This is a genomic window from Bradyrhizobium sp. BR 1432 (genome assembly GCF_051547705.1).
GTDB classification, from domain to species: domain Bacteria; phylum Pseudomonadota; class Alphaproteobacteria; order Rhizobiales; family Xanthobacteraceae; genus Bradyrhizobium; species Bradyrhizobium zhanjiangense.
Window position 1 is genome coordinate 7,359,330 of record NZ_JBPUGF010000003.1, and the last position, 115,343, is coordinate 7,474,672.

At 62.3% G+C, this 115,343-nt stretch carries 93 protein-coding genes and 13 pseudogenes (2 of these 106 cut by a window edge); 36 read left to right on the forward strand and 70 right to left on the reverse strand.

The annotated features are described in order from the left end of the window. From ACSKB8_RS35835 to ACSKB8_RS35850, 4 genes are all read right to left on the reverse strand, one after another. Positions 1-10 carry the 5' end (the start) of an alpha/beta fold hydrolase gene (locus ACSKB8_RS35835; RefSeq protein WP_438109230.1) on the reverse strand. It extends 872 nt beyond the left edge of the window, so only the first 10 of its 882 coding nucleotides appear in the window; it begins with the start codon at positions 8-10; its stop codon lies beyond the left edge, outside the window. A gap of 11 nt (positions 11-21) precedes the next feature. Beyond that, positions 22-1,167 carry a pyridoxal phosphate-dependent aminotransferase gene (locus tag ACSKB8_RS35840; RefSeq protein ID WP_438109232.1) on the reverse strand — a complete coding sequence of 382 codons (1,146 nt, stop codon included), beginning with the start codon at positions 1,165-1,167 and terminating at the stop codon, positions 22-24. A 7-nt stretch (positions 1,168-1,174) separates the two neighbouring features. Further along, complete coding sequence (locus ACSKB8_RS35845) at positions 1,175-1,954, reverse strand: SDR family oxidoreductase (RefSeq protein WP_438109234.1); 780 nt, start codon at positions 1,952-1,954, stop codon at positions 1,175-1,177. Positions 1,955-2,021: 67 nt separating this feature from the next. Continuing rightward, positions 2,022-2,660, reverse strand: a complete 639-nt coding sequence (locus ACSKB8_RS35850; RefSeq protein ID WP_438109235.1) for a GntR family transcriptional regulator — start codon at positions 2,658-2,660, stop codon at positions 2,022-2,024. Positions 2,661-2,963: 303 nt separating this feature from the next. On the opposite strand from ACSKB8_RS35850, the gene ACSKB8_RS35855 reads away from it, so the two are divergent. The 16 genes from ACSKB8_RS35855 to ACSKB8_RS35930 all read left to right on the forward strand — a co-directional run bounded on the left by ACSKB8_RS35855 (position 2,964) and on the right by ACSKB8_RS35930 (position 18,184). Continuing rightward, complete coding sequence (locus ACSKB8_RS35855) at positions 2,964-3,824, forward strand: ABC transporter ATP-binding protein (RefSeq protein ID WP_438109237.1); 861 nt, start codon at positions 2,964-2,966, stop codon at positions 3,822-3,824. After that, complete coding sequence (locus tag ACSKB8_RS35860) at positions 3,821-4,606, forward strand: class II aldolase/adducin family protein (protein ID WP_438109239.1); 786 nt, start codon at positions 3,821-3,823, stop codon at positions 4,604-4,606. The genes ACSKB8_RS35855 and ACSKB8_RS35860 overlap by 4 nt, the downstream gene beginning before the upstream one ends. A 23-nt stretch (positions 4,607-4,629) precedes the next feature. Further along, on the forward strand, positions 4,630-5,646 hold the full coding sequence (locus ACSKB8_RS35865) for an ABC transporter substrate-binding protein (RefSeq protein ID WP_438109240.1): 1,017 nt from the start codon (positions 4,630-4,632) through the stop codon (positions 5,644-5,646). Further along, positions 5,643-6,458: an ABC transporter permease gene (locus ACSKB8_RS35870; RefSeq protein ID WP_438109241.1), complete on the forward strand. Its 816-nt coding sequence runs from the start codon at positions 5,643-5,645 to the stop codon at positions 6,456-6,458. Before ACSKB8_RS35865 ends, ACSKB8_RS35870 begins: the two co-directional genes overlap by 4 nt. Further along, positions 6,455-7,213, forward strand: a complete 759-nt coding sequence (locus ACSKB8_RS35875; RefSeq protein ID WP_438109243.1) for an ABC transporter permease — start codon at positions 6,455-6,457, stop codon at positions 7,211-7,213. Before ACSKB8_RS35870 ends, ACSKB8_RS35875 begins: the two co-directional genes overlap by 4 nt. 4 nt (positions 7,214-7,217) lie before the next feature. Then, positions 7,218-8,522, forward strand: coding sequence for an LLM class flavin-dependent oxidoreductase (locus tag ACSKB8_RS35880; RefSeq protein WP_438109244.1), 1,305 nt, complete (start codon positions 7,218-7,220; stop codon positions 8,520-8,522). A 348-nt stretch (positions 8,523-8,870) separates the two neighbouring features. Further along, positions 8,871-9,134 (forward strand): hypothetical protein, encoded by a 264-nt coding sequence (locus ACSKB8_RS35885; RefSeq protein ID WP_438109246.1) that lies wholly within the window; start codon positions 8,871-8,873, stop codon positions 9,132-9,134. Continuing rightward, positions 9,131-9,886: an ABC transporter permease gene (locus ACSKB8_RS35890; protein WP_438109247.1), complete on the forward strand. Its 756-nt coding sequence runs from the start codon at positions 9,131-9,133 to the stop codon at positions 9,884-9,886. Before ACSKB8_RS35885 ends, ACSKB8_RS35890 begins: the two co-directional genes overlap by 4 nt. 264 nt (positions 9,887-10,150) lie before the next feature. Next, positions 10,151-10,927, forward strand: coding sequence for an IclR family transcriptional regulator (locus tag ACSKB8_RS35895; RefSeq protein ID WP_438109249.1), 777 nt, complete (start codon positions 10,151-10,153; stop codon positions 10,925-10,927). Beyond that, positions 10,924-11,796, forward strand: a complete 873-nt coding sequence (locus ACSKB8_RS35900) for an ABC transporter permease (RefSeq protein ID WP_438109251.1) — start codon at positions 10,924-10,926, stop codon at positions 11,794-11,796. The genes ACSKB8_RS35895 and ACSKB8_RS35900 overlap by 4 nt, the downstream gene beginning before the upstream one ends. An 8-nt stretch (positions 11,797-11,804) precedes the next feature. Continuing rightward, entirely contained in the window at positions 11,805-12,671 is an 867-nt protein-coding gene (locus tag ACSKB8_RS35905) for an ABC transporter permease (RefSeq protein ID WP_438109253.1), read from the forward strand. Between the two features lie 28 nt (positions 12,672-12,699). Continuing rightward, positions 12,700-13,764, forward strand: coding sequence for an ABC transporter substrate-binding protein (locus ACSKB8_RS35910; RefSeq protein ID WP_438109255.1), 1,065 nt, complete (start codon positions 12,700-12,702; stop codon positions 13,762-13,764). Beyond that, entirely contained in the window at positions 13,761-14,831 is a 1,071-nt protein-coding gene (locus ACSKB8_RS35915) for an ABC transporter ATP-binding protein (RefSeq protein ID WP_438109257.1), read from the forward strand. The genes ACSKB8_RS35910 and ACSKB8_RS35915 overlap by 4 nt, the downstream gene beginning before the upstream one ends. 5 nt (positions 14,832-14,836) lie before the next feature. Further along, positions 14,837-15,523 (forward strand): AroM family protein, encoded by a 687-nt coding sequence (locus ACSKB8_RS35920; RefSeq protein ID WP_438109259.1) that lies wholly within the window; start codon positions 14,837-14,839, stop codon positions 15,521-15,523. Further along, on the forward strand, positions 15,520-16,623 hold the full coding sequence (locus ACSKB8_RS35925) for a DUF917 domain-containing protein (protein WP_438109260.1): 1,104 nt from the start codon (positions 15,520-15,522) through the stop codon (positions 16,621-16,623). The genes ACSKB8_RS35920 and ACSKB8_RS35925 overlap by 4 nt, the downstream gene beginning before the upstream one ends. A gap of 7 nt (positions 16,624-16,630) precedes the next feature. Next, positions 16,631-18,184, forward strand: coding sequence for a hydantoinase/oxoprolinase N-terminal domain-containing protein (locus tag ACSKB8_RS35930; protein ID WP_438109262.1), 1,554 nt, complete (start codon positions 16,631-16,633; stop codon positions 18,182-18,184). Positions 18,185-18,490: 306 nt separating this feature from the next. Here ACSKB8_RS35930 and ACSKB8_RS35935 read toward each other — a convergent pair whose 3' ends face one another. Next, positions 18,491-18,628 (reverse strand): hypothetical protein, encoded by a 138-nt coding sequence (locus ACSKB8_RS35935; protein ID WP_438109264.1) that lies wholly within the window; start codon positions 18,626-18,628, stop codon positions 18,491-18,493. 540 nt (positions 18,629-19,168) lie between these two features. Here ACSKB8_RS35935 and ACSKB8_RS35940 point away from each other — a divergent pair. After that, positions 19,169-19,690, forward strand: a complete 522-nt coding sequence (locus ACSKB8_RS35940; RefSeq protein WP_438110801.1) for an FAD-binding oxidoreductase — start codon at positions 19,169-19,171, stop codon at positions 19,688-19,690. Between the two features lie 331 nt (positions 19,691-20,021). On the opposite strand, the pseudogene ACSKB8_RS35945 reads toward ACSKB8_RS35940, so the two are convergent. From ACSKB8_RS35945 to ACSKB8_RS35995, 11 genes and pseudogenes are all read right to left on the reverse strand, one after another. Then, positions 20,022-21,343 (reverse strand): annotated as a pseudogene (locus ACSKB8_RS35945) (NAD(P)/FAD-dependent oxidoreductase). Between the two features lie 306 nt (positions 21,344-21,649). Next, positions 21,650-23,114: pseudogene (locus ACSKB8_RS35950) on the reverse strand (aldehyde dehydrogenase family protein). A gap of 74 nt (positions 23,115-23,188) precedes the next feature. Beyond that, positions 23,189-24,358 (reverse strand): alanine racemase, encoded by a 1,170-nt coding sequence (locus ACSKB8_RS35955; protein ID WP_438110803.1) that lies wholly within the window; start codon positions 24,356-24,358, stop codon positions 23,189-23,191. 26 nt (positions 24,359-24,384) lie between these two features. Then, the gene (locus ACSKB8_RS35960; RefSeq protein ID WP_438109266.1) at positions 24,385-25,257 is read right to left on the reverse strand and encodes a GNAT family N-acetyltransferase; all 873 of its coding nucleotides are present in this window, start codon (positions 25,255-25,257) and stop codon (positions 24,385-24,387) included. Between the two features lie 185 nt (positions 25,258-25,442). Continuing rightward, on the reverse strand, positions 25,443-26,540 hold the full coding sequence (thrC, locus tag ACSKB8_RS35965) for a threonine synthase (protein ID WP_438109268.1): 1,098 nt from the start codon (positions 26,538-26,540) through the stop codon (positions 25,443-25,445). Then, positions 26,462-26,866 (reverse strand): hypothetical protein, encoded by a 405-nt coding sequence (locus tag ACSKB8_RS35970; RefSeq protein WP_438109269.1) that lies wholly within the window; start codon positions 26,864-26,866, stop codon positions 26,462-26,464. The genes thrC and ACSKB8_RS35970 overlap by 79 nt, the downstream gene beginning before the upstream one ends. A gap of 73 nt (positions 26,867-26,939) precedes the next feature. Then, positions 26,940-28,249: pseudogene (locus ACSKB8_RS35975) on the reverse strand (NAD(P)/FAD-dependent oxidoreductase). Positions 28,250-28,302: 53 nt separating this feature from the next. After that, the gene (locus ACSKB8_RS35980; protein WP_438109271.1) at positions 28,303-29,181 is read right to left on the reverse strand and encodes an ABC transporter permease; all 879 of its coding nucleotides are present in this window, start codon (positions 29,179-29,181) and stop codon (positions 28,303-28,305) included. Positions 29,182-29,219: 38 nt separating this feature from the next. Next, positions 29,220-30,170: an ABC transporter permease gene (locus ACSKB8_RS35985; RefSeq protein ID WP_438109273.1), complete on the reverse strand. Its 951-nt coding sequence runs from the start codon at positions 30,168-30,170 to the stop codon at positions 29,220-29,222. 55 nt (positions 30,171-30,225) lie between these two features. Continuing rightward, positions 30,226-31,890 carry a peptide ABC transporter substrate-binding protein gene (locus tag ACSKB8_RS35990; RefSeq protein ID WP_438109274.1) on the reverse strand — a complete coding sequence of 555 codons (1,665 nt, stop codon included), beginning with the start codon at positions 31,888-31,890 and terminating at the stop codon, positions 30,226-30,228. A 9-nt stretch (positions 31,891-31,899) separates the two neighbouring features. Beyond that, positions 31,900-33,588, reverse strand: a pseudogene (locus tag ACSKB8_RS35995) (ABC transporter ATP-binding protein). A 688-nt stretch (positions 33,589-34,276) separates the two neighbouring features. Between ACSKB8_RS35995 and ACSKB8_RS36000 the strand changes: the two are divergent. Then, positions 34,277-35,602, forward strand: a complete 1,326-nt coding sequence (locus ACSKB8_RS36000; RefSeq protein WP_438109276.1) for an NAD(P)/FAD-dependent oxidoreductase — start codon at positions 34,277-34,279, stop codon at positions 35,600-35,602. Between the two features lie 114 nt (positions 35,603-35,716). Beyond that, positions 35,717-36,193: an Lrp/AsnC family transcriptional regulator gene (locus tag ACSKB8_RS36005; RefSeq protein WP_438109278.1), complete on the forward strand. Its 477-nt coding sequence runs from the start codon at positions 35,717-35,719 to the stop codon at positions 36,191-36,193. 30 nt (positions 36,194-36,223) lie between these two features. Here ACSKB8_RS36005 and ACSKB8_RS36010 read toward each other — a convergent pair whose 3' ends face one another. Then, entirely contained in the window at positions 36,224-37,600 is a 1,377-nt protein-coding gene (locus ACSKB8_RS36010; protein ID WP_438109280.1) for an aspartate aminotransferase family protein, read from the reverse strand. Positions 37,601-37,940: 340 nt separating this feature from the next. On the opposite strand from ACSKB8_RS36010, the pseudogene ACSKB8_RS36015 reads away from it, so the two are divergent. Continuing rightward, positions 37,941-38,631 (forward strand): annotated as a pseudogene (locus ACSKB8_RS36015) (haloacid dehalogenase type II). 114 nt (positions 38,632-38,745) lie between these two features. Here ACSKB8_RS36015 and ACSKB8_RS36020 read toward each other — a convergent pair. From ACSKB8_RS36020 to ACSKB8_RS36030, 3 genes and pseudogenes are all read right to left on the reverse strand, one after another. Continuing rightward, positions 38,746-40,203: pseudogene (locus tag ACSKB8_RS36020) on the reverse strand (NAD-dependent succinate-semialdehyde dehydrogenase). A 211-nt stretch (positions 40,204-40,414) separates the two neighbouring features. Beyond that, positions 40,415-40,771: a cupin domain-containing protein gene (locus tag ACSKB8_RS36025; RefSeq protein ID WP_438109282.1), complete on the reverse strand. Its 357-nt coding sequence runs from the start codon at positions 40,769-40,771 to the stop codon at positions 40,415-40,417. A gap of 13 nt (positions 40,772-40,784) precedes the next feature. Further along, a pseudogene (locus tag ACSKB8_RS36030) lies at positions 40,785-41,709 on the reverse strand (2-hydroxyacid dehydrogenase). A 347-nt stretch (positions 41,710-42,056) separates the two neighbouring features. Between ACSKB8_RS36030 and ACSKB8_RS36035 the strand changes: the two are divergent. After that, positions 42,057-42,934 (forward strand): annotated as a pseudogene (locus ACSKB8_RS36035) (GNAT family N-acetyltransferase). A gap of 756 nt (positions 42,935-43,690) precedes the next feature. On the opposite strand, the pseudogene ACSKB8_RS36040 reads toward ACSKB8_RS36035, so the two are convergent. The 5 genes and pseudogenes from ACSKB8_RS36040 to hglS form a co-directional block, all read right to left on the reverse strand. Continuing rightward, positions 43,691-44,637 (reverse strand): annotated as a pseudogene (locus tag ACSKB8_RS36040) (ornithine cyclodeaminase family protein). 108 nt (positions 44,638-44,745) lie between these two features. Then, entirely contained in the window at positions 44,746-46,029 is a 1,284-nt protein-coding gene (locus tag ACSKB8_RS36045) for an NAD(P)/FAD-dependent oxidoreductase (protein ID WP_438109284.1), read from the reverse strand. Continuing rightward, positions 46,029-47,273: a pyridoxal phosphate-dependent aminotransferase gene (locus tag ACSKB8_RS36050; protein WP_438109285.1), complete on the reverse strand. Its 1,245-nt coding sequence runs from the start codon at positions 47,271-47,273 to the stop codon at positions 46,029-46,031. Before ACSKB8_RS36050 ends, ACSKB8_RS36045 begins: the two co-directional genes overlap by 1 nt. 15 nt (positions 47,274-47,288) lie before the next feature. Then, positions 47,289-48,854 (reverse strand): L-piperidine-6-carboxylate dehydrogenase, encoded by a 1,566-nt coding sequence (gene amaB / locus ACSKB8_RS36055; RefSeq protein WP_438109286.1) that lies wholly within the window; start codon positions 48,852-48,854, stop codon positions 47,289-47,291. Positions 48,855-48,970: 116 nt separating this feature from the next. Continuing rightward, on the reverse strand, positions 48,971-50,386 hold the full coding sequence (hglS, locus tag ACSKB8_RS36060) for a 2-oxoadipate dioxygenase/decarboxylase HglS (protein WP_438109287.1): 1,416 nt from the start codon (positions 50,384-50,386) through the stop codon (positions 48,971-48,973). A 141-nt stretch (positions 50,387-50,527) separates the two neighbouring features. Between hglS and ACSKB8_RS36065 the strand changes: the two genes are divergently transcribed. After that, a complete protein-coding gene (locus ACSKB8_RS36065) occupies positions 50,528-51,424 on the forward strand; it encodes a LysR family transcriptional regulator (RefSeq protein ID WP_438109288.1) in 897 nt (298 codons plus the stop codon). Here ACSKB8_RS36065 and ACSKB8_RS36070 read toward each other — a convergent pair whose 3' ends face one another. Beyond that, a complete protein-coding gene (locus tag ACSKB8_RS36070) occupies positions 51,425-52,102 on the reverse strand; it encodes a GntR family transcriptional regulator (RefSeq protein ID WP_438109290.1) in 678 nt (225 codons plus the stop codon). Positions 52,103-52,275: 173 nt separating this feature from the next. On the opposite strand from ACSKB8_RS36070, the gene ACSKB8_RS36075 reads away from it, so the two are divergent. The 3 genes from ACSKB8_RS36075 to ACSKB8_RS36085 are packed head-to-tail and all read left to right on the forward strand — an operon-like array spanning position 52,276 to position 57,181. Then, the gene (locus ACSKB8_RS36075) at positions 52,276-54,819 is read left to right on the forward strand and encodes a molybdopterin-dependent oxidoreductase (protein ID WP_438109292.1); all 2,544 of its coding nucleotides are present in this window, start codon (positions 52,276-52,278) and stop codon (positions 54,817-54,819) included. 20 nt (positions 54,820-54,839) lie between these two features. After that, on the forward strand, positions 54,840-55,676 hold the full coding sequence (locus tag ACSKB8_RS36080) for a flavin reductase family protein (protein WP_438109293.1): 837 nt from the start codon (positions 54,840-54,842) through the stop codon (positions 55,674-55,676). Between the two features lie 50 nt (positions 55,677-55,726). Then, complete coding sequence (locus ACSKB8_RS36085) at positions 55,727-57,181, forward strand: short-chain fatty acid transporter (protein ID WP_438109294.1); 1,455 nt, start codon at positions 55,727-55,729, stop codon at positions 57,179-57,181. A gap of 199 nt (positions 57,182-57,380) precedes the next feature. Here ACSKB8_RS36085 and ACSKB8_RS36090 read toward each other — a convergent pair whose 3' ends face one another. Continuing rightward, positions 57,381-57,629: a hypothetical protein gene (locus ACSKB8_RS36090; protein WP_438109296.1), complete on the reverse strand. Its 249-nt coding sequence runs from the start codon at positions 57,627-57,629 to the stop codon at positions 57,381-57,383. Positions 57,630-57,997: 368 nt separating this feature from the next. Here ACSKB8_RS36090 and ACSKB8_RS36095 point away from each other — a divergent pair, with 368 nt between their 5' ends. Further along, positions 57,998-59,167: a saccharopine dehydrogenase family protein gene (locus tag ACSKB8_RS36095; RefSeq protein ID WP_438109298.1), complete on the forward strand. Its 1,170-nt coding sequence runs from the start codon at positions 57,998-58,000 to the stop codon at positions 59,165-59,167. A 169-nt stretch (positions 59,168-59,336) separates the two neighbouring features. Here ACSKB8_RS36095 and ACSKB8_RS36100 read toward each other — a convergent pair whose 3' ends face one another. The 5 genes from ACSKB8_RS36100 to ACSKB8_RS36120 form a co-directional block, all read right to left on the reverse strand. Beyond that, a complete protein-coding gene (locus ACSKB8_RS36100; RefSeq protein ID WP_438104200.1) occupies positions 59,337-60,722 on the reverse strand; it encodes a transposase in 1,386 nt (461 codons plus the stop codon). 302 nt (positions 60,723-61,024) lie between these two features. Continuing rightward, positions 61,025-61,870, reverse strand: coding sequence for a carbohydrate ABC transporter permease (locus ACSKB8_RS36105; RefSeq protein ID WP_438109300.1), 846 nt, complete (start codon positions 61,868-61,870; stop codon positions 61,025-61,027). Between the two features lies 1 nt (position 61,871). After that, positions 61,872-62,807 carry a carbohydrate ABC transporter permease gene (locus ACSKB8_RS36110; protein ID WP_438109301.1) on the reverse strand — a complete coding sequence of 312 codons (936 nt, stop codon included), beginning with the start codon at positions 62,805-62,807 and terminating at the stop codon, positions 61,872-61,874. Continuing rightward, positions 62,804-63,841, reverse strand: a complete 1,038-nt coding sequence (locus tag ACSKB8_RS36115) for an ABC transporter ATP-binding protein (protein WP_438109303.1) — start codon at positions 63,839-63,841, stop codon at positions 62,804-62,806. The genes ACSKB8_RS36110 and ACSKB8_RS36115 overlap by 4 nt, the downstream gene beginning before the upstream one ends. A gap of 135 nt (positions 63,842-63,976) precedes the next feature. Next, complete coding sequence (locus tag ACSKB8_RS36120; protein ID WP_438109304.1) at positions 63,977-65,329, reverse strand: ABC transporter substrate-binding protein; 1,353 nt, start codon at positions 65,327-65,329, stop codon at positions 63,977-63,979. A gap of 958 nt (positions 65,330-66,287) precedes the next feature. Between ACSKB8_RS36120 and ACSKB8_RS36125 the strand changes: the two genes are divergently transcribed. Continuing rightward, complete coding sequence (locus ACSKB8_RS36125) at positions 66,288-67,208, forward strand: aldo/keto reductase (protein ID WP_438109305.1); 921 nt, start codon at positions 66,288-66,290, stop codon at positions 67,206-67,208. Positions 67,209-69,377: 2,169 nt separating this feature from the next. Here the strand turns inward: ACSKB8_RS36125 and ACSKB8_RS36130 are convergent. Then, a complete protein-coding gene (locus ACSKB8_RS36130) occupies positions 69,378-70,766 on the reverse strand; it encodes an adenylate/guanylate cyclase domain-containing protein (RefSeq protein ID WP_438109307.1) in 1,389 nt (462 codons plus the stop codon). Positions 70,767-71,177: 411 nt separating this feature from the next. Between ACSKB8_RS36130 and ACSKB8_RS36135 the strand changes: the two genes are divergently transcribed. Next, positions 71,178-71,456: a DUF1330 domain-containing protein gene (locus ACSKB8_RS36135; RefSeq protein WP_438109309.1), complete on the forward strand. Its 279-nt coding sequence runs from the start codon at positions 71,178-71,180 to the stop codon at positions 71,454-71,456. A 1,319-nt stretch (positions 71,457-72,775) separates the two neighbouring features. After that, complete coding sequence (locus ACSKB8_RS36140; RefSeq protein ID WP_091883835.1) at positions 72,776-72,991, forward strand: dodecin family protein; 216 nt, start codon at positions 72,776-72,778, stop codon at positions 72,989-72,991. A gap of 806 nt (positions 72,992-73,797) precedes the next feature. On the opposite strand, the gene ACSKB8_RS36145 is transcribed toward ACSKB8_RS36140, so the two are convergent. The 8 genes from ACSKB8_RS36145 to ACSKB8_RS36180 all read right to left on the reverse strand — a co-directional run bounded on the left by ACSKB8_RS36145 (position 73,798) and on the right by ACSKB8_RS36180 (position 82,549). Continuing rightward, a complete protein-coding gene (locus tag ACSKB8_RS36145) occupies positions 73,798-75,042 on the reverse strand; it encodes a glycerate kinase type-2 family protein (RefSeq protein ID WP_438109311.1) in 1,245 nt (414 codons plus the stop codon). Between the two features lie 43 nt (positions 75,043-75,085). After that, positions 75,086-75,940, reverse strand: a complete 855-nt coding sequence (locus tag ACSKB8_RS36150) for a sugar phosphate isomerase/epimerase family protein (protein ID WP_438109312.1) — start codon at positions 75,938-75,940, stop codon at positions 75,086-75,088. 13 nt (positions 75,941-75,953) lie between these two features. Next, entirely contained in the window at positions 75,954-76,739 is a 786-nt protein-coding gene (locus ACSKB8_RS36155) for an enoyl-CoA hydratase/isomerase family protein (protein WP_438109313.1), read from the reverse strand. Between the two features lie 10 nt (positions 76,740-76,749). After that, positions 76,750-78,375, reverse strand: a complete 1,626-nt coding sequence (locus tag ACSKB8_RS36160) for an acyl CoA:acetate/3-ketoacid CoA transferase (RefSeq protein WP_438109315.1) — start codon at positions 78,373-78,375, stop codon at positions 76,750-76,752. A gap of 36 nt (positions 78,376-78,411) precedes the next feature. Beyond that, the gene (locus tag ACSKB8_RS36165; protein ID WP_438109317.1) at positions 78,412-79,254 is read right to left on the reverse strand and encodes an ABC transporter permease; all 843 of its coding nucleotides are present in this window, start codon (positions 79,252-79,254) and stop codon (positions 78,412-78,414) included. A gap of 5 nt (positions 79,255-79,259) precedes the next feature. Then, positions 79,260-80,168 carry an ABC transporter permease gene (locus tag ACSKB8_RS36170; protein WP_438110805.1) on the reverse strand — a complete coding sequence of 303 codons (909 nt, stop codon included), beginning with the start codon at positions 80,166-80,168 and terminating at the stop codon, positions 79,260-79,262. Positions 80,169-80,181: 13 nt separating this feature from the next. After that, positions 80,182-81,255, reverse strand: a complete 1,074-nt coding sequence (locus ACSKB8_RS36175; RefSeq protein WP_438109319.1) for an ABC transporter ATP-binding protein — start codon at positions 81,253-81,255, stop codon at positions 80,182-80,184. A 109-nt stretch (positions 81,256-81,364) separates the two neighbouring features. Beyond that, positions 81,365-82,549: an extracellular solute-binding protein gene (locus ACSKB8_RS36180; protein ID WP_438109321.1), complete on the reverse strand. Its 1,185-nt coding sequence runs from the start codon at positions 82,547-82,549 to the stop codon at positions 81,365-81,367. A 147-nt stretch (positions 82,550-82,696) separates the two neighbouring features. On the opposite strand from ACSKB8_RS36180, the gene ACSKB8_RS36185 reads away from it, so the two are divergent. From ACSKB8_RS36185 to ACSKB8_RS36210, 6 genes are all read left to right on the forward strand, one after another. Next, positions 82,697-83,470, forward strand: coding sequence for a 3-ketoacyl-ACP reductase (locus tag ACSKB8_RS36185; RefSeq protein ID WP_438109322.1), 774 nt, complete (start codon positions 82,697-82,699; stop codon positions 83,468-83,470). After that, positions 83,470-83,958 carry a MaoC family dehydratase gene (locus ACSKB8_RS36190; protein WP_438109324.1) on the forward strand — a complete coding sequence of 163 codons (489 nt, stop codon included), beginning with the start codon at positions 83,470-83,472 and terminating at the stop codon, positions 83,956-83,958. The genes ACSKB8_RS36185 and ACSKB8_RS36190 overlap by 1 nt, the downstream gene beginning before the upstream one ends. Positions 83,959-83,990: 32 nt before the next feature. Continuing rightward, complete coding sequence (locus tag ACSKB8_RS36195; protein ID WP_438109326.1) at positions 83,991-85,145, forward strand: dihydrodipicolinate synthase family protein; 1,155 nt, start codon at positions 83,991-83,993, stop codon at positions 85,143-85,145. Positions 85,146-85,255: 110 nt separating this feature from the next. Continuing rightward, entirely contained in the window at positions 85,256-85,723 is a 468-nt protein-coding gene (locus ACSKB8_RS36200) for a LacI family DNA-binding transcriptional regulator (protein ID WP_438109328.1), read from the forward strand. Beyond that, positions 85,626-85,955 (forward strand): substrate-binding domain-containing protein, encoded by a 330-nt coding sequence (locus ACSKB8_RS36205; RefSeq protein ID WP_438109329.1) that lies wholly within the window; start codon positions 85,626-85,628, stop codon positions 85,953-85,955. The genes ACSKB8_RS36200 and ACSKB8_RS36205 overlap by 98 nt, the downstream gene beginning before the upstream one ends. Next, on the forward strand, positions 85,921-86,277 hold the full coding sequence (locus ACSKB8_RS36210) for a substrate-binding domain-containing protein (RefSeq protein WP_438109331.1): 357 nt from the start codon (positions 85,921-85,923) through the stop codon (positions 86,275-86,277). Before ACSKB8_RS36205 ends, ACSKB8_RS36210 begins: the two co-directional genes overlap by 35 nt. 343 nt (positions 86,278-86,620) lie before the next feature. On the opposite strand, the gene ACSKB8_RS36215 is transcribed toward ACSKB8_RS36210, so the two are convergent. The 9 genes and pseudogenes from ACSKB8_RS36215 to ACSKB8_RS36255 all read right to left on the reverse strand — a co-directional run bounded on the left by ACSKB8_RS36215 (position 86,621) and on the right by ACSKB8_RS36255 (position 95,790). After that, entirely contained in the window at positions 86,621-87,949 is a 1,329-nt protein-coding gene (locus ACSKB8_RS36215) for an amidase family protein (RefSeq protein WP_438109332.1), read from the reverse strand. 22 nt (positions 87,950-87,971) lie between these two features. After that, positions 87,972-88,655, reverse strand: a complete 684-nt coding sequence (locus ACSKB8_RS36220; RefSeq protein ID WP_438109333.1) for a DUF2848 domain-containing protein — start codon at positions 88,653-88,655, stop codon at positions 87,972-87,974. Further along, positions 88,639-89,331: an ABC transporter ATP-binding protein gene (locus ACSKB8_RS36225; protein ID WP_438109334.1), complete on the reverse strand. Its 693-nt coding sequence runs from the start codon at positions 89,329-89,331 to the stop codon at positions 88,639-88,641. The genes ACSKB8_RS36220 and ACSKB8_RS36225 overlap by 17 nt, the downstream gene beginning before the upstream one ends. Next, positions 89,331-90,109: pseudogene (locus tag ACSKB8_RS36230) on the reverse strand (ABC transporter ATP-binding protein). The gene ACSKB8_RS36225 and the pseudogene ACSKB8_RS36230 overlap by 1 nt, the downstream one beginning before the upstream one ends. Beyond that, positions 90,072-90,995 carry a branched-chain amino acid ABC transporter permease gene (locus ACSKB8_RS36235; RefSeq protein ID WP_438109335.1) on the reverse strand — a complete coding sequence of 308 codons (924 nt, stop codon included), beginning with the start codon at positions 90,993-90,995 and terminating at the stop codon, positions 90,072-90,074. Before ACSKB8_RS36235 ends, ACSKB8_RS36230 begins: the two are co-directional and overlap by 38 nt. Continuing rightward, complete coding sequence (locus ACSKB8_RS36240; RefSeq protein ID WP_438109336.1) at positions 90,995-91,894, reverse strand: branched-chain amino acid ABC transporter permease; 900 nt, start codon at positions 91,892-91,894, stop codon at positions 90,995-90,997. Before ACSKB8_RS36240 ends, ACSKB8_RS36235 begins: the two co-directional genes overlap by 1 nt. Before the next feature lie 46 nt (positions 91,895-91,940). Continuing rightward, a complete protein-coding gene (locus tag ACSKB8_RS36245; RefSeq protein WP_438109337.1) occupies positions 91,941-93,329 on the reverse strand; it encodes an ABC transporter substrate-binding protein in 1,389 nt (462 codons plus the stop codon). A gap of 53 nt (positions 93,330-93,382) precedes the next feature. Then, positions 93,383-95,251 (reverse strand): 4-hydroxyphenylacetate 3-hydroxylase family protein, encoded by a 1,869-nt coding sequence (locus ACSKB8_RS36250; protein WP_438109338.1) that lies wholly within the window; start codon positions 95,249-95,251, stop codon positions 93,383-93,385. Between the two features lie 20 nt (positions 95,252-95,271). Next, positions 95,272-95,790 carry a flavin reductase family protein gene (locus tag ACSKB8_RS36255; RefSeq protein WP_438109339.1) on the reverse strand — a complete coding sequence of 173 codons (519 nt, stop codon included), beginning with the start codon at positions 95,788-95,790 and terminating at the stop codon, positions 95,272-95,274. Between the two features lie 142 nt (positions 95,791-95,932). Here ACSKB8_RS36255 and ACSKB8_RS36260 point away from each other — a divergent pair, with 142 nt between their 5' ends. After that, on the forward strand, positions 95,933-96,541 hold the full coding sequence (locus ACSKB8_RS36260) for a MarR family winged helix-turn-helix transcriptional regulator (protein WP_438109340.1): 609 nt from the start codon (positions 95,933-95,935) through the stop codon (positions 96,539-96,541). A gap of 836 nt (positions 96,542-97,377) precedes the next feature. On the opposite strand, the pseudogene dhaK reads toward ACSKB8_RS36260, so the two are convergent. The 20 genes and pseudogenes from dhaK to ACSKB8_RS36360 all read right to left on the reverse strand — a co-directional run. Beyond that, a pseudogene (gene dhaK / locus ACSKB8_RS36265) lies at positions 97,378-98,366 on the reverse strand (dihydroxyacetone kinase subunit DhaK). Positions 98,367-98,404: 38 nt separating this feature from the next. Further along, complete coding sequence (locus ACSKB8_RS36270; RefSeq protein ID WP_370986680.1) at positions 98,405-98,836, reverse strand: hypothetical protein; 432 nt, start codon at positions 98,834-98,836, stop codon at positions 98,405-98,407. Next, a complete protein-coding gene (gene ptsP, locus ACSKB8_RS36275; RefSeq protein ID WP_438109341.1) occupies positions 98,833-100,458 on the reverse strand; it encodes a phosphoenolpyruvate--protein phosphotransferase in 1,626 nt (541 codons plus the stop codon). Before ptsP ends, ACSKB8_RS36270 begins: the two co-directional genes overlap by 4 nt. After that, entirely contained in the window at positions 100,436-100,750 is a 315-nt protein-coding gene (locus ACSKB8_RS36280) for an HPr family phosphocarrier protein (protein WP_438109342.1), read from the reverse strand. Before ACSKB8_RS36280 ends, ptsP begins: the two co-directional genes overlap by 23 nt. Next, complete coding sequence (gene dhaM / locus ACSKB8_RS36285) at positions 100,743-101,129, reverse strand: dihydroxyacetone kinase phosphoryl donor subunit DhaM (RefSeq protein ID WP_027557143.1); 387 nt, start codon at positions 101,127-101,129, stop codon at positions 100,743-100,745. The genes ACSKB8_RS36280 and dhaM overlap by 8 nt, the downstream gene beginning before the upstream one ends. Further along, positions 101,126-101,739: pseudogene (dhaL, locus tag ACSKB8_RS36290) on the reverse strand (dihydroxyacetone kinase subunit DhaL). Before dhaL ends, dhaM begins: the two are co-directional and overlap by 4 nt. After that, positions 101,736-102,743, reverse strand: coding sequence for an ABC transporter ATP-binding protein (locus tag ACSKB8_RS36295; RefSeq protein WP_438109343.1), 1,008 nt, complete (start codon positions 102,741-102,743; stop codon positions 101,736-101,738). The pseudogene dhaL and the gene ACSKB8_RS36295 overlap by 4 nt, the downstream one beginning before the upstream one ends. Beyond that, positions 102,736-103,833: an ABC transporter ATP-binding protein gene (locus ACSKB8_RS36300; RefSeq protein ID WP_438109344.1), complete on the reverse strand. Its 1,098-nt coding sequence runs from the start codon at positions 103,831-103,833 to the stop codon at positions 102,736-102,738. Before ACSKB8_RS36300 ends, ACSKB8_RS36295 begins: the two co-directional genes overlap by 8 nt. A gap of 6 nt (positions 103,834-103,839) precedes the next feature. Beyond that, entirely contained in the window at positions 103,840-104,052 is a 213-nt protein-coding gene (locus ACSKB8_RS36305; RefSeq protein ID WP_438109345.1) for a hypothetical protein, read from the reverse strand. Then, complete coding sequence (locus ACSKB8_RS36310) at positions 104,049-105,002, reverse strand: carbohydrate ABC transporter permease (RefSeq protein WP_438109346.1); 954 nt, start codon at positions 105,000-105,002, stop codon at positions 104,049-104,051. Before ACSKB8_RS36310 ends, ACSKB8_RS36305 begins: the two co-directional genes overlap by 4 nt. Beyond that, positions 104,999-105,958: a carbohydrate ABC transporter permease gene (locus tag ACSKB8_RS36315; protein ID WP_438109347.1), complete on the reverse strand. Its 960-nt coding sequence runs from the start codon at positions 105,956-105,958 to the stop codon at positions 104,999-105,001. The genes ACSKB8_RS36310 and ACSKB8_RS36315 overlap by 4 nt, the downstream gene beginning before the upstream one ends. A 101-nt stretch (positions 105,959-106,059) precedes the next feature. Then, positions 106,060-107,394, reverse strand: coding sequence for an ABC transporter substrate-binding protein (locus ACSKB8_RS36320; RefSeq protein WP_438109348.1), 1,335 nt, complete (start codon positions 107,392-107,394; stop codon positions 106,060-106,062). A gap of 379 nt (positions 107,395-107,773) precedes the next feature. Continuing rightward, positions 107,774-108,060, reverse strand: a pseudogene (locus ACSKB8_RS36325) (SDR family NAD(P)-dependent oxidoreductase); the annotation flags it as partial. Between the two features lie 35 nt (positions 108,061-108,095). Then, positions 108,096-108,797 carry an HpcH/HpaI aldolase family protein gene (locus ACSKB8_RS36330; RefSeq protein ID WP_438109349.1) on the reverse strand — a complete coding sequence of 234 codons (702 nt, stop codon included), beginning with the start codon at positions 108,795-108,797 and terminating at the stop codon, positions 108,096-108,098. 14 nt (positions 108,798-108,811) lie between these two features. Continuing rightward, positions 108,812-109,615, reverse strand: a complete 804-nt coding sequence (locus ACSKB8_RS36335) for an SDR family NAD(P)-dependent oxidoreductase (RefSeq protein WP_438109350.1) — start codon at positions 109,613-109,615, stop codon at positions 108,812-108,814. A gap of 7 nt (positions 109,616-109,622) precedes the next feature. Continuing rightward, positions 109,623-111,305 carry a hydantoinase B/oxoprolinase family protein gene (locus ACSKB8_RS36340; RefSeq protein WP_438109351.1) on the reverse strand — a complete coding sequence of 561 codons (1,683 nt, stop codon included), beginning with the start codon at positions 111,303-111,305 and terminating at the stop codon, positions 109,623-109,625. Positions 111,306-111,317: 12 nt separating this feature from the next. Beyond that, positions 111,318-113,384 carry a hydantoinase/oxoprolinase family protein gene (locus tag ACSKB8_RS36345; RefSeq protein ID WP_438109352.1) on the reverse strand — a complete coding sequence of 689 codons (2,067 nt, stop codon included), beginning with the start codon at positions 113,382-113,384 and terminating at the stop codon, positions 111,318-111,320. Between the two features lie 243 nt (positions 113,385-113,627). Beyond that, positions 113,628-114,566 carry a nitrogen assimilation transcriptional regulator NAC gene (gene nac / locus ACSKB8_RS36350; RefSeq protein WP_438109353.1) on the reverse strand — a complete coding sequence of 313 codons (939 nt, stop codon included), beginning with the start codon at positions 114,564-114,566 and terminating at the stop codon, positions 113,628-113,630. Positions 114,567-114,690: 124 nt separating this feature from the next. Further along, entirely contained in the window at positions 114,691-114,816 is a 126-nt protein-coding gene (locus ACSKB8_RS36355; protein WP_438109354.1) for a hypothetical protein, read from the reverse strand. Positions 114,817-114,864: 48 nt separating this feature from the next. Beyond that, positions 114,865-115,343 carry the final stretch of an aminotransferase class I/II-fold pyridoxal phosphate-dependent enzyme gene (locus ACSKB8_RS36360; RefSeq protein WP_438109355.1) on the reverse strand. Its footprint extends 556 nt past the window's final position, so 479 of the gene's 1,035 nt are visible here — the last part of the coding sequence; its start codon lies off the right edge, out of view; its stop codon occupies positions 114,865-114,867.

Below are 115,343 nucleotides of genomic sequence, written 5' to 3' on the forward strand. Positions count from 1 at the left end.
TCATCTTCATCGGCATCGTCCCTAGAATTGCGGCGGCAGGTCGTTGAGCTCGCGCGCTTGCGCCACCATCTCCGGCAGCAGCGTGCAGAGTTTTTCGACCCACGCCTGCGGCACCGAGGTGCTGATCTTCACGAAGCGGTCGCCAAAGCGCTGGGTGTGATAGGTGCCCTGGCGGATCATGATGCCCTGCCGGCGAAAGCATTCGACCAGCGCCTCCGGGCGGATGCCGGCTGCGATGGTTTCCAGCACTAGGAAGTTGCCATGCGAAGGCATGATCGGCAGCGCCAATCCGTCGATCGCGGCCGCCGCCTCCTGGATCATCGCTTTGTTGGCCCGGTCGGTGCTGCGGACCTTCTTCATCCATTCGGCCTTGACCGACAAGCCCGCCTGCGCCGCGCGCTGGGCGATGACGCTTGCGCCCAGCACGCTGGTCGAAGTCTGGGCCAGCACCTCGAACAGATCGGGCGCGGCGACGAGCGCACCGATGCGCAGGCCGGCGAGCCCGAGCCATTTCGAGAAGCTGGTCGAGACGACGGAGCCTTTCGGGGCCACATGAAGCGCCGGCGTGTGGCCGTCGGAGAAATCGCGATAGGTGCAGTCGTGCACCAGCAGCGCGCCGCAATCGCGCGCGATCGCGGCAAAACTCTCGATCTCCTCTCGCGTGTAGCGAATGCCTAGCGGATTGTTGGGGTCGACGAGATAAATGATCGCGGTGCGCTCATCGACATTCGCCTTCAAGGCTTCGGGCGTCAGGCGGTAGTCGCAGGCGGGATCGTAGATCGGAATCTCGATCACTTCGGCGCCCTGCTGGCGCGCGAACAGGCACGGCCATTTCCAGGTCGGATCGGTCGTGACCAGCGTGGTGCCCGGCTTGCAGCGCGCGCGGCAGATCATCGCCAGTGCGTTGACGCCGCCCTCGGTTACCAGCGCCTCGGCGCCGGGCGTGCCGAGATCGGCGACGATCGCCGCGCGCAACGCCTCGAAGCCGAGCGGCGGGGCATAGGCGTTGAACTCGCCCACCTCGATCGAGCGTAGCATCGCCTCGCGCACCGCGGGGTGGCTCTCGATATGGTTGGTGTTCTGGCCGAGCCAGTAGAGTCCCGGCGTCGCCGAGAGCTCGTCGAAATAGCGGTTGCGGACCAGCGCCGCCGATTGCGCTCCTGACATCGACGCCTCAGATCACCGAGCCGCGCGCAGCGATGCCGCCGTCGATCGTCACCACCGTCCCAGTGATGTAGCCGGACCGCGGCGAGGACAGGAAGGCGACGAGATCGGCGACCTCTTCCGACGTCGCCGGGCGCTTGCCCGGATATTTGTCGAACAGCTCTTCCCAGCGGCTTTCGTCGCCGAGCATGTCGATCGCCTTGCGCTTCATGATCTTGAGCATGCGGTCGGTGGCCACCGGCCCCGGATTGACCGCGACGACGCGCACGCCGTGATCGAGGCTGCGGCCGCCGAGCGCCTTGGTGAAGGACATCAGCGCCGCATTGCCGGTCGAGCCCGCGATGTAGCTCGCGTCCCAGTTCTCACCGGAATTGCCGATGATGTTGATGATGACGCCGTCCTTGCCCTTCATGCGCGGATAATAGAGACGCGACAGCGTGATGTAGCCGAACACCTTGAGATCGAAGCCGCGTCGCCAGGCTGCATCGTCGAGGACTTCCAGCGACCCGGCCGGGATGTCGCCGGCATTATTGATGAGAATATCGATGTCGCCGACCTCGGCCGCGAGCCTTTCCATCGCAGCCGTGCTCGACAAATCGAGCGCATGGATCGTGATCTTCACGCCATGGCGGGCTTCGAGCTGCTTCTTCGCCTCCAGCATCGCCTCGCCGTTGCGGGCGGCGAGATGCAGATGACACCCTTCCGCGGCGAAGAGTTCGGCCACCGCAAGTCCAATTCCTTTCGACGCACCGGTAATGAGCGCGGTCTTGTTCGTCAGCTTCAGGTCCACTCCGGGTCTCCAGGATGCAAGCTAGATATACAAGGTCTAGCAATTTGCATACCAAGCGGCCCCTAGGTCATTCGAAGGCGGCGAGGAAGTCCAGCAGGTTGTCGCCCAGCAGGTTGACGTGGTCGCGCATGGCGCTGTGCGCCCGCTCCGGGTCGTGCGCCAGGATCGCTTGCATGATCGCCTCGTGCTCGCGGACAGTATCGGTAATCCGGTTCGGCATCCGCGTGACCCGGCGGCGATAGGCAGCCACCTGATTGCGCAGCTTGCGGGTCTGCTCGGCGAGGAAGGTATTGCGCGAAGCCTCATAGATCGCTTCGTGGAAGTCCTGGTTGATGTCGTAGAAGAGGTCGACGTCGCCGCTCTCGCCTGCCGCCACAAGCCGTTGGTGAATCTTGCCAATTTCTACCCCCCAAACCTGCGAGACGCGCCGGGCGGCGAGCCGCGCGCAGAGCCCCTCGAGCTCGGCCATGACCTGGAACATCTCAATCAGCGCCTGCGCCTTGATGCTGCGGACCGTCGCACCCTGCCGGCCGCGCAGCTCGACCAGATTGTTGGCAGCCATCAGGCGGAACGCCTCTCGCACCGGCGTGCGCGAGACGCCGAAGCGCTGGGCGATCTCCTGCTCATCGAGCCGGCTGCCCGGCTCCAGGTGGCCGGCTGCGATCGCACCCTCGAGCCTCTGGCGCAGGCTTTCGGCGAGCGTCATGCCGGGGCTCGCGGTGAGAGTTTCGTGCCCATTTTTGACGCGCTTGCCTGCACCATGTGCACCAATACTCGCCATTATGTTTCTCCAATACCAATACAAGTATACATACCGTCACCCATATTCCAACCAATCGACCTGTTTTCTGTCGGAGATGCGGAGCAATTCCGACATTTGCGCTGCGGTTCTCGCAAGTCTTATGCCTGATTTGCCGGAAAATCATACTGGCACACGAGTTGCTAAGAGATTTCGACGCGGTCCGCTCTCGTATGCGAATGGCCGCCACCATTATACAAGGACATCCCGGTGCAGGCTGCCCGCCTTACCAATCCCGGACTGACCGAACCCCCGCAGGCTCACCCGAAGCCTGAGTCGCTGCTCGAACTGCGCGCGGTCAACAAGACCTTCGGCCCCGTCGCGGCACTCTCGGGACTTCAGGCGAGCGCCGCGCCCGGCGAGTTCGTCACCGTCGTCGGCCCCAGCGGCTGCGGTAAGAGCACCCTTTTCAACATCGTCGCCGGCCTCGATGAGCCCGATGCCGGCGGCATCCTGCGCTTTGAGGGCAAGAGCTGCCATTCGGCCGACTTGCTCGGCCGCGTCTCCTTCATGCCGCAGCGCGACTTGCTGTTTCCATGGCGCAACGTGGTCGACAATGCCATCCTCGCGCTCGAGATCGAAGGCATGCCGCGCGACCAGGCGCGCGCCAAGGCGCTGAAGATGCTGCCCGAGTTCGGCCTCGCCGGCTTCGAGAAGCAGTACCCCAATCAATTGTCCGGCGGCATGCGCCAGCGCGTTGCGCTAATGCGCACCTTCCTGTTCGAACGCGACCTGATGCTGCTGGACGAGCCGTTCGGCGCGCTCGATGCGCTGACGCGGGCGATGATGCAGCGCTGGCTGCTCGATGTCTGGCAGAAATACCGCCGCACCATTCTCTTCATTACCCATGACGTCGACGAGGCAATCTTCCTCGGCGACCGTGTGCTGGTCATGACGGCGCGCCCCGGCTCGGTGAAACTCGAACAGGTCGTCGACCTCCCGCGCCCGCGCCGGCCCGAGATCGTCACCTCGCCCGAATTCGTCCGCCTCAAGCGCACGCTGCTCGATGCGATCGAGGAAGAAAGCATGAAATCGTTCCAATCCTCCATCGCGCAGGAGAAGACGCAGTGAACGCGATGTCAGCGAAAGAGCCCGCGCCGCGCGGGATCGAAACCGCCGAGTGGGATGCCCGGATCAAGCTTGCGGCCTGCTATCGCATGGTCGCCAGGCTCGGCATGGACGACCTGATCTACAACCACATCTCCCTGCGCGTGCCCGGCCATGACGATCAGTTCCTGATCAATCCCTATGGGCTGCTGTTCGACGAGATCACGGCATCGAGCCTGGTGAAGATCGACACCAAGGGCAACAAGCTCGACGACACGCCTCACGCCGTCAACGTTGCGGCGTTCGTGATCCATGCCGCGATCCACACGTCGAACCACGACGCGGCCTGCGTGCTGCACACCCATTCGGACGCAAGCGTTGCGGTCTCCGGGCAAGAGAAAGGCCTGTTGCCGCTCAGCCAGTTCGCGATGCGCTTCTACGACCGCCAGGCCTTCCACGACTACGAAGGCGTCGCCATCGACCTCGACGAGCAGACACGCCTCGTGCGCGACCTCGGCCCGCACAAGGTGATGCTGATGCGCAACCATGGCATCCTCACCGTCGGCCGGACGCCGGGCGAGGCCTTCATGCTGCTCTATTATTTCGAGCGCGCCGCGCGGATCCAGCTTCAGATGCAGGCGGCAGCCGCGGCTGGCGCCACGCTGGTGATGCCGCCACACGAGGTCTGCGAGAAGGCCGCGCGCCAGTTCTGGGAATTGCAGGGCGACATTCTCGTACCCGGCGAACGCGAATGGCCCGCGCTGATGCGACAGCTCGATCGCACCGATCCTTCTTACCGCAATTGATTTTCATCGCCTGGAGTATGACCATGTTGAGCCGACGCCACGCCTTCTCCGTCCTCTCCGCCATCGCTCTGGCGACCGGCTCGCTTGTCACGGCCGCGCCGGCAGCCGAGTTGCAGAAGGCGAGCCTGCGCCTGAAATGGCTGCCGCAGGCGCAGTTCGCCGGCTTCTATGTCGCCGCAGCCAAGGGCTATTACAAGGCCGAGGGCATCGACCTCACCATCAATCCCGGCGGGCCCAATCTGCTCACCGAGAACCTGGTCGCGACCGGCGCCGACACGTTCGGCCTGTCCGGCGGCACCGACAGCGTGTTCGCCGCGCGCGACAAGGGACTGCCGATCGTCTGCATCGGCGTCTCGCACCAGATCACGCCGTTCATCTTCGTCACCCGCAAGGGCGGGCCGGTGAAGACGATCCAGGACTTCAAGGGCAAGACCGTCACCACCTGGTTCACCGGTGCCAACCACGTGCTCAACGGCATGCTGGCCAAGGAAGGCATCAAGCCGGATGAATTGAAGATCCAGCCGCAGCAGGTGTCGGTGACGCCTTTCGTCGACGGCAGCGTCGATGTGGTCACGGCGACCTATTACAACGAGTTCTACACCATCCAGTCGCGCATGCCGAAGGACAGCCTGAAGACCTTCGTCGCCGAAGATTACGGCATCACCTTCCCGCGCAACACGCTGATCGTGGCCGAGGCGACCGCCAAGGAGAAGCCGGAGCTGGTCAAGGCGTTTTTGCGCGCTTCGCTGAAGGGCTGGAAGGACGCCTTCTCCGATCCCAAGGGCGCCGTCGACACCGTGATGGCCGCAGCCCCGACGCTCGACCGCGCGCAGCAGGAATTCATGCTCAGCGAGGTGAAGCGCCTGATGACATCAGGCGCGGCGGCGAAGAACGGCCTGTTCTGGATCGACGCGGACGCGGTCAAGACCGCGCACGACTTCTTCCTGAAGTACGGCGTGATCTCCAAGCCGGTCGATCTCGCCGCTGCCTATGACGCAAGCTTCATCCAGAGCGTCCCCGTGGCGGACAGGCTGCCGTGAGCAGCCCTGCCGCGACATCGCTCAGTGAGGCCGCCGCCGCGACGCGGCCGATCACGATGCCGGATTCGCTGCGCAGGCTGATCCGGCTCCTGCTCGGCCTCGCCATTGCGGCGGTGATCTGGGAAGGCGCGGTGCTGCTGTTCGGCATCCGCCCCTATTATCTGCCGCGCCTCAGCACGATCCTGATGGCGATGGCGGCGACACCGCGCGCCTATGTCGACGGTTTCCTACGCACGCTTGCGGAGACGCTGATCGGCTTTGCGTCCGGCTGCGCTTTCGGCGTGCTCATGGGGATCGTATTCTTCCGCGTCCGCGCGCTGCGCGAGATGGTCTTTCCGATCTTCGTGGTGTCGCAGACCATTCCGGTCATCGCCTTCGGCGCGCTGGTGGTGCTGTGGTTCGGCAACACGCTGCTCGCCAAGGCGATCATTGCGTTCTATCTGACCTTCTTTCCGGTGACGGTAAATACGCTGCTGGGCCTCGAGACCGTCGATCCCAAGCAGGTCGCGCTGATGCGCAGCTTCGGCGCCTCCAACCGCCAGCTCCTGCTGCGGTTGCAGCTGCCGACCGCGTTGCCGCAGATCTTCGTGGCGCTGCGGCTCGCTGCGTCACTGAGCCTCGTCGGCGCCATCGTCGGCGAATGGTTCGGCGACACCACAGGCCTCGGTGTGCTGCTGCTCCAGGCCATGTTCACCGAGAACGTCGTCGCGATCTGGGGCGCCCTGCTCGCCGCGGCCCTGCTCGGCACCGGCTTCTATGCGGTGGTCGCGGCGGTCGAGCGGCGGCTGGTGTTCTGGAACGCCGAGCAATGAGCCGCGCGCTCGCCTCCCCCTCGCTCGCCGTCCAGCGCGGCATTCTGGGCGCCGTGCTCCTGATCGCGTGCTGGGAGGGCGTGGCGCGCGGACTGCATCTGCCGGCCTATGTCCTGCCCGCCGCGAGCGACATCCTCCTCGGTCTCTGGTCCAAACGCGCAATCCTTATCGACGCTGCCGGCTACACACTGCTCGAAGCACTCGCAGGCTACGGGCTCGGCTGCCTGATCGGCATCGGCCTTGCCGTTGCGATCGCCCTGGTGCCGGCATTGCGCAGCGCGATCCTGCCGCTTGCAACCGCGATCAATTCGGTGCCCGTGGTCGGCTATTCGCCGCTGATCCTGCTCTGGTTCGGCATTGGAATCAGCTCGAAGATCGTGATGGTGGCGATGGCGGTGAGCTTCACCATCCTGCTGTCGATGCTGGCCGGGCTCGACCGGGTCGATCGCCGCGCTGTCGACCTGATGAAGAGTTTTGGTGCGAGCCGCCTCAGCGTGCTGTGGCGATTGCGCCTGCCGACCGCTCTGCCGCTCCTGCTCGCCGGCATGCGCGTTTCCACCGTGCGCAGCGTGATCGTGGCGATCGTCACCGAAATGCTCGGCGCCCATGGCGGGCTCGGCTGGGTGATCTACCAGGCCGTGCTCCAGATCGACTTCGTCCAGGTCTGGTCGGCGATCTTCTTGGCTTCCGCCGCGAGCCTCGCCTTCTTCGGCCTGGTCGGCCTCCTCGAGCGAAAGATCCTGTTCTGGAGATGACGCCATGAAACGACAGATGCATCTCGGCCTGTTCATCCTCGGCACCGGCAGTCATGTCGCGGGATGGCGCTATCCCGGCGCGGTCGACAGCTTCCAGGACTTTGCGGCGATTCAGGAGATCGGCCGCACCGCCGAGCGCGGTAAGTTCGACCTGATCTTCATGGGCGACAATCTCTATGCCGACGCGGCGGCCCATCCCTCCTACACGCTGCGGCTGGAGCCTCTGACCATGCTGGCGGCGCTTTCGACATCAACCAGCCATATCGGGCTCGGCGCCACCGTCTCCACCACCTACAGCGATCCGTTCTCGGTCGCGCGCGTGTTCGCTTCGCTCGATCACATCTCCAACGGGCGCGCGGCGTGGAACGCGGTGACGACGGCCAATCCGGCGACGGCAGCGAATTTCGGCACCACCCATCCCGACCACGCCCGCCGCTACGAGATGGCAGGCGAGTTCCTCGACGTGGTCAAGGGCCTGTGGGACGGCTGGGCGGATGACGCCATCGTCGCCGACCGCACCAGCGGTCTCTACATCGATCCGGCAAGGCTCCGCCCGATCGACCATGACGGTGCCTTCTTCAAGGTGAAGGGCCCGCTCAACATCGGTCGCAGCCCGCAAGGCCAGCCCGTCGTGCTCCAGGCCGGCGGCTCCGAGGCCGGCCAGGCGCTCGCCGCGCGCACCGCCGACATCGTATTCTCGGTGGTGCAGGACATCGAGGAAGCCAGGGCCGGCTACGCCTCGCTGAAGACGCGCCTGCCGGCGTTCGGACGCAGGCCCGAGGATGTCACCGTGCTGCCGGGCGTGATGCCCGTGGTGGGCCGCACCGACAAGGAGGCGTTCGAGAAGCTCAACACGCTCCAGAGCTTCGTCAGCGGCAGCAATGCGCTCGCCATCCTGTCAGACCGCTTTGGCAGCGACATGTCGGCCTACGATCTCGACGGGCCGATCCCCGATATCGCGCCGTCGGACAGCTATCACAGCTTTGCCAGTGTCATGCTCGCCAAGGGCCGCCGCGAGAACATGATGCTGCGCGACCTCTACAATCTCACCGCCGCCGCTCGCGGCCATTGGGTGCTGTGCGGCTCGGCCGAACGCATCGCCGATACTCTCCAGCTCTGGTTCGAGGAGCGTGCCGCCGACGGTTTCAACGTGATGCCGCCCTATTTCCACGAAGGCTTCGAGGACTTTGTCGAGCTCGTGGTGCCGGTCTTGCAGGAGCGCGGGCTGTTCCGCAGCGGCTATGAGGGCACGACATTGCGCGATCATCTCGGCCTCGCGCGGCCGGCCAATCCGTTCTTCACGGCTTAGAGCACGCCGGCAGTTCGCAGTGCATGCAACTCGCCGCGTTTCGCTGGCGGCTGCGGTGGCCGCGCGGCGTCACATGACAGGCGTCCAAGCAGTTTCAGACCGGCCTTTAGCCGCACGGTTGCCCGTCCTCCCGGAGAGTCGCGATAGATCGAGATCGGCCGACATGTTCGATTCGATCCTCCACACGTCGAAGATCGAGCGGGCGCGACCAAGCCAGCGCTATCGCATTTCCCTCTGTCTCCGTTACTCGGAGCCATCCGATAGACATTCGCGTCCGCCGCTGAAGCCAAGAGGCTGCGGCTGGAGATCGGCGGCAGCGGGGCATGAGTCGAAAGCGATCAATTGCTCTTGCAACGCATTCTGCAGAACTTGGTGTCGAACGCTATTCGTTACACGGGTTCCGCCGGCGAGGATCAGACTGATGGCCCCAAGCGCCGCTGCGCGGGGCCAGGATCGGATCTGCTACTGTCGCGGCACCCGGCACGCGCCGTCGAATTCGTTCCGTTCGACGTCCCCCGGCCGCGAACCGATCGCACCATGTCCGAGCCCGGCTTCGTCGCCACCAAAGCCCATTGCCTGAAGCTGTTCCAGCGCGAGGTGCATCGCGGATGAGACGCGCCAATGCCCTGTTGCCGCTCGTCGGCATCGCGATCCTGCTGGCGATCTGGTCGCTCGTCAGCTTCCTCAAGCTGGTCGATCCGGTGCTGTTGCCCTCGCCGCTTGCGACCTTCCGCACGCTGTGGGAGGGCATGCAGTCCGGCAAGCTCGGCGTCGACTTCGCCAGGACCGTGGTGCGGACAATCACCTCAACAGCAATTGCGGCCGTCATCGCCATTCCGCTCGGGATCCTGCTCGGCTCGTCCGAAAAGGTCTACCGCTCGGTCGAATTCCTGATCGACTTCTTCCGCTCGACGCCGGCCTCGGCCATGTTCCCGCTATTCCTGGTGTTGTTCGGCGTGGGCGACCGCACCAAGATCTCGGTGGCGGCCTTCGGCGCGGCCCTGGTGATCCTGTTCAACGTCGCCTATGGCGTCATGAACGCACGCAAGACGCGACTGCTGGCGGCCAAGGTGATGGGCGCCTCACGTGCGCGCGTCCTGTTTGACGTCATGCTCAAGGAATCGCTGCCGCAGACCTTTGTGGGACTGCGCAACGGCGTGTCGCTGGCTCTCGTCATCATCGTCGTCGCCGAGATGTTCATCGGCTCGACCGACGGGCTCGGCCAGCGCGTGTTCGAGGCCCAGCAGCTCTTCGACATGCCCGCGATGTATGCCGCAATCTTCGCCGCGAGCGCGCTGGGCTATTCCCTGAACCTCATGTTCCTCGTGATCGAGCGCCGATTCGTTCACTGGACCGGAGGCTGATCCCCAGAGGCGGCCATCAATTGTCGCAGGCCGAGGTGACGCTCGCCCGCGAATGGATCGGCAAGGTCACCGCAATAGCTGCCTGACTCCGAGACATGGCGCACCGCCACACGCAGTGCGCCCTTCGCCATCCCTGCAAGCGACCTTCCGCTGCATCTGAGCAATCGGGCGCCACCTGCCAGAAATTTCCGCTTGCCCGCTTCCGTGTTGGCCTTAGAATTTGGGACATGGTTCCGAAATATGGAACCGTGTGGACCGACCTTCATGAGCGCTCTCACCAACGCGATCGAGATCCTGCGCTGCTTCTCCAGCGCGCGACCCGATCTGTCTTTTGCGGACGTGATGGCGTTGACAGGCAAGCCGAAGAGCTCGACCTCGCGGCTTCTGCGTTCCTTGCGCGATTGCGGCCTGCTCGAGCAGGATCCGCACACCCGCCGCTACCGCCCCGGCCTGCTCACCTTCGAGCTCGGCCGGCTGCACCGCGCCCATGACGATCTCATCAGCATGGCCGAGCGCGAGCTGCGCGAGGTCTGCGCGCGCACCGGACACACCGGCTACATCGCCGTGCTCGACGGCTACGAACAGGTCGTGCTCAGGATCGTTCCGGGCTCGAATCCCTTGCGCGTCGTCAATCCGCCGGGCCAGCGCACGCCGGCGCTCGCGACCTCAAACGGCCGCGCCATGCTCGCGCGCCTCTCGGATGAGGAGATTCGCGCGCGCGTGCCGGCGAGCTATCCCAGGCTGCCGCGCAACTCGCCACAAAACTTCAAGCAACTGACGGCGCGCCTCGACGAGATCCGCCGCACCGGTATTTCGGAAGCCGCCGACGAATCCATCGAAGGCGTCGGCTCGCAAGGCTTTGCGCTCAAGAGTGGCGAGACCGGCGAGATGATCGGCATCGCGGTGTCCTATTCAGTGCAGGCGACCACTGCCGCCGATCGCGCCAATGTCCGCCGCGAGCTGGCGGCGATGGCGGCAAAGCTGCGGCGGATGACCGGCGATCCACTCAATCAAGATGCCGCGCAGACGGGGACGCGATGAGCAGCGCTTCGACAACCCGCCCCAACGGCCTTGCACTCTTCATTCTGCCGAGCGCATTCCTGTTCGCCCTGTTCTTCTTCCTGCCGATCGGCCTGATGGCGCTGATGAGCGCATTGACCGGCAATCCTGTGGTGCCGAAGGTCGCATTCACCACGCGGCACTACGCCCGTATCGTCAACGACCCCGATCATCTGGAAGTGATCTGGACCACGATCCGGATCGGGCTCGTGACCACGCTGGTTGCACTCGCAATCGGCTATCCGCTGGCGCACTGGATGGCGCGCATCAAGAGCCGCACCGGGCATGCGCTGCTGCTGATGGCCGTGCTGGCGCCGATGCTGACCGGCATCGTGGTGCGCACCTTCGCCTGGATGACGCTGCTCTCAGACAAGGGCGTGATCAATCAGACCCTCATGTCGCTCGGCCTTATCGCTCAACCGTTGAAACTGATGTACACGGAGACCGGCATCGTGATCGGCCTCGTCCACATCTACGTCCCGTTCATGGTGCTGACGCTGACCGGCGTGATCGGCCGCATCGACGAACGGCTCGAGCAGGCCGCGGAAAATCTCGGCGCGAGTCCCTTGCGCGCCTTTCTCGAGGTGACGTTGCCGCTCAGCCTGCCCGGCATTCTCGCCGGATCGCTGCTGGTCTTCGCGCTCGCGATCAGCGCCTACGTCACGCCGATCCTGCTCGGTGGCTTCCAGATCATGACGCTGCCGATCCTGATCTACCAGCAGATCTCGGCAAACTTCAACGTCGGCTTCGCCGCTGCGCTCGGCATCGTGCTGCTCGTGATCTCGCTCATGCTCGTCATCGCCTATAACCGCGCGCTCGGCCTCGTCTCCGGCCAGCGCGAATTGCAGTGAGGTCGGAGATGCAAACCGCGGCCTCGAACAGCGCAGCGCTCGCAGCAAGCCGGCAGGCAGCATCCGCACGAGCGGCTGCAGCCGCATGGCCTTACGGCCGCACCCTCTATCTCGTCCTCAACATCGCCATCCTGGTCTTCCTACTGGCGCCCATCGCGATCGTCGTGGTCTTCGCGCTGAACCCGACGCCGTTCATCCAGTTTCCGCCGGTCGGCGTGTCCTTGCGCTGGTTCGAAAAATTCTTCGCTACGCGCGACTTCATGCACGCGCTCGGCTTCAGCCTCGAAGTCGCCGTGCTCACCACCGTGTCCGCAACTATGCTGGGCGCCTGCGCGGCGCTGGCGCTCGCGCGCGGCAACCTGCCGGGCACCCGGCTTATCGTCGCAACGATGCTTTCGCCCCTGATGCTGCCGGCGATCCTCACCGGCCTTGCGCTGTTCCAGACCTATGTGCTGCTCGATGTCGGGCGGCCGACCTGGGGCCTCATTGGCGGCCACACGCTGGTGACGCTGCCTTACGTGGTGCGCACCACCCTCGCCGTGCTGCATAATTTCGACACGCGCCTGGAAGAAGCCGCGCGCAATCTCGGCGCCAGTCCCTTGCGCACTTTCTTCGAGGTGACTCTGCCGCTGATCAAGCCCGGTGTGCTCGCAGGCGCGATCTTCTCTTTCATCGTCTCGTTCGACCAGTTCCCGGTGTCGCTGTTCCTGGTTAGCCCGGGCAACGAGACGCTGCCGGTCACGCTGTTCAACTATCTCAAGTTCGATCTCGACGGCACCATCGGCGCCGCCTCGGTGGTCTCGATCGTGCTCGCCTTTGTCGTCGTCATCGGGCTCGATCGCACGGTCGGCCTGCGCTCCTACGTCAAATTGTAACCGCTCATTCCAACGAAGGAATTGACACATGATGAAAGCTCTGGGATCGTCACGGCTCAGCCGCCGCCGCTTTCTGACCGCGAGCGCCTCGCTCGGCATCGGCACCATCGCCGCGCCTTACGTCGCGCGCGCCGAAGATCCGACGCTGCGCATCACCGGCTGGGGCGGCAAGTGGGGCGAGATCATGAAGGCCGAGATCGGCCCCGCCTTCGAGAGCGAGTTCAAGTGCAAGCTCCAGACCGACTTTGCCTTTCCATACTTGCCGAAACTCCAGGCGAGCTCGCGCTCGGCGCCGATCTACGACGTGCTGCACACCAACTCCAACGAGCAGTGGGCAGCCGCCGAGATGGGTCTTGTCGAGCCGAAGATCGATCCTAAGCTGGTGCCGAACGTCGCCGACGTCTATCCCTACGCGGTCAGCGAGAAGATCGTCGGCGTCTCGATCTTCACGAGCGCGATCGGCCTCGGTATGCGCACCGACAAAGGCTACGGCAACGTCACGTCCTGGAAGGAGCTGTGGGACGCTAAATACAACGGCGTGCGCGGCGGCTATGTCATTCCGGTCAACAGTCTCGGCCAGGCCTTCCTGATGATGTGCGGCACGCTGTTCGGCAAGGGCCAGACCGATCTCGATGCCGCCTATGCGGCGCTCGAGAAGCTGAAGCCGATCAAGATCGTCGATTTCACCGGCGCGATGGAGAAGATGCTGCTGTCCGGCGAAGTCGGCCTCTGCGTCATCCACGATTCCGGCATCTATCGCTATGACGGCCAGAACCAGCCGATCGATTTCGTGGCGCCGAGCGAAGGCGTCTTGTCGCTGGAGCAGGTCCTGACCATCACGCCCGGCAGCAAGATGAAGGAGCTCGCCAACGCCTACGTCAACTACATGCTCCGGCCGGAAGTGCAGAAGCGCCTGGCTGAAACGGTCTGGTATTCGCCGGCCAACAAGAAGGTGAAGCTCGACGCCAAATATGATGCCAAGCTGCTCACCACGCCTGAGAAGGTCTCGAAGCTGATCCAGGTCGACTGGAAATGGTACAATGAGCGCAAGGACGAGATCGACCAGCGCGTCAACCGGATCTTCCGCGCATGAGCGCGTCGATCGAGATCGCCGGCGTCAGCAAGGTCTATGACGGCGGCGTCCGCGCGGTGGACGCGGTCGCGATGGACATCCGGCAGGGCGAGTTCTTCTCCCTGCTCGGTCCGTCCGGCTGCGGCAAGACCACGACGCTGCGCATGATCGCCGGCTTCGAGACGCCGAGCGCGGGCGCGATCCGTGTCGACGGCGCCGACATCACCCACGTGCCCGCGCACAAACGCGACATGGGCATGGTGTTCCAGAACTACGCACTGTTCCCGCATCGCACCGTCGCCGAGAACGTCGCTTTTGGCCTGCGCATGCGCGGGCTCGACAAGGCGAGCATCGCAGCGAAGGTGAAGGCGGCGCTCGCCATGGTGGAGCTGTCCGGGCTGGAAGATCGCCGCCCGGCGCAGCTCTCCGGCGGCCAGCAGCAGCGCGTCGCGCTTGCCCGCGCCATCGTGATCGCGCCGCGCGTCCTGCTCTGCGACGAGCCGCTCGGGGCGCTCGACAAGAAGCTGCGCCAGCAGATGCAATTCGAGCTCAAGCAGCTCCAGAAGAAGCTCGGCCTCACTCTCGTCTTTGTCACCCACGACCAGGAAGAGGCGCTGGCAATGTCCGACCGGATCGCCGTGATGAATGGCGGCCGAGTCGAGCAGGTCGGCACGCCCAGCGAGATCTACAACCAGCCGACCACGCGCTTCGTGGCCGACTTCATCGGTGACACCAACATCTTTCGCGGCGAACGCGTCGGGCCGAACCTCAACGTCGGCAAAGACCTGATCCTGGCGCTGCCGCCCGCCGAGACGCAGGGCACCGGCGTTCTCTCGGTGGCGCTGCGCCCGGAAAAGATCCGGCTCTCGCCACGCATCGATGCGGCCATCGCAGCCGGCAGCTCCGCGCATGGCACCGTCGAGAACACCAACTTCCTCGGCGGCGCCGTGCTCTATCGCATCACGCTCGAGAGCGGCCATCGCGTGCTCGTGCAGCAGCCCAATGCAGGCACAGGCCGCCTGTTCGTTCCCGGCGACACCGTCACGCTTGAGTGGACGCTGGCCGATCTCGTCGTCTTGAAGGACTAGACCAGATGAACATACCATTGAAACACCAGCGCATCGGGGTGGTCGTGATCGGCCAGAGCCCGCGCCCCACCGTCGCTGCCGAGATCGCCGCCGTGCTGTCGCCGGGCATCCAGATCGAGCTGCGCGGCGCGCTCGACGGCATGAGCCGCGCCGAGATCGACGCGATCCCGCCGATGGACGGCTACGACACGCTGTTCACGCTGCTGCCGAACGGCGACGCGGTCACCATCAGCAAGAAGGAGGTGGAGCGGCGCGCGAGCCAGCAGATCACCCGCTTCAAGCACGAGGGCGTCGGCGTGACGCTGATGGCGTGCACCGGCAAATTCCCAAATCTCGCGGCCGACGGCCTCGTCATCCTGCCCTCGGCCATCCTGCACAACCTCGCCGAGGCCGTGCTGCCAAAGGGACGGCTCGGCGTGTTCTCGCCGCTGCCCGAACAGACCGCGCTGATCGACAAGAAATGGCAGCGCGAGGGCGTCGAGGTGGTCGGCATCACGCTGCGTCCCGGCTCAAGCGACACCACAGTGGACGAAGCCGCGCGCACGATGGCGGACCTCGAGCCGGATCTCGTGGTGATGGACTGCATCAGCTACACCAGCGCCAACAAGGCGCGCGTGCGCACCGCCTATCCCGGCCCCGTGATCCTCGGCATTGCCGCGGCCGCCCGCATCGTCGAGGAGCTGGTATCGTGAGCAAGGCAGAGAAGACGATCAGCCTCGAGGAGATCGAGGCGCTCGCGGTCGGCGCCTGGATCCTCGGCACCGGCGGCGGCGGCAGCCCCTATCTCGGCCTGCTCAACCTGCGCCGGCTCTATGCCGAGGGCCACCGCGTACAATTGATGTCGCCGCTCGACCTCGACGACGAGGACTGGGTCGCCGTAGTCTCCAACATGGGCGCGCCCCTGGTCGGGCAGGAGCGCCTCGCCGACAGCCGCAACATCGCGCGCGCCGTGCGCATGCAGGAGGAGATCAACAACGTCAAGTTCCGCGCCGTGATGTCGGTCGAGATCGGCGGCGGCAACGGCGTTCAGGCCCTGATGGCGGCCGCCCATCTCGGCATTCCCGTCGTCGATGCCGACTGCATGGGCCGCGCGTTCCCGGAGGCACAGATGACGTCGGTCGCAATCGGTGACCTGCGTCCCTATCCCTGCACGCTCTACGATCCCCGCGGCATCGAAGCCGTCGTGACCAAGGTGCCCACCTGGAAATGGATGGAGCGGGCAAGCCGCAAGATCTGCGTCGAGATGGGCTCGATCGCCTCCACCAGCAAGGCGCCGCGCACGGGGCGCGAGGTCAAGGACTGGGGCATCCATTTCACCACGACCAAGGCGATCCGCATCGGCCGCGCCGTGCAGGAGGCCAACCGCCGTCACGAGGATCCGATCGCCGCACTGCTCGCGACCGAAGGCGGCCAAAAACTGTTCACCGGCAAGATCGTCGACGTCGCTCGGCGCACCACGGAAGGGTTCTTGCGCGGCACAGCCATGGTCGACGGCAGCGACGCCGACCGCGGTACCAAGCTCAAGCTCTCGTTCCAGAACGAATGGATCGTGGCCTGGCGTGACGAGAAGGCGATCGCGACCTCGCCCGATTTGATCTGCGTGCTCGACAGCGTCAACGGCCACGGCATCGGCACCGAGACCATCCGCTACGGCCAGCGCGTCACCGTCGTCGCTCTGCCTGCGCCGCCGGTGCTGACGAGCCAGCGCGGCCTCGAATTCGTCGGTCCGCGCGCCTTCGGCTACGACCTCGACTTCCGTTCCCTCTTCTCGCCCGCAGCGGCCGGAGCTTAAGACCCCCATGAAGCGTATTGGCATCGATGTCGGCGGCACCAACACGGACGCCGTGCTGATCGTCGACGAGAAGGTCGTTCATTCCGTCAAGCGGCCGACCACGGCCGACGTGACCTCGGGTATCCTGGACGCGCTTAGGGCGTTGCGCGCCGAGCCGTCCGCCGCGGTGAAGGTCGATGCGGTCGTGATCGGCACCACGCATTTCATCAACGCGGTGGTGCAGCGCCGCCATGTACAGAAGATCGGGGCGATCCGGATCGGCATGCCCGCCAGCGCCTCGCTGCCGCCGTTCTGCGACTGGCCGGCGGACCTCGCCAGCCTCGTTAACGGCGAGATCTTCATGCTGGAAGGCGGCCATGACTACGACGGCCGCCCGTTCATGCCGCTCGACATCGCGGGCCTTAAGAACGCCGCGAGGAAGATCAACGACGCCGGCCTGCGCTCGGTCGCGGTGTGCTCGAGCTTCTCCCCGCTCGATCCCTCCTGCGAGACGACCGCACGCGAAATCCTCGCCGAGATCTGCCCCGAGGTCGCGGTAACGCTGTCGCACGATCTCGGCCGCATAGGCCTGCTCGAGCGCGAGAACGCCGCGCTGCTCAATGCCTCGCTGCACGACCTCGCCGTCACCACCGTCGCGGCGTTCCGTAAGGCCATCGCCGACAGCGGCATCGACGCGCCGCTGTTTCTGACCCAGAACGACGGCACCGTGATGCAGGCCGAGATCGCCATCGCCTTCCCGGTGATGAGCTTCGCCTCCGGCGCCACCAACTCCATGCGCGGTGCCGCCCATCTCTCCGGCCTCGACGACGCCATGGTCGTCGACGTCGGCGGCACCACTTCCGATATCGGCCAGCTGCGTCACGGTTTCCCGCGTGAAGCCAATGCCGTGGTCGAGGTCGGCGGCGTGCGCACGCTGTTCCGTATGCCCGACCTGCTCTCGATCGGGCTCGGCGGCGGCAGCCATGTCGACGAGGACCCGCTCCGCGTCGGCCCGCTCAGCGTCGGCTACCGCCTGACGTCGGATGCGCTGGTGTTCGGCGGCTCGCGCCTCACCGCCACCGACATCGCCGTCGCGGCCGGCCTGATCGACATCGGCGACCGCTCGCGCGTCGCGAACTTGTCGAAGCGCCTGATCGAGGCCGCACTGCGCGACGCCTGGCGCAAGCTGGAGGAGGACATCGACCGCATGAAGACAGAGGCCGGCGACGTGCCGCTGCTCGCGGTCGGCGGCGGCGCCTTCCTGGTGCCGGATCGCCTCCCTGGCATTTCCGAGATCGTGCGCGTGCCGTATGGCGACTGCGCCAATGCGGTAGGCGCCGCGATCGCGCAGGTCTCGGGCGAAGCCGATCAGGTGTTCCGCGACCTCTGCCGCGAGGACGCGATCGCAGCCGCGCGCGACATCGCAGCCGATCGCGCCGTGCAGGCCGGCGCTGCTCGCGACAGCCTCAAGACCGTCGACGTCGAGGACATGCCCATCGCCTACCTGCCCGGCAACGCGCTGCGGGTGCGCGTCCGTGTTGCAGGTGCGATTGCCGATCCGGATCTGCCCGCGGCGGCCTAGCAAAAAGCAGGTCGGAACGCGGAGATGTCGCAACCCGGCCGAACAAGGAGATGGCCAATAAGGAAAGCCTTGACACCAATCGCCCCATACAAGTCCATCGGCCCGTTGCGGACCTTGGCTCGGAGTGCCGATAGGTCTGCTTTGCGGAAGGTAGCCGACCAAGAGTGCGGCTGGTGCCTCTCGCCGCAGTCGCTTTAGGAAGATTGGCGCCGCAGCAACATTGAGCCCTGCCGGGTCCCATAGACGCACGGCACTGGCGGCCTCGCACTCACGTTGCACACGCATGAATTCGCAAGCGAATTGACGCTAGTCGGACATCGCCGGGATATTCTTGTGCGCGGCCACGAGCGGATGATCGAGCGTGCTTATGTGTCGCGCATCCGCGCCACCGGGCGAACCCCAGCCGGTGACCGAGGTCCCAAAAAATTCGGCGTTGGCGCGCATGAAATCACGCTCGTGTTCAGGCAATTCATCCTGCGCGTAAATCGCCGGAAGGACGGCGGGACGTCACGTTACCCAAGGACCGATCGCCAACACTTGCCCTCAGTAGATTTTTCTTGATCTCCCTGTGCATACGTCGTGCACACACCGCTACTTAACCAGTTGAAAAAATTTAACTCTCGCTCCAATCCATCATGGGCAAGGTTGAGCTAGCTCCAGCAATCGATGTCCGATTGGAGCCAATTCAAGAAGGTTTCGTCCATGACGAGCCACCGCACGTTCAAATCGCAAAGTCCGCCCCCGGTCCAACCTCAAGCGGCTGGGGCTTTGAGCGCTATGTGAAATGCGCGCCACGGGTTGCGCGGGGACTAGTTTGATGGACAAATAGTGGGGTAGAGAGAGTGTCAGTCAATCCTCGTTGAAATATTTACCGTTTTTCAATTCAGCACAGGGCAACCTACGATCTTGGCTACCGGTAGCGACCCGGCGAGCGAGCGACGCCCCACTTCAAGCACCACGGCGCGATAGATTACCCGTGAAGTCATCGATTGCTCGCAGAGCGGATCGCAGCGGACCGCGATGTGGCGGCTCCGCGAGACCATCCCGAAGGGCGAGAAGCGCCGGAACGGATCGGTCAAGCACGACATCTCGGTACCGCTTTCCTCCATTCAACGCTTTCTGGATCTAGCCGGCTCGCAGGTGCGATCGTATGACGCCGACCTTCAGCTCTCCGTGTACGGCCATGTCGGCGACGGCAACCTGCACTACAACGTGCTCGTTCCTGCCGGCGTCGACCGGATCGAGTTCACCAAGCGGATCGAAAGCAGCCTGTCTCTGCAACTCTACGACACGGCCGCGGCGCTCGGCGGCACGTTCAGCGCGGAGCACGGCGTCGGCCGTTTTAAGAGGCACCTTCTGGAACGGTACGGTGATGTCGGGCGTATCGCGGCGATGAGCCGGATCAAGACCGCCTTTGATCCGGCGGACATCATGAACGCCGGCGCGATCGTTTGCCCATTGGGAGACGCGATCGTTTGCCCATTGGGAGAGAAGTCTGCCCGTTGAACCATCGGCCGGCGAGTTGGCGATGCTTTCCAAACGGTGGGTCTTCGGCCGATGCACCTCGATCAGCCAAATCGCCTTGTCCATAAAGAAGAGGCACTCCGAAGGAGTGGCTCAAGTTGGGGAGGAAACGCCCCTTAGCGACTGCTAAATCGCGATCAGGCCGCGACCAGTTCGATCGGGAGCATGGCAGACAGAGACTCTCGGCCGCGGGCCTTGAAGGTAGCCGTCTGCGATGAACATTAAGTCCCGCACGCAGATGGGGATCTTCGAGCACAGCTCCGAATCCTTTGCTCGCCACGGTACGCGTCGGGCCTGACTTCCGGCTCGATCTTCAGATGGCGGCGATGTCCAGCTTCGAGCCGTCGATCAGACGCGACAGCCGGAACGGTGTGGGATCGACGCAACGCGTGTCGTTTACGACAAGCTCTGCGGCCAGATAGCCGAGCCCCGGGCCCAGACCGAAGCCGTGACCCGAGCAGCCCGCCGCGAGGACGAGGCCATCCACCCCGTCCACCTGCGATACCACAGGCACTGCGTCCGGCGTGCAATCGACGAAGCCGCCCCAGGCGCTGTCGATCTTAATCTCGCCGAGTTGGGGAAGGTTTTCCGGACACTCTCCACCACTTGGCTCACCAGCCATTTCAAGGGCGGCGGGTCCAACACGCGATTCTGTTCGAAGATCCGGTCGTCGTTGGTCAGCAGCGCCGGCAATGAATCCGGCCCCGAAACGAACGATTGGCCGATGCCGAGCCTGACGTTCTTCAGGCGACGCAAGAACTGCGGCATGAACTCCCGGCTATACCGGATAGCCCGGGGCGTGATTTCGAGGTTCGCCTTGCCGCTAATCGCAAGCGTATAGCTGCCGTCCAGTCGGCGCGTGATCGTGCAGTAGGGTGTGGAGACCGCGTCGCCTATGTTGATTGTCGGCGTGGAACGCAGCGCGGTCTGCCGGATGCTCGCTTGGGGGAAACTGACCCCGAGTGGCCGAAGGAAGCGCGAGGACCAGGCGCCGGCGGCGCACAGGACCGCGCTGGTTCTGATGTAGCCCTTCTCCGTGTGCACGCCCGCAATCTTGCCATTGGCCAAGTCGAGCGCCCGCGCGGCACATCCCTGGTGGATCGTGGCGCCCAGAACTCTGGCCCCCCCAGCGATAGCCGGCGCGGCGAGCGCAGGTTCGGCCTTGCCGTCTCGCTCCGAATAGGTCCCGCCCACCCATTTGTCGCGCGCTTCGGGGACGCGCTCGGCCACCTCCGCCCGACTCAGCACGCGGGTATCGACGTCGTACTCCCTGGCGACCTCGCGCCACTTTTCCCAGCCGGCGAGCACAGCCTCGTCGTGGGTCGCATAGACGAGACCGCAGCGACGAAATCCGAGGTCCCGATTGATATCGCGCGTGAGTTCGTCCCACAGCCGCATGGAGAGCACCGATAGCGGCAGTTCGCGCCGGTCGCGGTTCTGCTGGCGGCACCAACCCCAGTTTCGGCTCGATTGTTCACAGGCGACGTGGCCCTTCTCGAGGAGCGCCACGGAGAGGCTGCGCTTCGCCAGGTAATAGGCGGCCGTAGAGCCGAGGATGCCGCCGCCGACGATGACGACGTCGGCCTCGGCCGGGAGACGCTCATCGCTGTGAATGCGCTCGACGTGGGGCGACATGTTCCAACGAACCTTGGCTGCCAAGAATGCGGAAGCAAACTTCCGATCAGGCATTTCATCGCATCGCGCGCTCGGTAGAATGTGCTGAAATCATCCAGGACTTCGCAAGATATTCGGTTTTTTGGCCGCTTGATTGAACGAAGCTGCTCAAGCGCGAGAGTGATATCGTCCGCGCGATCCTGCCGGAACAGCGCCGTTCGAGCACCGCGCCGATTGCGTTCAAAACCAAATCGCCGCGTTCGATCTTTTCGCGAACATGCTAAAATTCCCCTATTCGAATGGATTGCTTCGGTAGATCGCTGGCTTTCACCGGTAAAATCCGAGGACGGCCTTGGTCTCAAGATACTCCTCCATGCCCTCGATGCCGTATTCGCGACCGTTGCCAGAACGCTTGTATCCGCCAAAGGGAGCATTGGGGTCCCAGTCAGGATAATTGAGATGAACTTGACCCGACTGGATCTGCCCGGCGACGGTTCGCACCGTGTCCGTATCGGTGCCCTGCACGTGGGCGCCGAGGCCGTAGACGGTGTCATTGGCGATCGCGATCGCCTCGTCCACGGTGTCGTAGGGAATGATCGACAGCACCGGGCCGAATATCTCCTCCTGCGCGATCCTCATGTCGGGACGGACGTTCGAGAAGATGGTCGGCCGCGCATAGAAGCCAACCTGAAGATCGCCGGGCCGCCTGGGGCCGCCTATGACGAGCTTGGCGCCTTCTTCCAGGCCGACACCGATCATGGCCTGGACTCGCTCGAACTGTGGACGGTTCGCAACCGGACCATGAGTTCGTGTTTTCCGCAAGCGGATCGCCGACCACCAGTTCAGAAGCGGCTGCCGCTGCCAGGTTCTCGACCTCTTCCATGTGTGAGCGAGACACGAGCATGCGCGTCGGCGCGCTGCAGGATTGGCCGAGATTGCGGAAGGCGGCGGCGACGCCAAGCGGAACAGAACGGCTGAGATCGGCGTCCGGCAAGATGATGTTCGGCGATTTTCCGCCGAGCTCCTGGGCAACGCGCTTGACGGTGGGCGCCGCCGCTTGCGCCACGAGCACCCCTGCCCGCGTCGAGCCGGTGATCGAGATCATGTCGACCAGCGGATGCGACGCGAGAGCGGCGCCAACGATCGGACCTGTCCCATTGACGAGGTTGAAGACGCCGGGCGGACAATCGGCATCGTCCATTACCTCAGCGAATAGCAAGGCGCTCAGCGGCGATAATTCGCTCGGCTTCAACACCACCGTGCAACCGGCCGCAATCGCCGGGCCCACCTTCGCAGTAATCTGATAAAGTGGCCAGTTCCATGGCGTGATGAGGCCGCAGACGCCGATTGCCTCGCGCATGATCGCGGTGCTGCCGCGCGCGGCGATGAACGGATAATTCGCGAGATTGTCGCGGGCGACGCGGATATGCTCGGCGGCCAACGGCACCTGAGCGCGGCGCGCATAGGTGATCGCAGCTCCCATCTCGCAGGTAAGTGCCTGCGCGAACAGCTCCAGCCGCTCAAGGAGCAAAGCGTGCATCCGGTCGAGCAGCGCCGCCCTCTCAGCAGGCGGTGTCGTGGACCAGCCGGCGAAGGCTTGTCTGGCGGCTGCGATCGCGCAGTCCACATCATCGTCATCGCCGAGCGCGACGTCAGCGATCGGCTGCTCCGTCGCCGGATTGACGACGGTTGCTGCTGCCGCGACCGATCCGATCGGCTTTCGCCATTCTCCGTCGATGTAAAATTTTCCAAGGAAGCCGGCTTCCGTCAGATGTCGAAGGGGCGAGGTCATTGGAAGCGATCCTTGATCCGGTAATGGGCGCCGATTAGCGGCAGGAACCAGGGGCCGGGAATGGCCGGCCAGCCCTACCAGCCGCGCATGCGGGGCCATCGGGCGTGAATCGCGTCGCTGCTGGCGGAGACGACGTTGTACAACTCATGTTGCGACGCCGTCGCACAGGCGTGATTGGGGAGAATCCTGACCTTCGCGCCGATTGGAAGATTGGGCAAAGCGTGCGCCGACCCGGGCCTGATGGCGAGGATCCCGTGCTCCTGGCTTGCTTGCGAAGCGATCAGGTCCGGATAAACCTTGCCGGCCACGTCGCAGACCAGACCATATCCCTGGTCGACCCGCTGCGCCGCGGTGCCGCGGTCGCGCGACAGCGCCATCCACCCGGCATCGACCAAAATCCAGCCCTTCTCGGGCTCGGTGCCGATCACGGTGGCGAGCACCGAGATCGCGATGTCGTTGGTCGTGCAGACGCCAACACCGTGCATGACCAAGTCGAAAAACATGTAGACGCCCGCCCGCATTTCCGTGACGCCGGTCAGGTCTTCGGCGAAATGCGCGGTCGGCGTCGAGCCGACGCTCACGATGGGGCATTGCTGCCCGACCGCCCGCAAGGCCTCCGCCGCGGCAACCGCCACCGCCCTTTCATTCTCCGCGGCCGCGACGAGAGCCTCGGGCGTGAAGAGGCTGTCGGATTCGCCGGCATGGGTGAGAACGCCGGCAAGCTTGACCTCGGCCTCGCCTAGCGCGGCCGCGACTGCAATGAGCTTTGGATCGTTCGCGGTCAGCCCGCCGCGGTGACCATCGCAGTCGATCTCGATGAAAGCGGTCGGTGTCACACCAGCGGCACGACCGGCGGCGCCGAGCATTCTTGCCTGCTCCGGCGAATCAAGCAGTACCTTAAGGTCAACGCCTGCTTTGCGCAGACGCATCGTCCTTTCAGCTGTGTGGGGCGCCAGACCCACCGCATAAGTCATGTCGCGAAAACCGTGCCGCGCGAAATACTCGGCTTCCGCCAGGGTAGAGACAGTGATCGGCCCCGATCCGGACGGATAGGCCCGTCGGGCCACGTCGATGGATTTCGCGGTTTTCATGTGGGGACGCAGCACGACGCCCCGCTCCGCCATGCGCGAGGACAGGCGGGCGAGATTGCGATCGAGCCGATGCTCGTCGAGCAGGAGAGCCGGCGTTGCCAGCGTGCCGAGCGTTGCAGCCGTCTCGGAGTTCTGGTGATCCGTTCCGCTCATCTCATCGCGCAGCACGTCGATGTCTCCTAGCCGAAAGACTGATTGGGAATCGCAAACACGCGCGCCGGCCCGCTCGATGGTGCCGGCGTGCCCAAGATCATGGTGGTGGCATCGCCGACCTGCTCTAGGCCGACGCCTTCGAGCCAATCCCCGAGTTGCGGTGTGGCAGAGGTGTCGATGCGGACAAGAACACTGCCGAGCCGCGCGAGCGCAGCCTCGATCAGAGCCTGTGCATCGGTCGCGGTTTCGGCGACGACAGGACCGATGACATGCCCGCGGCCGAAAAGCCGGGAGATGGCGTAGCCGCGGGCCATGCCGTCACGCTGCAGGACATAGCCATCACCGCTGTGGAGCAGCTTTTCGAGCATCTGTCGTCTCTCCAAACCCGTAGCGTCGCGATCGAGTCGCATGATCACCTCGAAATCCGAGGCAGCCATTGGCCTGACGAGCTCGGACGGCCGCAGCTCATGGCGTCCTCTGGGAATTCCTTGATGCTGGTGGATGACCCCGATGGGGACGAAACCGCGCCGCTGGTAAAGCGCCTGGCCTTCGGCGGTCGAATTCAGCGCAATGCTTCGTGGACGCGCGGACGCCAGCAGCGCATCCATCAGCCGGGCCCCGTAGCCACGGCCTTGAGCGGCTTTCGCGATGATGATCATCCCCGCGGAAGCATGGGTCTCGCCATAGGGCCACCAGGCCGCGGTGCCGATCACCACCCCGGCGCGCTGCAGAACAAAGCCTTGGCCCAACTGTAGCGCGACATCCCAATCCTCGAGCCGATAGGGCCAGGACATCTCCTGCGAGAGCTTTAGGGCGCCTTCCAGATGCGATCTGGCGAATGGAAGCAGCGCCACGTCATCGTTGTCGCGATCCAAGGCCTGGTAAGCTGCCGTTGACATGATGGGGCGAAGTCTTCTTGCTCGGGTTGCCCTGACCAGGCGCGAGTGCCTGACAGGACGAGGACCATGGGGTGACCCTCGCATCATCTGCAGCGTAGCTCAGGCTCGACAGCATTACGCAATCAGACGGGAACAAAGTTCGGCATAGTATTTCGTTGATGATCCGACAGGAGGACCATCTGCTGTCAGTTCGCATCGTGCACAATATCGGCGATGTAGTCCTTGACCGCCTGTGTATCCGGGGGAAGGACTTTGGCTCGCCGCGGCAAGTCTTCGATGCCGTCGAAACGTTGCAGACGATCCGGCTCGCGGCCCAGCGCCTCCCTGATCGTCGCCGCGAATTTGACTGGCAACGCTGTTTCGAGCACGATCATCAGCATCTCAGGCGAGGTGTGCATGCGCGCAACCGTCACCCCATCGGCAGTGTGGGGGTCGATCACGGTGTTGTAGCGCTCCCAAATGTCACGGATGGTGGCAAGCCGATCCGCATGGGTGCTCTTGCCGCTGCGGAAGCCAAAACGGATTGCTGCCTCCTCGAAGCGGTGATCTCCACTTAGGTCGAACGTCCCTCGTTCCCTGAGCTGATCGTCAAACAGGGATTTCGTCCGTCTGGCATCGCGGCCGAGCAGATCGAACACGAAACGCTCGAGATTCGATGCCTTGGAAATGTCCATGGATGGGCTCGAGGTTTCCAGCGTGTCCGCCCGGCTTCGGACGCGATAGGCGCCGGTGCGGAAAAACTCGTCGAGCACGTCGTTCTCGTTGGTCGCAAGAACGAGATTGGAGACGGGAAGCCCCATCATCCGCGCAACATGCCCTGCGCAGATGTTTCCGAAATTCCCCGAAGGCACTGCAAAGCTTACACTTGTCGCCCCCCGTTCGGACGCCTGCAGATAACCGGAGAAGTAATAGACGACCTGCGCAAGCAGCCTCGCCCAGTTGATCGAATTCACCGCACCGATCTTGTATTGCTGCTTGAACTCCAGATCGCTCGCCACCCGCTTGACGATGTCCTGGCAATCGTCGAAGACGCCATCTATCGCGATGTTGTGGATGTTGTGGTCCTGGAGGCTGAACATCTGAGCTTGTTGAAAGGCGCTCATTCGTCCGCGGGGCGAGAGCATGAACACCCGCACCCCTTTCTTGCCGCGCATGGCGTATTCTGCCGCGCTTCCGGTGTCGCCACTGGTCGCACCAAGAATGTTCAAGTTCTCCTGCCGGCGCGCCAGCTCGTACTCGAGCAGATTGCCGAGCAACTGCATGGCCATGTCCTTGAACGCCAACGTGGGACCATTCGACAGCTCCTGGAGATAAGTCCCCTCTCCAGCTTTCGCAGCGGCGCGATGTCAGGCTTTCCGAATATCTCCGGCGTGTAGGTCTTTGCACAGATGGCTTTCAGGTCGGCGGAGGGAATATCGCCGACATAGAGCGAAAGGATCTCGAAAGCCAAGTTGGCATAGGACAGCGTACGCCACGCATCCAGCGTGGCGTGGTCCACGCGAGGATAGCTCTCGGGCACGTACAGCCCGCCATCCGGGGCGAGGCCTTCAAGCAATGCCTCGCAGAATTGCTTGCGGCCTGAATGGCCGCGCGTGGACACGTACTGCATCGTCAATCTTCTTTCGAGAGGCGGAAGTGCCTCCGGAAGTCACACCCTGGGTTGTAAGCTGTGCTGCCGGCCGTCAACGGCTGGCGCGCCACATCGCGATCCGGTCACGCATCCGGTAGCCCTGAATGAAGGCAGGCATGAACCACGGATTGCCTCGATAGAACGGGATGAAGGCCGGTGGCCTGAAGTCGAACGCGGTGCGCGCCCGCTCCTCGTGTCCCATGAGCTTGCGGGCCGCATGCATACCGACCCATGGCGCCCAGACCACGCCCGACCCGCAGAAGCCGCTGGCATAGACGATACCTTCCTTCTCGAAGATGCGCGGAATCATGTCGCGGTTCATGGCCACATTGCCGAACCAGCTGTGTGAGAGGCGGACGGCATCCAGCTCAGGAAACAGATTCACCAGGCCCTTGCGCAGAAGCAGCTTCGGAGCGACGGGATCGCCGACCCGAGCGCTGTCGCGGCCGCCGAGCAAGATGCATTTGCCATCAGGCGAGGGCCGATAATAGAAGCCGACCTCCCGGTTCTCCGTGATCATCATGCGTTTCGGCATCAGCCGCGCCATGACTTCGGCGCAAGCTCCTCCGTCGCAATGATCCGGCTGCGAACCGGGACCAGCCGGCGGCGTAGGAAGGGCACGGCGCCATCGGTGTAACCGTTGGTACACACCAGCACCTGACGCGCCTGCACCGGACCGGCCGCGGTGACGACGCGGAAACCGGAGCCATCTCTGTCGATCGAGATCACGGGCGTCCGCGCGTGGACTGTCAATCCGGAAGCGAGCGCGACCCGCAGCAGTTCGGCGTGGAATTTCGCCGGGTGCAGCCCGCCGATGTCCATCCGAACCGTACCGCCGCGATAGACATCGGTGCCAATGTACTTGCGCTGCTCGGCATAGGGAACTGCGCAAGCTTCGATTCCAAGTTTCTTTGCGAGCCTCTCCGCGGTGCGCGCCATGGCCTCGTATTGCTCATAGCCGAAGGCGCCCTTGAACTGCCCCACCGGCTGGAAGTCGCAGGCGAGGCCTTCCGTCCTGATGAAATCGTACAGGAACTCGCGCGCGGCCTTGCCTTCCGCCTCGATCGCCAGCGCCTTCTCTTCTCCGAACCGGCGCGTGAGCGTCGCGTAGTCGGGCCGAATGGATCCGCTGGTGATACCGCCGTTGCGCGTCGAAGCTCCTTCGCCAGGGTCCATGGCATCATAGGCCGCAACCGAGCGGCCCTCGCGCGCTAGCACCAGACCGGCCGAGAGCCCTGCATAGCCCGCGCCCACGATCAACACGTCGAGCTTCTTGGCTATTGGCTGCTGAGGCGGCGGCTTAAGCGGCGCGGCTTCCCACCAATAGGGCGTGGCCTTCTCGGCAACTCTCGGCGCGTGCATGGCTTTGCTTCTCGTAGGGTCGCTGGGTTCAGCCGCGACTCGGTTAACATCGCTCAGATGTGGTCGTTTCGAACGTCGAGGGCATCTCGCAGGCCGTCACCGATGAAATTGAAGCTCGTTACCGCCATCGTAATGGCGGCACCGGGAATGATGGCAAGCCAGGGAGCGCTCGCCAGATATTGCTGGGCGCCATTGAGCATGTTGCCCCAGCTGGGCAGCGGCGGCTGGATGCCGTAGCCGAGAAAGCTGATATAGGCCTCCAGAAGGATCGCGCGCGCGACGGCCAGACTTGCGGCGACGATGATGGGACCCATGGCATTGGGAAGGATCTCGCGGAACATGATGTGCGCCCTGCTAAGCCCGACCATGCGCGCAGCTTGGACGAACTCGCGCTCGCGTAGCGAACGGACCTCGGCCTCGACGATTCGCGCAGTCTCCATCCAGCTCGTGACGGCAATGATCACGGTGATCATAACCGGGCTCGGCCGCAGCGTTGCGGCCAACGCCAGCACGAGAAAGATCGAGGGATAGGACAGGAAGCCATCCACCGTCCGCATCAGTGCCGCCCCGACCCAGCCCCCGCGATAGCCGGCCGTCACGCCGATTAGCGTACCGATCAACGTCGACAGCAACATGGCGGAGAACCCCACCGCCAGCGAGACGCGCCCGGCCATCAACAGCCGCACCGCGAGGTCTCGCCCTAAGGGATCCGTGCCGAAGTAATGGTGGCCTGTCAGGGGCGGAGCAAAGCGGGCGCGCAGATCGATATGGAGCGAGTCGTAGGGCAAGGCATAGGGACCGATGGCGCACGCCAGCACGAGCAGGGTTATCATCGCGATTCCCAGGAGTGCCAGATGGTGACGCATGAAGCGGTTAACAGCGCGGCTGTTCCACCAGCGGGTCGGAGCTGCGTGGGCGACGATGGCGGTCATATCTACTGGCTCCTCTTATCTGGCGTGAGTCGGCAGGCTCAGGCCAAGCGAATGCGCGGATCGACGGTTGCGATCACGATGTCTGCGATCAGATTGCCCAACACGACCAGGATGGCCGAGAAGATCAACAGCCCCATCACGACCGGATAGTCGCTGTAGCCAAGGCTGTCGAGAAACAGCCGCCCCATGCCCGGCCAGGTGAACACGGTCTCCGTGACCAGCGCGCCGGTGAGAATGCTGGGCAATTGCATTCCTGCCAGCGTGATCATCGGCAACAGCGCATTGCCGATGACATGTTTCAGCAAGATCCGGCGTTCGCTCACGCCCTTGGCTCGCGCCGTCTTGACGAAATCCTGACTCAACGCATCGAGCGTTGCGGTCCGCATGTAACGGCTCCAGATAGCGACGTGAACGAGCGACAGCACCAAGCTCGGCAGGATCAGGTGATGCAGGTAGTCCAGCACCGAGCCGTCGCCGATCGTGTACATGTTGCCTGCGGGCACCCAACCCAGCTTCAGGGTGAAGATGTAGATGCCGATCAGGCCGAACCAGAAGGTCGGAACCGACAGCGCCACCATGGCGCCGACCGTCGCGCAGTAGTCGAACAGCGAATAGCGGTGGGTGGCGCCGCGGATTCCGATCCAGGCACCGACCCCGATCGCGAATGCGGTGGACGTACCCATAAGCAGTAGCGTCGCCAGCAAGTGTCGACCAATCACCGCCAGCACCGAAGAGCCATCGCGGAACGAGTGTCCCCAATCGCCCTGGAGCAGCCGCCAGGCCCAATCGAGATACTGCATCCATAGCGGCCGGTTCAACCCGAGCTGCGCTGCGAGCCGCTCCACATCCTTCTGGGTCATGCCCGGATCAAGCCCGAACTGCGCGAGAGGACCGCCCGGCATGAGGTTGAGAACCGTGAAGCCGATGATCGAGACGATCACCAGCAGCACGATGCTCTGCAAGAGACGATTCAGCAGGAAGGCGGACATTCGAGTCCTCCATTAGCGTGACAACACCGTCCGCCGCGGTCCGTAAGGCAAGACATCAGCTCGCCCAGTACCAGGCCAGCGCGTTCCAGGATTCCGTGCGCGTGTTGCCGTTCGGCACGAATCCGTTGATCCCCTTCTTGAGACCTTCGACCGAGTTGCTCTGATACAGCGGCAGGAACGGCAGATCGCGACGCACGAGTTCCTGGACCTGGAAGTAGATCTCGCGCCGCGCTTCCGGATCGAAGGTGCGTGCGCCCTTATCGAGCAAAGCATCAACCTCCGGATTTGCGTATTGCGCATTATTCGAGCCGCGGCCCCCCTTCGCTCCGATCGAACGCGAGTGCAGGCGATTGGTGACATCCGGGTCGGCGCCGATCAGATAGGTGCTGCCGACGATCACGGAATCGAATTGCGATTGCTGCCAGAACTCGCCCCACATCACGGCGGCGGGCAGGTTGGATATCTTCATCTCGACGCCCAGTTGCGCAAACGTCTGCTGCAGGAACTGCTGAACCTGTTCGCGAAGGGGATCGCCCGACGTGGTCGAATTGGCGAAGGACAGACGGACGCCGTTTTTGGCGCGGATACCGTCCCGTCCCGGCAGCCAGCCTGCCTTCTCGAGAATCTGGCCCGCGCGGTTGAGGTTGAATTCGTGAAGTGGCAAATGGGCGTTGAAGTAGAAGGACTGCCTCGGCATGAAAGTTTCTGTCGAGGTCGGCACTCCGTAATAGAGCCCCTGTATGATGGCCTCCTTGTCGATCGCCGCGTAGAGCGCCTCGCGGACGGCAAGTTCCTTGAACTGCGGTCGTTCGAGATTCAGGTAAAAGGACTCGAACGAGGTCCTTGGGATGAGCGTCACCACGCGGTTCGGCAGCGCCTTGGCTTCGCCGTAGTGGTCCGGCGTGATGTAGGGCTGACCCACGAGATCCACGTCGCCGCTCTTGAACTGAGTATAGAGCACGGTGAGATCGGGAATGTATTTGAAGACCAGCCTTTCGATGTGAGGACCCTCACCGAAATAGTCGGGGTTAGCCAGGAGCTCGAGATGATCGCCGGCGACTCGCTGGCCCCACTTGAATGGGCCGGTGCCGACCGGCGCCTGGTTGAAGGCGGCGTTGTTTGGATTGGTTTCCTTCTCGAGGATGTGCTTGGGCACGATGAAGGTTTCGGTCAGAAACGACAGATACGGCGCAAAGGGCTCTTCCATTCGCCACGAGATCTCCGCGGGCGAGATCACCGTGATGTCGCGCACGAGAGCATGGCCGGCCGTGCGCCAACTTCGGAAGCTGGGATTCGTGATGAGTTCGAGAGTGAACTTCACGTCCTCGGCGCTGAACGGCTTGCCGTCGTGCCAGCGGACATCGTCACGCAAACGAACGCGCCATTTGAGACCGTCCTCTGAAATGCCGCCGTTCTTCTGGTCCGGCACTTCAACGGCAAGGTTGGGCTGAATGGCGCCTTGAGGATCGATGCGGAAGAGCGCGTCGAACACCGAGAAGTGCACGCCGTCATCGACTTCAATGTGTACCATCAGCGGATTGAAGACGGTCGGCTCCTGTCCAAGCCCGACGATCACGCGGCCGGTCGGCTTTGTCGGAGAGGTGCGAGCGAGGGCCGGATTACCCAACAGGTTTGATCCGGCCAGGCCGGCCGCCCCGGCGATCATCAGTTGGAGTGCGCTGCGGCGCGAATAGATCGGTGCAGTCCGAGCTTCAGTCATGACCCCTCCTCATTTGTGGCTATGTCCGGCCAATGTCGATTGATTTCCCACCGCGCGGGCGCTGCTTTGCTGCTCGCCGGGGATCGCAGCAACGAGTTCTCGCGTATAGGCCGATTTTGAGTTCAGGAAAATCTGCGATGGGGGTCCGTGCTCGACGATCTGCCCCGATGCATGACCGCGATTTCATCGCAGATCTGACTGGCCACGCGCAGATCGTGCGTGATGAAGATCATCGATACCCCGGTCTCCCGCTGAATCTGGTCCAGCAGCTTCAAGATCTGCGCCTGAATCGATACGTCGAGCGCGGAAACCGCCTCGTCCGCGATCAGCAGCTTAGGCTTGAACATCAGCGCTCGAGCGATTCCGATGCGCTGACGTTGACCACCGGAGAACTCGTGCGGATAGCGATCAAAGGTTCCCGCATCCAGGCCGACATGGGCCAAGAGCTCACGCCCCTGCTCACAAGCCAGCTTGCGAGGCACCCCATGCGCAATTGGACCGACCGTCAGAATTTGACCGACCGTCGATCGCGGATTGAGCGATGCAAATGGATCCTGGAAAATCATCTGGATCTTTGGTCGAAGCGGCCGAAACTCGGCTTCGGATAGCCGGGCAAGGTCGCGTCCCTCGAAGAGGATAGAGCCGCCGTCGCTGTCGAGGAGCTTGATCAACAATCGCCCGAGCGATGATTTACCGGAGCCGCTTTCTCCAACGACGCCCAAGGTGCGTCCCGGCGAAAGCTCGAACGAGACGCCATTGACCGCGGGTACGATCCGCTGCCTGCCGAACAGCGCACTGCCGCTGCGGTAGGTCTTGACCAGACATTCGACCTTCAGAATGGAGGACGCGGCCGCAGCTTCCGCCGGGACGCGGTCCTTGCCCGTCAGATGCGGCACGGCCGCGATCAGGCGACGCGTATAGAGATGGTTCGGGGACTTCAACACCTGCTCGGCGCTCCCCTGCTCCACGCAGTGACCCTTCTCCATCACCACAACGGAATCGGCAATCTCAGCCACAACTCCGAAGTCATGGGTGATAAACATCACGCTCGATGCCCTTGCGGCGTTGAATATCGCGGATCAGTTGCAGAATCTGCGCCTGGGTCGTCACGTCGAGTGCGGTGGTCGGCTCGTCGGCAATCAGGATCGCAGGCTCGAGAGCCAGAGCCATGGCGATCATCACCCGCTGTCGTTGCCCGCCCGACAGCCGAAACGGATATTGATGATACATGAGCGGCGGATCCGGCAGGCCCACCTCAGCCAATAATTCTATGGCGCGGCTACGACGGGATTTCGGCGTTCCCGCACCGTGCGCCGCCATCACTTCCTCGATCTGCGCGCCCACCGTCATCAGCGGATTGAGCGCGGAGAGCGGGTCTTGGAAGATCATCGAGACGACACGGCCACGGAGGTCTCGCAGACTCTCCGGCGAGAGTCCTACGAGGTCCATGCCTTCCAGACGGATTGCTCCCGAAGTCACGCGGATCGACTTGGGCACGAGCCCCATGATCGCATTGGCCGTGACGGACTTGCCAGAACCGGATTCTCCTATGATGCAGAGGATCTGACCGCGCTTCAGTTCAAAGGAGACGTTCTCGACCGCGTGCGCCCGCTCCATGCCCGCCGGCAAGCTCACGGTCAGGTCGCGGACCGCGAGTGCCACATCTTCCGAGGCTAAAGGCTGCGGGGCAGAGGTCATTTGAACATTTTCCCCTTGCAAGCCCGTCGCATTATCTTGTTGCGGATTGGCTCTTCGGCCCCTTTTGCCGGCGATACGCTCGGACAGATCAACAACTCGTCGCTCATTTTGCCATTCTCCGCGCGGTGAATACGACATGATTCAGAGGTGGCTGCTCTACAGGCAAAGGCGTCGCTGAGCGCGGGCGATCAGTCGAATGGATCGCTCGAACCATGAATCGAGGTCCGAGAGGCTGCCATCGGCGCCTAGCTCGATCGCTTCGGCAAAGGTCTCCTCCCAGACAAGGCACATTGCGCGTCACCTTTTGAATTCTGCCCGTTGATCGCCATTGATCCGGTACTCACAAGTCTGGCCGCTTCAATCACCCCGGAGTCGCCGAAACGCGCCAGATAGGCAGCACGAAGTTCTAAAAACGAAGCCCGATTTGGCATTTCGGTCTGCGACTGCCAAGACTGCCGATGCAGGCGCCGGGTTGGGGCATGCCTGCCGACGACGAAGGGCCGATCCGATTGGAGAGGCTATCCGTTGGATTTCTCAACTACGATTTGCCGTGCAAGCGAAGCACCCCGCAACAATTGCCTGTGCCAGAAGCAGCAAACCGCAGGATATTCCGCCCGAACCTGAAAGACCGCGGCGTGTCTGCCGCACCTCTTCGGATACGATAGAGCCATACGGAGATTCCTGCCCAATGAGCGCGCCGCTCCTGCATATCGAATCCAGTCCATCCCTGCCTCGTGAGGCGGACGTCGTCGTCATCGGCGGCGGCGTCGTGGGCGTGTTCACAAGCTACTATCTCGCGCGTCGCGGCCTCAAGGTTGCCTTGCTCGAGAAGGGCCGCGTCGCCGCCGAGCAGTCCAGCCGCAACTGGGGATGGTGCCGCCAACAGAACCGCGATGCACGCGAGCTGCCGCTTGCGACCAAGAGCCTCGACCTCTGGGAACGAGTTGCGCAGGAAACGGGTGAAGACACGGGCTTTCGCCGCTGCGGCCTATTGTATTTGTCGAACGACGAGAATGAGCTGGCAGGTTGGGCCAAGTGGCGAGACTTCGCCAGGACCGTTGGCGTCACGACGCATATGTTGAGCTCGGAAGAGGCGAGCGGTCGGGGCAAGGCGACGCGTCGCAAGTGGAAGGGCGGCGTCTTCTCGCCGACAGACGGGACGGCGGACGCTTCAAAGGCCGTCCCCATCGCCGCGCGTGCGATCATGGCGGCGGGCGGCACGGTGCACCAGCTCTGCGCCGCGCGCGGCATCGAGCTCAGTGCCGGCCGGGTCAGCGGCGTGGTGACCGAGGCGGGCACGATCCGGACGAAGACGGTGGTCATGGCAGGAGGCGCATGGGCCTCTTCGTTCTGCAACCAGCTCGGAATTCGCTTCCCGCAGGCATCCGTGCGCTCTTCGATTCTCGCCCTGGCCCCGGGCGCGGCCGGCCTGCCTGACGCCCTTTGCGCCGGGCTCGTGTCGGCCACGCGACGCGGCAATGGCGGCTACACGCTGGCAATCAGCGGGCGTGCGCGACTAGATCCGACACCGCAGCAATTCAGGTTCGGCCGCGAATTCCTGCCCATGTTCGCCCGCCGATGGCGAAGTCTCAGCCCCGGGGCCTTCGAGGGCTGGAGGCACGGTCATGAATCCCTGGCGAAATGGACACTCGACGAAGTGACCCCGATGGAGCTGAACCGGACCCTCGATCCTCGTCCCGACATGAGGCAGATCCGGCAGACACATCGACGAGCTTGCGAGTTGCTGCCGGAACTCCGGGACCTCACTATCTCAAACGTCTGGGCCGGCTACATCGACAGCACACCGGACGGCATTCCGGCAATCGGCGAAGTTGAATCCATTCCAGGCTTCATCCTTGCGGCGGGGTTCAGCGGCCACGGCTTCGGGATTGGGCCCGGCACCGGCCACATGATCGCCGACATCATCACCGGTCGTGCGCCGATCGTCGATCCGTGTCCCTACAGGCCGGAGCGGCTGAAAGGGAGCGCCTGGGGCAAGGTCAGCGAGTTCTAGATCCGGTGTCTGCCCCAGTTGGGAAAAGCTGCCGGTTGATGCTATGACATGACCTATGACGCTGGATCCTGGAAGTCTTGACGCCGTTGTCTTCCCCCATCACGTGGCATTGCTATGAAGCTCGATAAGATCGACATCAGGATTTTGTGCGAACTGCAGAAGAACGGGCGGATTTCCAACGTCGAGCTCGCAGAGCTGATAAACCTTTCCCCGAGCCCGTGCCTGATGCGCGTCAAAAGGCTCCAGACGGAGGGCTTCATCACCGGCTATTCCGCCCAGATCGATGTTGCCAAGCTCGGACAAACCTTGACGGTCTTCGCTGAAATCACTCTCAAGAATCATCGGCAAATCGATTTCGCTCGCTTTCTCACGACGGTCGAAAAGATCGATTCTGTGGTCGAGTGCCATCTGGTTTCGGGCGGATACGACTATCTCGTCAAGTTCATCACGGCAGGGATCAGCGAATATCAGACTGTCATGGAACGTCTGGTCGAGATGGATATCGGTATCGACAAGTACTTCAGTTTCGTCGTGCTGAAGTCCCCGATCGTGAAATCCCATCTGCCGCTCGAAAGCATCTTCGATAGCTAAGAACAATGGCGCCGACCGGCAGCGCGGTAATCATCCCTTCATCGCCGCGCGGACGTCCTTGTCTTCGAGCGTTTGGTCCAGCGTAGTCTTTGTCCGCTCAATAATGCCGTCGATGTCGTCATCGGTGCAGCACAGCGGCGGCGCATAGCCCAGCACGCCTTGCGCGAAGGCGCGGATCACGAGACCATTGTCCCATGCGCGGTCGAAGATGCGGCGCGCCGCGTCGGCTTCCGCCGGCAGAGGCGTCTTGAGCTCCTTGTCAGTCACGAGCTCGATTGCAGCCAGCATGCCGCGACCGCGGACATCGCCGACAAGCGGATGATCGGCAAGCGCGCGAAGACCTTCCATCAGCCGGTGCCCGGCCTTCCGGCCGTTTTCCAGCAAGCCGTTTTCATAGAGATCAAGGCACGCGAGCCCAATGGCTGCGCTGACGGGATGAGCGGAATAGGTGTAGCCGTGGCCGACGGCCGCCTTGCCGGCGCCATCGGCAATCGTGTTGTAGACGCGGTCGGACATGAGAACGGCCCCCATCGGCACGTAGCCCGAGGTCAGCCCCTTTGCCGTGGTCATGAGATCCGGCACGACGTCGTCCTCTTCACAGGCGAAGAGCGGACCGACACGGCCAAAGCCGGTGATGACCTCGTCAGCAACGAACAGAATATCGTGATCCTTGCAGACTGCATGCATGGCCTTCAGCCAGGACGGCGGCGGAACGAGGACGCCTCCTGACCCCTGTATCGGCTCGACATAGAAGGCGGCGACGCGTTCGGCGCCGAGTTCGGCGATCTTGGCCCGCAGAGCAGCGACCGACGCCGCAATGATAGCCTGGGGATGGAAACCGACAGGATTGCGATAGGCGTAGTGCGAGGGGATTTTGTGCTGCCAGTTGTATGGCACTCCGAAACCCGCATGAAAGACCGACAGCGCGGTCAAGCCGGCCCCTGCCGTCGACGATCCATGGTAGCCAAACTCGAGGGAAATGAACTGATCCTTCTGCGGCCTACCTTTGGAATGATAGTAGTACCTGATAAACCGGATCGTACTGTCGATGGCATCGGAGCCACCCAGCGTGAAGTAGACATGGTTCAGATCGCCAGGCGCCAATTCAGCCAACCTGGCCGCCAGCCGGATCGCCGGGTCCGAGCCCAAACCGAAATAGCCCGTCGCATAAGGCAGCTCCTGCAGCTGCCGCGTAGCCGCTTCAACGATGCTGTCCTGTCCGTAGCCGGCATTGACACACCACAGACCCGCAAAGCCGTCCAGCAATTGACGTCCCGAGACATCGGTCAGCGTCGCGCCCTTGCCTGACTTCAGCACGCGGACCCCCGCCGCCTCGTGGCTTCGATAAGAAGAGACCGGGTGAATCAGATGCGCGCGATCGAGCTCAATCAGCGAGTTGCTCAGCATATTGTCCTCCAGATCGGCCGCGATGTTTGTGCGAGCAGCCCGTTGTGTCCAGGCTCAACATAAGTTGCCGAAGACAGCAGTTGCTCCCAGGCAGGACATGGACGGAGGGCGTTTTGACTTTGATTGGGCACCACTGCGGCATCTTATGCCGGCATGGTGCGGCAACGGCATTGCGGCTAAACGAGGAGAGCCGATCGTCGCGCAACTCTCTGCCACGGCTCCGATGCGATACGACACAATCTGCTCCCGACCACCGTGACATCGGCGCTTTATCTCGTCGGCTGCTCGCTAGGGTGCGTGTCGTACCGGCAAGCGGTGCGAGATCGCAAGGATTGGAGCTATGGCGACATTCAGACCGAAATACATCACCTTCGACTGCTACGGCACGCTGACCAATTTCGACATGGCCGGCGCGGCGACGCGAGTCTATGGCTCGGAGCTTTCGAGCGCGGCGATGGCAAAGCTCATCAAGGACTTTTCAGCCTATCGCCTGGACGAGGTTCTCGGCGCCTGGAAGCCGTACTTCGAGGTGGTGCACAACGCGCTGGAGCGCGCCTGCAAGCGCAATGGTGTCGTCTTTCAGCCGGAGCATGCCCAGCGCATCAATGAAGAGATCCACACGTGGGGTCCACATGCCGATGTCCCAGCTGGTCTGGCCAAGGTTGCCAAAGAGATCCCGCTGGTCATCTTGTCGAACTCCATGAAGAACCTCATCATGTCCAACGTGGAGAAGCTCGGCGCTCCCTTCCACATGGTCATCACGGCCGAGGAGACTGGCGCCTACAAGCCGCACATGAAAGGCTTCGAATACATGTTCGAACAAGCTGGGCTGCGGCCCGGAAGATATCACGCACGTCTCCTCCTCGTTCCGCTACGATCTGATGACCGCCTACGATCTGGGTATCAAGAGCAAGGTCTGGGTGAACCGCGGTCACGAGCCGGCGAACCCCTTCTATGAATACACCGAGGTCTCTGGCATCGGCGGCCTGGCTGCCGCAGTCGGCCTGGAGCCTCTTCGCAAAAGCGCCTGAGCGCAGTTCTTTCGGGATCGCGGCCCTTCAGTAATAGAGATCTGCGCTGGTCAAGGAAAAGGGGACGGTTCAGCCGTCCCCTTTTCTTGTTTCAGATACAGATCCGATGGACGCTCAGTCCAGGCCGCCGACATGGAGAGCCTTGCTCTCGAGATATTCTTCTATCCCGACCTGAGATCCCTCGCGTCCCAGTCCCGACTGTTTGACACCGCCGAAAGGCGCGACCTCCGTCGAGATCAGGCCGGTGTTCAGGCCGACCATGCCGAACTCCAGCGCTTCGGCAACACGCCAGGAACGCTTCAGGTTTTCGGTGTAAAAATACGCCGCAAGACCGAAGGGCGTACCGTTTGCGATCGCTATCGCCTCATCCTCCGTCTCGAATCGGAAAAGCGGCGCGACCGGCCCGAAGGTCTCCTCCGAAGCCAGGAGCATCTCAGTCGTCGCGCCGCCGAGCACGAGAGGCCGGGCATATTGTCGACCTTCCGGCACCGCCTCACTCTCCGAGATGATCTTTGCGCCCTTGTCCAGGGCATCCATGACGTGCCGCCTGATCTTGTCGATCGCCGCGCCATTGATCATCGGCCCGATTGCGAACTCCTTCTTCCGTACCGGCGCCGACCTTCATTTTCGCGACCTTGCCGGCGAGCTTCTCTGCGAACGCATCGTAGACGCCCGATTGGACGAGGATGCGATCGCAGCAGCGCATGTCTGTCCGCCGTTGCGGAACTTCGACGCAATCGCGCCCTCGACGGCGCGGTCGATATCGGCATCGTCGAAGACGATGAACGGCGCATTGCCGCCGAGCTCGAGGCTGAGCCGCTTGATGTTGTCGGCGGCGCCTTTCATCAGCAGCGCGCCGACGCGGGTCGATCCCGTGAACGAGATCTTGCGGACGGTCTCATTGGCCATTAGCTCCTTGCCAATGTCCGCCGGCATGCCCGTCACGATGTTGATAACGCCAGGTGGAATCCCCGCCCGCTCCGCCAGCACACCGATCGCGAGGGCCGAAAACGGTGTGAATTCAGAGGGCTTGATGACAACGGTGCAGCCCGCGGCAAGCGCAGGTGCCACTTTGCGTGTAATCATTGCGTTGGGGAAATTCCAGGGCGTGATGATCCCGCAGACGCCGACCGGCTCTTTCAGAACCAGAATGCGGCGATCGATCGTGGGTGACGGGATCGTCGATCCGTTGATCCGGCGCGCCTCTTCCGCAAACCATTTGACGAAGGAGGCCCCATAGCGGATTTCGCCGAGCGATTCCGCCAGTGGCTTGCCCTGCTCCAACGTCAGCAACAGCGCCAGGTCCTGCTCGTGGCGCCGCATGAGATCATACCAGCGCTCCAGCAGAACTGCACGTTCCGCATGAGCCATGGTCTTCCAATGCTTGAACGCGTCGGCCGCAGCGTTGATGGCAGCCCTGGTCTCCTCGCACCCCATATCGGGGATAGTGCCAAGAACCTGCTGGCTAGCAGGATCGATGACATCAACCGTCGCCTTCGCACTCGCGTCGCGCCAGTGGCCGCCGATCAGTGCCTGCTGGCGAAACAGATCCTTGTCTTTCAATGCAACCATGTATTTGTTCCCTTGCCCTTGGGGTCAAACCGCCATCACTGCCGGATATGCGATTGGCGAGACAAAGCCGTCTCAACTGAGCCATACAGGATCGCGCGCCGCATTTTTCATCGAGAAGGAAGCGTCTGACGGCGTTGAATCCGGTCAGATGGGATCTCGAAAGTCGATTGTTCTGGCCGTCGTTTAGTGAGGCCGCCGTCAGGCATCGTGCTCAGTCATAGTGGCAGACATAGATCTTCCGCACGGTCTCGATCGTGCGCCAGACGCCGACAAAGCCCGGCTTCATCACAAAGCTGTCGCCGGCGCGGAAAGTCTTCGTCTCACCACCTTTTTCCTCGATTTCGATAAGACCCGAGATGATGTGGCAGAACTCGAAGGTGGTGCCCTTGATGGAATGGGTCTCGCCGGGGGTTGCCTCCCAGACGCCCGTCAGCACTTTCTCACCCTTCGAGGCGTCCTGCGCCCAGGTCTTGAAGGACGGATTGCCCGAAATGAGCCGTTCTGGAGTTGGCACGGCCTTCTTCGGTACAAAATCCGGATTGGTGTCGATGGCAATCAGAAGTGACATGGCATCTTTCCTGTTAGTAGCCGAGCGTTCGATCGACGAGGCCGATCGGATTTCGTCCGGCGCGGTGGCGCCGGATGTTCTCTAAGACGGATTGCGCGGCGGTATGCGGTTGCGTCACGGACGCGATATGCGGCGTGATGATCACCTTCGGATGCAACCAGAGCGCATGGGCTTCCGGCAGCGGCTCGGGATCGGTCACGTCGAGCATCGCTGCGGCGAGGCGCCCGCTTTCGAGCGCTTCGATGAGTGCGCCCTGGTCAAGCTGCGGACCGCGGCCGACATGCGGCCAGCCTTGCTCCCGCTGGCAGAAGAGAGAACAGCTGTGCGTTCAGGATGCCGCGTGTTTGCTCCGTCAGGGGAAGAAGACAGACGAGGATATCGGTTCCTCGCAGGAAGTCGCCAAGCTGACCATCGCCGTGGAAGCAGGTGACGCTCTCGATCTTCTTGTTGCTGCGGCTCCACGCGAAAAGCGGAAATCCAAACGGCTTCAGGCGATCAATCGCAGCTTGCGCCAACATGCCGAGGCCCAGAAAGCCTACGCGCCGATCGGCCGCCTGGGGCGTTGCAAGAGCCTGCCATAGGCCTTTTCCCTGCTGCTCCTGATAGGCAAGCATCTCGCGATGGAGTGTCAGCACCCCAAGCACGACGTACTCCTGCATCATGCGTATGATGCCATCCTCGATCATGCGCACGAGCTTGACGTGGCCAGGTATGGTCTCCGGCTTGAATTGATCGACCCCCGCACCGACGGAAAAGAGCATTTCCAGATTTCGAAAGCGCGAGAGATCGTCGGGCACGTTCCAGGTCAGCAGGTACCGTACCTTTTCCGGCTCGAAGCATTCGCTGGAATGATAGAATTCGAGCTCAGGGAGCTCGCGCGCAAAGGCCTGCCGGAAAATAGCCGCCCGAGCAGCATCGGAATTGAAAAGGAACGCCATCGACCTGGTCCTCTCAGGTCCTCGCCCGGGATGCGGCGCGTTGAGACCGGCCTGGCCGGCCACCGAGGGCTGGAAAGGCGGCGAGTCCTCCAGCGAAGCCTTCAACGTTCACTGGGGCTCACCCTGCCTGCTGTTGCCGGCTATCGATAGGCCGCAACCAGTAGCTTTCCCTGCTGAATCGAGTTGCACTGGCGGTGAAACATTCCGAATACCGCCTGCCAAACAGGCGAAACCTGCTGGCCTTCCGCGCTATGCTGCTGCAAAAGAGGGCTTGTGCGGTACGCGGCAGAAGGTCGGCGGGAGATAGGCCGCGGGCTTTGAGTCCCGCAAAGGAATGGATGAGCTGAATGGGACGAACGGTACGCGTGAAGTCCTTTGAACTGGTGGCCAAGGACATTAACGACGTTGATGTGAAGCTGCTCCACGCGCTTTCGATCGGTGTCGGCTGGCCGCATCGCCCAAGGACTGGGATTTCCTCCGCCGCGCCGGCCACGGCATCGTCGCCGTTGATGGCATAGGCCGCGTTTTCGGCAGCGCGATGTGGTTCCCTTATAGCCAGGAATTCGCGACGATTGGCCTGGTGATCACATCGCCCCGAACCCAGGCACAAGGTACTGGCCGCTGGCTCATGGAACAGGTTTTCGAGCGGTGTGGCGACCGGAATTTGACCCTCAACTCAACCCATGCCGCCTATCATCTATATCTGTCGCTGGGGTTCACGAAGGAAGCCACCGTATATCTGTGGCAAGGAGAGATCATCTCACCACCTCCGCCGGTGCCGGCTCTGGCCGGTGAAGTGAGTTCGCTGTCCACGGCGAACATCGGAGAGATCGCGGCACTGGATGAACGCGCGTTCGGAACTAACCGGCAGAAGCTGCTCGCATTGCTTTCTGAAGGTGCGTCAATCTCCGTCTTACGCCGCGGCGGAGAGGCGGTCGGCTTTTCGATGAAGCGCGAATTCGGGCGCGGTCATGTGATCGGCCCCATTATTGCCAGCAATGATTGTGACGCGATCCATCTCACCGCCGTGCATCTTAAGGATCTCGCGGGACAATTCGTCCGAGTCGATACGCGGGAGCAGACGGGTCTGTTTGCCGACTTCCTTCAACAGAGCCGCCTCGGAATGACTGATACCGTCACAACGATGTCTAAGGGCCGGCGATTTCTGAACCGCAAGGACAGCGAGCCATGGGTTTACGGGCTAGCCGGTCACGCGTTGAGTTGAGGATATGAAGCGAAGCTCTGTGGAGACTGGTGCCAACGGTGCCGATCGCGACCCTACAGAGATGGGCCGTGGCTAGGGCGACCAGCAGAGGGACTAGACGCTCGCGAAGCGAACCCAAGCGCACGAGATCGTAGTTTGGCGAACAAAGTCGTGCAAATGGCGGAGAGAGTGGGAGTCAAACCCACAATTTTCGATTATCCCGCTTCGGACAGCCGAGGCCGCACGTAAGCACTCGCCCGCCTCCTGCCCTCACAAATTCAGATCGTGCACATGCGCCACAAGCCTGCTCAAGTTGGTCGTAGCGAGATTTTTCTTGATCTCCCGGTGCACACGTCGTGCACACGACGCGGTCTAACCAATTGAAAAACTTGAACTCTCGCTCCAATCCATCATGGGCAAGTTTGAGCTAGCTCCAGCAATCTTTGTCCGATTGGAGCCAACCAGAGAAAGGTGCGTTCGCTAAAGACAATGTAGACGACCGTGTTTCACCCTGCCCCCATGGGCCCAAAATATTGGCCTAGCCCTTCAATTTCCGTCGGCATCGACGCCGTTGGAAGAGCAATCTCGCTCGAAGCGATGTCGGCCATGATCTGGTATGGTCATAGACTGAGGTTACGCACTTGCCGCTCGCAGGGCCTCCTTTCCGCAACGCGCCGCCTATGATGCAATTGCTGTTCTCCTATTTCGGCCTCGGTACCGTGACGCCGTAGTTGACATAGGAGCTACTACCAGCTCCTGATCTCGTCGTCTGACGGCTCAGGAAGCGGCTCCAGGAACCACGGAATCCCACCCGCCGACGAGCAGGGAAGCGGCCGCAAGATCCTCCATCGCCGCCCCGACTGATTTGAACAGCGTGATCTCGTGCTCGTCGACCCGGCCGGGGCGCACTCCGCTGGTCAATTCGTGCAGATCGCCGCAGACCTTGTCCGCTTGAAAGCAGCCGGCCGCGATCGGCTGGAGCAGATCGCCGGCCTCGGCGAGCGCCCCACCATAGGTGTCTACAAAAACTCGACTGCGGCAGACCGCCTCGTCATCACTCTCGCGCATCTTGGGCGTGAATGCGCCGACAAGATCGAGATGCGTGCCGGGCCGCAGATGCCGGCCCATGACAAGCGGCTCAGTCGATGTCGTGGCACAACTGACGATGTCCGCCTTGGCCACGGCCGCCGACAGATCGGTGACGGCCGTCGCCTCGAATCCCTGCTGGGAGAAAGTGCCCGCGAGCGCGCCGGCGCGCTCGGTATTGCGGCCCCAGACGAGCACCCGCCGGATCGGCCGCACTGCGCGATGCGCGCTCGGCAGACAGGCAGCAACGCGGCCGGTGCCCACGAGGAGCAGCGTTGCGCTGTTTTCGCGCGAGAGATGTCGCGAGGCGAGCGCAGAGGCGGCGGCTGTGCGCCGGTTGGTCAGCGCCTCGCCGTCAATCATTGCGCGCGGCTGGCCGGTCGCTCCATCGAACAGAGTATAGAGTGATGACACCGCCCGAGACCACGCGAGGCATTGCCCGGAAACACCGTGACGAGTTTCACGCCGAGCGCCTTTCCGCGCTCCCAGGCCGGCATCAGCAAGAGATGACCACGACTGCCGGACGCCCCAATCTCATGGCTTTGCCGCACCGGCATGGCCTCGCCGCTACGCCGGAAAGCCTGGCCCAGCGCGTCGATCAGCCGGGGATAGTCGAGACCCGCCTCGACGTCAGCCACAGAAAAATAATGCAACAACTTTCCCTCGCGCTCAGATCATCGGATCGACGTGATGCCCGTGCAAGGCTTTCGATCTGCATGAGCAACATATCATGGACCGCTCCCGGTTCAGCGCCGGGCTTCGGTCAAATGAACGAGCTGCGATCCGGTGCGATAAAGCTGCTCCCGCGCCGTACGAAAGCGCGGCGCCTCGACCGCGGCGACCGGAAGCGGAAGGTCTTGCTCTGCGACATGCCCCAGCACATAGGATGCGAGCACACCGCCAAATACCGTACCCGGCGCGATGCCGCGGCCATTGTATCCGCTGAACGCAACCACATTGCGGTCGAGCTTGTGAAAGCGCGGCAGGTTGTCCGAGGTCATGCCGATCATGCCGAACCAGCCGGCCTCGAATTCGACATCGGCGAGTTGCGGAAACAGTTTGCGCAACGAGCGGATCGCCCAAGCGCGGTGGATCGCCGCGCCGCTGCCCTCGAGCGCCCCGACGCTGCCATACACGAGACGGCCGGCACGGTCGAAGCGGAAGGAGCTGAGCACTTGCTTCGTATCCCAGGCGCCCTGCCGCTCCGGCAGGATCGATGCGCGCAGATTGTCGGACAAGGGTTGAGTCGCGAAGTTGAAATATGGCAGATGAATCTGCTCCTGCCGGACCTGCGACCATGGTCCGCGCGCATAGGCATCGGTGGCCACGATTACCCAATCCGCGCGCACCGAACCCGAGGCCGTACGGACAGTCCAGCGCGCGCCATCGTCCGCAGCCGAGATAACCCGGCTCCCGGTGAATATCTTAGCACCGGCCGCGAGCGCGGCACGTGCTAGGCCACGGACATAGGCGAGCGGTTGAATCGTGCCGGCACGCTTGTCGAGCAAGGCGCACGTGTAGTCGCCACCGCCGGTTTTGCGCCGCGTCTCCTCCGCGTCAAGCACCTCGACGGGCGCACCACGCCGCTGCCATTGCTTGGCCCGCGCCTCGATCTCGTCGCGGCCCTTGTGTCCGACGGCGCAATGCAGCGTGCCGGCGCGCTCCACCTCGCATTCAATGCCGTGTTTTTCGATCAAGTCGAACACCTTCTGCGGCCCGTTGCCGAGCAGCTCGATCAGGCGCTCGCCGAAGGTTTGGCCAAGCGTTCCCACGAGCGTATCCGGCATTACCCACATCCCGGCATTCACCAGGCCAACATTGCGCCCCGAACCACCGAAACCGATCTCGGATGCTTCCAGCACGGCCACGCGCGCGCCGGCCTCGGCAAGATGAAGCGACGATGATAGGCCGGTATACCCACCACCGATGATGACGACATCGACGTCGACCTCGCCGGCCAGGGCCGCTGTCTGCGGCGCGGCCGGCGCGGTCAGCTCCCATAGTCCGTGCGATGTCGGATCACCCTGCATCAGGCAAGCTCCCCCGGGCTCAACCGGCCAGCCGCAGCGGCAATGCGCCGACAGGCTTCCTCGAGTTCGGCCGTCGAAGTGGCGTAGGAAATCCGGAAGTAAGGTGCAAGCCCGAAGGCCGAGCCCGGCACCACGGCGACACCGACGCTGCGCAGCAGATACTCGGCAAAAGCCGTATCGCTTGCGATGCGCGCGCCGTCTGGCGTGGTGCGGCCGATCAACCCTGCGCAGCTTGCGAAGGTATAGAACGCGCCTTCCGGCACCCGGCAGGTGATGCCGTCAATTCCGTTCAGGGCAGCGACGACGAGATCGCGCCGTGCCTCGAAGGTGCGGCATCGCTCTGTCACGATGTCCATCGGACCATCGAGCGCCGCGATCGCGGCGGCCTGGCTGATCGACGACGGACAGGATGTCGACTGACTCTGCACCACGGCCATCGCGCGGATCAGGGCACGCGGGCCGCCCGCATAGCCGATCCGCCAGCCCGTCATCGCATAAGCTTTGGAGACGCCATTGACGGTGAGGATGCGGCCGCGCAATCCGGGCGCGATTGCAGCCGGTGTCGTGAACCGGAAATCGTCGTAAACGATGTGCTCGTAGATGTCGTCGACCATCAGCCAGACATGCGGATGCGCGGTCAGCACATCCAGCAGCGGCCGGTAGTCCGCCTCCGCATAAGCGGCGCCAGACGGATTGGACGGCGAGTTCAGCATCACCCAGCGGGTCCGCGGCGTGATCGAGCGCGCCAGATCATCCGCCGTGAGGCGAAAGCCGTTGGCCTCCTCGCACGGCACCAGCACCGGCTTGCCGCCGGCGATCAGCACGATATCGGCATAAGTCACCCAATAGGGCGTCGGGATGATGACTTCGTCGCCGGCATCGAGCGTCGCCATCATGGCATTGAACAGGATCTGCTTCGCCCCGGCTGCGACCGTGATCTCGTCGGATGCGAAGTCGAGGCCATTGTCGCGCTTGAATTTCGCCCGGATCGCCGCCTTCAATTCGAGCGTGCCGTCGAGCGCGGTGTATTTCGTCGCGCCCGCCTGCATGGCGCGCGCCGCCGCGTCCTTGATGTGATCGGGCGTATCGAAATCCGGCTCGCCAGTGCCGAGGACGATGACATCCCGCCCCTCGCGCTTTAGTTCGGTGGCAAGATCGGTGATCTTCAGGATCTCCGAGACGCCGATTGCCGACAGGCGGCTCGAGGGCCGGAACAGCGACCAAGTTGCAACGGGAGCGTTCACGTCCTCGAGCCTTTCTTACACCACGTCGAACTTAACACCCTGCGCCAGCGGCAAGGTCCGGCCGTAATTGATGGTGTTGGTGGCGCGGCGCATATAGGCCTTCCACGAATCGGAGCCGGACTCGCGCCCGCCGCCGGTTTCCTTCTCGCCGCCGAATGCGCCGCCGATTTCCGCACCGGAAGGGCCGATGTTGACATTGGCGATGCCGCAATCGGAGCCGCGCGCCGACAGGAAGGTTTCGGCCTCACGTAGATCGTTGGTGAAGATCGATGACGACAATCCCTGCGGCACGGCATTGTGCAGAGCGAGCACGGCATCGAAATCGCTGTATTTGATCACGTAGAGGATCGGCGCGAAGGTCTCGTGCTCGACCGGTCCCGCCTGCGTCGCCATCTCGACCAGCGCCGGACGGACATGATCGGCATCCGCAGCGCCATCGATCGCAACGCGTTCGCCACCGTGCACTTGCCCACCTGCGGCCTTGGCGGCTTCGAGCGCACCCTGCATGGCGCGATAGGCTGCGCCGTCGATCAGTGGGCCGACCAGCGTTCCGCTTTCGAGGGGATTCCCGACCGTCACCGACGCGTAGGCGCGGTTCAAACGCGGCACGAATTTGTCATAGAGGCTCTCGTGCACGAACAACCGGCGCAGCGTCGTGCAGCGCTGGCCGGCCGTGCCCATCGCCGCAAAGGAAACGCCACGCAGCGTCAGGTCGAGATCGGCGGTCGGCGCGACGATCGCAGCGTTGTTGCCGCCGAGTTCGAGAATGGCGCGAGCGAACCGCTTGGCAAGCCGCGGGCCGACCGCACGGCCCATCGCGGTGGAGCCGGTCGCCGAAACCAGCGGCACCTTGGCATGATCGACCAGTGTCTCACCGATGTCACGGCCGCCGATCAATACCGTCGAAAGCCCATCCGGCGCGCTACCGCCGTCCTGCCTGAAGCGCGCCAGCGCGCGCTCGAACAGCGCCTGGGTGGCGAGCGCGGTCAGCGGAGTCTTTTCCGACGGCTTCCACACGGTGCTGTTGCCGCACACCAGCGCCAGCGCCGCATTCCACGCCCATACGGCGACCGGAAAGTTGAACGCGGAAATGATGCCGGTCACGCCGAGCGGGTACCAGCTTTCCATCATGCGATGCTCGCCGCGTTCGGTCGCGATGGTGAGGCCGTAGAGCTGGCGCGACAGACCGACCGCGTAATCGCAGATGTCGATCATCTCCTGGACCTCGCCGAGGCCTTCGGACGTGATCTTGCCGACCTCGATCGAGACCAGCCGGCCGAGCGCCGCCTTGTGGGCGCGCAGCTCCTCGCCGAACAGCCGCACCAGCTCGCCGCGCTTCGGCGCCGGCACCAGCCTCCAGCTGCGAAAGGCCAGTTCGGCGCGCTCGATATCCGCATTGGCGGCGGCGACGCTGGTCTCTTGGACCTCCGCGATGACCTTGCCGGTGATCGGCGTGCGAACCGCGAGCGACCCCTTCGTGTAGCTGCCCCGGTCGACACCGAGCGTCGAAAGAAGCGTGCCGATCTCGCTGGCGAGATCGATGTTGCGGGCCTGTGTTTGCACGGCGGGTGTGGCGGACATGGCGGTTTTCCGAAGCTCGGCGTTGATTGAATTTGGGTCCCGTTCGCGCCGGTCATGCGCGCGCGACGGCTCTTTGATCGAACTGAAGTGGTGCTTTCGTCAATCCCTATTCCTGCTCACGCGGTCGCATGGATCTGGAATTCGGACAAGCCAAGCTCATTGAGGGCCCGGTCGAGCGAGGCCCTCTCGGTTTGCGCATAGAGTTCCAGCTCGTCATGGGGGACCGCACCCAACGCCGCCTCGAACGCGCCGCGATTCGAATCCGCGGTGTAGCTCTTTTGAGCGTCGCCGCCGAGATTGGATTGGAAGATACCGGCCGCGCTGACCGGGAGGAAATCCTCGTACACGATCGGATCAATCCGCAGATGACCTGCCGCGACCAGCTCATGCACCGACATCGCCGAGGCCGAGCTCCCGCGCCGCGCAATGCCGGCTTTTGTCGCCGAGTAGCGGAAGAACGCCAGCTCCTCGGCGCGGAGCTCGGCCCAATCGTCGGGAAACGATCCGAACCGTCGCGACAGCTCCGCTCCATACTCGCCTGCATTCGCGCCCGTGGCGCCGACCTGAACATCGTGGCGGACGGATGCGAGCAGCGCGTCATAGAGCCTGCGTCCCTTGGCGGTGAGCGCCACGCCGCGCTGCTCGATCTCGCCAAAACGCGCGGTATGGGTGCCCGCGATGCCTGCGCCAGCATCGTCCTTGAAAGCGATCGGCTCTTCCAGTGCCTTGAAGCTTGTCTGGCGCAGCAGGATCGGACATTTGCGTCGCGGCGGTCCCTCGATCACCGCTTTGGGCGCAATCCCGTAGCCGGGCATGCCGGCCTGGACGGCGTCGATATCGAGAGTGCGCGGCGTGAGATGGTTTATATGCGGGCCGCGGAAGCTGACGACGTCGGCGATCAGGCGATGGGCCTCGTGCAGCTTGCGATAGGTCGCCAGACTGACCGTTGCATCGCTGTGCCAGCGGAACGTCTCCAGCGCCTCTCTGACGAATTCCCCCGCCTGCCCCTGCGGCAGACCGCCCTCGGCCTCGCAGATCGCCACCAGCTCGAGCGCGCGCGGCGTGAAGATCCGCCGCGCCGCCAGGATGGCTTCGGCCTCGGCACGAAGCGCGAGATCATCGATAAGGTCGAGACGCAGCAGCGACGTGAACACCCGGAACGGATTACGACGGAGCCCTGCATCGGCAATCGGGCGAAAGGCCGTCGCATGCACCGGCACGCCGGCGACCGACAGGTCGTAATAGCCGACCGGATGCATGCCCATCACGGCGAAGACGCGCCGGATGTCGAACAGCTCCTGCGCAGTGCCGAGCCGGATGGCGCCGTGACGCTCGACGCTCAGCCGCTCCGTTTCGCCGTTCTGCTCGAGGCTGGCGCGCAATCCGGCATCGGCGCGCATTGTCGCGGCATTGACCTCGGCGACCAGGTCCAGAAGCGCGCCGTATTGGGGGACCTCGGTCCGGTACATCTCGGACATCGCACGTGAGAACATGGTGCGGATGTCGTCGGGTCGGATCGGCCGCGCGGCCATCGCCATCTCCTCGCTACAGCCGAGGCCTTATGGCGCCTCGGCCAGATCATGCCATTTGCGTATGCTCGATCTGGATTATCCTTGTGTTTTCAGGGCAATCAAACGATGATTGCTCAACAGTTCATTCTAAATCGGAATATGATGCAGACGTCCCGCCGCTTCCTCCCGTCCACCGCGCTGCTTGCCGCCTTCGAGGCGGCAGCGCGAACCGGCAGCGTGACGCTGGCCGCGCGCGAGCTCAGCCTGACCCAGAGCGCGGTCAGCCGGCAGATCAAGCTGCTGGAGGAGCAGCTCGAGGTGGAGCTGTTCGCCCGCGAACGCCAAACCATCCGCCTGACCACAGCGGGCGAGGCCTATGCACGCGAGATCCGCGATGCGCTGCGCAAGATCAGCACCGCGTCATTCAATCTGCGCGCCAATCCGCGCGGCGGCACGCTCAATCTCGCGATCCTGCCCACCTTCGGCACGCGCTGGCTCGCGCCGCGGCTGCCCGAATTCCTGGCCAAGAATCCGGGCGTCACGATCAACCTCGCAACGCGCCTGTCCTATTTCGATTTCCGCACCGAAGCGCTGGATGCCGCGATCCATTTCGGACCGCGGGACTGGCCCGGCGCGGAGATGGTGCTGCTGCGCGCGGAGCAAGTCGTCCCCGCATGCAGCCCCGCGCTGAAGCAGCAGCATGGCTTTCGCGCGGCAGAAGACCTGAAGCGAGCGTCGCTGCTGAGCATATCGACGCGTCCGAATGCCTGGGACCACTGGTTCCAGGCCCACAGTGTGCCGGGCGGATCGGGACAGACGATGTATTTCGATCAGTTCGCAACCGTCGCCCAGGCGGCGATGGTGGGCGTTGGCGTCGCACTGCTGCCGACCTTCCTGATCCAGGATGAGCTCGCCAGCGGCAAGCTGGTTTGCGCGCTCGACCTGCCGATGGAGAGCGCCCAGCGATATTATCTGGTGTGGCCGCCGGAACGGTCGAGCCACCCTTCCCTCGTCGTGTTCAAGGATTGGCTGCTGGCCGAGACCGCCGCTGACCGCTGATCAGCGGCCGCGACTGGCGACGATCGGCTCGCGCGGGCTCGCCATCCGGGACAAGGCTTCGACGAAGATCGGCTCCCAGGCCCTGATATGGCGCCTGAGAAGATTGGTAAGGGCTTCTTCCTTGCCGGCCGTTGCGAGCTCAATGATCTGGTAGTGCTCGGCGGCGGATTCGTTCTGGCGGGCAAGACCCGCGCGCGACTTGATGCCATAGAGCCGCATCTGATCGCGCAATCCCATCACCATGTCGGTCAGGCGCGCATTGTCCGCCTCTGCCGTCAGTAATCGGTGAAAGTTCCGATCCGCTTCGAGATAGAGCTTCATGTCTTCCGCCTTGACCGCGCGCGCGACCTCATCGGCAAAGGGAATAAGCTTCTTGAGATTCTTCTTCGGCTTGCGCGCAACGATCGCCGCCGCATGCAGCTCCAGCACTTCGCGCAGATCAAACAAATTGCGGAGCTCGGTCAGCGTCGGCTCGACCACCTTGAAGCCGCGATTGCGCATCGGCTCGATCAATCCGCTGCGCGCCAGCTCGAGCAACGCTTCCCTGACCGGGGTGCTCGAGACGCCGAGACTCGCCGCCAGCGTCGGCACCGAATACATCGATCCCGGCATGCTCTGACCGGAAATGATCTCCGCACGCACCTGCTGCAGCACCTGCTCCCGTAAATTCTGGTCCATTCCCATCCCGCTTCGCCGGCTCCGGAATCATCCGGGTCGTCGCCGGCACAATAGTCTGGTTTTGCCACAGCACAATAAAAGGGCTTGACGACGGGTGCACCCCAGATGATGTTGATGTAGCGCCTTACAGTAATGCACTACTATTGGCCCTTCGGATGGTGTGACCTCTCCTGATGCAACGCGTACCCGGTTATTGCACGCTCTGCCGATCCCGCTGCGGCTCGACCATGGTGATCGAGGATGGGCGGCTGATCGGTGTCGAGCCCCTGCCCGGACATCCGACCGGCGGCGCGCTCTGTGCGAAAGGCCGCGCCGCACCCGAGATGGTGCACAGCCCGCGCCGCCTGACCAAGCCGCTTCGCCGGACCGCGCCACGCGATGCTGCCGATCCCGGCTGGACCGAGATTTCCTGGGACGAGGCCCTGGACGAGATCGCGCAAAAGCTCGCCGACATTCGCAAGACATCCGGTGCCGAAGCGGTGGCCTTCGCCCTCACCACGCCGAGCGGCACGCCCATGGTCGACAGTTCCGAATGGGTCGAGCACTTCATCCGCTGCTTCGGCAGCCCAAACCTCGTCTACGCCATCGAAATCTGCGGCTGGCACAAGGACTTTGCCCATGCCCTGACCTTCGGACGCGGCATCGGCGTGCCCGATTACGAGCGAGCCGATGCCATCGTGCTGTGGGGGCATAATCCCGCCCGGACCTGGCTGGCCCAGGCAACCCGCGTTGCGGATGCACGGCGGCGCGGCGCGCGCGTCGCGGTGGTCGATCCGAAACCGAACGGATCCGGGCAACAAGCCGACATCTGGCTGCGGATCCGTCCCGGCGCCGACGGCGCGCTGGCCATGGGCGCGATCCGTCACCTGATCACCACGCAAACCCACGACGCAGATTTCGTGACGCGTTGGACCAATGGACCGCTGCTGATCGATACCGCTACGGGCCGCTTCGTCCGTGCGAGCGAGCTCTGGGCAGATCAATCCAACGACAATTTCGTCGTGCTGGATCGGTCCGGATCGGCGCGCGCGGTCGATACCCGCGCCGCGACGCCCGATCCGGCCTGCTGCACACTTGATGGTCGGATCACGCTGGCCGCACGAGATGGCCGTGCGATCGCGGCCGCGACGGCCTTCTGCCTGCTGGCCGCCGAGGCAGCGCCCTACACGATCGCTCGCGTGGCGGAATTGACCTGGCTCGAGGCGAACAAGATCGCGGCCTTCTACGCGCTGTTCGAGAACAGCCCGCGGCTCGCATACCATTCCTGGACGGGCGTCGGTCAGCACACCAATGCGACCATGATCGAGCGCGCCATCGCGACGCTTTACGCGCTCACGGGCGCCTGCGATATCCCGGGAGGCAATGTCTGGCCGGCACCGCCGCCAACGCGCAGCGTCAACGATTATGCCTTGCTGGCGCCGGAGCAGAAGGCCAAGGCGCTCGGCCTCGACGAATTGCCGCTCGGCCCGCCGAAGCATGGATGGATCACCGCACGGGACTTCAGCCGCGCAGTTCTGACCGGCGAACCCTACCGGGTCCAGGCGCTGATGAGCTTCGGCACCAATTTCGCCGTGTCGCAGGGGCATTCGTCGCGCAATCGCGAGGCGCTGCGGGCGCTCGATTTCCACGTCCATGTCGACATGTTCCTCAACCCGACCGGCGAAAACGCCGACATCCTGCTGCCAGCCAACATGCCGTGGGAACGGGATGCCCTCAAGATCGGCTTCGAGATCACGCAAGAGGCCGTCGAGACGATCCAGTTCCGCCCGCAGATGTTGCCGCAGCTCGGCGCCTGCAAGGCCGACTATGAGATCGTGACCGAACTTGCGGTCAGGCTGGGCCTGGCCGATGAGTTGTTCGGCGGCGACATTCACGCCGGCTGGAATTATCAGCTCGCGCCCCTCGGCGTGACGGTCGAGGAATTGCGGCTGCATCCCGAAGGCCTGCGCTTCCCGCAGCTGCTGCGCCATCAAAAATATGCGCTGCCGCAACAGGACGGCACGGTCGCGGGCTTTGCCACACCCACGCGCCGCGTCGAGATCTATTCGGAGCTGATGCTCGAACACGGCTACGCGCCGCTGCCGGGCCATGTCGAGCCTGCCGAGAGCCCGCTGGCAGCGCGCAGCGACAGCCGCTTTCCGCTGGTGCTCACGACGGCCAAGAGCGGCTGGTTCGTCCACACCTCGCACCGTCACGTGGCTTCCCTTCGCCGGAAGACGCCCGATCCGGCGATCGAGATCAGCCCGACGCTCGCAGCCGGACGCGGCCTGAAGGACGGCGATTGGGCGATCGTCACGACCTCGACCGGCAACGTCCGCCTGCGCGTGCGGCTGAACGAAGCGCTCGACGATCGCGTCGCCGTCGCCGAGTTCGGCTGGTGGGAGGATTGTCCACCGCTGGGACGCGATGCGATGCCCTCCGCCGGATCCCTGACGTCGAACATGAACGATGGCTTGAGCGATGCCACGCGCGATCCGGTGAGCGGTTCGGTACCGCTGCGCGCGACGACTTGCGACATCCGCAAGGACGAGATCGCGAGCCGCGGTCACTGGAGCGGCAAGCGCAGCTTCACGGTCGCCGCCATTCAGCGCGAGGCCGACAATGTCGTCGCGCTGGACCTCGCCCCAGGCGATGGCGGGGCGCTGCCCGCATTTCGCCGGGACAACACGTCCTGCTCAGTCTACCCGGCGTCGATATTGCCCGCGCCTATTCGCTGACGGGGCACGACGGCCGCGACGTGCTGTCGATCGCCGTCAAGAAACGCCCCGCCGACGATCCTGGACTTGCGCCCGACGCGGCTCGCCTGTCCGATCAGCTCCACCGCCTGTCGGTCGGCGATAAGGTTCAGATCGAGCCGCCGAAGGGTATTTTCACGCCTCCGCTCAGCGGCCGCCGGCCGGTGATGCTTCTTGCCGCCGGGATCGGCATCACGCCCTTTGTCGGTTATCTCGAGGCGTTGGCGAGACGGCAGCCGGCCGAGCGCGCAGCAAAGGTTCTGCTGCTCTATGGCTGCCGCAATGGCGGCGAGCATGCCTTTGCCCGCCGGTTGCGGGAGCTCGCTCGCCTGTTGCCAGAGCTCGAGCTTGTCACAGCGTATTCGGTGCCGTGCCCGCAAGACCGCTGCCCTGGGGACTACGATTACGCGGGCCGGCTGGACTTATCGGCCATCGATCCGTTGCTGCCGCAGAGACCCCTAACCTATCTCTGCGGCTCGCCGGACTTCACGACGTCGTTGACGACCCGCCTGGTCGAGCGGGGCGTGCCGCGCTTCGACATATTCACCGAAGCCTTCGCCTCGCCGCCACCGGTGCCGCGGACACTGAAGCCGCAGACGGTCCACATCGCGGACAGCAAGAAGAGCTTCACCTGGACGCCGGAGCTCGGAACGCTTCTCGATGCGGCCCAGGCGGCCGGTCTGCCCTTGCCGAGCGGCTGTCGCGTCGGCCAGTGCGAGAGCTGCCTGATGCGCATCGTCGACGGCAACGTCGCCCGGCTCGGCGGCGAGCACGACGCGAGCGACCACTGCCTGACCTGCCAATCCGTTCCGCTCTCCGAGCTCACGCTCGCACTCTGATCGGTATCGATGAACTGAACGCAACATCAACGCGACTATGGGGGCCGCAAATGACCGACACGACGGACAGAGCCATCTTTCTGGATAAATCGCCGACACAGGCCAATGTGCTTGCGCGGTTCTCGCAATACATGGTCAGCTTCGCCGAGCGATGGTTTCCGGATGCCTACGTGTTCGTCCTTGTCGCCGTGGTCACCGTCGCGCTCGGGACGATCGCGCATGGCGGCTCCCCCCTCGCTGTCAGTCGCGCATTTGGCGACGGGTTTTGGAATCTCATTCCGTTCACCATGCAGCTGGCGCTGGCCGCCGTCGGTGGTTACGTGGTTGCGATGTCACCGCCCGTTTCGGCCTTGATGCGGTGGCTGGCCGGCGTTCCCTCCAGCGCGCGCGGCGCCGTGGTTTTCGTCGGCGTGCTCAGCATCCTTCTCTCACTCCTGAACTGGAGTCTGAGCCTGATCTTCTCGGGCCTCCTGGTGCGCGAGATCGCGCGGCGCAAGGACATCAAGCTGGACTATCGTGCAGCGGGTGCGGCCGGCTATCTGGGTCTGGGCTGCGGCTTCACGCTCGGCATTACCTCATCGGTCGCGCAGCTTCAGGCCAACGCGGCCAGTATTCCGAGCTCGCTGCTGCCGATCACCGGCGTCATCAGCTTCTCCGAGACGATCCTGACGTGGCAAAACCTGGTGACGATCATCGTCGTGACAGCGCTGTCCGCAGCGATCTGCTATCTGACCGCGCCGGACGAGGCGCTGACCAGAACCGCGGAAGATCTCGGCGTCTCTCTCGACGACGACCGGATCGAGCCCAAGAAGCCGTCACGGCCGGGCGATTTCCTCGAGTTCAGCCCCGTCTTGACCATTCTGATCGCAGCCCTGGCATCGGGCTGGCTCTGGCAGACCTTTCAATCCGGCAATCCGCTGATCACGCTGTCCGGCCTGAACACCTATAATTTCGTGTTTCTGGTGCTTGGCATTCTCTTGCACTGGCGCCCCCGCAGTCTCCTCGACGCCTTTTCCAAGGGAACGCCGAGCATCTCGGGCCTGCTGTTGCAGTTTCCTTTCTATGCAGGCATCGCCCACATGCTGACCAAGGTGCCAAACAGCAGCGGTCTGACGCTTTCCGATACCATCGCTCACTGGTTCGCACACGTCTCGGTCAACTCCACCGTTTTCTCATTCCTGATCGGGATCTATTCTGCGGTCCTCGGCTTCTTCATCCCGTCGGCCGGTGGCAAGTGGCTCATTGAGGCGCCGTACATCATGAAGGCGGCCAATGAGATCGGAGCTCATCTGGGCTGGACCACCATGGTCTACAACATCGCCGAGACGCTGCCGAACTTCATCAACCCATTCTGGATGCTTCCCCTGCTGGGCGTGCTCGGCTTGAAGTCAAAAGATCTGATCGGCTACACTTCCGTGCAATTCTTCGTGCACTTCCCGATCGTCATGATTCTGGCTGCAATTTTAATGGCGACTTTCACCTATCACCCACCCATTTTGCCGTGATCGATCGAAGAGCCTAGCACGCGGGATGCCCGTCCTGGCGTCCCGCGGCGATCGCTTTCACATCAGGTAAAGCGCCCGATCCATAATTGGCCAAGCTGCGCAAGCTCTAGCCAATGAAGGGCAATGGGAAGCGCGTCTCGGTAGGCCGACCTGGGTTGCCGGTCGAACCCGATCGGCGATCCGGGATAGGAATGAGCGATCAAGTCGCACAACGCGAGTTGCCTGAGAGAGCTTCCGCCTTGCGCTTCCAGGCACGCCGCACGCCGACCGTATTGAAATCGATACGATGTCGCCCAAGCGACCACTGGCGATAAACCATGTCCGAAAGAGCGGCGATGCTCACGCCGATTGCGACCATGCTGCGGACAATCTCAACCCTACAGGATGCGAGGAACGCGCATGTGCTGCCGATACCATATTGCTGATCCGCCCTGTAGAGACGCACCACCAATTAGCTCATTTGGCAGTCCGCGGCCCCAAGGCGGAACTGTGGTATCCTCCGTCAAACGCGATGGGCGTTCAAAGAAGCAGCTGCACGTGCTGAGTGTCCTTGTGTCCTCGCCGGGCCCCACACAGTACAAAGTGACCTGGCATCCCCACCCCTTAGGCGCTGCTCGCCCACGCCGACGAGGTGATCGAATGAGTGCGTCAGATTAACCTGGTGCGATCCAGCCGGTGGAAGACCGGTCCGAGTAAGGGGTAGCGCCCGCTTGGTAGCGAATGTTGCGTGGCCCCTGGTGACAGTGGCCACGAATCGTACAAAGCGATTACACACGGATCTGAAGATAGCCCCGGGTCTCGAGAAGGACCAACGTCGTGAAGCGGGACTCCGACCTCATCGTCTATGGCGCGACAGGTTACACCGGCCGTCTCATCGCCGAATATCTGGCGACGTCCTATCGCGGCGACGATGCTCCGTCCTGGGCGATCGCAGGACGCTCGACCGATAAGCTCCAGAAGGTGCGTGCCGACATCGGCGCACCGGACGATTTGCCGTTGGTCAAGGCGGATGCCGCCGAGCCGACCAGCCTGCAGTCGATGTGCGAGCGTGCAGCCGTGATCATCACGACGGTCGGGCCTTATCAGCTCCACGGTCAAGAGCTTGTGGCGGCCTGCGCGGCTACGGGCACGGCCTATGTTGATCTGTGCGGCGAACCGGTTTGGATGCGACGCATGATCGACGCCCATCAAGATGACGCAAAACGGACCGGCGCGCGCATCGTGTTCTCCTGCGGCTTCGATTCCATCCCGTTCGACCTCGGCGTGCTCACGCTGCAGGAGAAGGCGCGCGAGAAATTCGGACGCCCGGCGCGGCGGGTCAAAGCCCGCCTGCGCAAGGTGAAAGGCGGCATGTCTGGCGGCACCGCGGCGAGTGCTCAGGCGACGCTGGCCGCCGCCGCGCGCGACCCGGCCCTGATCCGGCTGCTGACCGATCCCTTCGCGTTGACGCCGGGATTCACCGGGCCGTCTCAGCCGTCGGGCCTCATCCCCGAATACGACCCGAGCATGAACGTGTGGCTCGTGCCATTCCCCATGGCGCCGATCAACACCAAGAACGTGCACCGCACGAATTTCCTGTTGGGTCATCCCTACGGCACGAACTTCGTTTACGACGAGATGATGGTCGCGCCGGGATTTGGGGAAATCGCTCGCGTGACAACTGAGACATTCGCCACGGTGGTTTCCTTGTTCGGAACCGGCGGTCTCAAACCCGGCGCAGGCCCGACTCGGGAGGAGCGCGAGAAGGGCTTCTACGACATCCTCTTCCTGGGCGAGCTGCCGGATGGCGGACGGGTCGAGGCGGTGGTCACGGGCGACCGCGATCCGGGCTACGGCTCGACCAGCAAGATGATCGCCGAGAGCGCTCTCTGCCTCTTGCGCGACGTACAGGGCGAGGGCGGCACCTGGACGCCGGGCGCGCTGATGGGTCCGGCGTTGCGCAAGCGTCTGAAGCAGCGCGCCGGCCTCACCTTCAGCGCGCGTTGAGGTAACGCTCAGAACTGCAGCGGCGTGCCGGCTTGGCGAGTTCGAGCCTCAACTCCGGTTCAATGGCCGCTTCTGGCCGATTTTGTTGCAAAAGTCGGCAGTGACCGGTGATGTGGTTCGGCTATTTCACTTGGGGCGACGGGGTTTGGTCTCGCGACCCGGACGCTCTCTACGCAACTTTTACGCTACGCAGTACACAGACCCGAGCGGGTGGCGGTCGCGCAACCAGCGATGCGAGCCGCCGTAGGTTCTGAGCAATGGCGGCCAGAACAAACTCGTCCTGGGCGCCCCGTGGGCCACGAAGCCGAAGCCGACCAAGCCTCAGGATGCGCTTCAAGTGCGCAAACCGCATCTCGATCTTCTTGCGCTGACGTCGCGACGTCTCGAAGCCCTCGGTGCCAGCGAACGACCGGGCGACGTCCCGGGCGTGCTCATGTATGTCGCGCGGGATCTTGCGCGATGGTTCTTTTGGACAGCACTGCGGTTTAAGTGGGCATGCGTCGCAGTCGAGCTTGCTCGCACGATACAGAAGCGTTTTGCCCTCGTGCACGGTGCCGCTCGTCCCGAGCCGCTTTCCGCCCGGACAATGGTAGACGTCGCTGGTCGGATCATATCGAAAGTCGCTGCGCGAGAAGGTACCGTCATCTCGCTTCGACTTGTCGAACACGGGGATATGTGGCGCGATGCCCTTCTCCTCCACCAGCCAGTTCAGCATCGGAGCAGCCCCGTAAGCGGTATCCCCGACAAGCCGCTCTGGCTTGAGACCAAAGCGCTCCTCTGTTCGTTCGATCATTGTCCTCGCCGCTCCGACCTCGGCCTGGCGAATGGCGCGGGACGCCTCAACATCAACGATAACGCCGAACTTCACGTCGATGAGATAATTGTCGGAGTAAGCGAAGAATGCCGGTCCCTTGTGAGCTCCGGTCCACTGGGCCGCGGGATCGGACGGCGAGATGAACTTCGGGACAACGTCACTGGCCGCACCCCACGCCGTATCGTCGAGGGTCGCCAGATACTCCTTCACCGCGCGGCTTGACCTCGCCGGATCACGATCCCTGCGCCAATCCTGACCCGCGATCGAGCGCTGCTTGTTGGCATCTGCCTGGATCAGGCTCGCGTCTACCGCAAAACCTTCGCCACCAACCAGACCGGCTACAATGCACGCCCCGACAATATGTTCGAATACGCGACGAACGACATCTCCCTCGCGGAAGCGCTCATTGCGGGCCCGCGAGAAGGCCGAATGATCCGGGATAGCATCCTCGATACCGAGCTTGCAGAACCACCGATAGGCGAGGTTCACCTGCACTTCACGGCAGAGCAGGCGCTCCGAGCGGATCGCGAAGACATACCCCACGATCAGCATCCGGATCATCAGTTCCGGATCAATCGACGGGCGACCCATGGACGAATAATGAGGAGCTAGTTCGCTGCGAAGCCAGGACAGATCGAGAGCAGCATCGATCTTCCGAACGAGATGATCTTCAGGAACCGCGTCGCCAAGATGAAACTCGTAGAACAGTTGACCTTGGTCACTCTTCAGACGGCCCATCATGGATCGACCTCGTCGCGATTCGCGTCAACACAACGGAATCACGCTTGCCGGCTCGTCTCAACTGACTTTTGCAACAAAATCGGCCCTTCCGAGACACGCACATCGGGCCGAACGTCCACTTTGCGCCAAAGGCCGCTCTCCCCTGCCAAGTCGCAGTTTGACCCAAGGCGAACATGTTGCGCTCAACATGTACTGTTGCGCGATTGCGCGTCATCCCGCCTGAATTCTCCATCGACCTTGCAGCCTGATGATCTCGCGGCATCGGAAGCCATGCGGGCTGGGCGCAGGACGGAAACGGTCGATTATTTGACCGCGCCGCCCGTGATGCCGCTGATGAATCGGTCCAAAAAGAGATTGTAGGCGATCGCCACCGGGACGCTGGAAATGAGCGCCGCGCCCATCAATTCGCCCCAATAGAAAATATCTCCGCGGATCAAATCCGTCGCAACTCCCAAGGTAACGGGCTTCTCGCTGGAAGAGGAGATAAAGGTCAGCGCGTACACGAACTCCTGCACCGTTAGCGTGAACGCAAAGATCACTACGGTCAGAATGGCAGGCACGGAAAGAGGAAGGACCGTTTTCACGAATGCTCCCACGACAGTGCAGCCGTCGACGATTGCGGCCTCCTCGATCTCTCGCGGCACCGATTTGAAGAAGCCCATAAGCAGCCAGGTGCAGAACGGGATGGTGAAAGTGGGGTAGACGACGACAAGAGCCCACATGCTGTCCTGCAATCCGAGCAACGTAACCACCCGCGCGAGAGGAAGAAACAGAAGCGTCGGCGGCACCAGATAGGTCAGGAAGATGCCGATGCTCAGATTTTCGCCGCTCCGGCCCGGCATGCGGGCTAGCCCATAGCCGGCTGGGAGGGCCACAACAAGAGTGATAGCCACGACACAAAGCCCGATAAGGGCGCTATTGGACAGCCACTGCACAAACAGCGTGTCTTCAAACAAATACTTGAGATGCTCGAGCGTAGGCGGCGCGTTGAACCAATAAGGGATGGACTTGAGATTGTAGAGGTCGCCATCTGTCTTGAAGGTCGTGATCAGCATCCAGTAGAAAGGAAACGCGGCGAATACGACCAGAGTAACCACCGCGGCATAAAACGAACTTTGCCCAACTACCTTTCCGGCAAGCCGCGGCATCTCAAATCTCCCGCCGCCGCAGCGACCGCAAGAGCAGGATCACCGCGACCAAGAGGAAGGGGAACAGGAACAGACAAATGGCGGCTCCGTGAGCGACATCGCCCGAGAGGATGCCCACCTGAAACGCTAGCGAGCCGAGCACCTGCGTGCTGTTGATCGGTCCGCCCTTCGTCAGCAAATAGACGACGCTGAGATCCGTGAAGGTGAACACAGTGCCAAAGATCAGAGCGATCATGATGATCGGGGCGATGATTGGCAGGATGATCTGATAGTTGCGCCGCCAGAAGCCCGCACCGTCGATCGTAGCGGCATCAAGCACATCCTGCGGCACCGACGTGAATCCGGCAAGAAAGATCACGACACCGAAGGGAAACAACCGCCAGGCATGCACTGTCGCCACGGCAATCATCGCCAAATCCTCTTGCCCCAGCCATTGTGGCCGGTGTGCCGGATCGATCAATCCTACCGCGACCAGCGTCCAGTTGATGACGCTGTAGAGCGAATCGAACATCCACACCCAGGCCAGCGTCGCCAGTGAAACCGGTACTGCCCAAGGCAGAACGATAAGCGCGCGGGCAAGACGGCGCCCCGGGAACTCCTGCATGAGGAGCATGGCGCCGATCTTGCCCAGCAGCAGACCGATGATTTGGGCACTAATCGTGAAGATGAGGGTGTTGGCCAGGGTCCGCCGGAAGATCTCGCTGTCGATGACCTCGCGGAAGTTCTTCAACCCGACAAACGTGTAGCTCGGATTGAAGATGCTGTAGGCGCTGACGCTGTAATACAGGGCCAGCAGGAATGGCAACCCGACGAGCACGACGACATAAAGGATCGCGGGGATGATGAACAGCGGCCCGAGCACATCGAGCCGATCGAACGCAGTAAACCGCGATCGTATCGTTCGACGGGGCGCACCTGCTTCGGCGATCGCGCTCATCGAGATTGCTCCCTGGGGCTGACGATACGCCGACCATCCCGATCGAAATAGCGTAGCTCCGCGTTCCGAACCGCAAATTTGTGCCATTCACCGGCGCGGATGCCAGACAGTGGAACGTGGGCCGGCAGCTTCGCCGTGACTTCGCGCTTCGCCTGGAAGCCATCCAACGCACCGTACAAGATGCGCTCCGATCCGAGATATTCCATGCGATCAATGCGGAAGGGCAGTTCGGAGAGCGCGGCTCCGTCGAGCATCTCCCGCGGCAGAAAATGCTCCGGCCGAAAACCCAAGAGTCCACAGCTATGCTCGACCAGGTTCATGGGCGGGGTCCCGAGGAAACTCGCGACAAAATCGTCAGCGGGGTGGTCGTAAATCTCGCTTGGAGTTCCGACTTGTCGGAGCTTGCCATGGTCGATAACCGCGATGCGATCGCCCATGCCCATGGCCTCGACCTGGTCATGCGTGACGTAAATGGTGGTCGTTCCCACCTTCTGCTGGAACTGCTTCAGCTCACTACGCGCGCTTGCCCGCAGCTTCGCGTCCAGATTGGACAGCGGTTCATCCAGCAAGAACACGGTTGGATTGCGTACTAGCGCACGGGCCAGCGCCACACGTTGGCGTTCGCCTCCCGAAAGCTGGCGGGGACGCCGGTGAAGCAGGTGGTCGATCCCGAGCAGGCCGGCGGCCCAATCGACCTTGCGCTTGATGTCAGGCCGCGGCGTACCCTGCGTCCTCAGCGGAAATGCAATGTTGTTGGCGACAGTCAGGTGGGGATAGAGGCCATAGCTCTGAAACACCATGGCGACGCCACGCGCGCGCGGCGTGATGTCATTGACGATTTCGTCATTGATCAGGATGTCGCCGGACGTTTGCCGCTCGAGACCGGCGATGATCCTAAGGAAAGTAGTCTTGCCGCAGCCCGATGGACCGAGCAGCACCAGAAACTCGCCGTCGCGGACCGATAAGCTGACACCATCGAGGGCAGCGACGTCACCGAAAACCTTTCTGAGGTCTTTGACAACAACCGCGGCCATCTGCACTTCCTCCATCCTTGAACAAGGAACGCCTAAAGCTGTCCTCCACGGCCCGCAGGCTGCAGTTGCCTTGCCCGATCGGTATCGATGTGCCGCGAGGCGAGCAGTTATCCACTCGCTCGCGGGGCGCCGCGGTTATGCCGCCGACCACTTCCGGTAGATCAGTTCGGTCTCCTTCTGTGCCCAGGCGACCGCTTCCTCTGGTGTCGCTTTGTCGGTCGCGGCCTTGGCCATCATGTCGACGATGACGAAATTGTCCGCGACCTCGTCCGAGGCTGGCCCGGCCGGTCCCGGATAGCCATAAGTGGCGTGCCACTCATCGGCGGTCTCCAGCACCTGCAGCTTGTCGGCCGGGTGCGAGGTTGGATCGTTCGACAAGATCGGCATGGGCTTGGGCACGAGGTTCTCGAACAGCGGATGATTGTAGCCCGTGCTCGCCTCGAAGACAGCGACCCAATTGTCAGTCCAGTAGCGCAGGAACTCGATTGCCGTGTCCTTGCTGCGCGCGAAACGCCAGACTCCATAGGAGTTGGGCGATCCACATGCCAACCTACGCACAGGGCCGGCCGGCGTTTTCCAGACGTGGATCCTGTCGGCCAATTCGGGGTTGGCCTTCTGTATCGACCGGTATGCGGAGATCGGGTTGTGGATCCATGATCCTCGACCGGATGCCAGTAACCGGTTGTTGCTGGCATCGTCCCAGGACAAGACTTCCGGTTCCATGGCGTCTTTATAAATGGCGCGAACGAGCTTCACGACCTCGAGCGTCTCTTTGGAGTTGAGGGTGACGCGCTTGCCCGTCTGGTCGCATTCAGAGGCGCCATAGCTCCACAGCATGCTGCGGTACGAGAGGTTCGGGTCGACGGAGTGCCCAAGCGAGATCCCAATCGGGGTGCCCTTCGCTTTCAGCTTGGCGCCACCGACGCGGATGTCTTCCCAGCTATCTGGTTTGATCCCGACCTCGTCCCAAAGGTCCTTCCGGTAAAGGCCGGGGAACGAGATGTAGTAGGCCGGAAGGGCGCTCCAGACCTTCGTATCGTCGTTGTACCCGATCTGGCGACCGACCTGATGGACCTTGCCGTGCTTCTTCTCCACCTCGCTGACGAGACTGCTGAGATCGACGACATGTTTTTCGTACAAATGCGGGCCGCCCGATCCACTGAAGGCAAAAATGTCATGTCCGGCACCCGCGGAGACCTCGGCCGCAGCACGCGCTGGTAGCTCCAGATGCGGTATGTGATCAACGGTCACCGTGATGCCGTTCCTCTTTCCCCACTCCGCTGCAAACCCATCGAACCACTTATCGTACTGCGGCACGAAATGGCTCCACTGGAGGATCTTTAGCGTCTTAGCCTGTGCAAGCGCGGTAGACACGAACGGCAACGAAACCGCCGGCGCCAGAGCCGCAGTTCCAGCCGTTGCTCCCACCCGCTTCAAAAACCCGCGTCGCGTGACGGATGATCTGGAAATTTCTCGTTCTGACCGCATGTTCGTCTCCTCCTGACAGTCGTTGTTCTGACCAACCACATTGCAACGTGGCGAGGCTTTGCAGGCTGGCGTTGCAAACGCCTTCGCCTGGTTCCTCGACTGTGGTGGGCGCCGATGTAAGTGCCTCGCCCCCTAGGTCGGCTGGCGCTCTCCAGGACTGACCTCCTGGTTGGTCTCGCGACCAGCTGGTCCAAGAATGGCTATTCGGGCTGCGATCGAATACGTCGATACTAGGAGCCCACCAGTCGTGGCAGCTGGCTCTGACGACAGCCCAATCCTGCCTAAGTCAGTCGGCGCGCTCCACCACTCTTGAGCGCGAGCCAAGCCCGCGGCCAGGGATAGAAGTAGTGGCAGCTACAGCACCTGCGTAACCCATCGTTTCCCCTAACAGCGGCAAGACGAGGTCACCGGGCAACTCGTATTATCGTACTCCTGCTTCAGCACGGCCACAAATACTCCTTAAGAATGGCCGACGTGGAGGGGACACTCAGGTGCTGCACCGCATCCAAGGTGCGCGACGCGTGCCCCTGGAGCGACCGAGGCAGGAACGCCGGAGTCTGTGATCTCCTCTCTCCGATCTGCGGCTGGTTCAAGGGCTTCGGCATGCCCAACTTGAGGAAGGCCACAATCTTGCTCGACGCTGTGGCGCCACAAGGACACTTGTGGTCGCGAGGCCCCGGTAAGATATCTGGTCCGATCAGCACTTGAGGCACGATGTGAGCCATTTCTCACGCGTCCGGCAGTCGAAAAGTGCTAGTCTTAGAAGAAGACTGCGCAAGGCCCGGTTCTTACGGGACACATGCGACGGCGGAAATTCATCAGGGTGCCGGAAGGAGCCGTGACCGTTTGGCCGCTCGCTGCATGCAGTCGGAGAAACAACGATGCAATTGCGGGCCTTTGGGCGTACGGGGATGCAGCTCTCGGTGCTGGGCTTCGGCTGCGGCGCAGTGGGGGACTTATGGTACGCGGCGATGCTGCCGAACAGGAGCGTACCATCGCGCGGGCGATCGCTGCTGGCGTGAACTACTTCGACACCGCGGTGCTGTACGGCAATGGCCAATCAGAAAGGAACCTTGGCCGAGTCTTGCAAAAGCTGAAACCTGCTAACGTGGCCGTCGGCACCAAAGTCCGGTTGCTGCCCAGCGAGTTCAGTCGCATCGCCGACGCCGTAGCGATGTCGCTCGAAGGCAGTCTGGCGCGACTACGTCTTGACCGGGTCGACATCTTTCACCTGCACAATCCGATTACCGAGACGGGAGGCGGATTGGCGCTGAGTGTCCAACAGGTGCTCGGCGAAGTAGTACCAGCGTTCGAGCGCCTGCGTCAGCACGGGAAAACTCGTTTCCTCGGGATTACGGCAGTAGGCGACACCGCGACACTGCATCAGGTGATCGACTCACGCGCCTTCGACAGCGCTCAGGTCGTCTACAACGTGCTCAATCCATCTGCCGCCGAGGAATTGCCGACGAACTATCCGGCACAAGATTACGGACGATTATTCGATCACGCCAAGGCGGCCGGCGTTGGAGTAGTGGGCATCCGCGTGCTTGCCGGTGGCGCATTGTCGGGCTCAGCCGAGCGTCACCCGATCGCAGGTCCAGCGCCCGAGCCGATTGGATCGGCTATGAGCTACGATGCCGACGTCGATCGCGCACGCCGTCTAATCCCGCTGGTAAAGGAAGGGATCGTCACCAGCCTGACCGAAGCCGCCACGCGTTTTGCGCTGTCTCACCCGGCGATGTGCACTATCTTGGTCGGCATAGCGACGCGGCAACAGTTCGAGGACGCACTCGCCGCGGTCCAGAAAGGCCCGTTACCACGAGCTGCGCTCGACCGGCTATCAGCACTGCGGCAGGCATTCTCCGGCGAACCACGATGATCGCCCAGGTTGCGCATACACGATTGCAGCTAGAAATTGGCTGCCTGCCGCCTTCAAATCAAAAAACGATGACTTCCGAGTTTGTGAAGGGTTTCGGACGCCGGCCGCCGAATACGCGGCGCCGTCCATCAAGCGGCCGGCATCCGAAACCCTTCACAAGAGCGGCCCGCCCTGCCCGGTCGCGTTCGACCCCAAACTGGTCCAAAGCTGAGCACTACCACGCACTTTCTAATCTTGCCTTGGCTCTGACCAGGTCTGGAGTTTCAAAACCTTCGCGAAACGATCCGTAGATCTTGTCGAGTTGTAAGCGACACCTTTCAACGTTGTGTGTCAGTGCGCTCAAACCACACATGCTCAAACAAAGTCGAAGTTCTAGAGATTTAGCCTTCTGTTCGCGCGCAACCTCAAGGCCTTTGCAAAAATAGTACTCCGCCTGATCCACATCCTGGTTCGATCGGAGGTGGGCTTCGGCGAACAAACGATATATCTCAGCCGCGTAAAATCGTTCGGAATTCTCCCCACTAAGCCTCAATTGCGCCTGCTTCAAAACGTCGAACGCTTTCGCGTAGCGTTCGTACTCTATGCATGCATCCGCCAATAGCCCCAAAGCGTAGGATTCAAATAGCAGCGCGCCAGTGGCTCGTTCTTGTTCCAAGCCCTCCTGAATTTCGGCGATACCTTTCTCAAAATTGCCTTGATAGGCGCTAGCCCATCCACGCAAAATCAGGGCCATGGCCAAATAGTGCGCAAACTGATGTTCTTCGCAGAACGCAACTGCGGCGTTCGCCTCCGCGGCGACAGCGGTGGCATCGCCCCGAAGCTGATGCACGCGAAGGCTTATCGTTCGTGCGATTGCCTCACTGAAGGGATGTTGAGATGCATCTGCGTATCGGCGAGCCTCCGTGCACATTCGCAAAGCTCGATCTGGATGACCGAGCAAACAGAGTGTCATGCCGTCGTATACCCGGACATGAACGCGGGGGTCTTGTGCCGACAGGTCAAGGTATTCTGCAGCCTTACTGTCCTCACAGAGGCCAATACTACGCTCCAGCTCCGCGTGAGCATCGGCAAATTTCCCTTGTGCAAACAAGGTAAACCCTACAGCCTCGTGGGCAAGAACCCTGAAAACCTGGTTATCCGCCCTCTCGGCGCTATCCAGCAAATGTTCTGCAAGGCCTTGAGCTTCACCAAGCGATGCGTGAACGAAGTTCCACGTCCATAAACCAAAGATCGCAGGGAAAACATGTTCGTCAAACCCACTCTCTTTGCAGAGTTGAAGCGCTCGCGTGTACGCATGCTTCACGCTGTCAGTGCTCCAGCCCTTAATTGCCCGAAGAGAGTTGCCGAGTGATATCTGAAGCAGCAACTCCGACTTGTTGCGTAGAATTGGGTCGTCGATCTTACGGATCTGATCCAACCCTTGCTTCAGGTGACGGACCGCTTCATTGTGCGCCGAGCGCGCCGCTGACTGTCTGCCTGCTTCATACCAGTAGTGTAAGGCCCGTTCGTGGTTCTTCGCCTGAGTGTAGTGGTATGCAATAATCTCGGGCTGGGTTCGTACAGATTCGGGGAATTTCTGCTCGAGCGCCTTCGCTATAAGGGCGTGCAGATGCACGCGGCGGCTCTTTAGAAGTCCAGCATATGCGGCATCCCGCACCAAAGCGTGCTTGAAGGTGTATACCGCATGTGGATTTTCACCCCTGCAGAACATCAGATCCGAACGGACCAACTGCTCAAGAGCCTCGTCCAACCTCTGCTTCGGCAGCCCGGCGACGGCGCTCACAAGCTCGTAGTGAAATTCTCGCCCCGCGACGGCGCCGATTTGGGCCACATCCCGCACCGGTGACAACCGATCAAGTCGAGCCATCAGTGAAGCCTGTAAGGTGGTCGGGATTGCGAATGACGGCAAAGGCCCGTCAAGAACATATTCCCCGTCGTGCTCTCGCAACAGCCCACCTTCCAGCACCATCTTCGTTAACTCCTCGACGAAGAGGGGCACGCCATCGGTATGCGCGAGAATATGCTCCATTACCTCCTTGGGAAGGGTTTTGCCTCCGGTCACCCGCAGTACCAACGCCGTGCCATCGCGTCGGCCAAGTCGGGTGAGCGGGATGGTGGTGGTGTGAGGATAACTCGGCCAGGGGCGAGTGAATTCGGCTCTCGCCGTAATCAGCACCAGTGCCCCAAGCTGCGGCACATGCTCCACCGTAGCTGCGAGCAGATCAAGCGAGGTAGGATCAATCCAGTGCACATCTTCGAAAATGAGTAAGACCGGCTGCCTCGCCGCCAATCCATCAAGCTGGGCCAATAATGCGGCGAAGGTCTTCTCTTTACGTTTTTGTGGAGTGAGGTCCTGCAGCCGGTAGTGATCATCGGTCGGCAGCACCAACAAGTTTGCCAGAATCGCCAAGTGTTCGGGATGACGCGTGGATTGCGCCAGCAGAGCGTCGAGCTTGGATAGCTTCTCTGAGGCGAGTCGCCGTGCTTGAATCCGGCGGCACGTTCGAGCTGGTTGATGAATGGGAACAGCGCGCTGTGGGTATGATGCTCAGAGCAGAAATAGCGTAGGGTGACGTGTGATTCACCCTGGAGCCGCTCATTAAGCGCCGACGCAATGTGGGACTTGCCAATACCCGGCTCGCCCGTAAGGGTCACTACCCGTCCTTCTTCCCGGATAGCTTGTTGCCAGCGGCGTAACAGCAGCTCCATCTCCTCGTCACGCCCGAACAGCGGCGGCAGCTTGGTGGTGTGCATCGCCTCAAAGCGGCTCTCGACACCGCTCGCCCGCAGCACCTGATAGGCCCGGACCGGCTCCGCCCAGCCTTTCAGCGCGACGGGACCTAGGTCGCAGTAATCGAACTCACCCCCGGTGAGCCGACGCGTGCTCGCGCAGATCAACACAGACCCTGGCTCGGCCATCGTTTGCAGCCGCGCAGCGAGGTTCGGCGTCTCACCAACAACTGCTTGCTCCGCCGGAACACTCTCAATCAGAAGCTCGGTGACCACCACAGTGCCTGTCGCAATGCCGACGCGAACCTCCAGGGCAGCGGCGACATTCCGGATGTTCGCAACTGCATCGATGATTGCGAGGGCGGCACGCACAGCCTGTTCGGCATCATCCTCATGCGCTTGCGGATAGCCGAAATAGACCAACACCCCGTCGCCCATGTAACGGGCAATCTTTCCGTGATAGCGGCTTATGACCTCGGTGATGCAGGTATGGTACGCGCCAATCAGCGTTCGCATATCCTCAGGGTCCAATCGCGCCGCAAGGGCTGTGGAACCAACCAAGTCACAAAACATCACTGTAAGGTGACGCCGCTCGCCTTCGTCCGGTCGGCCCGGGTAAAGCTCTGTTTTAGCCGGAGGCCTAATTTCGTCATCAAGCTCTGCGATGGCGCGCAGCAGCTTGCGGCGGTGACCTAGCAGGACACCCAGCTCCTTTAGGTCCTGCTCTGTCAGGTCGCGGACGACTGAGAGGTCAATGCCGTTTTCGGCGAAGCGCTGGGCATACTCCGATAAGCCGATTGATTCGAGCCACTCCGTGACGCCTCTCATGGCACCCCGCTCGTTCTCGGTGTCCGAACAATCGTATACTAGATGAACATATCACACACGAAGAAAGAGCGAACGCGCAGCGAATGAGTGGAGCGGCGGGCGACCGCGGCTAGTGAGCCTCTCGCAGCCTGCGCGGAGATCCCATGGGATGAAGTCAGTTTTGGAGCTTGGCCAAGTACGGCCGAAATATTGACCATTACGCAAGCCGCTCCCTGGGGCGCCTGCAAGCTCGCCCGTGGTCGCTTGCGCGAGGCAAGATTGGGAAGCAGGCGTGAGGTGTTGTCAGGGCGGGCCGTCGCGCGTCCCCGCACGAAATTTTGTATCGCGCAATACCGGGCGCTGCGCCTTCCTCTGGTCGGCTGGTGGGCGTGATAATTTCCCGGCATGCAAATCAAGAGCGGAGACTGGCCTATGCCAAAGGCCTACCTAATCGCCGAACACATCATCACGGAGCCCGCTATATTCGAAGAATATCGGGTCAAGGTTGGACCTGTGATCGAAAAATACGGTGAGCGGTATCTGGCAAAGCGCAACGCGCATCAGTTCCTGGAGGGCGGCCATTGGGAGCCGCATCGCGTCGTCGTCATCGAATTTCCTGACAAGCAATCACTAGCCGCTTGGTACAACTCACCGAGTACCAGCCACCGATTAAGCTGCGCAAGGAAAGCACGAGCGATCTCGACATGCTGATCACGCTTGAGGGCCACTAGGCGGCTCGGGAACCACTTCTGAGACGTCCGGTTAGTTCGTAGGGCGATGAAAAGGACCATCGCCATGAGGATTTACTATCTCTCTGCGATCGCAATAGCTCTTCTTGCCGGCACTGGGCTGGCAACCCATTCTGTCGGTTCGCTGCCCCTTCAGTCCACACCGGCCATGCAAGTGGCCGGCCGACTAGCTGCGTCGGTCGATGCGTTTTTGCTCGGGTCTGGTGGCTAACAGCCGGCGTTGCGGATGGCGCCACTGACATCGGGTGAGAAAACCGTCACCGCAATAGATCAGCCTATCTCGCCCTCGGGCATTGCGGTCCCGGCGACGTCCGATTGGGCCCGTAAATTATCGATGCCTCGGGGGCGCACTCGTGGTTGTGGAATTCTCTCGGTCTGAGCCTGCATATCACTACTGTTTCTGCACAAGGCGGACGTGCCGGTCAGAAGGAGCTATTCACGCCGCGCATCGGCCCTTATGCCGTCGGATGTAATTTCATACTCGTCGCCGCGATGCCTGAGCCAGCCTGCCTTTACCATCGCGATCGCGGTCTCTTCACTGCATAACCGGTGGTTCCCGCCGGGATAGTACAATTTCCCACCATGTGCGACCAAACGGCCGTACACGTGCGCTTGCCGCAGCACTCTCCGCATTCCGGGCGTGGGGGTGACCATGATGCCCATAAACCTTGGGGCTCAGCAGTCCTTCCGACCGGAAATATATCGCAGCGCGCTGCCCGCGGCGAGGAGTATTACTGAATTAATCACTGCATTGCATAACGATGGCGCAACTGACGTTGCCAGACGGGGAGATGGGTGGCTGCCTGACGAAGGCCGGCAGACCACCGTCAAGCCGAAATGGATTGCGGCCTCAAGGAACTTGAAATGCAGTAAGGTGGGCACCGCCCGTCTTTCGTGTGCAAAGCCCGACAGCTGCGAAGCCACACTATTGAGAGCATCTGCAACGTCCGCAAGTGATTCACTGAAATCAGCGTTCGAATCGTCTCTTTGCCCGCTACCTGGCGCGGCGCCGCGAGCCGCCGCCAGCATCAGCGCCTCGACCGCCGCCTGCCAATTCAACGCATTTCTACTTGCGCTTCGACACTCCGGCGTGCGGGTCCGACCGGATGTCCGCTTCGCGCCAAGAGCCATCCTCCCCTCCAAGTCCCGGCTTGCCCCTTCTCAACTCCGAGCGAAGTCCCTGAGACCATATCGCGTCGTATAAGCGCCGATATCTTGATGCTAGATTCCACAAGGCAGGGGGCGCCCTGCTTCCTGCTTCATACCGAACAGGAGGACGACATGCCTGATAGCGTCTACAAGATCATTGAACTAGTCGGTACCAGCAACGATTCTTGGGAGAAGGCCGCCGCTAACGCGGTCGAGCAAGCTGCAAAATCTCTTCGGGATCTTCGCGTTGCAGAGGTCGTCAAACTAGATATGCAACTGGATGCCATGGGAAAAGTGGAGGCCTATCGCGCCAAACTCAACGTATCGTTCAAGTTCGAGGGCTCCTGAGCCTCATACCTCGCCCGCTTGCGTGGCGAGGATGGCTCGGTGGAGAAAGACGCGTCGAGCGGCCCGCCAAACTGTCACCCGATTTGGAAAGAGTCCCGCTTTGCGCCGATTGTGTCGAAGACGTCCACGAAGTCATGATCCAGGGTCGTACAACGCGCTGGGCGCGTGGGCCGTTTGATTGTGCCTAAGCGGGCTGGATCGTGGGCGACGGGATCAGCTTTGTGAGCTTACGTAGGTTCTGCGCTTTGCAGGCGCCACATTGGAGGCGCGACTACTCGAGTCGAAAACGAAAGCTTCGGGGCGAGACGACGGAGCGACTCGAACCCTCGACGTTATTTTTCACTTTCGGTGCAGTCAGCATGCCTTCACCGGCAGGCGAAAAGCCAAGCCATTCGTGAAACTATCAGCTCGGACAGGAGTACCCTGCCCGTCCAAGCTTTCTGCCGATGCCACATCAGTCCAAAGCGCAAGGCCACACTTGCCCTCAATAGATTTTTCTTGATCTCCCGGTGCACACGTCGTGCACACGCCGCCTCTTAAATCATTGAGAAACTTGAAGTCTCGGTCCAGTCCATCATGGGCAAGTTTGAGCTAGCTCGAGCAACCAAGGTCCCACTAGAGCCCATTAACAATAGCGTCGTATCGCATGAAGTGAATTCTGAGGCTCGAATCGTCTCGCCCGAAGAGCTGTGGGGTTTCGGGTCGGTGGAGCGCTACCGCCTTTCCACACACCAAACAAACCTACGATATCTGATCCAATCTTACGCATAGGCAGTCGTGAGCCTTGAAGCCAGAGGAGCTTACGCTCACTGAACCAAGATTGCGCGGAAATCGTTGACATTGGTCAGTGTTGGCCCTGTCATCACGAGACGGTTCATCTTGGCAAACGCCCCATAGGCGTCATTTCGGGCTAGATGCGCAGCAAGATCGACTTCGGAGTCGCGGGCCGACGGGACAAACATGGGATCGAACCAAGCGCCGGCGTTATCCTCAGATCCATCGATGCCGTCCGTGTCCACAGCGATCGCGGAGACGCCCTCCGCGCCGTCAAGGGCCAATGCCAGTGAAAGAAGGAATTCGGTGTTTCGGCCGCCTCGTCCCTCCCCGCGCATCGTGACTGTTGCCTCGCCTCCCGACAGGATCACACAGGGGCGCTTCGCCGGAGTTCCGTAGCTCAGAACAGACCGTGCAATGCCGGCCATGACGATGCCGACCTCGCGTGCCTCGCCTTCGATTTCATCGCCCAATATCAGGGGCTCAATGCCCAGCCGGCGCGCAGCGAGAGCGGCTGCGTCAAGCGCCATCCTCGCAGTCGCGATGACGTGAGTCTCGCCGTCGACCGTGGTAGGCGCAACGTTGGCTGCGATTACCTTCGCGACGTGGGCCGGCACATCGATTCCATGGCGATCAAGGATTGCGCGGACATCAACCAAGTGGGATGATTTTCCCGCGACCGTTGGACCAGAACCGACGATGGTCGGATCATCTCCGGGTACGTCGGAAATCACGAAGGTGACCAACTTAGCGCGGCAGGCTGCCGCGAGACGTCCCCCTTTAATTGCCGAGAGCGCTTTCCGAACCTCGTTCATGGCGCTGATCGGCGCACCCGAGCGAAGCAACTGGGAAGTCAACGCTCGTTTCTCATCCAGGGTCACGCCAGGCGCAGGCAGACTCAGGAGCGAGGATGCCCCTCCTGAGATCAGGGCAACAACGAGATCGTTGGGGCGAGCGCTCCTGACGAGTTCTAGTATTCTCTGCGCTGCTCGCAGTCCGGCAGCATCCGGCACAGGGTGAGATGCCTCCACCACCTCGATCGATCGCGTCTTTGCAGCATGACCGTAGCGAGTGACAACGAGCCCCTCGAGCGAATGCGGCCATTCGGCCTCAAACGCTTGAGCCATGCTCGCGGCGGCTTTGCCTGCCCCCACGACGATCGTGCGGCCCGATGGCGGGCCAGGGAGACGTCCGGCGAACTTACCGGCCGGGCGAGCAGCATCTAGCGCTGCTTGCAGCAGGGCATCGAGAATCACTCGAACGTCCGAATTGCCCATTTCCGTCCTCGATTGCAGTTTGGCGCTAGTTCAAGCCGTGTTCTCAAATCGAGGAAAAGCCCTTGGCGCAAGCAACGAGGACGTCGTCCTCGGGCGTGGACCACCAACGTCTGGAAAAGACCTCTACTTCCGTGAAGCCGCTATAGCCTGTGGCTTCAATTTCGCGCCGGATATGCTTGATGTCGATGACACCATCTGCCGTCATTCCACGGTCGAGCAGAAGATCGCTGGTCGGGACGAGCCAATCGCAGACGTGGAAAGCCATGATCCGCCTCGATGGTCCGGCGGCGGCGATATCCTCGCTCAAGCGCCAGTCCCACCAGACGTGATAGACGTCTATGGCCACTCCGATCCCACCTTCGCGCGACGGATCCAGACGTTCGCATAGCGCCAAAGCTTCTCCGAGGCTCGTTATGCATGAGCGGTCACCCGCATACATGGGATGGAGGGGCTCAACCGCGAGGCCGACGCCCGCCTTTTTGGCGTAAGGCAGGAGGATATCAAGATCTTCGGCCACTTGCGCCCGAGCTGAATTCAGATCTTTGCTCCCCTCTGGGAGACTCCCGACCACCAAGACAAAGCACGGCGCGCCCAATTCGGCCGCCTCATCGATTGCACGACGATTATCGGCAACGTTCGCTTCGAAATTGCTCCGGTTTGCGCCTGGAAAGTAGGTTCCGCGACAGTACCCGCTCAACGCCAGACCAGCGTCTCGAATGTGCTTGCCGATGAGGCGATGGTCCTCTCCTTCGAGATCCCGGCGCCATGGCGCAATTCCACCGAAGCCGTGACGGGCCACACGTTCGATGACATCTCCAATAGGAGAGCGGTGCCCGAGAGTGGCAGTGTTGATCGAACAGCGCGACAGCGGCAGGGGGCGGATCGAAATTTCGGGCATCGCAGTCACTTCTCTACTTAAACCTGGGGGCGCGCTTCTCTACGAAAGCTGCCTTACCTTCGATCGCGTCGTCCGAGAGCCCAAGGGGAACGGTGATTTCAGACTCCATCGCCAGCCCTGCGTGATATCCGAGCCGCAATGTAGCCGAAACACAGCGCCGAGATGCGCTAACCGCTTGCGGCGACACCGCCGCGATTTGACCTGCGACCTCCAATGCGCGATCGAGCAGCTTGTCATCATCGACCAGCTCATCGAAGATGCCGATCCGATACGCCTCTTCTGCATCGATCGGCTGTGCCGTCAGCATCAAACGGAGAGCTCGACCGCGGCCGACGAGGAGCGGCAGCCGCATGGTCCCTGTCGCGGTCGGCATCGCTCCGAGCTTGGCCTCGGGCACACCGAACTTCGCACTGCGTCCCGCGATCCGGATATCGCAGGCGAGTGCCATGACCGCGCCGCCGCCAAGCGTATGCCCATTGCAGGCGGCGATGACTGGCACCGGTCCGAGTTCAATGGCTTCGTTCAATGCCGTCTCCGCGAGGCGAGCAGATTCAATCCACTCCGCCGTCGCCTCAAACTCCCGGATGTTTGAACCAACCGAGAAGGCCGCCCCCGTTCCGATCAGGACGATGCATCGTGCCGAATAGTCGACCCGGGCCCGCTCCAGCAGCGCCTTCAGTTCGCGACGGGCCTCCACCGTGAAGACGCCGAGAGGCTGGGACACGATTCGGACCAGCAGCACGCCGGGACGAGGCACGCTCGTTTCGAAGACGGAATTTGCGACAATCTGCTTCGACATTTCGATTTCCTCAGGCGGCGCGTTGTTTGCTCTGCGGCTTCGTGCCTGTTCGGTCTTGCAATTTCAGACCGAACCGCTCCGGACGAAATAGTCGTTCGTCCATCAGCTTCAGATCGTCAGCCACGAAAAGGGGCGTGCCCGCCCTCGCGATGATGTCGCGTTCGAGGTCAACGCCCGGGGCTATCTCTACGACGGTCAGACCGCTTGGCTTGAGCGCCAACACGCACCGTTCGGTTACGTAGGTGACATCGCATCCCCGATCCACAGCCCGCCGGCCACTGAACGTGACGTGGCTGACCTCGGGAATGAACTTTGCGATCTTGCCTTCTTGCTCGATGCGCAGTCTGCCTTCGCCTGCGGACACCCTAAGGCCGCCCGCCATGAAGTAACCGCTGAAAACGATCTTGCGGGCGTTTGCCGTAATATCAACGAACCCTCCGCATCCCGCGGTCAAATAAGGCCGTGCGGCAAGACGCGACACGTTGACGTTTCCGAGCGCGTCGACCTCCAGAAATGAAAGGAACGAGCTGTCGAAGCCTCCGCCCTGAAAATAGGTGAACTGTTGCGGTGTCGGAACAATTGCCTGCGCATTCGCCGCGCATCCAAATGCGAATCCGGTAAGCGGCACGCCCCCGACCGCTCCCTGCTCGATAGCCCATGTGACCGCCTCGGCATGGCCTTCTTCAACGAGAATTTGGGGGACCATGGCCGAAATGCCGAAGCCGAGATTAACGGCGCTGTCGTCCATCAATTCCATCGCTGCACGACGGGCGATGACTTTCTCGACGCTCCACGGCTCGGGCTCAAACGAGGAAAGCGGGCGGCGCGTCTCACCGCTTATCGCGGGATCGTAAGAGATCTCGGTTGCCTGCGCCTGCTCCGGGTCAACCACAATGTAGTCTACCAGCGTCGAGGGCACGTGGACGCGGTGTGTCGGAATCGAACCTGATGCAGTCGACCGCTTGACTTGGCAGATGACGATTCCGCCGGAATTACGTGCCGCAAGCGCGAGATCGACCATACCCAAGACAGCGCCTTCATGCTCCATCGAGATGTTGCCACGCTCATCGGCGGTAGTGCCGCGGATGATGGCGACTTGAGGGGCGTGATTGGGAAAATGCAGCCAGGGCTCTCCGCCGAACTCGACGAGGTGTACGATTTCTCCGCGCTTAGCTGCCGCCTCATTCATCTTGCAGCCATCGAGCCGCGGGTCCACGAACGTGTCGAGGCCAACCTTGGTCAGTACGCCAGCCTGCTTTGCCGCAACGTCCCTCGCCATATCGTACATGACGCCCGAGGGCAGGTTATATGCGGCGACCTCGTTCCTGCCGATCATCTCCCAAATCGCCGGAGATGGGAGCGACGAAGGGCCGCTTGGGTAGGAGCCGGCGAGGATCGTCGACAGCAATCCCTTCTGGGCGAGATGGTCGATTCCCTTGATCCCGTACATGTCGCCGGCCGCGATGGGAGAGAATACCGTGAGATCGCGCGGGTGCCCCTCCGAGCGGAACCGTTCGCCGATGGCGGCGAGCACGAAATCGGGGCAATTCAATCCCGCAGAGGCCCCGATGCAAACGACGTCTCTGTCGCCGACAAGTTTCGCAGCGTCGGACGCTGTGATAATCTTTTGCTTCACTTTCGATCTCCCAAGTGATCGTCGAACGGACTGGAGTCAGTGGGCCGGCTGCTGCTTGGCACGAGTGACGATCTGCGTTGGGTTCACGAACCTCAGCGCGATGATCAGCCAGGCAAGCGTTGTCACCATGTAAACGACGGCCATCGCATCGATCGACTGAACGGCCCGCACACCCGCGGCGAACACAGCATAATAGAGAGCGACTACGAGTGTCTGGCTCGTGGGGCCGGCGACCAGGAAGGTGAGCTCGAACATTGCGATTGTCCGAACGAGCACCAGCAACAGGGCGGCCAGAATGCCGGGAAGAAGTAATGGCATCAGAACGTGCACAAACAACTTGAACGTATTCGCGCCGAACACTCGTGCGGCCGCCTCGAGCCTTGGATCGATCTGCTCGATAAACGGGATCATGACCAAGATAACAAACGGCACGGTCGGGACCAGGTTAGCCGCGACGACGCCCCAGAACGTTCCTGCAAACCCAGTCTGATAGAGGGCGGTGGCGAGCGGGATGCCGAAGGTGATCGGTGGCACGATCAACGGTAGGAGGATGACCAGCATGATCATCTTCTTCCCAGCGAAGTCTCGGCGGGCGAGCGCATATGCCGCGGTGACACCCAACAGCCCCGATATGACGACGACCGCCCCGACGACTTCGAAGGTAACGAGCAGGACGTCCTGAAGCTGGAATTCGCTCCAGGCCGATGAATACCAACGCGTGGTCCAGCCAGCAGGAAACCATGTGCCAAGCCAGCGGGTCGCGAACGAACTCGTCACGACCGAGGCGATCATCGCGAACAGGTTGAGAATGAAGAATCCGACAAAAATCCAGACCGCTCGGATCCACAGCTTTGATGAGAGAGATGTGTCGCGGATCATCGATCTTACCCCTTCGTCCCTGCGACGGGGCCCCGATAGAACAGGCCGCGGGTCGCCATCATGCCGACGACAATCGCGAGCTGAACGAAGCCCATGATCATCGCGATCGCAGATGCCATCGAATAGTCGTACTCCTCGAACGTAGCTTGATAGGCCGCAATCGAAATCACCCGGGTTTGTCCCGCCGGCTCACCCAGCAGGACGGCGGAGGGAAAAACCGAAAACGCCTGCACGAAGCTCAGGCAGAAGGTGATTGCAAGCCCGGGCATCAAGATCGGCAGAAATACGCTGGTGAAGCGTTGCCGAGCGTTGGCGCCCAAAGTCGCAGCGGCCTGTTCGAGTGCTGGATCGATCCCTGTCACATAGGACAGGACAAGAAGGAAGGTGAACGGGAAGCCGTTGATCACCAGCGACGCGAACACACCCCAATAATTGTGCACGAGGCGCAGCGGATGATCGATCAGCCCGACCGCTATCAAGGTGCGATTAAACCACCCTTGTGGCCCCAGATAGTTCAGGAGTCCTTCAGCGATCAGAACCGTTCCAAGCGTGATCGGGACAACCAGAATTGTCGTCAACAGCCGCTGCCGGTACATAAGCCGCACGCGGAACGCGACCGGCAGCGAAACGACGAGATTCAGCACCGTGACTGGAACCGATAGAAGGAGCGTCTTCCAGATCGTGGTGTAGAGGTATGGATCAGTGAAGAATCGCTCATAGTTCGACCAGGCAGATCCGGCCTTCGGCTCGAACGACAGGATCAGCCCGTATGCGAACGGATAGAGAAAGAGAAGCGCTAATAAGGCGAACGCCGGGATCACAAGAAGAGTCACCGCATCGAAGCCTCGTGCGGCGATCCGCTGACGCAAACTCGGACCAGATTCAATAGTTTGCTTCTCGGCGAGGACCGTCATCGTCATGGACGCCTCACATCGCTTCGCTGAACACGAGGACACGTTCCGGTGCGGCCCGCAGGTGGACATTTGCGCCGAGTGCCACTGCATGGTCTGATCTGAAGATCAGATCAATGCCGTCTGACGTACGGGCCGTTCCGACAAACTCGCGCCCCCGATACTCGATGGTCTCGATCCGCGCGGCGAACGCGTTCTGCCCGGGTTCGCCAGTCATCAGGTCATCCGCGCGGATCGCTGCGTAGGCTTCGGAGCCGTCCGCCACTGAACTTCGCAAGACGCCCGTGACCTCGCTACCGCCAACGGCAAGCGTGGCGCTGTTGCCAACCTGACGGACGACCCGACCCTTGATACGATTTCGGAAGCCCATGAAGTCCGCGACGTCGATGTGAGCCGGCTTCTCATAGAGTTCATTGGGGGTGCCGACCTGGCGGATAACGCCATCCTTTAGCACGACGATTCGATCGGCGAGAGAGAGCGCCTCGTCCTGATCGTGTGTGACGTAGATCGTGGTCGCGCCGAGCGTGTTGTGGATCCGTCTTATCTCGGCTCGCATCTCGAGGCGTAGCTTGGCGTCAAGGTTCGATAAGGGTTCGTCCATCAGAACGAGTGGCGGCTCGATGACGATCGCTCGCGCGATTGCGACGCGCTGCTGCTGTCCTCCTGAGAGTTGGCCGGGCAGCTTCTGCGCTTGCCCAGTGAGGCGGACGAGCGCCAGCGCTTCGTTCACCTTTCGCGAAATTTCTGCTTTCGGCACGCCGCGCATCTTCAGCCCGAACCCCACGTTCTGCTTCACGGTGAGGTGAGGGAAAAGCGCATAGCTCTGAAACACCATCCCAAAGCCACGCTCTTCCGGTCGAAGCGTGTCAATGCGCCGCTTGTCGAGCCAAATAGACCCGCCCGTAACCGGAAGGAGCCCGGCAATGCAGTTAAGGGTCGTCGACTTTCCGCAACCGGAGGGCCCGAGCAGGGCTATGAATTCGCCGCGCTTCACGGTGAGCGTCACATCCTTGAGCGCGTTCAATCCTCCGAACTCGCGGCGAACCTGCTCGAGGCGGAGCTCGTCAAACTTCTGGAGGGCGATGGTCATGGATCCTAATCCCGTGTGTCGACCGTTCTGATTCCGTCGACTTGAAATTGCGAAAAAGGGGGCTGCCAATCGCGTCGGGCAGCCCCAGTTTGGGAGCTTTTCGCGCGGGCTATTTGCGCTTGGCGGCGCCGATTTCCTCGTCCCAGCGCCGGAACGCCGCCACGAGTTGATCCGCCTGGAGCTGTATTTCGAGCGGTGCGGACGCGGTCACGCGGTCGTAGTCAGGCCAACCGAACTCCTTGATGGCGTCCTGGCTTTCCTGCGGAGCCATTGCGAGCGTCGACCCCTTCACGGATGGCCCTGGATAGAAATAGCCCTCGTCGTACGCAAAGGCTTGCTGCTCAGGCTTGAGCAGATGCTTGAGCAGATCGATCACGACCGGCATTTTCTCTGCCGCCACGCCTTTCGGCACGGCAAAGAACATTGCGTCCGCGACCCAATGGAAGCCCTCCAGAGCACAGAGCGCTGCCTCCTTGGGTACAATGCCGAGCACCCGCGGGTTGATGTACCAACCGACCGTCGAAACGATCATGTCCCGCGTACCGTCACCGAGCTCCTTCATCGTCTGCCCAGTTCCGGAAGGATAGTATTCAATGTTCTCGCCGAGAGCCTTCAGATAGGCCCAGGTCTTGTCCCACCCTTTTTGCGGATCCGAGGGATCTTTGTCCCCGAGAAGATAGGGTAACCCCATCAGGAAGGTGCGCCCCGGCCCGGAGTTGGCAGGCCTCGCATAGAGGAAGCGGTTCTTGTTCTCACGAGCGTAAGCAAGCAAATCGTCGGCGGTTTTCGGAACTTTCTTGACGCGCCCGGGCATGTACTCAAACAGCGGACCCGACGGCGTATAGGCGATCTCCATACCCTGCCCCTTTGCCAGGCCCTGCATTTTGAGGGCGCCGCCATCGTAAATTTCTTCGGGCTTGGGCAACGCGCCCGCATACTGCGGCAGTAGCTCCTGCCACAATTGCTGCTCGATCCCGGCAAACAGGCCGTCCGTGCCGGTAAGCACGACATCGATATCGACGCGATTGGCTGACTGCCGCGCCTTCAGTTTGCTGGCGAGCTCCGGCGCTGGCGCCTTCGAATAAGCGATCCGCGAGACGAGCTTGGAATTTTGCTGCCTGTAGGCGTCGATGGATTTCTGGCTCAGAGCGAGATTGCCAGCCACGTCGATAATGTTGAGCGCGACAGGTGACGAGGGCATCGGACCAAGCCGTTGGGCTCGTGCGCCCACGGCCATGAGCCCGAGGGCACCCATCCCGGTTACGACAGTTCGGCGATCTACAGGGCGATTCATGTGGCTCCTCCGTGCCGCGACTAGTTTTCTCTTGCTTGTGTTACTAGAACGATATAGTAGAACGATCTAGTAGATCGATCTAGTAACAGCTCTTACGGGCTTTGGCAAGTGCCATTCCACGGCTGAGCAGAGACACAGGAAACGCGCATGAACAATCAGGGGCGCCCGCGCGCTTTGGTCACCGGGGCGGGTCGCGGGATAGGTAGGGCCATCGCTGCCGCCCTATCCGGCGCAGGGTTCGCTGTTGTCGTGAACGATCTGCCCGGTTCGACAGATCTTTCCGAAACCGTGGACGCCATCCGCAGAAGCGGCGGAGAAGCACAGGCCGTCGCTTTCGATATCTCGAGCGTAGGTGCGCATCAGCAGTTTGTGGAAGAAGCGTGGGGCGCCTTCGGTGGCCTCGAATGCCTGGTCAACAATGCAGGCGTGTCCGTCGGAATCCGGGATGACCTCCTGAAAGTGACCCCCGACAGCTACGATCGCGTCATGGCGATCAACCTACGCGGCCCGTTCTTCCTCACCCAGGAGGTCGCGCGTCGAATGATCGGTGCGGACACATCCTCGTTTCGCAGCATCATCACTGTGTCATCCATCAATGCCGAATTCGCGTCGATTGATCGCGGAGAGTACTGCATCTCCAAAACAGGGCTTTCCATGCAGGTTCAACTCTTTGCGGTCCGCCTCGCCGAGCATGGCATCGGATCTTACGAGATCCGCCCCGGGATTATCCGCACTCAGATGACCGCCGTGGCGAGAGATAAATACGACCGCCTGATCGCCGCGGGGCTGACCCCCATCAAGCGCTGGGGCGAGCCCGATGACATCGGAAGGGCGGCAGCCATGTTGGCGAAGGGGCAGCTTGGCTATTCGACCGGCGAAGTCGTTCGCGTCGATGGCGGCCTTGCACTGCGGAGCCTGTGATGGGAAGGCCGGGACGCCGGCTCGAGGCCGGCGAATATTGGTTTGAAGATATCGCCGAGGGCGACTGCTACGAAACAGGCCGCCTCGTTGTGACGGATGCCCATATCGTCAGTTTTGCAGGCCTGTCCGGAGATTTCTTCGACGTCCATATGGATGACGAATTTGCCAAGTCACTGGGATTCCCGGCCAGAGTTGCACACGGGTTATTAGGATTGGCGCTTGTGGATGGGCTCAAGAACCGATCCGCAGTTCGCGTTATGGCGATCGCGTCACTCGGTTGGAATTGGAGATTTCGGGCGCCAATCTTCGCAGGGGATCGGATCGGAGCCAACGTACGCATCGCAAGCGCCCGGCTCTCGAGCAAGGGCCGCGGCATTCTCGCCCTCGCTTTCGAAGTTACGAAGCAAGATGGAACAGTCGTGCAGGATGGTGAAACCACCCTGCTCGCCCGCCGTCGAACAACCAACGAAGGAGGCAACGTCCAATGACTCTCATTCGATTGCCGCGTGACGACGGTCGCATGGATGAATACACCGTGCCCGCTCCCGCCAAATGGCGCACGTCAAAGCTGAACCAGCCCATGGCGCGGATCGCCCTGTCCGCCGGACATGTTGTTTCCGATCCCCGCGCCGATATTTCCCCAATGCGGGACATCGCAATTGACTTCGAGGCCACTCAACGCTTCCGAGATTATCTTTGGGATCTCGGATTGGGCGTCGCGGAGGCTATGGACACAGCCCAACGGGGCATGGGCCTTGACTGGGCCTCTGCTCAAACCTTGATCCGAAACACAGTCCAGAGCGCCAAGGCGCGGCCGGGCGCAATCGTCTTCTCCGGCGTCGGGACAGACCACATTGATCTCGTCGGCGCGAGCCTGGACAAGGTCGTGAAGGCATATTCCGAGCAATTGTCCTTCGTCCAAAAACTCGGAGGGCGAGTAATTCTCATGGCCAGCCGGGCATTGGTAAGCGCGGCGGGCGGTCCCGCCGACTATGCCGAGGTCTACAGGCGAGTGCTGGCTGAGGCTGATCAGGCCGTAATCCTTCATTGGCTTGGCGACATGTTCGACCCTGCGCTTGCCGGCTATTGGGGACACCACGACATCAGCGCGGCCATGGATGTTTGCCTTGGGATGATCGCGGACAATGCTCACAAGATCGACGGGATCAAAATCTCGCTTCTCCATGAGAAGTACGAAATTGCCATGCGCAGGCGGCTGCCGCCCGGCGTCAAAATGTACACGGGCGACGACTTCAACTACCCTGAGCTGATTGCGGGAGACGATCAGGGGTTCAGCCATGCACTTCTCGGCATCTTCGACGCGATCGCGCCCGCCGCTTCCGCAGCACTGCTGGCACTGAGCGATGAGGACCGGACGGCTGGCACCAAAGCCTTTCGTGAAATCCTGGATCCGACCGTCGCCCTATCGCGCGAACTGTTTCGAGCGCCAACCCAATACTACAAGACGGGTATCGTCTTCCTGGCATATTTGAATGGTCACCAGGACCACTTTACGATGCTCGGAGCTCAGCAAGGCGCCCGCTCCATCCTGCATCTCTCCCGCGTCTTTCGGCACGCGGCGTCGATCGGGCTCTTTGCAGATCCCGAGTGTGCAGCTGCGCGCATGCGGACTGATACTGGCTCTTCACGGGGTGGGATGACACTCGCCCCTTGACGATCGTCGGACATTGTGAATGCTGCCCAGCGGCAGCTTCAAACGGCGGGTTAGGGACGTCGAGATAGTGGACGCGAAAGCAAGAAAGGGCGACTTCTCGACCGACGCTCGTGGACATCGCCAAGGCCAGCGGCGTGTCCAAGGCGACGGTCTCTCTCGTGCTTCGGAACAGCCCTACCATTCCCGAGCGAACCCGCGAGAAGGTGCTGGAAGCGGCCAGAAGCATCGGCTACGTGTACAATCGCGGTGCCGCGAGCTTGCGCCTGCCTCACACGCGAATGATCGCGATGGCGGTCAACAATCTCACGAATCCATACTTTGCCGAAATCGTCGCTGCAATTGAGGATGCACTCACAGCCGAGAACCGCATCGTTCTCATGTCCAATACCGGCGAGTTGGTGGCAAGGCAGAGCGCCTTCATCGAGACGGTGCGAGAATACAACGTTGATGGATTGCTCATCGTACCAGCGGTCGGCACGGATGCATCCTTCGTCAACTCTTTCGCATTCGCTGCACCTGCCGTGCGTACTTGTCTCGCGAACGGTGCCGGGTGCGAAGGTCGACTACGTCTCTCCTGACCATCGCGGTGGAATGATCAAGGCGGTGGATCATCTCATCAAGCTTGGTCACACGCGTATCGGAATGATCGGCTCGAACGAGAACATTTCAACCGGGCGCGATCGTTTTGCCGGCTATCGGCAAGCTTTGGCCAAACACGGCATTCCGCTTGAGCCGAGGCGTAGTTCTATCCGGCGCAGAGACGCGCGACGTCGGAATGGCACACGTCCTCCAACTGCTGGATTTGCCTGAACCACCGACGGCCGTCGTATGCTTCAACGATATCGTCGCTTTCGGCGCCATGCTCGGCCTTCGCTCGCGAAATTTAACTCCAGGCGAAGACTTTTCTGTCGTGGGCTTCGATGACATTGCCGAAGCGACCCTGTGGCGTCCAGCCTTAACTACTGTCGCGATTCCCAGGCCGAACGTTGGCAAGGCCGCAGTCCAATTGCTGTTGCGGCGCATCGGCAACAGGGACGCACCTTTCGAGTCAGTCCTTATTCCGACAGAACTCGTTGTGCGTGACACGACCTGCGCGCCGCCAAAGAAGTCGCGAAGCAAACGCAAGCACTGATCCTGACGCGTAAACCAGGCTGGGCCGGATCGATGAGGGTCCTCGGCAGAAAGTCAGCTTCGTCCTGAATTCAGCAAAATCCTTCGTCCTAGAAGGAGAGCGATATCAACCTACCTGATCGATAGTCTGCCGCTCGTAACGGTCTGGTTGCAAGTTCGAGTCCTGCCGGGCCCACCAGTGAAAATCAGCGGGTTATCATATCTCCTTTTGCCTCCGCGGGACCGCCGCACCTCCAACCGCCTCGCCGTCTCCATTTGGCATCGGCAAGCTACAGCTTCAGAGGCGGCCTTGCCACAGCCCATCCAAGCAATGGTAGATTCGGCGGCCCTGTCGCGCGAAAGGGCTACGCAGTATGCCGATGTCCCCGCAGCAGCGTTTCCACACTGGACGCGATCTCCAGCAACCGCCGGTCGGCATTCCGGCGGCCGATCAGCATCAGACCCACGGGAAGACCTTCGAGCGGCAACGGCAGCGAAATCGACGGACAGTCGAGCAAATTGGCGACGCGCGGGTTGCGCAGCACGAGGCCATTGAGCTCATGGAATGCCGCATCCGCCGCGACAGAGGAAAGAAGCGGCGCCCGGATAGGTGTCGTCGGCAGGATGAAAACCTCGTTGTTGCCGAAAGACTGTTCGAAGGATCGGATCGCGGCGTGTCTGAACCGAACCATGCGCACATAGTCCGTACCGAGGATGCCGGCGCCGGCTTCGATGCGAACGCGCGTTCGAGGATCGACCCCATCCAGGCCTGGAAGCCCCAGACTGCGCAGCGTTGCGCCGACCTCGATCGACGGGAACGTGCCGAGCTTGTCGATCTGTGCAACATCATCGAGAGCAGCCTCGATGGATCCATCCTTGATCTGCAAGCCGCCCGATCGCAGCCACTCTATGGCCTTCTCGAACGCAGCGAGCACCTCGGGTTCGCAGCGATCAAACAGGCGCCCGCGGGCAACCACAAGGCGGAACGTGCCGGGAGATGCTGGCCGCAGGCGCGACGGCGCGCCTTCACCTGAAAGTACCTGATCCGCCACGAAACAATCCTCGACGTTCGCGGCGATCGGACCGACTGTGTCGAGACTAGATGAGAGCGAGAACGCCCCGGCGGTCGGCACGAATCCACTGGTCGGCTTGAAACCGACGGCGCCTGACAGCGCGGCCGGGATTCGGATGGAGCCGCCGGTATCGCTACCGATGGCTATGTCGGCCATGCCGTCAATCACGGACACGGCAGCGCCCGATGACGATCCTCCAGGAACGCGGGCGCGATCTCGAGGATTGCCCGGCATCCCGTCATGCGGATTCGTACCCAGCGCGGAAAAGGCAAATTCCGTCATCTGTGTCTTGCCGATGACGATGGCACCCGCAGCCCGCAACCGCTTCACGACCTCGGCGTCTTCAACCGCCGGTGCCAAACGGCGCAGGACAGCAGACCCGGAACTCGTGACCGTACCGGCGACGTCGAACAACGCTTTTATCGAAACGATACGACCATCGAGCGGACCGCGGGGCGTTCCCGCAGCGGCACGCCGATCCGCCGCTTCAGCCTCCCACCGGGCGCTGTCCGGGAAGACCGCCGTGAAGACGTTCTTTGCTTCCGGTGAGTGGATGCGCGCAAGTGCCGCCTCCAGCCGTGCGACGGCGGAAGGGTGCGATTGATCCTGCGTTACTGTCATGACACCCGCCTAGGGAAAAGGATCAGGAGACGACTGGCAGGACGTCGATGTCGTAGCCATGGGTCAGGGAGCGGTTGAGGACCGGGTCCTTTAGCTCCATCTCGAAACGCGTCCCCGGCCGAATGCCGCCGATCGCACCGGGCGTTCCGCAGAACATCAGTGTGCCAGCCGCTAGCGAGTCCGTGCCGGTGTAGCGACGGATGAGATCGCGCGGCGTCCTGAGCGAGGAGACCGGGCTGTCCTGGTAGAGAACCCGTTTCCCATCGATCGTCGCCCACGAGCGAAGGACCAGCTCATCCCAATGCCCCTCGACATCAGCATATGACCAGAGCTGTGGGCCGAGCGGCTTGCCGCAGAGCTGCTTCGAAAGAGCAATGCCCGACGCTTCGGCCTTGCGGTCGGTATGGTCGGAGCCGATGCCGACCCAAAGCCCGTCGGCCATGGCGACGATGATCGGCTCGACCTCGCCGGAACTGTCCGGACCAAGAACGGTCAGGCGGCTGTCCTGGGTCAAGGTTTGTGCCGCGACACGATAGTAGAGCGGTGTCGTTGAGGGCCGCGGAATGCCGAGCGCGGCAAGCTCCTCGATGTGGTGCTCGATCGCCGCCGCGTCCCTGCCCGCCCAGCCGGCGATGACGAGGGAATCGATCTCGATCCCGACACGGTCGGTCCGGTCATTTGCGAGGCGGTCAAATTGCAGCAACATGGAATTCCCTATCCTTGGTCGATGTGGTCAGGACTTCGCCGCGCTCGATCTGCAGCGTCCTGTCGGCGATCCGGTCGAGCAGCGCGGGCGAGGATTCGGTGATCAGCATGGCGAGCTCTGGCCGGTGCTTGCGCAATTCGCCGAGCGTCCGCGCGTAGTCGAGCGCGAGGGCCGGCGCCAGACCCTGGAAGGGCTCGTCGAGCAGCAAAACCTTGCGTGCCACCGTCAGCGCGCGCCCCAACGCGACCATCTTTCCCTGCCCTCCGGAAACGCCACCGGCGGGCCGGGAGCGCATCACGTGCAATTCGGGGAGCAGCTGGTAGATCTCATCGAGCCTGCGCGCGATCTCGGCACGATCGAGCTTCAGCGCCAATGCCGGAAGGCGGATGTTCTCTTCCACGCTCAACTCCGGAATCAGGCGCCGGTCTTCCGGCGCGTAGCCAATCCCGGCACGGGCGCGCGTGTGGGCGGGCCTGCCGCCGAGATCGTCGGCATCGAGCCGGACCGAGCCCTCTTCAAGCGCGATGAGGCCCATGATTGCACGCAATGTCGTGGTCTTGCCGGCGCCGTTGCGCCCGATCAACACCGTCGCCTTGCGCGCGATGATCTCGCAACTGACTGCGCGGAGCACGCGGACGCCCTCGATCGAGACGCTGACCTTGTCGAGCCTGAGCATCAGGCCACCCCTACGACACGTTGGCGGACTTGCGCATTGCTGAACACCTCGTCGGGCCGGCCCTCGGCCATGATGTTGCCGGCGTTCCACACCAGGACTCGGCTTGCGTAACGTGCGACCACGTCCATGTCGTGCTCCACGAACAGCGCCGTGATGCGTCGCTGGCGCAGCGCGCTCATGAGCGCCTCCATGAGCGGGAAGCGCTCGAGGGCGCTCACGCCACTGGTCGGCTCGTCGAGCAGCAGCAGCCGCGGCTTCAAGGCCAGCGCAACCGCGATGTCCAGCAGCTTGCGATGCCCTTCGGGAAGCGTGCTGCTGATCCGGTCGGCATCGTCGGCGAGCCCGACGAGATCGAGCAACGCCCTTGCCTCCTCTCGTCGCTTCGCTGTCTCAAGCGGCTGGACCACGCTCCACAGACCGTCCGTTGCCGCCAGCGCCAGCATCATGTTGTCGATCACACGCTGTGCGGAGAACAGCTGCGGAATTTGGAATGCGCGAGCGACGCCACGGCGCGCAATGGCGCGTGGCGACAGACGCGTGATGTCGTGGCCGTCGAGCAGCACACTGCCCATCTCGGACGAATATAGCCCGTGCAGATGTTGAGCAGCGTCGTCTTGCCCGATCCGTTCGGACCGATGATCGCGAGGAACTCGCCGTCATGGATCGCGATGCTGACGTCATCAGCGGCCTTGACGCCGTTGAATGCGACGTGGAGACCTTTTGCTTCCAGGATGGAGGCGTCATAGGCTCGTCGCCTCCTTGCGCGCGAACAATCCATAGATCCCTTGCGGCATGAACATGATCACGACGATCAGCGTCATGCCCACGATCAAATTCCACGAATCCGTGACGGTCACAGCGGCGCTGTGCAGCAACTCCAGGAACAAGGCCCCGATGAACGCGCCCGGCACGCCGCCGATGCCGCCGAGCACGGCGATCAGCACGAGGTGGCCCGATGCGGTCCAGAACGCGAAATCGGGGACCACGCGACCGATCGCAAAGCCGGCGATCGCGCCGCCAAGGCCAGCAAGCGCCGCCGAAACGACATAGGCGATCAGCAGGATCGCCCAGACCGGGATGCCCAGATATTCGAGCCGGATCTCGTTGGTATGGACGGCCGAGAGCGCATGACCGAGCGGGCTGTTCAGGTAGCGCTGCACGGCAAGACCGACGAGCACCATCAGTCCCAGGCTGAGATAGAACAGCACGCTCTTGAACGCCGGCTCGCCAATCACGACGCCGAAGACAGCCGGGACCGGCACGGGCATGCCGTCGGTCCCGCCGGTGACGCCGTATAGCTTGGCGCACAGCGCGTAGAACACCATGGAGACCGCGAGATTCAACATCGCGAAGAAGATCGCGCGATAGCGGACGAGAAACGATCCGGCGATGGCGCCGACGAGTGCTCCGCCCAGCACCGAGAGGATCAGCAGCAGGCCAAGATCATTGATGCTGGCGCGCGCCAGGAAGGCGACTGCATAGGCACTCGCGGCAAAGAACATCGCATGGCCGATCGAGATCAGCCCGGCGCGGAGCAGCACGGCGACGCCGAGCGCCGCAAAGCCCTTGGCGATCGCAAGCGTCAGCACGAATTGCAGCCAGGGAGCGGCAACAGGCAGCAGCGCAATGACGAGGACCGCCGCAGCGGCAACGATCGTTGGCATCAGATCCTCCGCGCCGTGACCGATCCGAACAGGCCGTAGGGACGGATCAGGAGAACGACAACCATCGCCGCATAGGGCGCCACCGCATCCAGCGACGGCACCAGATAGATCGCCAGCACGCGCGCCAGGCCGACGATCAGCGAGGCCAAGGCGGCGCCCTCGATCTGTCCGAGGCCGCCGATCGCCGCAACGGCAAAGGCGAGCACCATGGTGTCGGCCCCAAGACCAGGCGCGATGCCTGACGTCGGCGTCGCCAGCGCACCGCCCAACGCTGCCAGGAACACGCCCAGCGAAAACGCCAGGATGAAGATCCGGTTGGTATCGATGCCGATCGACTGCGCCATCTCGCGGTCGGTGACCACGGCCGTGATCAGGCGCCCCAACCTTGTGTGATTGATCAAAAGCCGCAGGCCGATGACGACGAGGAGCGCCATGGCGATCAGGAGGATCTGGTAGTTGAGATGGACGACGCCGCCGATGCTCGTGGTGCCGAGCAGGCGCATCGGCGCGTCTTCGTAGAAGGACTGGACGCCGAAGATCACGCGCTGAAGGTCCTCCAGGACGAGGAACAGCCCGAACGTGATCAGGATCTGCACGGCTTCCGATTTGCCATAGGTCCAGCGGACCAGCCCGCGCTCGATCAGGGGGCCGAATATCGCCGCGACGCACACGGCGCTGAATAGCAGCGCCAGGAACGACAAATACGGGTTGAGCTGGCGGCTCGCGATGAACAGGCAGATCGAAGCCGCGACATAGCCGCCTATCGAATACAGGCTGCCATGGGCGACGTCGAGGACGCGCAGCACGCTGAAGACCAGCGTCAGGCCGACCGCCGCGAAGAAGATCAGCGCGGCGCTGGCCAGACTGTCCAGCAGCAGGGGGATGATTGCATTCGACATCGGCTTACGCCTTCCGTGACTGGAATCAGGTGAACGCTATCCAGACCTATTTGTAGCTGCCCGGCTTCGGCAGGCTTTTGGCAAACTCGGGCTTGAGGGTCGCAATCCACGCCAGCGGATCCTGGCCGGCCTGCGGCATCAGGCTGTCGCCCTTGTAGCGAACCATGTCGCCGATCACGGGAAACTGCTGCGCCGGTATCTTCGCGGTGACGCCGACGATCTGGTCGACGAGGCCGTCATTGTCGGCGCGCGTCTGCGCGGTGCCGGTCAGGGTCTCGACCTTGCTACGCTTCATGGCGGCGGCGAGCTCGGCACGTGTCGGCCATTTGCCGCCGTTCTTCTGCATCGCGGCGTCGTAGGCGGCTTTCACGTAAATCAGCGCGTTGGCCATCTTGATCGACGGGAACACCGGATACTCGGCGAAGCGCGCCTTGTAGGCTTCGGCAAACTTCACCGTCTCCGGCTTCGCCTTGGCGTCCGGCGACATCCACCAGCCGTCGCCGAGAACGCCGACGATCACGCCGTCAGGCAAGGGCACGCGTTGCAGCACGGTCTCGCCGAGTGCGAGGATGACTTGGCTGGAGGTGAAGATCCCACGCGGAGCGGCCTGGCGAACGAAGTTCTCGAGATCGGCGCCCCAAAGGTTTGAGAAGACCACGTCCGGTCGCGCGGTGGTGAGGCGCGAGATTTCGGTCTGGTAGTTCGGTGAGCCGAGCTTCGGATAGAGTTCGGCGACGATCTCGACGTCCGGCTTCAAGGCTTTCAACGCTGCGGTGAAGATCTTGGCCGCGTCATGACCGAACGCATAGTCCGGGTTGATGATCGCAACTGTCTTCACGTCGGGTTTGCGATCCAGCAGGTAGATCGCGTAGGCGATGAATTCGGGCACGGTGTTGCCGTTGGGGCGGAACACATATTTGCTCTTGCCGTCCATCAGCAGCTGGTGGGTGTCGCAGTTCCAGCCCACGGTGGGGATCTCGAGCTGCTCGGCGAGCGGCGCCAGCGCCAGGCAATTCGCGCTCGACAAGGCGGCGACCATGACCTGGTTCTTCGCATCCCCGGCGAGCCGGCGATATTCCGCGATCACACCCTGCGCGCCCTGCGCCTCGTCGACATAGGTCGCGCTGACCGGCACGCCTCCAATGCCGCCCTTTGCATTGATCTCGTCGATCATGAGGTCGGCTGCGTTCTTGCCCGGCATGCCGTAGGCTGCGGCAGGACCTGACGTGAATGTGAAGATGCCCAGCCCCAACGCGCTCGGCTTGTCCTGCGCAGCCGCCGGCGTGACCGCGACGACACCAAGCGCGAGTGCCCCGGCCAGTCCATCCACGACCCATCGGATATTGCCCTGCGGCAGGCCGCGATCCAGCCTGAAGAGCCATTCAAGTGACGACAGGCAACGCGCAACGACGATGGAAATACCTCTGGACGTCATGACTTCTCTTTCCCCTGGGTCGATCGAATGATGTTGTGCGGCAGCGATCCGGATCAGACCGGATCGAAATAGTGTATCTCCAGAAGCAGGCAGCCGTTCACCGACTTGAACGGCCCATGTGGCGCATGCGGGGGCCGGCAGGCGTACGTGTTCGGCGGGAAGCTCTTGCCGCCCTCACCCTTTGCATCATTGCCGACGATCAAATCGCCCGAGACCAGATAAACCTCTTCCCAATACTCGTGCGAGAACGGCGCGGTGGTGTAGACGCCGGGCGCGAAGCGGAGCAGCCGCGTCCGCGTCCCGCGCCGGTTCTCCTCATCCAACCCGCCCGCGATGATCTTCTGCTGGATGCCGGCCGGATATCCCGCCGGCACTTCCCAGCCGGTGGTCATATCGAGCGTATGGAATTCGTCGTGCTTCTTGTTGACGGGCATGGATTGTCTCCTTCGGATCAGGCGGCTTTGCTGGCGGTCGAGACGCCGTTGAGGTCGTAGGAATCGAGCATGGTCTGCACCAGCCGGTTGGCGCTGGCCCAGTCGTAGGTCCGATAAGAATGACCTTTCGTGACGAAGGTCGCGCCGGCGTAGAACATCTCGTATTGCTGATGGCGCGAGCCGAACTCCGAGCCGACGGCATCCCAGGCAAGCTTGTAGAATTTCACCCGGTCGTGCGAGTTGGCTTTCGGCGACTGCTGAGTCTTGCCGATGAGGGCCGCGATCTCCGGATTGTCGAAGTCCGCAACCGACGAAGGCAGCATGATCATGCCGCCGCCAGCGAGCTCGCGAAGCGTGTTGATGACGTGCGCGTAGAAGCTGCTGCGTCAGCACCTGCGCGGAATAGAGCGTGTGCCGGTCCGGGATGAAATAGGGACCGACCTGCGCGCCCTTGGCCTCCATCGCGGCTACCAGCGCGTTGACCATGCCGGTCTCGGCCGCGAGCTGGCCGAGCATTTCGCGCACTTGCGGGAACTGGGTGACCCCGTTCATGTCGGCGGTCCGATGCGCAAGGCCGGTCAGGAACTTGAGCTTAACGCTCAGGCGCACCATCGCCTGGTAGTTCTGGTAGACGTGGCAGGGCGTGGCGTGAAACTGCTTCTGGCACATCTCGACATTGCCTTCGATGAAGACGCGGTCCCACGGCACTTTCACGTCATCGAAATAGAGAACCGAGTTGTTCTCGTCGAAACGGCTCGACAGAGGGTTGTCGAACACTGCGCCCGCGGCATCTTCGTAAGATTTCCGCGACAGCATCTTGAGGCCCTTCGTGTTCATCGGAATTGCGAAGGACATCGCATAACGCTCTTCGCCTGGACGCATCGGCTGGATGGTCGTGACGAAGACCTCGTCGGCGACCACGCCGCCGGTGGCGAGCATCTTGGCGCCGCGAATCGTGATGCCTTCTGCGTCGCGATCGACGACGCCGGCGGTGAGGAACGGGTCGGCCTGTTCGGCCGCACCCTTGGAACGATCGGCCTGCGGATTGATGATGACGTAGGTGAGGTAGAGATCCTTGTCGCGAGCGTAGCGGTAGTAGCTCTCGAGCGCGCCGGCACGGGCGGGATCATACGCCTTGAAGACATCGAGCCCCATGTAGAGCCCGGAGATGCAGGACGCCACGTGGTCCGGCGCGCGACCCATGAAGCCGGCGTGCAGCGAGGCCCACGCCTCGAGCGCCTTTCGTCGCGTCACGAGCTCGGCATAGGAGGTCGGAAGCTGCCAGATGCGGTTGGCCCGACCTGCGCCCGTGTCGAACGTCATCAGCTCCGCATTCGCCGGCGCGTTAGCGAAGTCAAACAGGCCCGCCATGGAGCTGGCGAGGTTGCGGAAGGCATGGTGCGTTGTGACATCGCCGACTGACGCGCCGTTGATGTAGATGGTCCGGCCGTCCTTCAGGCCTGACAGATATTCCTTTGCGCCACGCATCGCAGGTCTCCGGTTCAAAGCTAGTAGTGAATGGGGAGCGGCCAGGTCGGCTCGCGCTGGGTTTCATCGACCAGATCGCGGTATCGGCCGCGAAAGAAGATCAGGGGAGCGGCGGCCTCGGCGCGGCTCGCATGGCGAACGACACGGACAACGAAGATGACGTGGTCGCCGCCCTCGTAGATCGCGTACGGCGCGCATTCGAAATGCGCCATCGCGCCCGAGATCAGTGGCGCCTCGGCATGGCCGACTGACGTCTTCACCTGGTCCCATTTGTTGGAGAGAGCGCGCGCAAACTGGTTGGAGATGTTTTCCTGGTCGCGCGCCAGGATGTTCACGGCAAAACCCTTGGCCTCGATCATCGCGGGCAGGCTGCGCGCCTTGCGATCGACACTGAAGAGAACGAGCGGCGGATCGAGCGAGACGGAGTTGAACGAGCTCATGGTCATGCCGATGAGCTCTTCCCCCTTGCCGCGCGCGGTCACCACCGCAACGCCGGTGGCGAATTCGCCAAGAGCACGCCTGAATGCACGATCCTCCATGGACACCGCCTCGTCGCCCGGTCTTGATTTATAATTCTCAAATAGCTTTCTGACAAAGCTACTTGAGAATGTCAATACCCTTGCTGACGGGGCGCATGCGTGCTCTTTAGTCAACTTCCAACGCTATGATTTTGCGGAGAGAATGCCCGTGTCCGATGCGCTGTTGACGGCGACGAAGCCTGAGTTGCTCGACAAGGATGGAGATCGCACGCTTCGCGGTGTCCTCTACGACTATTTTGCCTTCGGACGAAGCCTGGAAGCCGCTCGCGAGACATTCGCGAGCTTTGTCGGCCTATCGCCGACCCAGTATCTGATCCTGATCGCGATCAAGAATTCGACAGCGGAAAAGCCGATGGGTGTTAATCAGGTCGCCGAGCGGCTGTATCTAAGTGGCGCCTTCGTCACCAACGAGATCAACAAGCTGGTCTCTGACGGTCTGATAGAGAAAAGCCCACATCCTGGCGACGGACGCCGCGTGCAGCTCACGCTGACCGAACACGGGATAAACCTATTGATCCGGCTCGCCGCCTTGCAACGCCCGGTGAATGACGCGCTATTTGGAATGCTCACGCGCGAGGAGTTCAGAGTGCTCTCCCAAATGCTGTCTCGTCTTGCTTCCAACGCCGATAGCGCGTTGAAGCTTGCCGAGCACGTCCGGGCGACGCTCACGTCTCAAAATAACGAAGCGTCCCGCGCCGAGCCGGAGAGAGTTCGCAAGAAGCGACGAGCAAGCCGTCAAAGCCTGCGGTAGTGACTATTTAGACCAAGGCGTTGGGTGCTTCTGACCGCCCTGGACTAGCGACTGCGTCGTCAAAACGAGGGCAGCGCGAGCAACCCAGCGAGAGTCTTTGGCTCTCGATTGGGTCCGTGAGTCGCCGAACCGCATTGAGGTGGAAACGACTTCAGCCGCAGGACTGAGACTGTTGGTCAGCACTTGCCCTTCCCTTCCGTCAGAATTTGGCGTGTAGGCGCCCCCTCACGTTGGCTGTCATGAGATTTTTCTTGATTTCCCGGTGCACACGTCGTGCACACGCCGCCTTCTAACCCTTTGAACAAGTTGAACTCTCGCTCCAATCCATCATGGGGGCTGTGGAAAATTTTCGATCTAAGCCGTTCATTTTACTGAGATATTTTCGCTCCGATCGACCCTTCATGCTATTGGACCGATTGAGAAATCTGGTTTGACGAGGCTTCCGCAGCTTGGCTCTTCTAGGACCATATATGCATGAATTGGAAGCGGAAATCGCTCCTTCGGATTCTCAGTGCACACGTCACGCACACGAGGGGAGGAGTGCGCAGGCTGTCTCGCTTATACTCATTTCGCGATGTGAGTATATTCGCGGCCCGGTGCGCCCCTTAGGAACTGGCGGCCATTGGAGCGGCGCGCTGCGGCGATAATACAGCAGCGAACAGGGCGTCACGCCAAGGACGGCCCGGTTTGAGCAAAACGCCCTGTCATCAACTTTGGAGAAAGTACTCTACACTCCACCGATGGCGTCTATGGGGCAAACGACTTGGCCGACGGCCGCATAGCGAGCCTCAGGATTATCCTATCATCGCGCATGATTAACCTTGCGCTCCCGTCCATCAGATACCCCAGCGTATCGCTGCGGTATGCACCGGGGCGTCCCACAATTCCTTTGATTGGCTGTCGAGCACCGAGACGGTGATCGAGGCGCCGGCCATGTCGAGCGACGTGACATAAGAACCCGTCAGGAAACGGGTCGCCGTGATGCCCGCCCCATCCAGAATGCGCTTGGCGCTATTGACCATCAGATAGAGTTCGATCAGTGGCGTTGCGCCGAACCCGTTAACCAGAAGCAGGACTTCGCTGCCCCTGCTTGGTGCGAGGTCATCTAGGATCGCATTGAGCATCTCGCCAGCGATTTCATCGGCGGACGCCAGCGGCACCCTGCGGCGCCCCGGCTCCCCGTGAATACCGACACCCATTTCCATTTCGTTATCAGCCAGGGTGAAGTTCGGCCGGCCTGCTGCCGGAACAGTACACGGCAGCAGCGCCACACCCATCGAGCGGGTGCGCTGATTAACGCCATCGCCGAGCGTCTTGAGCGCGGCGAGCGGCATGCCCTTTTCGGCGGCGGCGCCGACCATCTTTTCCACGATCAACGTTCCCGCGACGCCGCGACGGCCGGTCGTGTAGGTGGATTTCTCGACCGCGACGTCGTCGTTGGTTACCACGCTGGCGACGTCGCGCCCGGCCATCTCGGCGGCCATGGTGAAATTCATCACATCGCCTTCGTAATTCTTGACGATGAAGAGCACGCCCGCTCCGGTGTCGACGGCTTCGGCTGCCTCGATCATCTGGTCCGGCGTTGGTGACGTGAAGACCTGCCCCGGACAGGCTGCATCGAGCATGCCGTGGCCGACGAAGCCCGCATGAAGCGGTTCATGGCCGGAGCCGCCGCCGAGATGAGCGCGACCTTGCCCGGCTTCAGGCTGCGACGGCGCACGAATTTCCGCTCAGTGCCGAGCAGCAGGATATCGGCATGGGCCGCCGCCGAATCCGTCGAGACTTCTTCAAGCATCGTGTCGGCGCTGTTGATCAGTTTTTTCATGGCGTCCTCCCGATTATCTTTTTTACTGTTCGAATTCGTCAGCCGATGCTTTCGGCGTAGCGCGCGAGCTGAGCAGCAAAGTCGACGATGAGCTGCTCCAGCGCGCGATTTTTCTTGTCATCGCCGAGGTCGGGCACCGTCACAGTAACGACGCGCGTGCGCGCCTCGCGATGGGCGCCGCGTAGCCGCCCCGGATGCGCGCGCCCATAGGCTTCGAGGAAAGCCGCACGCTCGGCACCCGAGAGATGGCAGACCTCGAAGATGATCGCGACATGCTTGGCCGGGATCGGTACCAGATAGGCCGGATTTGTGATCTGGCTGACGAAGGAGCGGTTCTTGCCGAGCGCCGCCGCGAGCTTCAGCCGCGTCCCGGATGGTCGGTTGTCGAGCGCTCGGCGCAAGATAAGCTTGTAATCCGCGACATTGCTATCGCCCGGCCGGCTTGTGTCTTCGTCTTTATCATCCGTCATGCAGTCACCCCGGCGATGGCAGCCTTGAGCCTAGCCACCGCAATCGGCGAGACCGAGAGCGTCGTCAAGCCCGTCGTCAGCAACGCCTTGGTCAGACGCGTGTCCGCCGCGGCATCGCCGCAGAGCGAGACCTCGACGCCACGCTTGCGTCCGGCCTCGACCGTCCGCGCAATCAGCGCCAGCACCGCAGGATGGCCGGCATCGTTGAGGTCTGCGACAGCGCCGATATCGCGTGCCGCAGCCATTGTGTATTGGGTCAGGTCGTTGGACCCGACGGAATAGAATGCCGCACTGAAGTCCTCTGCACATAACGCGGCCGACGGGACCTCGACCATGATGCCGAGCGGTGGCCGGGCGCAGGCGATGCCCTCTGCCTTGAGGGCTGCAAACTCCGCATCCAGCATGGCGTTGGCGCGGTCAAGCTCCGCGGGGACCGCGACCATCGGCAACATCACCTTCAGCGTCCCATGGACGGCCGCCCGGCACAGCGCTCGCAACTGCACACGAAACACGTCCGGCCGCGCCAGCGAGAGCCGGATTCCGCGCAAGCCCAGGAATGGATTGCGCTCGCCATCGACCGTCAGGCCCGGGATTGGCTTATCGCCGCCGGCATCAAGCGTGCGGATCGTCACCGGCCGTCCTGCGCCCCATTCGAGAATGCGGCGGTAGACCGCGTATTGCGCATCCTCACCGGGCAGGCCTCTCGACCCCTCGAACAGAAACTCCGTCCGCACGAGGCCGATGCCGTCGCAGATGGCGGGATCGAGGCTCGCAAGGTCTTCAGGCGCGGCAACATTAAGCAGGACGGCGATGCGCCTGCCATCGGCCGTCACCGCCGGCTTGAGGCGCCCGGCGTCGGCAGCAATCTGCGCGGCATTCGCTGCCGCCATGCGATGCTCGAACCGGCGGCGCGTCTCGGGTTTGGGATCAAAGATTACGGTACCGTTGTCGCCATCGACCAGCGCCAGTGACGGCGGCTGCCCATTCCATGGCAATGGCCCCAATCCAACCACCATGGGAGCGCCGCGCGACCGTGCAAGCATCGCGACATGCGACGACGGCGATCCGCTGGCGAGCGCAATGGCGCCGCCGCGGGTCCAGTCAACGGCGAGGAACGTCGACGGAGAAATATCATCACCTGTGACGACGGAATCGCCGGAGATCTTTGCGATCGCATCAGTACCATTCAGCCTCGCGAACACGCGGTCACGAATGTCGACCAGATCCGCGGCCCGGGCCCGGAAGTATTCCTCATCCGCGGCGCGATAGCCGGCGATCTCCGCATCGAGTGCCGCGCGCCAGGCCTCATCGGCAGCTGTACCGCCCGCAATAGCTTGATAAGCCCCCTCCGCAAGCGCATCGTCACCGAGCATCGCGACCTGGAATTCCAGGATCTCCGCGGCCTCGCCATGAACAGTCGCGATCAATTCGGCGAGCTCTGCGGCTGCCACCTCGATCGCCCCCCTCAACGCTGCGGCTTCCTGAGCTGGATCACCCTTCGTCGCCCTGCTCGCCACTGCACTCGTCAGTACGACAACCGGGCCGATGGCGAGGCCTGGCGATGCGGGATGACCGGTGAGATGGATCTCGCCCACGATCTCACGCCTCGCCGAAGCCGTCATGGACCAGCGCCAGCATGGCCGCGAGTGCCGCCTCTCCATCCGGACCACCGATGCGGAAATGCAGCGTCGCACCCTGCGGTGCCTTCACACGCATCACCTTCACCGGGCTCTTGGCATCGGTCCAGGGCCCGTCGGCAGCGAGGGCAATTTCGATCTTTGCGACAAAACCCTTCGCGCATTGCGTCAGCTTTACCGATGGCCGCGCGTGCAGGCCGACCGGATTGACAAGAACCGCCGAGGCGGTCAGCCGTGCAAAGTTCTTAGCCGCCCGGTTGGCGTTGACATCATGCATAGAATTCCTCCGCACTGCGCTTGACAGCGGCCAGCGACGAGCCGCCCGAAGACTCGGTCGCAGCGATCACAGCCCCTTCGACGACCGGGGCATTGCAGACCAGGACGCGCGCGCGCCGATCTTCAGGGAGCATCTCCACCGCCATCTCGGAATTGGTCTCGGCTCCGCCGAGATCGACCAAGATCGCAACGCCTGCTGGTGACCAGGCTGTTTCGATCGCTTCGAGGATTCCTGCGACATTCGTACCTAGCCCGCCATCGACATCGCCACCGGTCCAGGCCAGCGGCACTGCGTCTCCAACCATCTGGCGCACCATATCGGCCGCGCCTTCCGCGATCTTCGGCGAATGCGACACGATGACAATTCCGACATTGCTCATGTATTGACCTCGAACTCCAGTGTCTCAACTGCTGCGCCGATCAGAAGGGACGCCGAGCGCGCCCCCGGTCCATATGACCGATGGAGCGTTCGCCAAGAAACGACGCGCGGCCGCGGATCGCCTGCATCGGCGTGGTGCGATCGGCCGCTTGTGCCGCCTCGGCCGCGATCGACCTGGCATCGCCGCCTGCCGCAAGCAAGGCGTGCACCGGCACCAGGACATCCAGCAGCGTCTTCTGCCCCGCTTCGGAACGGCCGCGCGCCTTGACGGCCTCGATCGCCTTCTCCGTTGCCGCAACCAGATCAGCCCGGCTCGGCTGCTCTGGAACGGCCTTGCCCAGTTCCATGAAGAAAGTTCCGACCAACGGTCCCGAAGCACCGCCGACCTTCATGACCAGGGTCATTCCGATCGCCTTCAGCATTTCCGGGAGCGACTTGTCGGCAAGGCCCGGCAGTGCCGCGAGCACCGCTTCGAAACCGCGCTTCATGTTCAGCCCATGATCGCCATCGCCAATCGCCTGGTCGAGGCTCGTCAATTCGTCCGCGTGCTCGATCACCGACGCCGCCAGCGCTCGCACCAATCTTTCCCTGGCTACCCGATCAAGGCTCATGCCGCTACCCTCCAGCCCTTCGCATCGAAAAACAGCGGTTTATTCAGACGGAGCGACACAATGTCCCCGGCGCCAAAGCCCACCTCGGGATCCGCCAGGGTCACGACCGGCCGACCAGCGACGTCGAGATGGAGATGGCTCTGGTCGCCGAGATGTTCGACGCGCTTGACGGTTGCCGAGACGTCGCCGCTGCCGCGCGCAATCGTCAGATGCTCGGTCCGCGCGCCGATCGTCTCGGCGCCATCAGGCGCGCCGGCGAACAGGGCCGCCGGCAGCAGATTGATCACCGGCTGGCCCAGCCGCGCCGCGACATGCGCGTTGATCGGGTTCTCGTAAATCTCCCGCGGCGTACCGATCTGCATCAGCCGCCCGCCTTCGATCACGCCGATACGCGACGCCATGGTCATCGCCTCGGTCTGATCGTGGGTGACATAGAGGATCGTCGCGCCGAGATCGACCTGAATCCGCTTGAGCTCGAGGCGCAGCTCGCCGCGAAGCTTGGCATCCAGCGAGGAGAGCGGCTCGTCCATCAGATAGATCGAGGGCGAACGGACCAGAGCCCGGCCGATCGCAACGCGCTGCATCTGCCCGCCCGACAGCTGCGTCGCCTTGTTGTCAAGCTTGGTCTCGATATGAAGCAGACGCGCTACCTCCTGCACCTTCGCGCGGATGTCAGCTTCGGGCACACGGCGCGTCGGCGCGCGCAGCGCGAAGGCCATGTTCTCGAACACGGTGAGGTGCGGATACAGCGAATATTGCTGGAAGACAAAGGCAACGTCGCGATCGGCCGGCGCATCGGCGGTCACGTTGCGCCCGTCGATGCGGATCGAGCCAGAATCCGGCTGCTCCAATCCGGCGATCAAGCGCAATGCCGTGGTCTTGCCGGCACCGGTCGGCCCGAGCAGTGCCACGAACTCGCCGTCACCAACGGTCAGCGACAGATCGCTCAACGCGTGAGTCTTGCCGAAGGCCTTTGAGACGGAGTTGATCTCGACCTCAGCCATGCGCGCCTCCTTCATGCAACGCGGTGCGTATAGCCCGGCCGGATGCCTTGTCGAAGATCGACAGCGTATCGGGCCGGAAGTCGAACCCGACGGTCTCGCCGGTCCGAGACGATCTGCTGCTGGGTGAGCGGGCCTTGAGCGCACCGTAGTGCGTCGTCACGGTCACGATCTGCGTCGTGCCCAGATATTCCGTGCCATAGACTTCGCCGCGCACCATGCCGCGATCGGTAAAGCGCACATGCTCGGGCCGTACCCCGAGCACGAGCTCGCTTTCCGCCATCGCCTCCCGCACCGCAGGAATTGCCACATCGCGCTCGCCGAGCCTGATCGCCTCTGCGCCGGTTTGCAGGCCGCCACGGAACGACAGGAAATTCATGGGCGGCGAGCCGATGAAGTCGGCGACGAACAGCGAAGCAGGCCGGTCATAGATGTCACGCGGGCTCGCCACCTGCTCGACGACGCCATTGTTCATCACCGCGATCCTGTCAGCCATCGCCATGGCCTCGAGCTGATCATGCGTAACATAGACGGTCGTCGCGCCGAGCCGGTCGTGCAGGGCGCGCAGTTCATGAATCATGGCCTCGCGCATCTCGGTATCGAGCGCGCCGAGCGGCTCGTCCATCAGGAAGCATTTTGGCTTGCGCACAATCGCCCGCCCCAGCGCAACACGCTGCCGGTCGCCGCCGGCAAGGCCGGAGACGGAGCGGTCGAGAAGGTGCGAGATCCGCAGGATGCGCGCGGCCTCGACGACCCGCCGGTTGCGCTCGGCCGCACCGATGCCCTCGCATTTCAGGGGAAAGCTTATGTTGCGCCGGACATTCATATGCGGATAGAGCGCAAAGAGCTGGAACACGAAGGCAATGTCGCGCGCCGATGCGCGGTTCATCGTCACGTCCTCGCCGTCGAGCCTGATTGTGCCCGCCGTCGGCAGCTCCAGCCCCGCGATCATGCGGAGCGTCGTGGTCTTGCCGCAACCGGACGGGCCCAGCAGGCAAAGGAACTGGCCGTCCTCCACCGTGAAGCTGGCGGACTTGACCGCATGGAAGTTACCGAAGGATTTGTCGAGCGCCTCGACCTTGATCTGTGCCATCGCGCCCTACTCCCGGACCTTGGACACGATGGTGAACATCACCGTGCCGAACAGGGTCGTCGCAAACGACCAGGAATACAATGTCAGAGACAATGGCTGCATCAGCATTACGACGCCGGCGGCGATGATCGTCGTCGCGATGGCTTCGAGCGGGCCGCGGCGCAGGACGCGATCGGCGAGACCATGACGTGCGATGGTTGGGGTGAGATCGAGACTCATTTGCGAACGGCTCCAAAGGTGATGCCGCGCAGCAGATGCTTGCGTAGAAGCACCGTGAACACCACGATCGGCACCAGGAACAGTGTCGTCCCGGCGGCGACCGCGGGCCAATCCTGTCCGCCCTCGCCGATGATGATCGGAATGAATGGCGGCGCCGTCTGCGCGTTGCCCGAGGTGAGAAGCACCGCAAAGGCGTATTCGTTCCAGGCGAAGATCAGGCAGAAGATCGCGGTTGCCGCGATTCCCGTGGTGGCCTGCGGCAGCACCACCTTCACGAAGGCCTGGAAGCGGGTGTAACCGTCGATCATCGCGGCTTCCTCGTACTCGCGCGGGATTTCGTCGATGAAACCCTTGAGCAGCCAAACCGCGAGCGAGACGTTGACCGAGGTGTAAAGCAAGATCATCCCGAGCCTTGTGTCCGACAGACCGATGGTGCGGTACATCAGATAGATCGGGATTGCGACCGCGATCGGCGGCATCATCCGGGTCGACAGGATGAAGAACAGCAGATCGTCCTTCAGCGGCACGCGGAAGCGCGAGAAGCCGTAGGCCGACAAGGTACCCAAAGCGACAGCGAGCACCGTCGAGCCGAACGCGATGATCAGCGAGTTGACGAAGCGCGGCACATAGTTCGAGGGACCTGCGACCACCATGTTGCGGTCGCGCGCGATACTATCGCAAAGCCCCTGCGGCGGCTCCAGCGAGCGGATGAATTCCGGCGTCTGGCGCGAGCGGGTCGTGAACAGATTGCAGAAGCCTTCAAGCGACGGCTTGAACATCACCTTGGGCGGATAGGAGATCGCATCGTCAGGCGACTTGAACGCGGTGAGCATGATCCAGACCAGCGGGATCATGGTGATGATGGCATAGAGCACGACCAGCGTGCCGGCAAAGCGCCGCGTCGTGGCCGATGGCTCGACGACCGAATGGGCTGTGGTGGCTGATGTCATCGGCTTTTCACCTTGTTCAGCGCCTTGACGTAGATATTGGCGAGGCCGAAGACCGTCACGAACAGGATGATCGCGAAGGCCGAGGAATAGCCGGTGCGCCAGCTCTCGAAGGCCGCACGCTTGAGCGTGATCGAGGCGACTTCCGTGGTCGATCCCGGCCCGCCGCCGGTGAGCAGGTTGACCATGTCGAACATCTTGAAATTCTCGATGCCGCGGAACAGCACCGCAAGCATGATGAATGGCAACGCCATCGGCAGCGTGATCGACCATAACTGCCGCCATTTCGACGCGCGGTCGACCTCCGCCGCCTCATAGATGTAATCAGGGATCGAACGCAGGCCTGCGAGACAAATCAGCATCACATAGGGCGTCCACATCCACGCATCGACGATAACGATGGCCCAGGGGGTCAGCGTGACGTCGCCCAGCATCTGGAAGGACGAGGCTGCACGGCCGGTGAAGAAGGCGACCACGTAATTGAACAGTCCGATCTGCGGCTGGTACAAGAACGTCCAAAAATTGCCGACGACGGCGGGCGACAGCATCATGGGCAGCAAGATGATCGTGGTCCACATCCCGTGGCCGCGGAATTTCTTGTCGATGAGGTAAGCAAGCCCAAATCCAAGGACGGTCTCGATCACCACCGTCCAGATCACGAAATGCGCCGTCACCTGCATCGCGGCCCAGATGTCGGGATCGGTCAGGATCGACTGGTACCAGTCGGCGCCCAGCCAGATCATCGGCACGTTGGCCCGGTTGGCGCGGTAGTTCGTGAACGACAGATAGATCGTCCAGAGCAGCGGGAAGATATTGATCGCCAGCAGCAGCACGATCGTCGGCGTGATGAAAAGCCAGGCGAGCGTCCTGTCCGACAGGCCCCGGATACGACGCGCCACGCCTGGCCGGACCGGGACGGCCCGATAGGTGATCCGCGAAGAGGCACTCAATTCATTCATTACAGCGACCGATCCTGGCACCCGGCGTCGACACTACGACGAATTCCGGTCATCTCGAAGGAAACCCGGAGCGCGAGCGCTCGCGCTCCGGGCAGCTGATTTCAGAACTTCTTGCCTTCTTCCTTGAAGATCGCCTTCCAGTCCTTCACGAGACCGTCGAGCGCTTCCTGCGCGGTGCCCTTGTCGGCCACCACATAGTCATGCACGCGCTTCTGCTCGGCTTGCAGCAGCTGGGCGTAGGAAGGTTCGGCCCAGAAGTCGACGACCATGCCCATCGACTGCAGGAACTCCTTGGCGAAGGGCGCGCTGTTCGGGAAGCTCGGGTCGTTCAGCACGGACTTGGCGCAGGAATAGCCGCCGAGCGCCCACCACTTCTTCTGGACGTCGCCGCCGGAAAACCATTTGATGTATTGCAGCGCTTCGGCCTGGTTCTTGGAGTAGGAGACGACCGAGATGCCCTGTCCGCCGAGCTGCGTCGCCTGTGCGGCGGGACCGGCCGGATTGACGAAGAAGCCGATCTTGTCGCCGCCGACATTCGGGTCCTTGTAGAGGCCCGGGAAGAAGGCAAAGAAGTTCATCTGCAGGGCGACTTGGCCGGACTTGAAGGCGTCAAGCCCCTCCGACATGTAGGAATTGGAGGCGCCGGGCGGCGTGCAGCACTTGTAGAGCTCCTTGTAGGCCTCGAGCCCCTTCACGGCACTGGCTGAGTTCACAAACCCGTCCATCGCATAGGGCTTCTTCGGATCGTCGTATTTGAAGCCGTAGTCGTAGAGGTAGTTCGAGACACCCATCGTGATGCCTTCGGAGCCACGCTCGGTATAGATCGAGGCGCCATAGACCTTCTTGCCGTCGATCTCACGACCCTGGAAGAATTGCGCGATGTCCTTGAGCTCATCGAGCGTCTTCGGCACCGCGATATCGCGGCCGTACTTGGCCTTGAAATCTTTCTGCACGTCCGGCCGCGCGAACCAGTCCTTCCGATAGGTCCAGCCCACCGCATCGCCCATCGCCGGCAGCGCCCAGTAGTTCGGCGTGTTCTTCGGCCACTCGGAATAACCGACCACCGTGGCCGGCATGTAGTCGTCCATGCCGATTCCTTCCTTCTTGAAGAAATCATTGAGCTTGACGTACTGGCCGTTCTCCGCAGCGCCGCCGATCCATTGTGAATCGCCGATGATGAGGTCGCAGAGCGAGCCGTGCGAATTGAGCTCGTTCAGGAAGCGATCGGCGTAATTGGTCCACGGCACGAATTCGAACTTCATACCAATGCCGGACTTGGCGGTGAAGTCCTTCGACAATTCGACCAGCGCGTTGGCCGGGTCCCATGCGGCCCAGCACAGCGTGATGGTCTTGCCTTGCGCCTGCGCGGAGGTCGTCCCCGCTCCGACACCGAATGCGGCGGCAACAGCTCCGCATGCCACAACAAGCGTCTTCATTGTCCGTTTCATTACACGTTCCCTCCGAGTGGGCCGGCCATCGACATGGCGCGGCTTTCCTACCCGCTCGAATGCCTCGAGCAGAGCGACACAGTCCGTAACGAGCTGAATAACTAAACTTGCGTTTCCTCGCGCCACCCGGATTCTAGAGGCCCGGCAGGCTCGATTTGTTTAGTGAAACACCATTTACTAAACATTGCAAGCGCAGCTTGGCTGGTTATCCCCTCGGCCGCCGGCAAGTTTGGTTTCGTCACGAGTTGATCGCTGTTGCAGACAAGCAGGAGCGTCGCCGGAGCAAGGCTGATCACCAGGTCCAGGTGATGACAGTTAGCTTGATAGCTTCAGATGAATGGCATCGACCAGTAAGCAACGTGCTGGAGCCGGCATTGTTGACGAGAATGTCGATCGGCCCGATCGCCTCTTCAATGCGCGAGATCCCGCCGCGAACGGCCTCGGCGCGGGTTACATCGGAGCTATGACTGCGACGTCATGGCCGCCGGCTCTGATGCTCGTCGCGGCCGCATCCAGTTTATTGCGGTCGCGGTCATTCAGGACGACCGATGCGCCGTGCTCGGCCAGCCCTCGCGCGATCGCAAGCCCAATCCCTTGCGCCGATCCCGTAACCAGCGCGCGTCGCCCGGCGAGATTGAACAATACGAATGCCATGGCTTCTCTCTCACAGCAGGGTGTGGCGTCCGAACTCAGCGAGCGAGCGACTTCTTGATGCCGGCCAGACCGACACGCAGGAACGGGTCGGAGTGGATGTAGAAATACCGCACACCTTGTTCGAGCAGGGAGGGCAACTCGTCCGACGTCACGAGCGTGCCAGCGACCTTACCCGCTGCGCAAATCTTCTTCACGGCGTAGGCAACCCGCTCCATCACGGCCTGCGGACGCGGCTGCCCGAACGGCGGCGCCGGCGGATAACCCATGTTCTGCGAGAGGTCGCCGGGCCCGATGAAGAACACGTCGATCCCTTCGACCGCGAGTAGTTCGTCGATGCCATCGATCGCCTTCGGCGTCTCGATCATGGCAATGACGAGCCGCCTCTCGTGATCGGCCGGGCATGCATAGCGCACCGCATCGACGATCGCGCGCGCCTGGTCTGCGGTATCGACCATCGGCACCATCAGGCCGTCGGCGCCGGCATTGAGATAGCGGATCAGGACCGGCCGCTCATGGGAATGCGGGCGAACGATCGCGGCGCCGCCGGCACCGCGGATAGCTTGGGCCGTGACCCGCACATCCTCAAAGCTCCAGGTGCCGTGCTCGCAATCGAGGAAGATGGCATCGGCTCCGAGCTCGACCAGCCGGACAGCCAGTCCCGAGGACGAGTGATGCGGCGTGAACATGGTGACCGCCTCGCACTTCGCAAGGCGCTCGCGCAACTTGGCTCCGTTCATGGGAATCCTCTTCTCTAGCTCTTCGGCTTGTCGGTGAGGCCCGCGGGCGCGCCGACCCAGCGGGCCGTCTCGATATCCGCGGACGTATCGCGCATGAAAGTCGGGCAGATGTGCAACTCGGGTATCATCGCGCCCTTTTGCAGGCTCGCGCAGAGCAGAACCGCGCGCGCGACGTCGTGCGGATTGAGCATCACGGCGCGTTCGCTATCCAAAGGCGCACGGGCGCGATTATCCATGATCGGCGTGTCGGTCTCGCCTGGGAGGATCGTCGTCGCACGGATGCCCTGATTGCGAAACGTGTTGTGCAGGAAAGTCATGAAGTTCTTCACGCCCGCCTTGGCCGCGCCGTAGGCGGCTCCGCCGAGCAGGTTCGGATTGACGACCGCCAGGGAGGAGACCGTGATGATCGTGCCTTCCTTCCTGGCAATCATGTCCTCCAGCACGGCCTGCGTCAGGTTGAACACGGCGGTAAGATTGACGTTGATCGTAGCGTTCCACTCCGCCTCGCTGATGAACCGCGCGTTGGGCACCTTGCTGGCACTGCCGGCGTTGTTGACGAGGATGTCGACCGACCCGATATGGCCCTTGACCCAGGCAACGATTTCCAAGATCGCATCCCGCGACGCAACGTCGAGCGCGCGAGCGACGGCATTGCCGCCCACCTTCTCGATCACGGACACAACCTCCTGCAGCGGCGCGACACGCCGCCCGGTCAGGACAACCGTCGCGCCTTCCTGGGCGAGCAGAATCGCGGTCTCGCGCCCAATCCCCGTTCCCGCACCCGTGACGAGTGCGATCTTTCCGTCGAGCAGGCCCATGGCTCTCCTATTCGGCGGCCGTCGCCGCCCGGCTTGAATGTTGATAGCCGTAAATCTGCCTCGCGGCCGCGGGCGTAATCAACCCTTCCGCGAGGTCGAGTTCGATCGATGCCGCACTGCGTTCGGACGTCTTGCCCCACCCGCCGCCGCCGGGCGTTTCGACCTGGAGACGATCGCCGGTTTTCAGGACGACCCTGCCCTTGGGGAACTGTGGCTCACCGTTCTTGTGCACCTTGCCGGCAGTGCCGGACTGGCCGCCAACGACACCAAAGCAGGGATGGCGCACGCGCTCGGACGCCAGATAAATGTTCATGGGATTGCGACCGAGGTTGCGCAGCACCACGCGCTGGCCGAGACCGCCGCGGGTCTTTCCGGCTCCGCCGGAATCCGGGATCAGCTCCTTGCACTCGGTGAGCGCCGGCACGGCAATCTCGAACATCTCGATCGCCGTGACTTTGCAGTTGGACGGGAAGCTCAGCGTATCGAGGCCGTCGAATTCGGCACGCGCACCCTGCCCGCCGTGGAAATTCTGCACCGAGCCGTATTGCGAACCATCGTCGCGCCGACCGACGCAGTTGGCGGCCCAGATCGGCGCGCCGCCGCTGTCGCCCATCACCTTGCCCGGCACCACGCCCTCCAGCGCCTTGAAAATCAGCGACGGAATGACGTGCCCAATCAGGTTGCGCGAATTGCCCGCCGTCCATTGTTGCGGATTGAGGATCGAGCCAAGCGGCGCCTCGTCGGTAATCGGGGTGATGCACCCCTCGTTGTTCGGCGTGTCCGGATCGAGCAGGCATTTCAATGCGTAGACCGAATGGGCGTAGCGATAATTGGTCCGGCAATTGATCGAGTGAAGGATCTGGTCGGACGTCCCGGCGTAGTCGACATGGATGGAATCGTCGCGGACGATGACAGCCGCTTTGAGCTTCACGTCAGTGTCGTAGCCGTCGAGCAGGACCTCTGCAGTATAGGTTCCGTTCGGCCATTCCCGAATTGCCTTGCGGGTCTGCGCCTCGGATCGAGAATGGATCGCGTCCGCGAGCTCATCAATGCCGTCGAGATCGTACTCGTCGAGGAATTTCTGCAATTCGCGGCCCATGACGTTGTTGGCAGCGATCATGGATTCCAGGTCGCCTATCACCTCGGTCGGAAGGCGCACGGAAGCCCCAATGATGTCGAGCACATCCTGGTTGGGAACGCCCGCCTTGTGCAGCTTCACGATCGGAAAGCGTATGCCTTCCTCGAAGATGTCGCTCGCTTCGGAATGCAAGGGAGCGCCGCCGATATCGGGCAGATGGGCGATCGAGCCGGCATAGGCCACGACCTTACCCTTCTTGAAGATCGGCGTGATCATCGTCACGTCAGGGAGGTGACCCGTGCCGATCTCGGGATCATTGGTGGCGAGCACGTCGCCTTCCTGCAGGGTCTCGGCCGGAAACTTCGGCAGGAAGTACTTTTGTGCGGCCACCGGCAGCGATGAGATGAACACCGGAATCGACCAGGTGCATTGGGCGAGTGCGCGGCCACGGCTGTCCATCAGCACGGTCACGTAGTCGTGGTTCTCGCGCACGATCGGCGAGAACGCGGTCCGGCCGAGCACGATGTCGGCCTGGTCTGCGATGAAGATCAACCTGTTCCACATCACCTGGAGGTTGATGGGATCGTTGAAGTCGGCGGCGTTCACGGACATGAGGCGTCGTCCTTAGGCGATGTTGATCACGAGATTGCCGTTGATGTCGACGTGAGCGGCGCCACTCGGTCCCACGACCGCGGTCGACTCACGCTGCTCGACGATGGCGGGACCCTGGATTTCCAGGCCGGCTGGCAGTTTGTAATGATCATAGACCGGCGTATCGGTATAGCCGCCGAGCTCGTTGAAGTAGACGGAGCGCGTGCCCTTCCTGGCCTCCGCAGTCTGCCTGCTATGCGGCCGGGCGACCTGATCCTTCTCTCCGCTCGAGCGCAGGCGCCACGTGATGACCTCGACAGAGGAGCCCGCAACAGTCCGGCCGAACAGCTCGCGATACAGTTTGTAGAAATTGTCGAGGAGTTGACCGAGAAATTCGTTCGACGGCAGGCTGCGATCCGGCAAGGCCACCGTGATCTCATGCCCCTGGCCGACATGGCGCATATCAACAGTATAAGTGTTGTTGATCGTCTCCATCGCAACGCCGGCGGCGCTGACGACTTCGGCGCCTTGCGCCGCGAGGTCCCCGAGCAGCCGATCCATCGCGTCGAAATCCCAGTTATCGACCTGCATCGGGAAGCTCGCCGAAAGGTCGACCGCGACCGGCGCTATGAGCAGGCCGATCGCCGAGGTGACGCCGGCACCCGTCGGACAGATGATGCGCTTGATGCCGAGCTTGCGCGCGATGCCATAGGCGTGAACGGGACCCGCGCCGCCGAAGGCGACCATCGGCAGGCTGCGCGGATCGACGCCGAGATCGGTCGCATGAACGGCCGCGGCTTTGCTCATCGATTCATTGACGAGGTCGTGAATGCCCCAGGCGCAGCGGGCAACGCTGACGTCCAGGGAAGCCGCGAGCTTCGCCATGGTCGTCTGCGCCGCGTCCTTGGAGACCTTGAACGAGCCGCCGACGAAGGATTCGGTACCCATGTAGCCGAGCAGAATATCGGCGTCGGTGACGGTCGGCTCGGTGCCGCCGCGCTGATAGGCGGCGGGTCCCGGGAGCGCGCCCGCCGAGCGCGGACCGACGTCGAGGAGGCCAAGCGGATTCTTCGCGGCGATCGAGCCACCACCGGCGCCGATCTCGATCATGCGGATCGACTGGATTTTCAGCGGAAAGCCCGAACCCTTGCGGAAGCGATGATAGTGCGCGACCTCGAGGTCCGTCCCGACCGTCGGCTCGCCGTTGGGGATCAGGCACAATTTGGCGGTGGTGCCGCCCATGTCGAAGGACAGCACGCTGCCCTCGCCTGCGATGCGACCGAACTGTGCCGCCGCAACGGCACCGGCGGCCGGCCCCGATTCAATCAGGCGAACCGGCAACTCGGCGGCACGATGACTCGGTACGAGACCACCCGACGAGGTCATCCAGAGCACCTGGCGATCGATACCTTTCGCAGCAAATTCGCGCTCAAGGTGTGCGACATGGCCCGACATCTGCGGGCGCGTATAGGCGTTGACCACGGTAGTCGAGGCCCGATCGAACTCGCGAACCTCCGGGCAGACGTCCGAGGACAGCGACACGAAGACGTCGGGGTTTTCTTCCCGAAGCAGCGCCGCGATGCGCTGCTCGTGCGCCGGATATTTGTAGGCATGGAGCAGGCACACGGCGACGGACTTGATGCCTTCGTCGCGCAGCCGGCCGGCGATCTCGCGGACGGTCTCCTCCTTCAGCGCCGTTATGACCTCGCCATTCGCCGTGATGCGTTCCACCGCGCCAAAGCTGTGGGCGCGTGTGATCAGCGGATCGGGATACTTGAGGTTCAGGTCGTAGAGGTCATAGCGCCCCTCGTTGCGGATGCGCAGCATGTCCTGGAAGCCGGCCGTCGAGATGAACCCGGTCTTGACACCTTTGCGCTCCAGCACGGCATTGGTGACCACCGTGGTCGCCCCCAACACCTGGAGCTTGCCGAGATCGACCACGTCGCCAAACTGCTCGAGCAATTCGGTCACACCGCGAACGACGGCTTCGGCAGGATTATTCGGCGTGCTCAGCACCTTGTGGAGATGCAGTTCGCCTTGGTCGTCAAGCAATGCGAAATCTGTAAACGTTCCTCCGGTATCGAATGCGAGCTTGGCCATCTTTTTCCTCGAAGCGATCGTCGTGCAGATGACGGGGATTTCCGATCTGTCTGCTGAACCGTACGATCAAGACGTGAATCGAGAACGCCGGCTTCGACGATGGCTGTGAGGGTAGGAAATGCACCCGCTGCTGGCCAACATAACTCCGGTCTGCCGCCATAGGTTTTGCTTATGGCGTAGGCACAGCAACGTTCGGCCGCGGAGAGGCGACAATAGCCGAGGGAGCCCAAATGGATTTTCCGTTTAGACGGAGCGAATGCCCTGCGGATGGCTGCGCATCAACTTTTCCACGACCGTGAGAAGCACGGATCGCGTCGCCAAGGCGGGCTCCGAGAGCGGAAGGTGATCGGACACACACAACGAAACGGTCGCCTCGATGGCGGGACGAACGAGCCTCCGGACCTCAATGCTGCCAAAGCTCGATGCGCTGGCGGCCACGGACGCCGGCAGGATGGTCGAGCCAAGCCCTTCGGTGACCGCCGCTCCGAGCGCCGACACGGATTCGATTTCCGAGGCGACATTCGGCGTCACCCGCGCCCGCGCCAGCGATTCGTCGATCAGGCGTCGGAGGAAATGGCCCTGGCTCGGCAGCAGCAACTTGACGTCGGCGAGCGCCGAAAGCGGGAGCGGCTCATCCGCCTGCTTCTTCACCGTCGGATCAACTCGGGAGACCAAATACAGCTCCTCCCGAAACAACGGCTGAAGCTTGACGCCCTTGATGGGACCGGAGCCGTAGATCATGGCCATATCCATCTTGCCGGTCATGATGAGCTCGCTGAGCACATGGCCGAAACTATCGTTGATATGGACGATGATCTGCGGATGCAGCGCCGACATCTCCTTCAGGATCGGCAGCGACAACGTGCTCGATGCCGAATAGGTCGCGAGACCGATGGAAACGCGCCCGGCCAACGCCTTGGTTGATTGATCGATGTCGATCTGGGCCTGCTCGATCTGCTTCAGGAGCAGTTGGGCATGGCGATAGAGAATGAGCCCCGCTTCGGTCGGGACGATGCCGTGATTGCTGCGCAGAAGCAGCTTGTGCTTGAAATGGCTTTCAAGAGCAGCGATCTGCTGCGACAGCGCCGGCTGTGCGGTCCGCAATAGGCCGGCGGCGCGCGAAACGCTGCCGGCGTCAACGACTTTGACAAAGCTCTTCAGCTTCCTGAAATCGACGCTCATAGGGGCCGAACGCTGGTCCTGAAAAAACAGTCTGGAGCGGCACTATCCTTTATCTAGCCTATTGATTTCAATGAGATTCTTGCCGATACGGCCCGGTTTTCGGATGCAGCCGCGCGCCCCGCGCTCAGGATAGCGCCTTGCAGGCCTTCTCGATGCGGTCGCAGGCTTCCTTGATCGCCTCCATCGAGGTCGCAATCGACAAACGGAAATACGGCGAGAGCCCGTAAGCCGTGCCCTGCACGGCCGCCACGCCGACGTCGTCTCAGCAGATAGAGCACGAAATCGAGATCGTTCTTGATCACCTTGCCGTCCGGCGTGGTCTTGCCGATGACCCCGGCGCATCCGGGATGAGATAGAACGCCCCATCCGGCACGAGACAGGACAGGCCTGGGATCGCATTCAGCCGTGCGCACGCGTAGTCGCGACGTTCCCTGTAGAGCTTGACGCTATTGCGCACGAACGATTGGTCGCTGGTGAGCGCATGGGCGGCAGCCGCCTGGCTGATCGATGAGGGGCAAGACGAGATCTGCGACTGCAGCTTGTTGATCGCGGCAATCAAAGGCGCCGGGCCCGCGGCGTAGCCGATCCGCCATCCGGTCATGGCATAGGTCTTGGAGACACCGTTGGCGAGCAGAACGCGTTCCTTCAGGGCGGGGACGGCAGCCGCCAACGTGGTTGCCGGCTCGTCGCGGTACCAGATCTGGTCATAGATGTCGTCGGAGAGCACCATCACATTCGGATGGCGCAGCAGCACTTCGCCGAGCGCCTGCAGGTCCG

Bases quoted from the DNA above. Each gene is read 5' to 3' on its own strand.
- ACSKB8_RS36070 (WP_438109290.1), bottom strand. From the start codon at position 52,102: ATGGACCAGAATTTACGGGAGCAGGTGCTGCAGCAGGTGCGTGCGGAG.
- ACSKB8_RS36025 (WP_438109282.1), bottom strand. From the start codon at position 40,771: ATGTCACTTCTGATTGCCATCGACACCAATCCGGATTTTGTACCGAAG.
- ACSKB8_RS35865 (WP_438109240.1), top strand. From the start codon at position 4,630: ATGTTGAGCCGACGCCACGCCTTCTCCGTCCTCTCCGCCATCGCTCTG.
- ACSKB8_RS36130 (WP_438109307.1), bottom strand. From the start codon at position 70,766: ATGAGAGGCGTCACGGAGTGGCTCGAATCAATCGGCTTATCGGAGTAT.
- ACSKB8_RS36135 (WP_438109309.1), top strand. From the start codon at position 71,178: ATGCCAAAGGCCTACCTAATCGCCGAACACATCATCACGGAGCCCGCT.
- ACSKB8_RS36190 (WP_438109324.1), top strand. From the start codon at position 83,470: ATGGGAAGGCCGGGACGCCGGCTCGAGGCCGGCGAATATTGGTTTGAA.
- ACSKB8_RS36115 (WP_438109303.1), bottom strand. From the start codon at position 63,841: ATGGCCGCGGTTGTTGTCAAAGACCTCAGAAAGGTTTTCGGTGACGTC.
- ACSKB8_RS36250 (WP_438109338.1), bottom strand. From the start codon at position 95,251: ATGCGTGGCGCAAAGGAATATCTGTCAGGCCTGAAGGACGGCCGGACC.
- ACSKB8_RS36235 (WP_438109335.1), bottom strand. From the start codon at position 90,995: ATGCCAACGATCGTTGCCGCTGCGGCGGTCCTCGTCATTGCGCTGCTG.
- ACSKB8_RS35960 (WP_438109266.1), bottom strand. From the start codon at position 25,257: ATGTCAACGGCAGCTTACCAGGCCTTGGATCGCGACAACGATGACGTG.
- ACSKB8_RS36205 (WP_438109329.1), top strand. From the start codon at position 85,626: ATGCATCCTTCGTCAACTCTTTCGCATTCGCTGCACCTGCCGTGCGTA.
- ACSKB8_RS36125 (WP_438109305.1), top strand. From the start codon at position 66,288: ATGGTACGCGGCGATGCTGCCGAACAGGAGCGTACCATCGCGCGGGCG.
- ACSKB8_RS36195 (WP_438109326.1), top strand. From the start codon at position 83,991: ATGGATGAATACACCGTGCCCGCTCCCGCCAAATGGCGCACGTCAAAG.
- amaB (WP_438109286.1), bottom strand. From the start codon at position 48,854: ATGTCCGCCACACCCGCCGTGCAAACACAGGCCCGCAACATCGATCTC.
- ACSKB8_RS36045 (WP_438109284.1), bottom strand. From the start codon at position 46,029: ATGCAGGGTGATCCGACATCGCACGGACTATGGGAGCTGACCGCGCCG.
- ACSKB8_RS36315 (WP_438109347.1), bottom strand. From the start codon at position 105,958: ATGAATGAATTGAGTGCCTCTTCGCGGATCACCTATCGGGCCGTCCCG.
- ACSKB8_RS36340 (WP_438109351.1), bottom strand. From the start codon at position 111,305: ATGTCCGTGAACGCCGCCGACTTCAACGATCCCATCAACCTCCAGGTG.
- ACSKB8_RS35980 (WP_438109271.1), bottom strand. From the start codon at position 29,181: ATGACCGCCATCGTCGCCCACGCAGCTCCGACCCGCTGGTGGAACAGC.
- ACSKB8_RS36345 (WP_438109352.1), bottom strand. From the start codon at position 113,384: ATGGCCAAGCTCGCATTCGATACCGGAGGAACGTTTACAGATTTCGCA.
- ACSKB8_RS36245 (WP_438109337.1), bottom strand. From the start codon at position 93,329: ATGACGTCCAGAGGTATTTCCATCGTCGTTGCGCGTTGCCTGTCGTCA.
- ACSKB8_RS35935 (WP_438109264.1), bottom strand. From the start codon at position 18,628: ATGCGCGCCAACGCCGAATTTTTTGGGACCTCGGTCACCGGCTGGGGT.
- ACSKB8_RS36220 (WP_438109333.1), bottom strand. From the start codon at position 88,655: ATGTTGCTGCAATTTGACCGCCTCGCAAATGACCGGACCGACCGTGTC.
- ACSKB8_RS36330 (WP_438109349.1), bottom strand. From the start codon at position 108,797: ATGAACGGAGCCAAGTTGCGCGAGCGCCTTGCGAAGTGCGAGGCGGTC.
- ACSKB8_RS36065 (WP_438109288.1), top strand. From the start codon at position 50,528: ATGCAGACGTCCCGCCGCTTCCTCCCGTCCACCGCGCTGCTTGCCGCC.
- dhaM (WP_027557143.1), bottom strand. From the start codon at position 101,129: ATGAGCAATGTCGGAATTGTCATCGTGTCGCATTCGCCGAAGATCGCG.
- ACSKB8_RS36225 (WP_438109334.1), bottom strand. From the start codon at position 89,331: ATGCTCAGGCTCGACAAGGTCAGCGTCTCGATCGAGGGCGTCCGCGTG.
- ACSKB8_RS36140 (WP_091883835.1), top strand. From the start codon at position 72,776: ATGCCTGATAGCGTCTACAAGATCATTGAACTAGTCGGTACCAGCAAC.
- ACSKB8_RS36085 (WP_438109294.1), top strand. From the start codon at position 55,727: ATGACCGACACGACGGACAGAGCCATCTTTCTGGATAAATCGCCGACA.
- ACSKB8_RS36320 (WP_438109348.1), bottom strand. From the start codon at position 107,394: ATGAAGACGCTTGTTGTGGCATGCGGAGCTGTTGCCGCCGCATTCGGT.
- ACSKB8_RS36280 (WP_438109342.1), bottom strand. From the start codon at position 100,750: ATGCATGATGTCAACGCCAACCGGGCGGCTAAGAACTTTGCACGGCTG.
- ACSKB8_RS36260 (WP_438109340.1), top strand. From the start codon at position 95,933: ATGCCCGTGTCCGATGCGCTGTTGACGGCGACGAAGCCTGAGTTGCTC.
- ACSKB8_RS35850 (WP_438109235.1), bottom strand. From the start codon at position 2,660: ATGACGCTCGCCGAAAGCCTGCGCCAGAGGCTCGAGGGTGCGATCGCA.
- ACSKB8_RS35985 (WP_438109273.1), bottom strand. From the start codon at position 30,170: ATGTCCGCCTTCCTGCTGAATCGTCTCTTGCAGAGCATCGTGCTGCTG.
- ACSKB8_RS35920 (WP_438109259.1), top strand. From the start codon at position 14,837: ATGAACATACCATTGAAACACCAGCGCATCGGGGTGGTCGTGATCGGC.
- ACSKB8_RS36295 (WP_438109343.1), bottom strand. From the start codon at position 102,743: ATGGCTGAGGTCGAGATCAACTCCGTCTCAAAGGCCTTCGGCAAGACT.
- ACSKB8_RS36180 (WP_438109321.1), bottom strand. From the start codon at position 82,549: ATGAATCGCCCTGTAGATCGCCGAACTGTCGTAACCGGGATGGGTGCC.
- ACSKB8_RS36010 (WP_438109280.1), bottom strand. From the start codon at position 37,600: ATGCTGAGCAACTCGCTGATTGAGCTCGATCGCGCGCATCTGATTCAC.
- ACSKB8_RS35900 (WP_438109251.1), top strand. From the start codon at position 10,924: ATGAGCAGCGCTTCGACAACCCGCCCCAACGGCCTTGCACTCTTCATT.
- ACSKB8_RS35875 (WP_438109243.1), top strand. From the start codon at position 6,455: ATGAGCCGCGCGCTCGCCTCCCCCTCGCTCGCCGTCCAGCGCGGCATT.
- nac (WP_438109353.1), bottom strand. From the start codon at position 114,566: ATGAGCGTCGATTTCAGGAAGCTGAAGAGCTTTGTCAAAGTCGTTGAC.
- ACSKB8_RS35930 (WP_438109262.1), top strand. From the start codon at position 16,631: ATGAAGCGTATTGGCATCGATGTCGGCGGCACCAACACGGACGCCGTG.
- ACSKB8_RS36305 (WP_438109345.1), bottom strand. From the start codon at position 104,052: ATGAGTCTCGATCTCACCCCAACCATCGCACGTCATGGTCTCGCCGAT.
- ACSKB8_RS35970 (WP_438109269.1), bottom strand. From the start codon at position 26,866: ATGCAGTACGTGTCCACGCGCGGCCATTCAGGCCGCAAGCAATTCTGC.
- ACSKB8_RS35915 (WP_438109257.1), top strand. From the start codon at position 13,761: ATGAGCGCGTCGATCGAGATCGCCGGCGTCAGCAAGGTCTATGACGGC.
- ACSKB8_RS36215 (WP_438109332.1), bottom strand. From the start codon at position 87,949: ATGACAGTAACGCAGGATCAATCGCACCCTTCCGCCGTCGCACGGCTG.
- ACSKB8_RS35880 (WP_438109244.1), top strand. From the start codon at position 7,218: ATGAAACGACAGATGCATCTCGGCCTGTTCATCCTCGGCACCGGCAGT.
- ACSKB8_RS36240 (WP_438109336.1), bottom strand. From the start codon at position 91,894: ATGTCGAATGCAATCATCCCCCTGCTGCTGGACAGTCTGGCCAGCGCC.
- ACSKB8_RS36210 (WP_438109331.1), top strand. From the start codon at position 85,921: ATGGCACACGTCCTCCAACTGCTGGATTTGCCTGAACCACCGACGGCC.
- ACSKB8_RS35910 (WP_438109255.1), top strand. From the start codon at position 12,700: ATGATGAAAGCTCTGGGATCGTCACGGCTCAGCCGCCGCCGCTTTCTG.
- ACSKB8_RS36270 (WP_370986680.1), bottom strand. From the start codon at position 98,836: ATGACGGATGATAAAGACGAAGACACAAGCCGGCCGGGCGATAGCAAT.
- ACSKB8_RS36185 (WP_438109322.1), top strand. From the start codon at position 82,697: ATGAACAATCAGGGGCGCCCGCGCGCTTTGGTCACCGGGGCGGGTCGC.
- ACSKB8_RS36170 (WP_438110805.1), bottom strand. From the start codon at position 80,168: ATGACGGTCCTCGCCGAGAAGCAAACTATTGAATCTGGTCCGAGTTTG.
- ACSKB8_RS36335 (WP_438109350.1), bottom strand. From the start codon at position 109,615: ATGGGCCTGCTCGACGGAAAGATCGCACTCGTCACGGGTGCGGGAACG.
- ACSKB8_RS36145 (WP_438109311.1), bottom strand. From the start codon at position 75,042: ATGGGCAATTCGGACGTTCGAGTGATTCTCGATGCCCTGCTGCAAGCA.
- ACSKB8_RS35890 (WP_438109247.1), top strand. From the start codon at position 9,131: ATGAGACGCGCCAATGCCCTGTTGCCGCTCGTCGGCATCGCGATCCTG.
- ACSKB8_RS35905 (WP_438109253.1), top strand. From the start codon at position 11,805: ATGCAAACCGCGGCCTCGAACAGCGCAGCGCTCGCAGCAAGCCGGCAG.
- ACSKB8_RS36105 (WP_438109300.1), bottom strand. From the start codon at position 61,870: ATGCCGCGGCTTGCCGGAAAGGTAGTTGGGCAAAGTTCGTTTTATGCC.
- ACSKB8_RS36000 (WP_438109276.1), top strand. From the start codon at position 34,277: ATGAGCGCGCCGCTCCTGCATATCGAATCCAGTCCATCCCTGCCTCGT.
- ACSKB8_RS36120 (WP_438109304.1), bottom strand. From the start codon at position 65,329: ATGCGGTCAGAACGAGAAATTTCCAGATCATCCGTCACGCGACGCGGG.
- ACSKB8_RS35840 (WP_438109232.1), bottom strand. From the start codon at position 1,167: ATGTCAGGAGCGCAATCGGCGGCGCTGGTCCGCAACCGCTATTTCGAC.
- ACSKB8_RS36110 (WP_438109301.1), bottom strand. From the start codon at position 62,807: ATGAGCGCGATCGCCGAAGCAGGTGCGCCCCGTCGAACGATACGATCG.
- ACSKB8_RS35895 (WP_438109249.1), top strand. From the start codon at position 10,151: ATGAGCGCTCTCACCAACGCGATCGAGATCCTGCGCTGCTTCTCCAGC.
- hglS (WP_438109287.1), bottom strand. From the start codon at position 50,386: ATGGCCGCGCGGCCGATCCGACCCGACGACATCCGCACCATGTTCTCA.
- ACSKB8_RS36300 (WP_438109344.1), bottom strand. From the start codon at position 103,833: ATGGCACAGATCAAGGTCGAGGCGCTCGACAAATCCTTCGGTAACTTC.
- ACSKB8_RS36175 (WP_438109319.1), bottom strand. From the start codon at position 81,255: ATGACCATCGCCCTCCAGAAGTTTGACGAGCTCCGCCTCGAGCAGGTT.
- ACSKB8_RS35955 (WP_438110803.1), bottom strand. From the start codon at position 24,358: ATGAGCGGAACGGATCACCAGAACTCCGAGACGGCTGCAACGCTCGGC.
- ACSKB8_RS36310 (WP_438109346.1), bottom strand. From the start codon at position 105,002: ATGACATCAGCCACCACAGCCCATTCGGTCGTCGAGCCATCGGCCACG.
- ACSKB8_RS36255 (WP_438109339.1), bottom strand. From the start codon at position 95,790: ATGGAGGATCGTGCATTCAGGCGTGCTCTTGGCGAATTCGCCACCGGC.
- ACSKB8_RS36100 (WP_438104200.1), bottom strand. From the start codon at position 60,722: ATGATGGGCCGTCTGAAGAGTGACCAAGGTCAACTGTTCTACGAGTTT.
- ACSKB8_RS36150 (WP_438109312.1), bottom strand. From the start codon at position 75,940: ATGCCCGAAATTTCGATCCGCCCCCTGCCGCTGTCGCGCTGTTCGATC.
- ptsP (WP_438109341.1), bottom strand. From the start codon at position 100,458: ATGACGGCTTCGGCGAGGCGTGAGATCGTGGGCGAGATCCATCTCACC.
- ACSKB8_RS36075 (WP_438109292.1), top strand. From the start codon at position 52,276: ATGCAACGCGTACCCGGTTATTGCACGCTCTGCCGATCCCGCTGCGGC.
- ACSKB8_RS35990 (WP_438109274.1), bottom strand. From the start codon at position 31,890: ATGACTGAAGCTCGGACTGCACCGATCTATTCGCGCCGCAGCGCACTC.
- ACSKB8_RS36155 (WP_438109313.1), bottom strand. From the start codon at position 76,739: ATGTCGAAGCAGATTGTCGCAAATTCCGTCTTCGAAACGAGCGTGCCT.
- ACSKB8_RS36165 (WP_438109317.1), bottom strand. From the start codon at position 79,254: ATGATCCGCGACACATCTCTCTCATCAAAGCTGTGGATCCGAGCGGTC.
- ACSKB8_RS36005 (WP_438109278.1), top strand. From the start codon at position 35,717: ATGAAGCTCGATAAGATCGACATCAGGATTTTGTGCGAACTGCAGAAG.